Origin of the sequence: Bacillus sp. 103mf, from assembly GCF_900116295.1 — a bacterium.
In the GTDB taxonomy this organism is placed as follows: domain Bacteria; phylum Bacillota; class Bacilli; order Bacillales; family Bacillaceae_G; genus Bacillus_A; species Bacillus_A bruguierae.
In genome coordinates this window covers 226,592-341,934 of sequence record NZ_FPAF01000002.1, presented here as the reverse complement: position 1 = coordinate 341,934, position 115,343 = coordinate 226,592, and the positions used below count along the sequence as shown (strand labels likewise).

At 37.1% G+C, this 115,343-nt stretch carries 110 protein-coding genes, 1 pseudogene and 5 other annotated features (1 of these 116 cut by a window edge); of the genes and pseudogenes, 71 read left to right on the top strand and 40 right to left on the bottom strand.

Annotation, left to right across the window (positions count from 1 at the left end; genetic code table 11):
• Positions 1–1,093: the 5' end (the start) of an efflux RND transporter permease subunit gene (locus BM350_RS08295; RefSeq protein WP_090915812.1), read on the bottom strand. Its footprint begins 2,033 nt before the window's first position; only the first 1,093 of its 3,126 coding nucleotides appear in the window; the start codon lies at positions 1,091–1,093; the stop codon falls past the left edge of the window.
• Positions 1,094–1,259: 166 nt separating this feature from the next.
• Between BM350_RS08295 and BM350_RS08290 the strand changes: the two genes are divergently transcribed.
• The 5 genes from BM350_RS08290 (at position 1,260) to BM350_RS08270 (ending at position 6,537) form a co-directional block, all read left to right on the top strand.
• Entirely contained in the window at positions 1,260–2,132 is an 873-nt protein-coding gene (locus tag BM350_RS08290) for a TetR/AcrR family transcriptional regulator (RefSeq protein ID WP_090915814.1), read from the top strand.
• An 80-nt stretch (positions 2,133–2,212) separates the two neighbouring features.
• The gene (gene fabH / locus BM350_RS08285) at positions 2,213–3,145 is read left to right on the top strand and encodes a beta-ketoacyl-ACP synthase III (protein ID WP_090915816.1); all 933 of its coding nucleotides are present in this window, start codon (positions 2,213–2,215) and stop codon (positions 3,143–3,145) included.
• Between the two features lie 28 nt (positions 3,146–3,173).
• A complete protein-coding gene (fabF, locus tag BM350_RS08280) occupies positions 3,174–4,412 on the top strand; it encodes a beta-ketoacyl-ACP synthase II (RefSeq protein WP_090915818.1) in 1,239 nt (412 codons plus the stop codon).
• Between the two features lie 318 nt (positions 4,413–4,730).
• Complete coding sequence (locus BM350_RS08275) at positions 4,731–5,519, top strand: DUF2268 domain-containing putative Zn-dependent protease (RefSeq protein WP_090915820.1); 789 nt, start codon at positions 4,731–4,733, stop codon at positions 5,517–5,519.
• Positions 5,520–5,790: 271 nt separating this feature from the next.
• The gene (locus BM350_RS08270; protein WP_090915822.1) at positions 5,791–6,537 is read left to right on the top strand and encodes a YjbA family protein; all 747 of its coding nucleotides are present in this window, start codon (positions 5,791–5,793) and stop codon (positions 6,535–6,537) included.
• A 430-nt stretch (positions 6,538–6,967) separates the two neighbouring features.
• Here the strand turns inward: BM350_RS08270 and trpS are convergent, their stop codons facing one another.
• Both trpS and BM350_RS08260 read right to left on the bottom strand, forming a co-directional pair.
• A complete protein-coding gene (trpS, locus tag BM350_RS08265; RefSeq protein ID WP_090915824.1) occupies positions 6,968–7,957 on the bottom strand; it encodes a tryptophan--tRNA ligase in 990 nt (329 codons plus the stop codon).
• Positions 7,958–8,085: 128 nt separating this feature from the next.
• Positions 8,086–8,302, bottom strand: a binding site (T-box leader).
• 45 nt (positions 8,303–8,347) lie between these two features.
• The gene (locus BM350_RS08260; RefSeq protein ID WP_139207671.1) at positions 8,348–8,611 is read right to left on the bottom strand and encodes a DUF3899 domain-containing protein; all 264 of its coding nucleotides are present in this window, start codon (positions 8,609–8,611) and stop codon (positions 8,348–8,350) included.
• A gap of 602 nt (positions 8,612–9,213) precedes the next feature.
• Here BM350_RS08260 and opp3b point away from each other — a divergent pair.
• From opp3b to BM350_RS08235, 5 genes are all read left to right on the top strand, one after another.
• Entirely contained in the window at positions 9,214–10,143 is a 930-nt protein-coding gene (opp3b, locus tag BM350_RS08255) for an oligopeptide ABC transporter permease (protein WP_090915828.1), read from the top strand.
• Positions 10,140–11,156, top strand: a complete 1,017-nt coding sequence (opp3C, locus tag BM350_RS08250; RefSeq protein ID WP_090915830.1) for an oligopeptide ABC transporter permease — start codon at positions 10,140–10,142, stop codon at positions 11,154–11,156. Before opp3b ends, opp3C begins: the two co-directional genes overlap by 4 nt.
• A 20-nt stretch (positions 11,157–11,176) precedes the next feature.
• Positions 11,177–12,220, top strand: a complete 1,044-nt coding sequence (locus BM350_RS08245) for an ABC transporter ATP-binding protein (protein WP_090915832.1) — start codon at positions 11,177–11,179, stop codon at positions 12,218–12,220.
• Positions 12,213–13,148 carry an ABC transporter ATP-binding protein gene (locus BM350_RS08240; RefSeq protein ID WP_090915834.1) on the top strand — a complete coding sequence of 312 codons (936 nt, stop codon included), beginning with the start codon at positions 12,213–12,215 and terminating at the stop codon, positions 13,146–13,148. The genes BM350_RS08245 and BM350_RS08240 overlap by 8 nt, the downstream gene beginning before the upstream one ends.
• 338 nt (positions 13,149–13,486) lie before the next feature.
• Entirely contained in the window at positions 13,487–15,127 is a 1,641-nt protein-coding gene (locus BM350_RS08235) for a peptide ABC transporter substrate-binding protein (RefSeq protein WP_090915836.1), read from the top strand.
• Between the two features lie 43 nt (positions 15,128–15,170).
• Here BM350_RS08235 and BM350_RS08230 read toward each other — a convergent pair whose 3' ends face one another.
• Positions 15,171–15,374, bottom strand: coding sequence for a hypothetical protein (locus tag BM350_RS08230; RefSeq protein WP_090915838.1), 204 nt, complete (start codon positions 15,372–15,374; stop codon positions 15,171–15,173).
• 437 nt (positions 15,375–15,811) lie between these two features.
• On the opposite strand from BM350_RS08230, the gene spx reads away from it, so the two are divergent.
• Entirely contained in the window at positions 15,812–16,207 is a 396-nt protein-coding gene (spx, locus tag BM350_RS08225; RefSeq protein WP_090915839.1) for a transcriptional regulator Spx, read from the top strand.
• A gap of 256 nt (positions 16,208–16,463) precedes the next feature.
• Here spx and BM350_RS08220 read toward each other — a convergent pair whose 3' ends face one another.
• On the bottom strand, positions 16,464–17,132 hold the full coding sequence (locus tag BM350_RS08220; RefSeq protein ID WP_090915841.1) for a TerC family protein: 669 nt from the start codon (positions 17,130–17,132) through the stop codon (positions 16,464–16,466).
• A gap of 664 nt (positions 17,133–17,796) precedes the next feature.
• Between BM350_RS08220 and mecA the strand changes: the two genes are divergently transcribed.
• The 4 genes from mecA (at position 17,797) to pepF (ending at position 23,607) form a co-directional block, all read left to right on the top strand.
• The gene (gene mecA / locus BM350_RS08215; RefSeq protein ID WP_090915843.1) at positions 17,797–18,471 is read left to right on the top strand and encodes an adaptor protein MecA; all 675 of its coding nucleotides are present in this window, start codon (positions 17,797–17,799) and stop codon (positions 18,469–18,471) included.
• A gap of 75 nt (positions 18,472–18,546) precedes the next feature.
• Positions 18,547–20,091, top strand: a complete 1,545-nt coding sequence (gene cls, locus BM350_RS08210) for a cardiolipin synthase (protein ID WP_090915845.1) — start codon at positions 18,547–18,549, stop codon at positions 20,089–20,091.
• A gap of 205 nt (positions 20,092–20,296) precedes the next feature.
• Positions 20,297–21,538 (top strand): competence protein CoiA, encoded by a 1,242-nt coding sequence (locus BM350_RS08205; protein ID WP_090915847.1) that lies wholly within the window; start codon positions 20,297–20,299, stop codon positions 21,536–21,538.
• Positions 21,539–21,780: 242 nt separating this feature from the next.
• Positions 21,781–23,607 carry an oligoendopeptidase F gene (gene pepF, locus BM350_RS08200; protein ID WP_090915849.1) on the top strand — a complete coding sequence of 609 codons (1,827 nt, stop codon included), beginning with the start codon at positions 21,781–21,783 and terminating at the stop codon, positions 23,605–23,607.
• Between the two features lie 36 nt (positions 23,608–23,643).
• Here the strand turns inward: pepF and BM350_RS26850 are convergent, their stop codons facing one another.
• The 4 genes from BM350_RS26850 to BM350_RS08180 form a co-directional block, all read right to left on the bottom strand.
• Positions 23,644–23,817, bottom strand: coding sequence for a hypothetical protein (locus BM350_RS26850; RefSeq protein WP_090915851.1), 174 nt, complete (start codon positions 23,815–23,817; stop codon positions 23,644–23,646).
• 229 nt (positions 23,818–24,046) lie between these two features.
• Positions 24,047–24,940, bottom strand: coding sequence for a ClpXP adapter SpxH family protein (locus BM350_RS08190; RefSeq protein ID WP_090915853.1), 894 nt, complete (start codon positions 24,938–24,940; stop codon positions 24,047–24,049).
• Positions 24,940–25,335: a globin domain-containing protein gene (locus BM350_RS08185; RefSeq protein ID WP_090915855.1), complete on the bottom strand. Its 396-nt coding sequence runs from the start codon at positions 25,333–25,335 to the stop codon at positions 24,940–24,942. Before BM350_RS08185 ends, BM350_RS08190 begins: the two co-directional genes overlap by 1 nt.
• Positions 25,336–25,549: 214 nt before the next feature.
• Entirely contained in the window at positions 25,550–26,128 is a 579-nt protein-coding gene (locus tag BM350_RS08180) for a CYTH domain-containing protein (RefSeq protein ID WP_090915857.1), read from the bottom strand.
• Between the two features lie 143 nt (positions 26,129–26,271).
• On the opposite strand from BM350_RS08180, the gene BM350_RS08175 reads away from it, so the two are divergent.
• The 4 genes from BM350_RS08175 (at position 26,272) to BM350_RS08160 (ending at position 29,148) form a co-directional block, all read left to right on the top strand.
• On the top strand, positions 26,272–26,643 hold the full coding sequence (locus BM350_RS08175) for a UPF0738 family protein (RefSeq protein ID WP_090915859.1): 372 nt from the start codon (positions 26,272–26,274) through the stop codon (positions 26,641–26,643).
• 53 nt (positions 26,644–26,696) lie between these two features.
• Positions 26,697–27,332 carry a GTP diphosphokinase gene (locus BM350_RS08170; protein ID WP_090915861.1) on the top strand — a complete coding sequence of 212 codons (636 nt, stop codon included), beginning with the start codon at positions 26,697–26,699 and terminating at the stop codon, positions 27,330–27,332.
• Between the two features lie 21 nt (positions 27,333–27,353).
• Positions 27,354–28,151 carry an NAD kinase gene (locus tag BM350_RS08165; RefSeq protein WP_090915863.1) on the top strand — a complete coding sequence of 266 codons (798 nt, stop codon included), beginning with the start codon at positions 27,354–27,356 and terminating at the stop codon, positions 28,149–28,151.
• Between the two features lie 106 nt (positions 28,152–28,257).
• The gene (locus tag BM350_RS08160) at positions 28,258–29,148 is read left to right on the top strand and encodes an RluA family pseudouridine synthase (RefSeq protein ID WP_090915893.1); all 891 of its coding nucleotides are present in this window, start codon (positions 28,258–28,260) and stop codon (positions 29,146–29,148) included.
• Between the two features lie 15 nt (positions 29,149–29,163).
• On the opposite strand, the gene prpE is transcribed toward BM350_RS08160, so the two are convergent.
• Together prpE and BM350_RS08150 are read right to left on the bottom strand one after the other, a co-directional pair.
• Positions 29,164–29,904, bottom strand: coding sequence for a bis(5'-nucleosyl)-tetraphosphatase PrpE (gene prpE / locus BM350_RS08155; protein WP_090915865.1), 741 nt, complete (start codon positions 29,902–29,904; stop codon positions 29,164–29,166).
• Positions 29,905–29,981: 77 nt separating this feature from the next.
• Complete coding sequence (locus tag BM350_RS08150) at positions 29,982–31,142, bottom strand: FtsW/RodA/SpoVE family cell cycle protein (protein ID WP_090915867.1); 1,161 nt, start codon at positions 31,140–31,142, stop codon at positions 29,982–29,984.
• 541 nt (positions 31,143–31,683) lie between these two features.
• Here BM350_RS08150 and fabI point away from each other — a divergent pair.
• Positions 31,684–32,460, top strand: a complete 777-nt coding sequence (gene fabI, locus BM350_RS08140; RefSeq protein WP_090915871.1) for an enoyl-ACP reductase FabI — start codon at positions 31,684–31,686, stop codon at positions 32,458–32,460.
• A 58-nt stretch (positions 32,461–32,518) separates the two neighbouring features.
• Here fabI and BM350_RS08135 read toward each other — a convergent pair whose 3' ends face one another.
• Together BM350_RS08135 and BM350_RS08130 are read right to left on the bottom strand one after the other, a co-directional pair.
• Positions 32,519–33,490: a glycosyltransferase gene (locus BM350_RS08135; RefSeq protein ID WP_090915872.1), complete on the bottom strand. Its 972-nt coding sequence runs from the start codon at positions 33,488–33,490 to the stop codon at positions 32,519–32,521.
• Between the two features lie 83 nt (positions 33,491–33,573).
• Positions 33,574–33,807: a hypothetical protein gene (locus tag BM350_RS08130; protein ID WP_090915874.1), complete on the bottom strand. Its 234-nt coding sequence runs from the start codon at positions 33,805–33,807 to the stop codon at positions 33,574–33,576.
• Between the two features lie 361 nt (positions 33,808–34,168).
• Here BM350_RS08130 and BM350_RS08125 point away from each other — a divergent pair, with 361 nt between their 5' ends.
• Complete coding sequence (locus BM350_RS08125; protein ID WP_090915876.1) at positions 34,169–35,164, top strand: glycosyltransferase family 2 protein; 996 nt, start codon at positions 34,169–34,171, stop codon at positions 35,162–35,164.
• Between the two features lie 338 nt (positions 35,165–35,502).
• On the opposite strand, the gene BM350_RS08120 is transcribed toward BM350_RS08125, so the two are convergent.
• From BM350_RS08120 to BM350_RS08090, 6 genes are all read right to left on the bottom strand, one after another.
• The gene (locus tag BM350_RS08120) at positions 35,503–36,090 is read right to left on the bottom strand and encodes a class I SAM-dependent methyltransferase (protein ID WP_090915878.1); all 588 of its coding nucleotides are present in this window, start codon (positions 36,088–36,090) and stop codon (positions 35,503–35,505) included.
• Between the two features lie 324 nt (positions 36,091–36,414).
• Positions 36,415–36,918 carry a hypothetical protein gene (locus BM350_RS08115; RefSeq protein ID WP_090915880.1) on the bottom strand — a complete coding sequence of 168 codons (504 nt, stop codon included), beginning with the start codon at positions 36,916–36,918 and terminating at the stop codon, positions 36,415–36,417.
• Between the two features lie 35 nt (positions 36,919–36,953).
• Complete coding sequence (locus tag BM350_RS08110) at positions 36,954–37,277, bottom strand: alpha-helical endospore appendage domain-containing protein (protein WP_244547957.1); 324 nt, start codon at positions 37,275–37,277, stop codon at positions 36,954–36,956.
• Positions 37,278–37,502: 225 nt separating this feature from the next.
• Positions 37,503–38,324, bottom strand: a complete 822-nt coding sequence (locus BM350_RS08105) for a class I SAM-dependent methyltransferase (RefSeq protein ID WP_090920737.1) — start codon at positions 38,322–38,324, stop codon at positions 37,503–37,505.
• 328 nt (positions 38,325–38,652) lie between these two features.
• Positions 38,653–38,976: an alpha-helical endospore appendage domain-containing protein gene (locus tag BM350_RS08095; protein ID WP_244547956.1), complete on the bottom strand. Its 324-nt coding sequence runs from the start codon at positions 38,974–38,976 to the stop codon at positions 38,653–38,655.
• Positions 38,977–39,337: 361 nt separating this feature from the next.
• The gene (locus BM350_RS08090) at positions 39,338–39,661 is read right to left on the bottom strand and encodes an alpha-helical endospore appendage domain-containing protein (protein WP_090915041.1); all 324 of its coding nucleotides are present in this window, start codon (positions 39,659–39,661) and stop codon (positions 39,338–39,340) included.
• A gap of 185 nt (positions 39,662–39,846) precedes the next feature.
• Here BM350_RS08090 and BM350_RS26845 point away from each other — a divergent pair, with 185 nt between their 5' ends.
• Positions 39,847–40,005, top strand: coding sequence for a hypothetical protein (locus tag BM350_RS26845; protein WP_170857668.1), 159 nt, complete (start codon positions 39,847–39,849; stop codon positions 40,003–40,005).
• Positions 40,006–40,220: 215 nt separating this feature from the next.
• Here the strand turns inward: BM350_RS26845 and BM350_RS08085 are convergent, their stop codons facing one another.
• Positions 40,221–40,544, bottom strand: coding sequence for an alpha-helical endospore appendage domain-containing protein (locus BM350_RS08085; protein WP_090915043.1), 324 nt, complete (start codon positions 40,542–40,544; stop codon positions 40,221–40,223).
• 344 nt (positions 40,545–40,888) lie between these two features.
• Here BM350_RS08085 and BM350_RS08080 point away from each other — a divergent pair, with 344 nt between their 5' ends.
• The 3 genes and pseudogenes from BM350_RS08080 to BM350_RS08070 all read left to right on the top strand — a co-directional run.
• Positions 40,889–42,271, top strand: a complete 1,383-nt coding sequence (locus BM350_RS08080) for a sugar phosphate nucleotidyltransferase (protein ID WP_090915045.1) — start codon at positions 40,889–40,891, stop codon at positions 42,269–42,271.
• Between the two features lie 89 nt (positions 42,272–42,360).
• A complete protein-coding gene (locus tag BM350_RS08075) occupies positions 42,361–43,302 on the top strand; it encodes a GDP-L-fucose synthase family protein (protein ID WP_090915047.1) in 942 nt (313 codons plus the stop codon).
• A 413-nt stretch (positions 43,303–43,715) separates the two neighbouring features.
• A pseudogene (locus BM350_RS08070) lies at positions 43,716–43,844 on the top strand (DDE-type integrase/transposase/recombinase); the annotation flags it as partial.
• 654 nt (positions 43,845–44,498) lie between these two features.
• Here BM350_RS08070 and BM350_RS27995 read toward each other — a convergent pair.
• Positions 44,499–45,140: an alpha-helical endospore appendage domain-containing protein gene (locus BM350_RS27995; protein WP_348272196.1), complete on the bottom strand. Its 642-nt coding sequence runs from the start codon at positions 45,138–45,140 to the stop codon at positions 44,499–44,501.
• Between the two features lie 138 nt (positions 45,141–45,278).
• Positions 45,279–46,439, bottom strand: a complete 1,161-nt coding sequence (locus BM350_RS08060; protein ID WP_090915052.1) for a glycosyltransferase family 2 protein — start codon at positions 46,437–46,439, stop codon at positions 45,279–45,281.
• A 127-nt stretch (positions 46,440–46,566) separates the two neighbouring features.
• Here BM350_RS08060 and BM350_RS08055 point away from each other — a divergent pair, with 127 nt between their 5' ends.
• The 11 genes from BM350_RS08055 to BM350_RS08005 all read left to right on the top strand — a co-directional run bounded on the left by BM350_RS08055 (position 46,567) and on the right by BM350_RS08005 (position 57,585).
• Complete coding sequence (locus BM350_RS08055; protein WP_090915053.1) at positions 46,567–48,006, top strand: glycosyltransferase; 1,440 nt, start codon at positions 46,567–46,569, stop codon at positions 48,004–48,006.
• A gap of 135 nt (positions 48,007–48,141) precedes the next feature.
• On the top strand, positions 48,142–49,104 hold the full coding sequence (gmd, locus tag BM350_RS08050; protein ID WP_090915055.1) for a GDP-mannose 4,6-dehydratase: 963 nt from the start codon (positions 48,142–48,144) through the stop codon (positions 49,102–49,104).
• A 286-nt stretch (positions 49,105–49,390) separates the two neighbouring features.
• On the top strand, positions 49,391–50,035 hold the full coding sequence (locus BM350_RS08045; protein ID WP_090915057.1) for an FkbM family methyltransferase: 645 nt from the start codon (positions 49,391–49,393) through the stop codon (positions 50,033–50,035).
• Positions 50,036–50,140: 105 nt separating this feature from the next.
• Positions 50,141–51,073, top strand: a complete 933-nt coding sequence (locus tag BM350_RS08040; protein ID WP_090915059.1) for an O-fucosyltransferase family protein — start codon at positions 50,141–50,143, stop codon at positions 51,071–51,073.
• A 79-nt stretch (positions 51,074–51,152) separates the two neighbouring features.
• The gene (locus BM350_RS08035) at positions 51,153–52,085 is read left to right on the top strand and encodes an O-fucosyltransferase family protein (RefSeq protein WP_090915060.1); all 933 of its coding nucleotides are present in this window, start codon (positions 51,153–51,155) and stop codon (positions 52,083–52,085) included.
• A gap of 109 nt (positions 52,086–52,194) precedes the next feature.
• Entirely contained in the window at positions 52,195–53,133 is a 939-nt protein-coding gene (locus tag BM350_RS08030) for an O-fucosyltransferase family protein (protein WP_090915062.1), read from the top strand.
• Between the two features lie 42 nt (positions 53,134–53,175).
• Positions 53,176–53,973 carry a glycosyltransferase family 2 protein gene (locus BM350_RS08025; protein ID WP_090915064.1) on the top strand — a complete coding sequence of 266 codons (798 nt, stop codon included), beginning with the start codon at positions 53,176–53,178 and terminating at the stop codon, positions 53,971–53,973.
• Positions 53,974–54,183: 210 nt separating this feature from the next.
• Entirely contained in the window at positions 54,184–54,621 is a 438-nt protein-coding gene (locus BM350_RS08020) for a cupin domain-containing protein (protein ID WP_170857667.1), read from the top strand.
• The gene (locus BM350_RS08015) at positions 54,618–55,751 is read left to right on the top strand and encodes a DegT/DnrJ/EryC1/StrS family aminotransferase (protein ID WP_090915068.1); all 1,134 of its coding nucleotides are present in this window, start codon (positions 54,618–54,620) and stop codon (positions 55,749–55,751) included. Before BM350_RS08020 ends, BM350_RS08015 begins: the two co-directional genes overlap by 4 nt.
• Complete coding sequence (locus BM350_RS08010) at positions 55,748–56,503, top strand: class I SAM-dependent DNA methyltransferase (RefSeq protein ID WP_090915070.1); 756 nt, start codon at positions 55,748–55,750, stop codon at positions 56,501–56,503. The genes BM350_RS08015 and BM350_RS08010 overlap by 4 nt, the downstream gene beginning before the upstream one ends.
• Positions 56,500–57,585 carry a glycosyltransferase family 4 protein gene (locus tag BM350_RS08005; RefSeq protein ID WP_170857666.1) on the top strand — a complete coding sequence of 362 codons (1,086 nt, stop codon included), beginning with the start codon at positions 56,500–56,502 and terminating at the stop codon, positions 57,583–57,585. The genes BM350_RS08010 and BM350_RS08005 overlap by 4 nt, the downstream gene beginning before the upstream one ends.
• A gap of 247 nt (positions 57,586–57,832) precedes the next feature.
• On the opposite strand, the gene BM350_RS08000 is transcribed toward BM350_RS08005, so the two are convergent.
• A complete protein-coding gene (locus tag BM350_RS08000; protein ID WP_090915074.1) occupies positions 57,833–58,483 on the bottom strand; it encodes an FkbM family methyltransferase in 651 nt (216 codons plus the stop codon).
• A 315-nt stretch (positions 58,484–58,798) separates the two neighbouring features.
• A complete protein-coding gene (locus tag BM350_RS27840; RefSeq protein ID WP_175483377.1) occupies positions 58,799–59,923 on the bottom strand; it encodes an alpha-helical endospore appendage domain-containing protein in 1,125 nt (374 codons plus the stop codon).
• A 798-nt stretch (positions 59,924–60,721) separates the two neighbouring features.
• On the opposite strand from BM350_RS27840, the gene BM350_RS07990 reads away from it, so the two are divergent.
• The 7 genes from BM350_RS07990 to BM350_RS07960 all read left to right on the top strand — a co-directional run bounded on the left by BM350_RS07990 (position 60,722) and on the right by BM350_RS07960 (position 68,094).
• Positions 60,722–60,949: a hypothetical protein gene (locus tag BM350_RS07990; protein WP_090915076.1), complete on the top strand. Its 228-nt coding sequence runs from the start codon at positions 60,722–60,724 to the stop codon at positions 60,947–60,949.
• A gap of 465 nt (positions 60,950–61,414) precedes the next feature.
• Complete coding sequence (locus BM350_RS07985) at positions 61,415–62,221, top strand: UTP--glucose-1-phosphate uridylyltransferase (protein WP_090915078.1); 807 nt, start codon at positions 61,415–61,417, stop codon at positions 62,219–62,221.
• A gap of 33 nt (positions 62,222–62,254) precedes the next feature.
• Positions 62,255–63,535: a UDP-glucose dehydrogenase family protein gene (locus BM350_RS07980; protein WP_090915080.1), complete on the top strand. Its 1,281-nt coding sequence runs from the start codon at positions 62,255–62,257 to the stop codon at positions 63,533–63,535.
• Positions 63,536–64,116: 581 nt separating this feature from the next.
• Positions 64,117–65,118 carry a glycosyltransferase family 2 protein gene (locus BM350_RS07975; protein WP_090915082.1) on the top strand — a complete coding sequence of 334 codons (1,002 nt, stop codon included), beginning with the start codon at positions 64,117–64,119 and terminating at the stop codon, positions 65,116–65,118.
• 30 nt (positions 65,119–65,148) lie between these two features.
• Positions 65,149–66,135 (top strand): UDP-glucose 4-epimerase GalE, encoded by a 987-nt coding sequence (galE, locus tag BM350_RS07970; protein ID WP_090915084.1) that lies wholly within the window; start codon positions 65,149–65,151, stop codon positions 66,133–66,135.
• Positions 66,136–66,331: 196 nt separating this feature from the next.
• Complete coding sequence (locus BM350_RS07965; RefSeq protein ID WP_090915086.1) at positions 66,332–67,330, top strand: glycosyltransferase family 2 protein; 999 nt, start codon at positions 66,332–66,334, stop codon at positions 67,328–67,330.
• Positions 67,331–67,356: 26 nt separating this feature from the next.
• Positions 67,357–68,094 (top strand): GT-D fold domain-containing protein, encoded by a 738-nt coding sequence (locus BM350_RS07960; RefSeq protein WP_090915088.1) that lies wholly within the window; start codon positions 67,357–67,359, stop codon positions 68,092–68,094.
• A 95-nt stretch (positions 68,095–68,189) separates the two neighbouring features.
• Here BM350_RS07960 and BM350_RS07955 read toward each other — a convergent pair whose 3' ends face one another.
• A complete protein-coding gene (locus BM350_RS07955; protein ID WP_090915090.1) occupies positions 68,190–69,152 on the bottom strand; it encodes a GDP-mannose 4,6-dehydratase in 963 nt (320 codons plus the stop codon).
• A gap of 302 nt (positions 69,153–69,454) precedes the next feature.
• On the opposite strand from BM350_RS07955, the gene BM350_RS07950 reads away from it, so the two are divergent.
• Both BM350_RS07950 and BM350_RS07945 read left to right on the top strand, forming a co-directional pair.
• Positions 69,455–70,204 carry a glycosyltransferase gene (locus BM350_RS07950; RefSeq protein WP_348272198.1) on the top strand — a complete coding sequence of 250 codons (750 nt, stop codon included), beginning with the start codon at positions 69,455–69,457 and terminating at the stop codon, positions 70,202–70,204.
• Between the two features lie 52 nt (positions 70,205–70,256).
• Entirely contained in the window at positions 70,257–70,784 is a 528-nt protein-coding gene (locus BM350_RS07945; RefSeq protein ID WP_090915094.1) for a CotO family spore coat protein, read from the top strand.
• 52 nt (positions 70,785–70,836) lie between these two features.
• Here BM350_RS07945 and BM350_RS07940 read toward each other — a convergent pair whose 3' ends face one another.
• Complete coding sequence (locus tag BM350_RS07940) at positions 70,837–71,259, bottom strand: CotY/CotZ family spore coat protein (protein ID WP_090915096.1); 423 nt, start codon at positions 71,257–71,259, stop codon at positions 70,837–70,839.
• A 130-nt stretch (positions 71,260–71,389) separates the two neighbouring features.
• Here BM350_RS07940 and BM350_RS07935 point away from each other — a divergent pair, with 130 nt between their 5' ends.
• The gene (locus BM350_RS07935) at positions 71,390–71,749 is read left to right on the top strand and encodes a DUF1360 domain-containing protein (RefSeq protein WP_090915097.1); all 360 of its coding nucleotides are present in this window, start codon (positions 71,390–71,392) and stop codon (positions 71,747–71,749) included.
• Positions 71,750–71,822: 73 nt separating this feature from the next.
• Complete coding sequence (locus BM350_RS07930) at positions 71,823–72,002, top strand: cytochrome C oxidase subunit III (protein ID WP_090915099.1); 180 nt, start codon at positions 71,823–71,825, stop codon at positions 72,000–72,002.
• A gap of 449 nt (positions 72,003–72,451) precedes the next feature.
• Here the strand turns inward: BM350_RS07930 and BM350_RS07925 are convergent, their stop codons facing one another.
• The 4 genes from BM350_RS07925 to BM350_RS07910 all read right to left on the bottom strand — a co-directional run bounded on the left by BM350_RS07925 (position 72,452) and on the right by BM350_RS07910 (position 76,886).
• The gene (locus BM350_RS07925) at positions 72,452–74,494 is read right to left on the bottom strand and encodes an ATP-dependent helicase (protein WP_090915100.1); all 2,043 of its coding nucleotides are present in this window, start codon (positions 74,492–74,494) and stop codon (positions 72,452–72,454) included.
• A 624-nt stretch (positions 74,495–75,118) separates the two neighbouring features.
• Positions 75,119–75,541, bottom strand: a complete 423-nt coding sequence (locus BM350_RS07920) for a GNAT family N-acetyltransferase (RefSeq protein WP_090915102.1) — start codon at positions 75,539–75,541, stop codon at positions 75,119–75,121.
• A 1-nt stretch (position 75,542) separates the two neighbouring features.
• The gene (locus tag BM350_RS07915; protein ID WP_090915104.1) at positions 75,543–76,061 is read right to left on the bottom strand and encodes a YjcG family protein; all 519 of its coding nucleotides are present in this window, start codon (positions 76,059–76,061) and stop codon (positions 75,543–75,545) included.
• A gap of 93 nt (positions 76,062–76,154) precedes the next feature.
• Positions 76,155–76,886, bottom strand: coding sequence for an alpha/beta hydrolase (locus tag BM350_RS07910; protein ID WP_090915106.1), 732 nt, complete (start codon positions 76,884–76,886; stop codon positions 76,155–76,157).
• A gap of 454 nt (positions 76,887–77,340) precedes the next feature.
• Between BM350_RS07910 and BM350_RS07905 the strand changes: the two genes are divergently transcribed.
• Positions 77,341–78,252, top strand: coding sequence for a DMT family transporter (locus BM350_RS07905; RefSeq protein WP_090915108.1), 912 nt, complete (start codon positions 77,341–77,343; stop codon positions 78,250–78,252).
• A 184-nt stretch (positions 78,253–78,436) separates the two neighbouring features.
• Here the strand turns inward: BM350_RS07905 and BM350_RS07900 are convergent, their stop codons facing one another.
• Both BM350_RS07900 and putP read right to left on the bottom strand, forming a co-directional pair.
• Positions 78,437–78,814 carry an Ig-like domain-containing protein gene (locus BM350_RS07900; protein ID WP_090915110.1) on the bottom strand — a complete coding sequence of 126 codons (378 nt, stop codon included), beginning with the start codon at positions 78,812–78,814 and terminating at the stop codon, positions 78,437–78,439.
• Positions 78,815–79,318: 504 nt separating this feature from the next.
• Positions 79,319–80,782, bottom strand: a complete 1,464-nt coding sequence (gene putP, locus BM350_RS07895) for a sodium/proline symporter PutP (protein WP_090915112.1) — start codon at positions 80,780–80,782, stop codon at positions 79,319–79,321.
• Between the two features lie 305 nt (positions 80,783–81,087).
• Positions 81,088–81,326, top strand: a binding site (T-box leader).
• Between the two features lie 41 nt (positions 81,327–81,367).
• Positions 81,368–81,602 (top strand) — a binding site (T-box leader).
• A 51-nt stretch (positions 81,603–81,653) separates the two neighbouring features.
• Here putP and trpE point away from each other — a divergent pair.
• From trpE to trpA, 7 genes are read left to right on the top strand one after another with little or no spacing between them, the layout of a single operon-like run.
• On the top strand, positions 81,654–83,072 hold the full coding sequence (gene trpE, locus BM350_RS07885) for an anthranilate synthase component I (RefSeq protein ID WP_090915115.1): 1,419 nt from the start codon (positions 81,654–81,656) through the stop codon (positions 83,070–83,072).
• A complete protein-coding gene (locus BM350_RS07880; RefSeq protein ID WP_090915117.1) occupies positions 83,069–83,656 on the top strand; it encodes an anthranilate synthase component II in 588 nt (195 codons plus the stop codon). Before trpE ends, BM350_RS07880 begins: the two co-directional genes overlap by 4 nt.
• Positions 83,653–84,678: an anthranilate phosphoribosyltransferase gene (gene trpD, locus BM350_RS07875; RefSeq protein WP_090915119.1), complete on the top strand. Its 1,026-nt coding sequence runs from the start codon at positions 83,653–83,655 to the stop codon at positions 84,676–84,678. The genes BM350_RS07880 and trpD overlap by 4 nt, the downstream gene beginning before the upstream one ends.
• Entirely contained in the window at positions 84,679–85,440 is a 762-nt protein-coding gene (trpC, locus tag BM350_RS07870) for an indole-3-glycerol phosphate synthase TrpC (protein WP_090915123.1), read from the top strand.
• Positions 85,437–86,039: a phosphoribosylanthranilate isomerase gene (locus tag BM350_RS07865; protein ID WP_090915125.1), complete on the top strand. Its 603-nt coding sequence runs from the start codon at positions 85,437–85,439 to the stop codon at positions 86,037–86,039. The genes trpC and BM350_RS07865 overlap by 4 nt, the downstream gene beginning before the upstream one ends.
• Before the next feature lie 2 nt (positions 86,040–86,041).
• Positions 86,042–87,235, top strand: a complete 1,194-nt coding sequence (gene trpB, locus BM350_RS07860; protein ID WP_090915127.1) for a tryptophan synthase subunit beta — start codon at positions 86,042–86,044, stop codon at positions 87,233–87,235.
• A gap of 3 nt (positions 87,236–87,238) precedes the next feature.
• Positions 87,239–87,991 (top strand): tryptophan synthase subunit alpha, encoded by a 753-nt coding sequence (trpA, locus tag BM350_RS07855; protein WP_090915129.1) that lies wholly within the window; start codon positions 87,239–87,241, stop codon positions 87,989–87,991.
• A 190-nt stretch (positions 87,992–88,181) separates the two neighbouring features.
• Here the strand turns inward: trpA and BM350_RS07850 are convergent, their stop codons facing one another.
• On the bottom strand, positions 88,182–88,739 hold the full coding sequence (locus BM350_RS07850) for a DUF4240 domain-containing protein (RefSeq protein ID WP_090915131.1): 558 nt from the start codon (positions 88,737–88,739) through the stop codon (positions 88,182–88,184).
• Between the two features lie 150 nt (positions 88,740–88,889).
• On the opposite strand from BM350_RS07850, the gene BM350_RS27835 reads away from it, so the two are divergent.
• From BM350_RS27835 to BM350_RS07835, 4 genes are all read left to right on the top strand, one after another.
• Positions 88,890–89,021 carry a hypothetical protein gene (locus BM350_RS27835; protein WP_280141365.1) on the top strand — a complete coding sequence of 44 codons (132 nt, stop codon included), beginning with the start codon at positions 88,890–88,892 and terminating at the stop codon, positions 89,019–89,021.
• Positions 89,022–89,062: 41 nt separating this feature from the next.
• Positions 89,063–90,559, top strand: coding sequence for an L-lactate permease (locus BM350_RS07845; RefSeq protein WP_090915133.1), 1,497 nt, complete (start codon positions 89,063–89,065; stop codon positions 90,557–90,559).
• 80 nt (positions 90,560–90,639) lie between these two features.
• On the top strand, positions 90,640–91,110 hold the full coding sequence (locus tag BM350_RS07840; RefSeq protein WP_090915135.1) for a GNAT family N-acetyltransferase: 471 nt from the start codon (positions 90,640–90,642) through the stop codon (positions 91,108–91,110).
• 74 nt (positions 91,111–91,184) lie between these two features.
• The gene (locus BM350_RS07835) at positions 91,185–92,519 is read left to right on the top strand and encodes a CoA-disulfide reductase (protein WP_090915137.1); all 1,335 of its coding nucleotides are present in this window, start codon (positions 91,185–91,187) and stop codon (positions 92,517–92,519) included.
• 33 nt (positions 92,520–92,552) lie between these two features.
• Here BM350_RS07835 and BM350_RS07830 read toward each other — a convergent pair whose 3' ends face one another.
• Complete coding sequence (locus BM350_RS07830) at positions 92,553–93,212, bottom strand: suppressor of fused domain protein (protein WP_090915139.1); 660 nt, start codon at positions 93,210–93,212, stop codon at positions 92,553–92,555.
• 329 nt (positions 93,213–93,541) lie between these two features.
• Between BM350_RS07830 and BM350_RS07825 the strand changes: the two genes are divergently transcribed.
• From BM350_RS07825 to BM350_RS07810, 4 genes are all read left to right on the top strand, one after another.
• Complete coding sequence (locus BM350_RS07825; protein WP_090915141.1) at positions 93,542–94,654, top strand: hypothetical protein; 1,113 nt, start codon at positions 93,542–93,544, stop codon at positions 94,652–94,654.
• Positions 94,655–95,381: 727 nt separating this feature from the next.
• Entirely contained in the window at positions 95,382–96,092 is a 711-nt protein-coding gene (locus BM350_RS07820; RefSeq protein ID WP_090915143.1) for a response regulator transcription factor, read from the top strand.
• A 4-nt stretch (positions 96,093–96,096) separates the two neighbouring features.
• On the top strand, positions 96,097–97,167 hold the full coding sequence (locus BM350_RS07815; protein ID WP_090915144.1) for a sensor histidine kinase: 1,071 nt from the start codon (positions 96,097–96,099) through the stop codon (positions 97,165–97,167).
• An 83-nt stretch (positions 97,168–97,250) separates the two neighbouring features.
• Positions 97,251–98,348, top strand: a complete 1,098-nt coding sequence (locus BM350_RS07810; protein ID WP_090915146.1) for a hypothetical protein — start codon at positions 97,251–97,253, stop codon at positions 98,346–98,348.
• Between the two features lie 563 nt (positions 98,349–98,911).
• Here the strand turns inward: BM350_RS07810 and BM350_RS07805 are convergent.
• From BM350_RS07805 to BM350_RS07790, 5 genes are all read right to left on the bottom strand, one after another.
• On the bottom strand, positions 98,912–99,742 hold the full coding sequence (locus tag BM350_RS07805; protein ID WP_090915148.1) for a hypothetical protein: 831 nt from the start codon (positions 99,740–99,742) through the stop codon (positions 98,912–98,914).
• A gap of 144 nt (positions 99,743–99,886) precedes the next feature.
• Positions 99,887–101,137 carry a 2-oxoglutarate dehydrogenase complex dihydrolipoyllysine-residue succinyltransferase gene (odhB, locus tag BM350_RS07800; protein WP_090915150.1) on the bottom strand — a complete coding sequence of 417 codons (1,251 nt, stop codon included), beginning with the start codon at positions 101,135–101,137 and terminating at the stop codon, positions 99,887–99,889.
• A 109-nt stretch (positions 101,138–101,246) separates the two neighbouring features.
• Positions 101,247–104,102, bottom strand: a complete 2,856-nt coding sequence (locus BM350_RS07795) for a 2-oxoglutarate dehydrogenase E1 component (RefSeq protein WP_090915152.1) — start codon at positions 104,100–104,102, stop codon at positions 101,247–101,249.
• A gap of 914 nt (positions 104,103–105,016) precedes the next feature.
• On the bottom strand, positions 105,017–105,148 hold the full coding sequence (locus tag BM350_RS27830; protein ID WP_280141364.1) for a hypothetical protein: 132 nt from the start codon (positions 105,146–105,148) through the stop codon (positions 105,017–105,019).
• Between the two features lie 53 nt (positions 105,149–105,201).
• The gene (locus BM350_RS07790; protein ID WP_090915154.1) at positions 105,202–105,591 is read right to left on the bottom strand and encodes a hypothetical protein; all 390 of its coding nucleotides are present in this window, start codon (positions 105,589–105,591) and stop codon (positions 105,202–105,204) included.
• Between the two features lie 598 nt (positions 105,592–106,189).
• Here BM350_RS07790 and BM350_RS07785 point away from each other — a divergent pair.
• The 6 genes from BM350_RS07785 (at position 106,190) to BM350_RS07760 (ending at position 110,637) form a co-directional block, all read left to right on the top strand.
• Positions 106,190–106,492: a hypothetical protein gene (locus BM350_RS07785; protein ID WP_090915155.1), complete on the top strand. Its 303-nt coding sequence runs from the start codon at positions 106,190–106,192 to the stop codon at positions 106,490–106,492.
• A gap of 66 nt (positions 106,493–106,558) precedes the next feature.
• Positions 106,559–106,744, top strand: coding sequence for a hypothetical protein (locus BM350_RS07780; protein ID WP_139207649.1), 186 nt, complete (start codon positions 106,559–106,561; stop codon positions 106,742–106,744).
• Positions 106,722–107,396 carry a hypothetical protein gene (locus tag BM350_RS07775; protein WP_090915159.1) on the top strand — a complete coding sequence of 225 codons (675 nt, stop codon included), beginning with the start codon at positions 106,722–106,724 and terminating at the stop codon, positions 107,394–107,396. The genes BM350_RS07780 and BM350_RS07775 overlap by 23 nt, the downstream gene beginning before the upstream one ends.
• A 134-nt stretch (positions 107,397–107,530) precedes the next feature.
• Positions 107,531–108,346: a hypothetical protein gene (locus BM350_RS07770; protein ID WP_139207650.1), complete on the top strand. Its 816-nt coding sequence runs from the start codon at positions 107,531–107,533 to the stop codon at positions 108,344–108,346.
• Between the two features lie 63 nt (positions 108,347–108,409).
• Positions 108,410–108,613, top strand: a complete 204-nt coding sequence (locus BM350_RS07765; RefSeq protein ID WP_244547955.1) for a DUF4176 domain-containing protein — start codon at positions 108,410–108,412, stop codon at positions 108,611–108,613.
• Positions 108,614–108,930: 317 nt separating this feature from the next.
• Positions 108,931–110,637, top strand: a complete 1,707-nt coding sequence (locus BM350_RS07760) for an IS200/IS605 family accessory protein TnpB-related protein (protein ID WP_244547954.1) — start codon at positions 108,931–108,933, stop codon at positions 110,635–110,637.
• Between the two features lie 193 nt (positions 110,638–110,830).
• Here the strand turns inward: BM350_RS07760 and BM350_RS07755 are convergent, their stop codons facing one another.
• Positions 110,831–111,718, bottom strand: a complete 888-nt coding sequence (locus BM350_RS07755) for a DMT family transporter (protein WP_090915163.1) — start codon at positions 111,716–111,718, stop codon at positions 110,831–110,833.
• Between the two features lie 541 nt (positions 111,719–112,259).
• Positions 112,260–112,489 (top strand) — a binding site (T-box leader).
• A gap of 46 nt (positions 112,490–112,535) precedes the next feature.
• Positions 112,536–112,763, top strand: a binding site (T-box leader).
• A gap of 107 nt (positions 112,764–112,870) precedes the next feature.
• Between BM350_RS07755 and BM350_RS07750 the strand changes: the two genes are divergently transcribed.
• Both BM350_RS07750 and BM350_RS07745 read left to right on the top strand, forming a co-directional pair.
• Positions 112,871–114,199 carry an amino acid permease gene (locus BM350_RS07750; protein WP_090915164.1) on the top strand — a complete coding sequence of 443 codons (1,329 nt, stop codon included), beginning with the start codon at positions 112,871–112,873 and terminating at the stop codon, positions 114,197–114,199.
• A gap of 246 nt (positions 114,200–114,445) precedes the next feature.
• A complete protein-coding gene (locus BM350_RS07745; protein WP_090915166.1) occupies positions 114,446–115,099 on the top strand; it encodes a YdeI/OmpD-associated family protein in 654 nt (217 codons plus the stop codon).
• Positions 115,100–115,343: the final 244 nt, after the last annotated feature.

Here is a 115,343-nt window from a genome sequence, read left to right as displayed (position 1 = left end):
CAAAAATAGCTTTACTTAACATTGTGCTAACTGATTTTTCGATTGGCGCACCTTGGTCGAATGTTGAAGTGATTTCGATGTTAGCAAATTTCTTTTCAAAATCATTTGCTTTGTTCTTTACAGCATTTACAACGTCAACTGTATTCGCATCAGCAGCTTTTACAATTTGTAGGCTGATAGCTTCTTTTCCGTTTGTACGCGAGATGGATTCTGCTTTTCCAACTTGTTTGATATCGGCAATATCTTGCAATGATACAGTTGGAATAGCCAATGCTTGCCCCGCTGCAACTGGATTCATATTAGGCTGCTGCGCCTGAGCCAGCCCGTGTGAACTCTCCTGGTTTGTAGAAGGGATAAGCGGGATTTTCATTTCTTTTAAAGCATTTAACGTTGTAATATTGCCATCTACAACAACGGATTTTTCTTTATCTTTAAATGTATATAGTCCGAGCGGCATAGAAACGTTAGAACCTTTAATCATGTTCTTGACTGTCTCTTCGCTAAGGCCTAATTCTTTCATTTTCTCTTTATTAAAGACAAGTTGTACTTCTTCTACTTGTTGACCTGAAATTTGAACAGAGGCAACGCCGTCTAATCCTTGTAAGCCTGGAACAATATCTTTTTCTACTCGCTGTGTTAGCTGTGCAAGAGATTCATTTTTATTTGTGACACTTAATGAAATAACAGGAAAAGCATTGATGCTAAGACGAGAAATTTTCGGTTCTTTTACGCCTTCCGGTAAAGGTAAGTTAGCGAGCGCCTCTTTTACTTCTGTCTCTGCTTTTTCCATATTTTTATCAAAGTTATATTCTACTTGAACAGAAGATGCGTTTTGATAAGAAGAGGAACTGACAACAGTTACTCCGCTTAGGTTTTGCAGTCGTTGTTCGATTGGTTTCGAAATCTTTTCTGCTACTTCAGTTGGAGTAGCACCAGGATACACGGTTGTCACTGTTACAAGTGGTGTCGTGATGTCCGGAATTGTTTCCAATTTCATGCGGAGACCAGAATAGATTCCTGCAATCGTAATAATAATCGTTAATAGCCAGACGGCGAACTTATTGTTTAACGAAAAGTTAATCATTTTATTCATTTCTACGCTCCTTTTTATTGAAACTGACTCATCGGTCATAATAACCAAAGTATAAATGACTGACTGGTCAACAGTCAACGGAAAGGTAAAATATTGTGAACTACTTGCAATTTTTGACTGATGAGTCATAATGCGGATAAGAGTGTTTTTTTAGGAGAGGAAAAAGATGAAGGAAAAAGAACGGTTAATTATTGAAACAGCAATCAAATTATTTGCGATGAAGGGCGTGAATGCAACGTCTATTCAAGAAATAGCAACAGAATGCGGTATTTCTAAAGGTGCTTTTTATTTGTATTTTAAATCGAAAGATACATTAGTATTGGCAACGCTCGAGTATTACTACGATCAGATTCAAAATAAACTGATGGATATTGAAAAAGAAGTATTACTTCCACGTGAGAAATTTGAAAAACAATTACATTGTCAGTTTGACGAATTACAACAAAAAAAAGAATTCATTATTATGTGTATGAGAGAAAATGTAATTCCCTTTAATAAAGAAGTAGAAGTATTTATGACGAGAATGAAACTAGAATCACATGCTTTTTATCGAAACAGTTTACTTTCTATTTATGGGGAAGAGATTACCTCTCATCTTGTTGACTTAATTATCATGCTAGAAGGAATATCACGTGGATATTTAGAGTTAATTATCTTTAATATGGTAAATTTAGATATAGCGTATACGACAAAATTTATCTTAAAGAGAATAGATGATATCGTAGCGGGACTGCAACGTTCAAAGGACGAACCAGTCATTGTAGAACGAGAACTCAATCATTTTTTGTGCAATACGAATGTAATGAATGGACATAAGGAAGAATTATTTATAAATGAAATTATGAAGTTAAAGAGTGCGCTAGTAGACCAATTAGGAAGTGATGAATTAATGGTTACACTAGATGTACTGGAATCAGAAATGAAAACGGATCATCCGCGAGTTCCAGTTATTCAAGGGATGTTGTCCAACTTAAAATTGTATCCAGAATTGCGTGATTTTCGAGAAAGACTTGCAATGTACTATAAAATAACAAATTAATAACGTATAGACAAAAGGAAACTTATCATTTAAAATTAGTACCAAGTCATAAGAATTGATATAAATCGGAGGGTTGTAATGTGAATGTAGGCGTTTTAGGGATCGGGAGATATGTACCAGAAAAAGTTGTCACAAACCACGACTTAGAGAAAATAATGGATACATCTGATGAATGGATTCGAACAAGAACAGGGATTGAAGAAAGACGAATTGCTGATGATACAATAGATACTTCACATATGGCTGTGGAAGCTGCAAAAAAAGCACTTGAAGATGCAGGGGTTAGCGGAGAAGAAATTGATCTTATTTTAGTTGCAACAGTAACACCAGACCGTTCGTTTCCAGCGGTTGCTTGCGTAGTTCAAGAAGAAATCGGAGCAAAGCATGCAGCAGCGATGGATTTAAGCGCAGCTTGTGCTGGTTTTATGTACGGAATGATTACAGCGCAACAATTTATTCAAACTGGAACTTATAAAAATATATTAGTAGTTGGTAGCGATAAATTATCTAAAATTGTAGATTGGAATGACCGAAATACAGCGGTTTTATTTGGAGATGGAGCAGGCGCTGTTGTTATGGGGGCCGTTTCAGAAGGAAAAGGGATTCTTTCATTTGAATTAGGAGCGGATGGAAGTGGTGGTAAACACCTTTATCGTGATGAATATGTTATGATGAATGGCAGAGAAGTCTTTAAGTTTGCTGTTCGTCAGCTTGGTGATTCGTGTCTTCGTGTTTTAGAAAAAGAAGGTCTTACGAAAGAAGATGTGGACTTTTTAGTGCCTCATCAAGCAAATATTCGTATTATGGAATCAGCGAGAGAACGGCTAAATTTACCGCAAGAAAAAATGAGTACGACAATTTCCAAGTTTGGGAATACGTCAGCTTCTTCAATTCCGATTGCTATAGTAGAAGAATTGCAAAATGGACGTATTCAAGATGGCGATCTCATCATATTAGTTGGTTTTGGCGGCGGTTTAACATGGGGAGCAGTTGCTCTTCGTTGGGGTAAATAAGGACTGAGAGAAAAGGAGTGTATGTTGTATGGAAAAAAAGCGTGTTGTAATTACAGGATTAGGAGCAGTTACTCCAGTGGGAACGGATGTAGAAACTGCTTGGGAAAATATTAAAAATGGTGTATCTGGAATTGGACATCTTACACGCTTAGATGCAAATCAATTTCCTGCGAAAGTAGCCGCGGAAATTAATGACTTTGAAGTCGAGAAATATATTGATAAGAAAGAAGCGCGTCGTATGGACCGCTTTACACAATATGCAGTAGCTGCGGCAAAAATGGCTGTGGAAGATGCAAAGCTAGAAATTACAGAAGAAAATGGGCCGCGCATTGGTGTGTGGGTTGGATCCGGAATCGGTGGTATGGAAACGTATGAAGAGCAGTACAAAGTTTTTTATGAAAAAGGCGCACGCCGCGTTAGTCCATTCCTCGTACCAATGATGATTCCTGATATGGCTGCAGGCCAGGTGTCCATTGCATTAGGTGCAAAAGGGATTAATACATGTACAGTGACAGCTTGTGCATCCGGTGCAAATTCTATTGGTGATGCATATAAAGTTATTCAGCGCGGAGATGCAGATGCGATGATTGCAGGCGGAGCAGAAGCACCGTTAACAAATATGGCGGTTGCTGGATTTTGTTCAGCTAAAGCATTAACATTTAATGAAGATCCAGCAACTGCTTGTCGTCCGTTCGATAAAAATCGAAGTGGATTCGTAATGGGAGAAGGAGCAGGAATTCTTGTATTAGAAGAATTAGAGCATGCGTTAGCACGTGGTGCACATATTTATGCTGAAATCGTTGGATACGGAGCAACAGGTGATGCGTTCCATATTACGCTACCAGCTCCTGGCGGTGAAGGCGGCGTGCGTGCGATGCGTCAAGCGTTAGAAGAAGCGGGTCTTCAGCCAGAAGATATCGATTATATTAATGCGCACGGCACAAGTACAGAAGCGAATGAAAAATATGAAACAATGGCAATTAAAGAAGTATTTGGCGAGCATGCATATAAAGTAGCGGTAAGTTCAACAAAATCAATGACAGGACATTTATTAGGTGCAGCTGGTGCGGTAGAAGCAATTATATCTGTGAAAACAATTCAAGATGGCGTTGTTCCGCCAACAATTAACTATGAAACACCAGATCCAGAGTGTGATTTAGATTGTGTACCAAATAAAGCAAGACAACAAAAAGTACGTGCTGTATTAAGTAACTCATTAGGTTTCGGTGGACATAACGCAGCATTAGTATTTAAAGAATATAAGTAACTACTCAGTTACTTTATGAAAAAACGACAGAAAAGCATTTTTTTTAAATGGGCGAGATGGACTGGCGATGCATAGGAGCGGTCAGGGCCTTTTCCTGCCACGTGCAAGGTTTGAAAACAAAAGTAGACAATAGGTAATGAATTTATAAGTAATAGAGAGACACATCTTCACTAGAATCATACCCTTTTCTAAATTTCTAAAAGGTATAGCTGAGTAGTTACGAATATAAATAAAAAAAGTGCAGATGAAAATCTGCATTTTTTTTATGCTTTCTTTCGTTTCGTTGCATATGTATGGAACGAAAGGAGAGTGGGAGAGGTGGGAGTGATTCAAACGGCGGTGTGGATGCGTAAGTATTATCAGGAGCCAGAAAAAATTTGTGAGAAGTTTACAAAGTATATTCCGCTTCAGAAAGAAGCGTTGTATCGGTTTCTTGTTTCAAAAGGAATGTTTCGTCCGGTAGTAGGTGGTGAGGAAGAAATAGACGTATTGCAAAAAGAACGAGTATGGGAGCGATTGGCGATAGAATATAAAAAGCTGCAACAATGGTTAAAAGGACCTGATATACCGGTATTTATTTTGTTATCCGATCCGTATAATCGAACTGTTCAACGAGAATATAACGGAAAAGCGGGATTAGCAATGCGAAATGTCTTGTTTTTGTTTGTGAGTTCACAAAATTCGATTGCCGAGTTAAAGGCATTGCTTACTCATGAATATCATCATATATGTCGAATTCATGCAAATGAGAAGGGAGAAGAAGCGTATACCATTTTGGACACAATGATGATGGAGGGATTGGCAGAACATGCGGTGTATGAACGGCACGGGGGAAGTTACTATGCTCCGTGGGTGTCTTATTATAAGAAAGAAGAGGCAATTATGTTTTGGCGTCGGTTTATACAAGGTAAGCGGGGGATACAACGAGGGACACGCGAGCACGATATATTACTAAATGGACGAGGATTTTATCCGAAAATGCTTGGATATGCTGTGGGATTTCATATTGTAAAAGATTGTGTAGAGCATAAGAAATGGAACACAACTTCTTTAATAGAAATGGATGCTAAAGCTATTTTAGAGGGGGCATTGTCTTTTGACTCATAAAAGTTGCTAATCTGCTTATCCTGTATGAGTCTACACCTTAAAATTCCGCGAGAAGTGAAGCCTAGTTGGCCATCAGTGAAGGATGAAGAACAATTCCACTGATGGCTTGTTATTTGCTGCAAAAATCTAATGAAAGTTTTACTGTTCAGCATGAAAGATAGAGGATTATGAAGAAATTAATTAATAAGAATATATTTCCTCCATTGGAATAAATTTTACGAAAGATGACCATAATGAGATATACAAACAGTTGTGAAGTGAGGGGTAAGCAATGTTATATCTGCATGATGTATGGGTAAATTGGTTTGAAGGTGAAGAAAACGGGTATAACGTCTGTCATTTCTATGAATGGCGGAAGGATGATACGATCGAATTGTTAGATCAAGTACCATTAGTAAAAGTAGATTCCACATTATATCATTACATCGAGAACGAATTGCTAGAGCTTCCGCAAAAACTATTGGAAGACGTACATCATAAGGCGTATATTCGAAAAAACCATGAACGACTGCAGCAAGAGTATTGCTTTGTTGTATCAGATGGAAAAGGAATAATTGCGATTGATACAATTGGATACAATATTCCAATACGTAAAAGCCGACTGATTCCAAGACAAGAGCAAATGGTGTATGAAATGGTAGAAAACGTACAAGCAGAAACATATGATTTTGAAATGGAATCGCCGCAAAAGGAACATCATATTTTATCACCTTCCCCGCATATGATGAATGGGTTAACACGGAAAGAACGACAATTAAAACAACTGCTCTTTATGGCACTAGACCAGCTACATACAACGAAAAATCCAGCGGAGATTCGCTATTGGTATACAGAATGGGATCCAGCAGCATATCCAGCTGTACAACATCTACCGTTTGAAGAAGTGTGGAATCGCTTGTATGACGAAGCGAAGCACGGATGGTCAGGTAAACATGAACAGCTTTGTGAGCGACTTGTAAGAGGACAACCGTTCTTTGAAAAGTTGTGGGAAATGGAAAATGAGCAAAAGGTAAATTAAAAGGAATGATCCAAAAGGCGCGTAGGTGCCTTTTAGGATCATTCCTTTTTTGTGTGTCCGCTAAGATATCGACGGAAGTAATGCATTTATCGGCGATATTTGCGATATATCGCCGATTCGACACGAAATAAAGACCATTCGACAAAAATCGTCATACGAGTGAGCGAACCGCATCCGCTTTTCTCTTGTCTAGCTCTGCCTCCTAGCCCTTCCTGTCTAAGAACCTTCCGCACGAGAAAGTAAAAATCACTTTCTGTGCGAAAGAACCTTAGCCAACAGGGCTAAATAGTCGGCTCCGCTTTTCTTTGATGTCTAGCTCCAGCGGCTAGAATGGTCGGTGGCTTCGCGCCTTCCTGCGAGGTAAAAATCACCTCTACGTCAGGAGCTCCATCCCCCTTCCATTCTGAGCGAGCCGCTTGCGCTTTTCTTCTTATCTTCGTTTTCTGCTTAACCCCATTGCGTTTTCGATTTTACGAAGTTGCTTCATTGCGACGCGGTTTGCTTTTTCGGCCCCCTGATCAAGGATTTCGTCTAATTCAGGAGAGTTAATAAGTTCATTGTATTTGTCTTGAATTGGACGAATTGCTTCTACAACAACTTGCGCTAAGTCGCCTTTAAAGTCGCCGTATCCTTTGCCTTCGTACTCTGTTTCTAACTCTTCAACTGTTTTCCCTGAGAAAGAAGAGTAGATTGTTAACAAGTTTGAAACACCTGGTTTATTTTCTTTGTCAAATTTTACGATGCCGTCTGAATCGGTTACAGCACTTTTAATTTTCTTTTCAATTGTTTTTGGATCGTCAAGTAAACTAATCATCGATTTTGGATTTGGATCAGATTTACTCATTTTTTTCGTCGGCTCTGTTAATGACATAACGCGAGCCCCTACTTTTGGAATGCGAACTTCTGGAATTGTAAACACTTCGCGATAACGCTTGTTAAAACGCTCTGCTAAATCGCGTGTTAACTCCATATGTTGTTTTTGGTCCTCTCCAACTGGAACAATCTCTGTATTATATAGTAAAATATCTGCTGCCATTAACGGCGGGTATGTTAATAAAGCAGCTGGAACAGATTCTCTTCCGTTTGATTTATCTTTATATTGCGTCATACGTTCTAATTCACCGACATATGCAGTGCATTGCATAATCCATCCAAGCTGAGCGTGTGCTGGAACTTCTGATTGTACAAATAATGTAGATTTTTCTGGATCGATGCCACATGCTAAGTATAGTGCTGCTAGACTGCGAATGTTTTTACGAAGCTGTACTGGATCTTGCGGTACAGTAATTGCGTGTTGGTTTACAATACAGAAATAGCAATCGTGTTCATTTTGCAGTTCTGTAAACTGCTTCATTGCTCCTAAATAGTTACCAAGTGTAATTGTTCCGCTTGGTTGAATGCCTGAAAAAATAACTGACATATCATTTCCTCCTTGAAAAGTTGTATTGTTTTTAGTTTTTCATATTTTCGTCTAGAACCCTAACGTTTTGTGGTTTTGAACGAGCCGCTTGCGCTTTTCGAATACAAAAAAGCCCATTCATCCCTAAAAGTAGGGACGAATGGACCGCGGTACCACCCTAATTATTTTGCGAAAGCAAAATCTCTTTATCCATTGTAACGTTGGATGTGACGCCAAAGCCTACTCCTGAAACGTTTCGGTTTGGTGCTCAAAAGCCCATTCCATATTGTACAATTACTTGTTCTCACCAACCACAAGCTCTCTGAAATTGCCTCAATATGTACTCTTCTTTCTCATTGCATACGTATAAAATTGTTGTACTATTATAACACATGATAAATCGTTTGCAAATTATTTAATAGCGAAACCAATAATTGTTGATAATGCTCCTAATATGATACCAGTAATGACGATAGGGTATGTCCATGTAAAGGAATAAGTTCGATATAATATTTCTTTCGGATCGCACTCTTCTTCTCCTTCAATTAAAGATTCAATCTTTTTATTGGATCGACCTAATTTTTTAAAAGCATACATTGTTACATTGAAAAAACCGCGTTGAAATAGGAATACAAATCCTCCGATAATAATGAAGAGTAAAGCGATATAAAACATAATATTAACAAAATACAACAAAAAAGAATTGGAAAATATAGCAGCATATGCGCCAGAAATCGCAATTGAGACTCCTGTTAGTATACTAATACGTGAAAAAAGTGTATTCAAATGCTTCCCCTCCGCAAAATATTACTAGAATTATTATACTATAAAAGTTATAATATGTACTATAAAGAATTTTTAGAAAAATATATATAATTTTGCATTTTCCTTTAATTAGATAACTGCAATGTTAAGCCCTGTCTTTACAAAATATATATAAAATACACTGTAAATTAAAAATTTTAACAAAAAAATAAAAAATTATATTCACAATCGTCGTATTATATGTATAATGAAAATTGTAGAAACTTGGAGATTATTCTTTTAATTCTAATTTTTACAAATGAAGGTACATAATGCGCAATTAGAGAACCTGATTTGCTAGATTTAATCTCATATTTAAATAGGTTTATTACAAATGGTAGTAATAATGTAATTTATTCCATCGTTTTCAAGGGTATATGCCTATGATGGGCGTATGCTCTTATTTTTAAAGATAATAGTAAGAATATTTTAAACTATCTTATTGCTTTTGAAAAAATGGGGAGGTGCTATTTATGGGACGTTATACATTACAACGTTTCGTGTACATGATCATTACATTATTTTTAATCACAACTTTAACATTCTTTTTAATGAAGTTGTTGCCAGGTTCTCCGCTTAAAAATCAGGAGAAATTATCACCAGCACAAAAAGAAATCATTTTAGAAAAATATGGATTAAATGATCCGCTACCAGTGCAATATGTGCATTATATGAAAAATTTAGTTCAAGGGGACTTGGGGGTATCATTCCAGTATGATAACCGTCCAGTAACAGATATGATTGTTGGCCGCATTGGTCCATCTGCACAATTAGGTTTTCAAGCGATTGTTTTAGGAACTATTATTGGATTATTATTAGGTATTGTTGCAGCACTTCGTACGAACACGTGGGCTGATTACGGGGCAACGTTCATTTCGGTACTCGGAATGTCTGTACCTGCATTCGTTTTTGCGGCACTACTACAATATTATGTAGCAGTAAAAGCGGGCTGGTTACCGGTAGCGTTTTGGAAAGGGTTTGAATATACAATTCTTCCAACAATTGCATTGTCGGTATCTGTAATAGCTACAATAGCTCGTTTTGCACGTACCGAATTAATAGAAGTTATGCAAGCAGAGTACATTTTAACAGCAAAAGCAAAAGGGATTAGTCAAGGTGTAATTATTATAAAACACGCACTGCGAAATGCTCTTATTCCAATCATTACGATTTTAGGCCCAATGGTTGCTGCTTTAATGACAGGAACACTTGTTGTTGAGCAAGTATTTGCTGTACCAGGTTTAGGGGAACAGTTCGTTAAGTCTATTCCATTAAACGATTATACAGTTATTATGGGTACAACAATTTTCTATAGTGCACTTTTTATTCTTGTTATCTTTATTGTCGATGTACTATACGGTGTAGTTGATCCTCGTATTCGTTTAGCGGGAGGGAAAAAATGATGAAAGATGTACAAAAAATATCGCCAGATTTATTTCAACCAGCAAATCGCAGCAATACGGATAATGAAGTTATTGCCCGTCCGAGTGTAAAGTTTTGGGAAGATGTAAGAAGACGTCTGTTTCAACATAAAGGCGCAGTTTTTGGGATAATTATTCTTGCTTTAATTATTCTATTAGCGATTTTTGGTCCGATGATGAGCAAATATTCTTATAAAGATCAAGATTTAGATCGTTCAAAAATACCGCCGAAAATACCGGTTCTAGAGAAGATCCACTGGCTGCCTTTTGATGGTGTAGACCAATATGGTGTAGATCAGTATGAGAAACGTGATATTAAAGAATATTTCTGGTTTGGTACAGATGATCTTGGCCGTGACATTTGGACAAGAACGTGGGAAGGAACACGAGTATCTTTATATATCGCATTATTAGCAGCGGCAATTGATTTAGTTATTGGGGTTGCATATGGTGGTATCTCCGCATTCTACGGAGGTCGTGTTGATAACTTCATGCAGCGTTTCGTTGAAGTATTAAATGGTATTCCGTACTTAATTATCGTAATTTTAATGGTAATTGTAATGGATCCTGGTATTCTATCAATTACATTAGCGATGACTCTTACAGGATGGATTGGCATGTCACGTATTGTGCGTGGACAAGTGTTGAAAATGAAAAATCAAGAGTACGTATTAGCATCACGCACACTTGGAGCAACAAATACACAATTAATTGTAAAACATTTAGTGCCAAACTTAATGGGATCTATCATTGTTATGACAATGTTTACAATTCCACATGCGGTATTCGGAGAAGCTTTCTTAAGTTTCATTGGCCTTGGAATTCAGCCGCCATTAGCATCATTAGGTTCTTTAGTAAGTGATGGGTATAAGTCAATTCAAACATATCCACATATGATGTTTATTCCAGCGACTGTAATTAGTTTGTTGATTTTAGCATTTAACTTATTAGCAGATGGTTTACGTGATGCATTAGATCCAAAAATGCGTAAATAAAGAAGAAAGGAGAGGGAATGATGAAAACTTTGTTAGAAGTAAAAGATTTACAAGTTTCATTCGACACACATGCTGGTGAAGTACAAGCAGTGCGCGGAGTTACTTTTGATTTGAAAAAAGGAGAAACGCTAGCAATTGTGGGGGAATCTGGTTCTGGTAAGTCCGTTACATCTAAAGCGTTGATGGACTTAATTCCAAAGCCGCCAGGGCGCATTAAGAACGGAGAAATTATTTTTGACGGTCGTGATTTAACGAAGCTGTCTGAAAAAGAAATGCAACAAATTCGCGGAAAAGAGATTGCGATGATTTTCCAAGATCCAATGACTTCGTTAAATCCAACGATGACAATTGGTAATCAAATTATGGAAGGCCTTATTAAACATCAAGGAATGAATAAAGCTGATGCGCGTAAAGTTGCGTTAGAGCTTATCGACCTTGTAGGAATTCCAAATCCAGAAGCACGTCTTAAGCAATATCCGCACCAATTTTCAGGTGGGATGAGACAACGTGTTGTTATTGCGATGGCGCTTGCTTGTAATCCGAAATTATTAATTGCCGATGAGCCGACAACTGCGCTTGATGTAACAATTCAAGCACAAATTTTAGAGTTAATGAAAGACATTCAGCAAAAAACAGAAGCGGCTATCATTTTTATTACGCATGATTTAGGTGTTGTTGCCAATGTAGCGGACCGTGTAGCTGTTATGTATGCAGGGAAAGTTGTAGAGATTGGAACGGTTGATGAAATTTTCTATAACCCGAAACATCCGTATACATGGGGATTATTAGCTTCTATGCCAAGTTTAGAAGGCGGAGAAGAAGAGTTATATGCAATTCCAGGAACGCCGCCAGACTTATTAAAGCCGCCAAAAGGTGATGCATTTGCAGCGCGTAATCCACAGGCATTAAAAATTGACTTTGAAATGGAACCACCTTTCTTTAAAGTAAGTGATACGCATTATGCAGCAACGTGGCTGCTTCATGAACAAGCTCCAAAAGTGGAGCCACCTGAAATTGTCCAAAGACGTATTCGACAAATGAAAGCGGGTGAACAGCATGACTAATAATCGTGAAAAATTAATTGAAGTAAAAAATGTAAAACAATATTTTAACGTGAACGGCGGAGTTGTAAAAGCGATTGATGATGTTACGTTTGATATTTACCGCGGAGAAACATTTGGACTTGTAGGAGAGTCTGGTTCTGGTAAATCAACAACGGGAAGAACAATTATTCGTTTATATGACGCAACAGCAGGAGAAGTATTGTTTGACGGGGAAAATGTACACGGTAAGAAATCACGTGCTGAATTAAAGAAATTTAACCGTAAAATGCAAATGATTTTCCAAGATCCATACGCATCATTAAATCCGCGTATGAGCGTTGGAGATATTATTGCAGAAGGAATTGATATTCACGGTCTTGCTAAAAATAAAGAAGATCGGATGAAGCGTGTGTATGACTTACTTGAGACGGTTGGTTTGAACCGTGAGCATGCAAGTCGTTTCCCGCATGAATTCTCTGGTGGACAACGTCAGCGTATTGGAATTGCAAGGGCGTTAGCTGTAGAACCGGACTTTATTATTGCCGATGAGCCGATTTCGGCACTTGACGTGTCAATTCAGGCGCAAGTGGTTAACTTATTGAAACAGCTACAAAAAGAAAAAGGTTTAACATACTTATTTATTGCCCATGATTTATCGATGGTAAAGTATATTAGTGATCGCATCGGTGTTATGTATCACGGGAAAATCGTGGAACTTGCAACGAGTGAAGAGTTATACGAGCATCCAATTCATCCGTATACAAAATCACTACTATCAGCAATTCCGCTTCCAGATCCAGATTATGAGCGTAATCGTAAACGTATCGTATACGATCCGTCTCAGCATCAATATGGTAATGAAGTGCCGCAAATGCGCGAAATTCGCCCAGGACATTTTGTTCTTTGCTCAGAGGCGGAGTATAAGAAATATAAAGAAATCTATCAATAAGAGAAACCGAGCACATGGAAAATGTGCTCGGTTTTTTTCTTTTATAAGAACACTTAAAAACAAAGAGAGAAAGCATAGTATTTTGTACAGAATATATATCATAAAAATCCTACAATTATATTCAGATAATTTAAATAAGTTAAAAAATAACGAAAAATCAACAAATACATTGATATTAAAACAAGGAGAAGGTATAAAATGTTAACAGAAAATTTTCATAAAATAGAAAAATAAATATACAAATAATCAATTTGTATGTATAATATGAATTGTTAGAACTTAATCACTTTTTATTATTTTCAATGAAAGATCTAACATTTTGGAGGAGGGTATAATATATGAAGAAAAAGGTGCCGGTGCTACTTGCATCAACATTGACAGTAAGCATGATTCTAGGGGGATGCGGATATTCAAAAGATGATTCGCAGGCGAAAGCAAAAGGGGACACAAGTAATGCGAAGCAGGTAATCAATATGGTTGAAACAACTGAGCTTCCAACGATGGATACAACATTAACAACAGACGCAGCATCTTCAAGCGTAATGAACAATGCAATGGAAGGGTTATATCGTCTTGGAAAAGATCAAAAATTAGTTCCAGGTGCTGCCGAGTCGTATGAAAAATCAACAGATGGAAAGAAATATACATTTAAATTACGTAAAGATGCAAAATGGTCAAATGGGGACCCTGTAACAGCAAAAGATTTTGTGTATTCTTGGCAACGAGCAGTAAATCCAGATACAGCTGCAAAATCTGCTTACATTATGTTTGATGTGAAGAATGCAGAGAAGATCAATATGAAACAATTGCCAGCAGACCAATTAGGTGTCAAAGCAGTTGATGATTATACATTCGAAGTAGAATTAGACAATCCGGTTCCGTATTTTGTGAATTTAACAGTATATCCGTTGTTCTTCCCACTTAATGAAAAATTCGTAAAAGAACAAGGTCAAAAGCATGGACTAGAAGCAAATACAACATTATATAATGGTCCATTTGTATTAAGTGAATGGAAACATGAGCAAAGCTTCCAATTAAAGAAAAATCCATCTTATTGGGATAATAAAACAGTTAAATTAGAGGAAATCAACTATAATATCGTAAAAGAGACAGGAACAGCGGTAAATTTATATGAAACAAAAGCAGTTGACCGCGTTCTTTTATCAGCAGAATTTGTAGATAAATATAGAAAAGATAGCGGTTTTAAAACGACAAGTGATCCAACAGTATTCTTCTTACGTTTAAATCAAAAGAATCCTGCTTTAGCAAATAAAAATATTCGTAAAGCGATTTCTTTAGGGTTTGAACGCAACGGTATGATAAATACAATGTTGAATAACGGTTCAAAAGCAGCTGGTGGCTTAGTTCCAGAAGAATTTGTTAAGAATGCTGACGGGAAAGATTTCCGTAAAGAAAATGGAAATCTTGCAAAAGTGGATCTGAAAGAAGCGAAAAAGTATTGGGAAGCTGGTAAAAAAGAGCTTGGAAAAGACACAATTGAATTAACGTTATTAAACTCTGATACAGAATTAGCGAAGAAAATTAGTGAGTTTTTAAAAGGTGAATTAGAAAAGAATTTACCAGGCTTAAAACTAAATGTGAAAGTACAACCTTTTGCACAAGTGTTAAAGTTAGAGAGCAGTGGTGATTATGATATCTCATATAGCGGTTGGGGACCAGACTACCCAGATGCAATGACATTCCTTGATTTATTTGTAACAAATGGTGCACAAAATAAAATGGGTTATTCAAATGCTCAATATGATGAACTGATTACAAAGGCTAAGAAAGAAGGATCTGATGTAAAAGAACGTTGGAATAATCTTTCGAAAGCAGAAAAAATCCTATTTGATGAAGCGGCAATTGCACCAATCTATCAACGCGGAAGAGCATTTTTAGAGCGTGAAACAATAAAAGATCTTTACATCAATAAATATGGTCCAGAGCTAAGCTTTAAATGGACTTCTGTAGGAAAATAATACGCATGAAAAAAGAAGCAGGATTCGAATCCTGCTTCTTTTTTTAATACGTATGTTTTTTATAAATTCCCTTACCGCCAACTTGATTCCAGCCGGTTTGCACTTCGGCAGATTTATTTACGAATTTCATTTTGTCTTTGCGGCCAAACAATTTTTCGCCGATCCCATTTGTTACAACCCCAATAGTTGCGGTGATCCCAATGACTAATGCTGCAACGATTACAAAATCAAGAAAAAAAGCTCCCATATGTAATCCTCCTTTGCATAAGTATAGTTATATTGTATGTTGGAAAAGACAAAAAAAAAAGAATTGTTTGATAAAAAGAGTGTATTTGTGTAATTTGTATAGACGGCGGGAAAGTAGTTTGATAAAATAAATTAAGAACAGACGTTCCTTTGTTTTCTTGTATACATACTTTTCTTACAAAATGCACATCTTTTGCATAACTTTTATGTATATTATGAAGAAAAATTATTGTATATTTCTCTTCTGTTCTATTGTATAATGAATTATAGAAGTTACTTATTTAAAGTAATTATTTTTTTAGAGAAGTTCGCTTACAGGTTTAGAAGTTCTTTATTTTTAGATAAGTAATCATGAGTAATACAAAATTTGTTTGAGTATAATTATAAAAATGTGAAATAGTACAGAATTTGTACTCTTTTAAGGAGAGTGAGTAATGTATGGTAACACTATATAGTTCTCCAAGTTGTACGTCTTGTAGAAAAGCGAAATTATGGTTAGAGGAAAACCATATTCCTTATACAGAACGTAATATTTTCTCTGATCCATTATCGATTGAGGAAATTAAAGAGATTTTACGTATGACGGAAAGCGGAACAGATGAGATTATTTCAACTCGTTCTAAAATTTTTCAAGAATTGAATATTAATTTAGAATCTTTACCTCTTCAAGATTTATATAAGCTTATTCGCGATTACCCAGGTATTCTTCGTCGTCCTATTATCATTGATGAAAAACGCCTGCAAGTTGGTTATAACGAAGATGAAATTCGTCGTTTCTTACCACGAACAGTGAGAACGTTCCAATTGCGAGAAGCGCAGCGTCTTGTAAATTAATATAATATGCAAAAGGAACTGATTCCCTCTCCTGTTTTAGCAGGATGAGCGAATCAGTTCCTTTTCATTTTATACGGAGCATATACTGTACATTTCGTCAAACGACCGATATTTTGCATAAATCCATTTTGATTTTTCAACATATATGTAGCTGCTATGCATGGCCAGATGCTCTCGTCCCCCTAAAAAGAAATGGGGTTTTTACTTGTATTTATAGCAGACAGCAAAAGTCTGATAATAATCAATGATAAATAGTTCAAGTATTTCGCAGCTTTACTTGGTTTACAACAATTCCAACTAGTAGCACCGTAATCATAAAAAGAAAGGGAATGCTTGCCGTGAAAAGTGGTTTTGTCTCGAAAAATGATCTAAGATTTTTTTCATGTGTTACCATGCTGCCTGCTGTGTAAGCTAAGATTGTAGCGCCGATATAGACGAGAAGAGGAAATCTTTCCATGCATAATAAAATAAGCTTACTTCCCCAAATAATAATAGGAATAGAAATGAGTAATCCGAGAACAACTAATGTAATATTTCCATGAGAAGCTCCTGCGATTGCAAGTACATTATCAAATCCCATAACAAGATCTGCGAAAACGATTGTTCGCACAGCTTGGAATAATGTTGTCTTTGCCTTAATACTAGAAAGATCATGGCTGTTATCTGTAAGCAGATTGATTGCAATGAAAGTGAGTAAAATGCCACCTGCTAATTGCAAAAAGGGAATATTAAGTAAATAAACGGCCATTATTGTGAGTAGGATACGTAATATGATGGCTAAACCAGTGCCTAAAACAATAGCTTTATTCCGTTCTGCCTCTGGTAAGTTTCGACTAGCGAGTGCAATGACAATTGCGTTATCGCCGCCTAATACAACATCAATACCAACGATTATAAAGATGGATGTGAGAAAGTCTAAATCCATTCAGTTTGCCTCCGTTTACTCAGTCCTAATAGAGAGAAATATCGTCTATTAGGAGCGGATTTGTTTTCAGTCACGTCATAGGTAAGAGATATATGGACAGCCGATGTATTTGTAAGCTTGTTTCGTTTACATCATATGCAGGAAAAAAGAATATAGGACAATCATTTCCAGTGATAGCATGTCCAATATTTTTTCTGAAATAAGAAGAGGGGAATCCAATTTAACTTTTCGACGCTACTAGTTGCTGCTACGAAGAAACAACATGACCGCTGTGATGCTAGGCCAGATGCTCTCGCCCATAAAAAGAAAGTATTTTAGTTCGGTTTTTGATTTTCAACATATAAATCGCGGCTATGAAGAAAAAAGGTGCTTTGCACTCGCTATCTCCCTTTGTTTTAAATCCCGCCCGTGGCAGAAAAAGGACCTGACCGCTCCTATGCATGGTCAGATGCTCTCGCCTATCTAAAAAAAGAGGTTTTTTCAATTTGTACGTATATATTGAATGAGAAATTAGGTAAATGACTGTTTTTTTGGTAAATAAGGTGATTTTATTTCCATTCTGGTGCATCTTATCATAAAATGAGAGTACAAGATTCTAATTTTTTTGTAATATGATTGGGGAGTCCCTTCATAACCATTCCAAATAGGAAGGGAAAGGTGCATTATGGATATTGAAAGAGTTAATGATCATACGATGAAATTTTATATCTCGTACATTGATATAGAAGACCGTGGATTTAACCGTGAAGACATTTGGTATAATCGCGATAAAAGTGAACAATTATTTTGGGAAATGATGGATGAAGCGCGTGACCATGATGACTTTTTTATAGACGGGCCGCTTTGGATTCAAGTGCAGGCACTTGAAAAGGGAATTGAGGTACTTGTAACGAAAGCACAGCTTTCGAAAGACGGACAAAAATTAGAATTACCAATTGGTCTTGATAAGATTATCGATATTCCTTTAGATGAGCGAATTGAATCGTTATTTGAGCAGGAATTAGAAGAGGCAGAAGCAGGAGCAATTTTTAACGAAGATGGTACATTCGGTTTTTTAATTAAATTTGACGACTTTGAGCATGTTATTTCATTGAGTCATCGACTTATATTTGAAGAGATAAAAGATGAATTATATTCATTTGAAAACCGCTATTATGTATATGTCGAGTTTGATGAGGTAGTGCACGATGAAGAGGAAATTGACCGTATTTTAAGCGTAATGTTAGAATATGGCGAGGAATCCGCTTTAACAATTCATCGTGTTCGTGAATATGGAAAGCAAATTGTTGCTGAAGGGGCACTTGAAACAATTCGTCATCATTTTTCTCCTGGAATGTAGGCCGATTTCCTTATAATGAAATCGGCTTTTTAAATGCACATATACGAACGGTGATTGTAAGTAAGGGGGGCGGATATGAAAAATACGTTGAAGCTATTGTTCTTTTTAATTGGTTTATTTGTGGTATTTATTTCGTTGCGTCTATTTATTGATGTAGCATTTTATTCAGATGTAATTGGTATTAAAGATATTTCGTTTTTAGGAATTTTAAGCATTTTATTTACAATATCAGGGTTTCTAATTGGTTTTGTCATTTTTTTAGAAAATCGTCATCCCTCGAAAACACTAACTTGGTTAATTGTACTTGGCATTTTTCCGGTAATCGGTTTTTTTGCATATCTTCTGTTTGGACAAAATTTTCGAAGGAAACGAATGTTTCAAAAGAAAGCGCTTTTAGACGAACAAGCATTTTTACAGTATAAAGGGCATGAGTACGATCAAGATCGTATATTGAAAAAGCATGAACATCAAGAATTGTTATTTCGGTTAGCTGATCGTTTAGGGGCATTAAATATTTCCTTTCATACGGAAACGAAAGTATTAACAAATGGGAAAGAGACATTTCAAGCTATTTTAGATGGATTGAAAAAGGCAAAGCATCATATTCATATGGAATATTATATTGTGCGTGATGATAAAATTGGTACAAAAATTAAGGACATTCTTATTCAAAAAGCAAAAGAGGGTGTAAGCGTTCGATTTTTATATGATGCTGTAGGGAGTTTTAAACTTTCAAACACATATATTGAGGAATTGAACAATGCCGGTGTTGAAATGGTTCCGTTTTTTCCTGTACGTTTTCCTATTTTAAACGACAAGATTAACTATCGAAATCACCGGAAAATTATTGTTGTTGACGGAAATGAAGGGTTTGTTGGCGGTTTAAATATTGGGGACGAGTATTTAGGAGAAAATAAATATTTTGGTTTTTGGCGAGACACTCATTTGTATTTACGAGGCGAAGCTGTGCGAAGTTTACAACTTATCTTTTTACAAGATTGGTTTTATATGACGGGGGAAGCTGTATTAACTCCTGATTATTTACAGGCGGATGTTGTAAAAGGGGATGAACAGGGAGGTGTGCAGCTCGTTGCAGGCGGACCTGATAATAAGTGGGAAACGATTAAGCATTTATATTTTGCAATGATTGCCTCGGCACGAAAATCAATTTGGATTGCAACGCCATATTTTATTCCAGATGATGATATTTTATCAGCATTAAAAGTAGCGGCCTTAGCAGGTATTGATGTTCGCTTGTTAATGCCGAGTAAACCGGATAAGAGGACGGTATTTTATGCGTCTCGTTCTTATTTTCCAGAATTATTAGAGGCAGGCGTCAAGATATATGAATATGAAAAAGGATTTCTACACAGCAAGGTTGTGATTGTTGATTCTGATTTGGCGTCAATTGGAACGGCAAATATGGATATGAGAAGTTTTCATTTGAATTTTGAAGTGAACGCTTTTTTATATGATACAAACAGTATTCGCAAACTTGTGACCGATTTTGAAAAAGATTTGCAGGTGTCGAATGAAATTCATGTCGATCGTTTTAATAACCGTCGTCTTGTGATGCGGATTGTAGAATCGACATACCGTTTATTATCTCCGTTACTTTAAAGGCTCATGGAAATGAGTCTTTTTTGTATCCCGCATTAACGGGCAGTATCTTCAAGTGTCTCAAGACGAAAAAACTACCCGTAAGAGCCCGATTGGTTCAACTAACCTTCAGTAAAAAAACCTTACTGAAGGAAGTTTCACTTTATCTGGGCAGGAACTCGTTTGTTATTGTCGAATAGTCCATACGGAAGAAAGGAATGATTCTATGTTTGTTGCGAAGAGAGAAAATGGAGAAGAAATTCATCTTCTTCATGGATGGCAGGAAAAGCAGCTTATGATGTTACGGGAGAACGAGCGCTTTTTCTGTCCCATTTGTCATTACGAAGTACAGCTGAAGTTAGGAAAACAAAAGCAGTGGCACTTTGCACATAAGAAATCACATAGCTGTAAAGTTGAATTTGAAAATGAATCGGCGTACCATTTGCGGGGGAAAGAGCAGTTATACAGATGGTTTCAGTCACAAGTTTGTTCAATAAAGATAGAGCACTATTTACCAGCGATTCAGCAGCGGCCGGATTTGTTTGTAACAATTGATAATCGGCAAATTGCAATTGAATATCAATGCGCAACTTTATCAGAGAAGCAGTTGTTAAAACGAACAGAAGGGTATTGGAAAGAAGGGATTCAAATATTATGGATTTTAGGAGGGAATCAATTCAAACGTCACGGGGCATATTGGTTGTCGCTATCCTCTTTTCATTCCTGCTGTGTACAATATTATCCAAATCCATATCTCCTCTATTTTTGTCCTAATGTAAAAGCTTTTTTCAAATGTAATCTTCTTTTACCTTTTTCCTCGTCGATCGTTTTTTCACATGCAATTTATTTTCCTCTTCCTATCACTACATTCAAAACCCTTCTTACAACATCACCTATTTCCATTGAACGTTTAGAAAAAGAGTGGATGAATAAAAAACAGCGCTTCCGAGCAAATGGCATTCATATGTGGAAGCAGGGGGAGCGTTCTTTTTTAGAGCTTCTTTATGAGAATCGTATATCTCCTTCTTGTTTTCCTGCTGAAATAGGTGTTCCGTTACCATCGCTTTTGGCATTTCGTACGCATTCTTTCATATGGCAAGCTTATATTTTAATTGAGCTACTGGGAAAATTTGCGGTAGGAGAATATTTTTCATTGCATACTGTTTTTCAGTATGTGGAACGACATAGGGGGATTCGTAGAAGGTCCCTGCCATATTTTCCGCAAATATTTTGGCAGCAAGCAGTGAGAGAATATATGCGATTTTTATGTGTAATTGGGGAAATTGAGCAAGTTGATGTTTACAAATATCGAAAAATACGTTGTTTTTTTGTTCCTAAAACAGAAGAGGAAGTGCGGAAATTTGATCGCTTATTTTTAACAGAGGCTCTTATGCTTTTGGAAGCAAAGTACAACATGAGTGAAGTGAAAACGGATATAATAGAAAAGTACCCAGAAGGAATTACATAAGAAGAATCGAATTGTACTATATAAATACGAATTGAAAGAACAGCATAAAACCCTTTCCTTTTAGGTGAACGAGAGCATCTGGCCGTGCATAGCAGCGGTCAGGGCCTTTTTCTGCCACGGGCACGATTTAAAACAAAAGGAGAAGGCAAGTAGCGATCATATTGTTTCTGCATGGCGGCGACTTGTATGTTGAAAAATCAAAATGGATTTATATAGGGGATATGAATAAGGAGGGTTTACAAATGACTGAACCAAAAACTGTAAAAGCACTGCCAGCGCGTAGCGAGATTGAAGTAGAAAACACGTGGCGCTTAGAAGATATTTTCCAAACGGATGCAGAGTGGGAAACGGAATTTCAAGCGGTAAAAGAACTATTACCAAAGCTGACGGAATTTAAAGGAAAACTTGGAGAGTCAGCAAATACATTGCTAGAGGCACTGCAATATGAAGATGAGATATCAATGCGTCTTGGCAAACTGTATACATACGCACATATGCGCTATGACCAAGATACAACAAATTCATCTTATCAAGCGTTAAATGATCGTGCAAAAAGTTTATACTCTCAAGCGTCAAGTGGCATGGCGTACATTGTGCCAGAAATTTTAACAATTGAAGAAGAGACATTACAATCATTTTTACAAGAAAATAAAGAGTTAAAGGTATATGAGCATGCATTAGAAGAAATTACGCGTCAACGTCCTCACGTATTATCAGAGGCGGAAGAAGCGTTATTAGCTCAAGCTTCTGAGGTTATGGGTGCATCTAGTAACACGTTTGGTATACTAAATAACGCAGACTTGAAATTCCCATCTATTCAAGATGAAAATGGGGAAGAGGTAGAAGTGACGCATGGACGTTATATTCAATTTTTAGAAAGTGATGATCCTCGTGTGCGCCGTGATGCATTTCATGCTGTATATGAAACGTATGGGAAATATAAGAATACATTTGCAAGCACATTAAACGGTGCAATTAAGCGAAATAATTTTTATGCAAGTGTCCGTAAATATGATTCTGCTCGCCAAGCTGCGCTGAGCAATAATAATATTCCAGAGTCTGTGTATGATCAGCTTGTGGAAACAGTAAATGAAAATTTACATTTATTACATCGTTACATTGATATTCGGAAACGAGCACTTGGATTAGATGAATTGCACATGTACGATTTATACACACCGCTCGTACCAGAAGTGAAAATGAACGTCACATATAAAGAAGCGCAAGATATGCTCTTACAATCATTACATGTACTTGGGGAAGAGTATGTTGAAATTTTACAAGAAGCATATGAAAATCGCTGGGTAGATGTATATGAAAATAAAGGGAAACGAAGCGGCGCTTATTCATCTGGTGCATATGGAACAAATCCATATGTATTAATGAACTGGCATGATAATGTAAATAATTTATTTACGCTTGCGCACGAGTTCGGTCACTCTGTGCATAGTTACTATACAAGAAAAACGCAGCCTTACGTGTATGGTGATTATTCGATTTTCGTCGCGGAGGTAGCGTCTACATGTAATGAGGCACTTCTCAATGACTACTTATTAAAAACGACAGATGATAAGAAGAAGCGCCTATACTTATTGAATCATTATTTAGAAGGTTTCCGTGGCACAGTATTCCGTCAAACTATGTTTGCTGAGTTTGAACATGTGATTCATCAAAAAGTGCAAGAAGGTCATGCAGTAACACCAGATATGTTAACGGACATTTACTATGAGCTAAATAAAAAGTATTTCGGCGATAGCTTAGTTATCGATAAAGAAATTGGTTTAGAGTGGTCCCGTATTCCACATTTCTATTACAATTATTATGTATATCAATATGCAACGGGCTTCAGTGCAGCAACTGCTCTATCAAAACAAATTTTAGAAGAAGGTAAGCCAGCTGTAGAACGTTACATTAATGAGTTCTTACAAGCAGGAAGCTCTGACTATCCAATTGAAGTATTGAAAAAAGCTGGTGTTGATATGACGTCATCAGAGCCTGTAAAGGAAGCAATGCAAGTATTTGAAGAGAAATTAAATGAATTAGAAGCACTTCTATTTGAAGAGAAGTAAAAAGAAAACGAGAGTCGCATGACTCTCGTTTTTTTGTTAAAACCCTTTGAAACGCTTTTGGTTATTGAAATAAGATACAGCGAATATAATTGCTCCAAATAAAAGTGGAAGTGCTAAAATAAGCGGAAACACTTGTAATAATGAGAGAACGTATAAACAAAAAAACAAAAAAATAATACAAAGGAGTAATACAAGATAGGATTTTTTCAATGAAAACCCTCCTAAAAAGACTCTCTATATATTGTATTCTAAAATGAAAACGTTTAGAATGTGACAGAAATGTGAAATTCGACAAAAAAGGTTGTCAATTAACGTCGAATCTTGTAATATAATAAACGTGAACGAATTCACATACAAACATATACCCCTTTGTTTGAACGTGAAATTTCTCCCATCCCCTTTAATATTTTTATAAGCCGTAAAGAAAACGACCTAGTGTTTACACTAGGTCGTTTTCCTTTGTAATCCATTTCCAATAATGTTCTCGTTTTATATCAATCATGCGCACTTTTCTCTTCAGTAACAATTTTTTCATTTCTCGTTCTGTTTCATTTTCAGAGTAATTATAAATAAAAGCAATTTCTTTTGTTGATATAAACTGAACATGCTCTAGTAATAGTTCTAGAGAAGGAAGTGGTTGTGGCTCAATTTCTTCTTTTACAATTTCTTTTAATACTTGTACGTATACATCGTAACAATAAATACCGCCAATTTTAATTCCTTCTTCGTTTGAATTTGCATGAAAGAAAACGAGAGAAGGAATTTCTGTAATGTGCATTTCATTCGTAAATTTTAAATCGCATTGAAATGCTTTTGCTGCACTTACAGAATGTAAATCTTGTTTGAATTCTTCCACATCAATTCCACTTTGTTTCGCGCATATGAGCAGCGTATCTATGTTTGGTTTTGCTATATTTTCGAGTAAAATGCACTCTTGGAGTTTTCGTAAAAATTTCGAACCTGCTTTTCGACCTTGTAATTCTGCTGCTTTAATTGCAAGTGAAGTGATATATGGAGTTGATGCGCCGCTGTGCATATATACTTTTCCGTCGCAAGAAAACCCTTGTAAACTTGTTGTTTTCTCCCACACAAATCGAATATTAGCAGGTTTATTCCATTTGTGTGATGGGGAAATAGCCCCTTCTACTTTACCAGTAACGATGTGACGGAGTGAAAAGTATTTTCCATATTCGAGCCATAATTTAATTATTAATGGCTCAATTTCCCAACAATCTTTACATAGTGGATCAATAAATAAATATGCTTCTACAGACTTAGGCTCACATTTTGAAGAAGAGATTGGTACAGTATGTTTTGTTTCCTGTTTATCCATTAAGCTTCACCTGTTTCAGGAGTATTAACCATATGCTGTGCAGTTAATGTTAAACGTTCAAATATAAAGTCACGAATCGGTCCGTGTACATCCGTATCATCCATCGCTTGCTCCATACAGGAGAGCCAGGCTTTTGCTCGCTTTGGTGTAATTTCGAATGGCAGATGGCGAGCGCGTAGCATGGGATGACCATGCTCTTCTGTATAAAGGCTCGGTCCTCCTAAATATTGCGTTAAAAATTGTTTTTGCTTCCTAGCAGTTTCTGTTAAATCGTCTGGGAAGATGGGAGATAAGTCAGGGTGTTTACTGACATAGGAATAAAATGTATCGACTAATCTTGCAATGCCTTGTTCACCGCCAATTGCTTCAAATGGTGTCGTTGGTTGCTTGTTCATCCTTATAACTCCTTTTTCCATCAAATATATCTATCCCCGCTATTATTTGTAGAAAAACAAAGAGATAGGCGAGAGATAATTGTAAGTAAGAGCCCGATTGGTGAGAGCTTTCCTTCAGTAGGAAAAGGCACCCTCTGAAGGAAGTTTCACTTTATTGTAGCAACGGATTGTCATGAAGAGCAAATAAATAGCTCTCAATCAATCCTTTGCTAGTTTATTGTTCTTTATGCTCTTTGGCAAGAAAAAAGCGTTGCACTTTGTTTTTTGTATGTCTGACAGGAATATTATGTTCCTTTAAGAAAGAAGAAAATGCTGTTTGTCCAGCCTGCTCATCGCTTACTTCATATTCGATTTCATAATCATCATGCTCGTAATAAAAACTATGATCGAATACGAGTGTACCGCCTTCGAATGTTGTTTCTGCTCGTTCTGTTGTTAAGCTGCCCATATACTGTATTGAAGAAACAGGAATTTGTAGGCTTTCTAATTGCTTAGAAACAGTACCCTCGATTACTTTATTTGTTTCAATCATTATGTGAGCTTCTTCTTCTGTTAACGTTTGATGTGTCTCTAATAAGCCAACCTTTGCTGGCTGTTTGAGTGTTAGCGTATACGTATTATTTTTATAGCGAATACGAAGGGCAGAACCAGCGTTTTTTAATGAAAATGCTGGCGTTTCGAAATAATGATTGACTTGTTTTGCAAATGTTGTAATGGAAAATGCGTGACATAAAGAATGGAATTCTTCTTTTGTCACTATATTTTTAAATTCAATTTCAATTTCTTGTTTCATATGTACGCTCCTTTTATAAAATATCTGTTACTCATTATCGCTTTTTCTTAAATTTCAATCAATGTTTTATTTGTTTCAGTGTATGTTATGTTACAATGAAAGTGTTGATTATGACAGGAAGTATGATATGGAGGAGTTAAAGTATGCAAAATAAAATTCAAGTTAAGAGCGTAGAAAAAAGAGAGAATGCTCTTATTTTTTGTGCAGAAAATACAGAGCTATGTGTAGAAGAATTAAAGGCACGTAGTCATGTACTTGTGGATTCAGACAATTTATCATTTTTATATATTTTAGAGAATGAAACATCTTTTATTTACGTAAGCATCCCACATACGTGTTGGGAAGAATTAAAACATGCAATGCAGAATGACGAAAAAATGTTTGTGCGTATTCAAGACGTTGAAATTGAGTTAGAACAAATGAAGGAAGAATTAGATTATTTAATTGAAAATATTGAAGGAAATGCAAATTATGGTGAGAAACTCGTAAATGAAGTAGAAAGAGTGTTTCTGTAAAGAGAAGCTTTCAGTGAGATAAAAGAAACTGATTTGTTTTGGTGGTGGTTACATTGGATCGAAATTGGGAAGAATTTTTAGCTCCTTATCATCAAGCTGTAGGAGAATTGAAAGTAAAATTAAAAGGAATGCGTTCTCAGTTTGAAATGTTGGCCGAACATTCGCCGATTGAGTTTGTAACAGGTAGAGTCAAATCTGTTGCAAGTATTATTGATAAAGCAGAAAAACGAAACATTTCGCTCAGTCGTTTGCAAGAAGAGATGCAAGACATTGCGGGGCTTCGGATGATGTGCCAATTTGTTGATGATATTAAGCCAGTTGTAGAATTTTTACGAAAACGTAACGATTTTGAAATTGTCGAAGAACGCGATTACGTGACGAAAAAGAAAGACAGTGGATATCGCTCCTATCACGTTGTTATTAGTTACCCTGTGCAAACGATTCGCGGAGAGAAAAAAGTGTTAGTTGAAATTCAAATTCGAACGTTAGCAATGAATTTTTGGGCAACAATCGAGCATTCTTTAAATTATAAATATCGTGGGCGCTTTCCAGAAGATATTAAAGTGCGTTTGCAGCGCGCAGCTGAAGCAGCTTATTTATTAGACGAAGAGATGTCTTCGATTCGTCTTGAAATTAAAGAGGCACAAAAGATTTTTTCGCGCAAGAAAGAGACGAAGGAAACAGAATAATAAACTAAAGGGTGTTGGGCGATGAAATTTGCAATTATGTCAAAGGGAGATCAATCATCAAATGCGCTTATGGGTACGATGATCGAGTACTTATGTAATTTTGAATTTACAATGGATGAAAACGAGCCAGATATTGTAATTTCCGTTGGAGGAGACGGAACGCTGCTGCATGCGTTTCATCGCTACCAAAATCGGTTAGACAAAACAGCATTTGTCGGCGTGCATACTGGGCATTTAGGATTTTATGCAGATTGGTTACCGACAGAAGTTGAGAAGCTTGTCATTGCAATTGCGAAAACGCCTTTTCAAGTTGTTGAATATCCATTATTAGAGGTCATTATTCGTTATATGAATGGAAGTAAAGAATCACAATATTTAGCGCTGAATGAAGCAACGGTAAAAAGCAGTGAAGGAACGCTTGTTATGGATGTAGAAATTCGTGGTGAATATTTTGAAACATTTCGCGGCGATGGTCTCTGTATTTCAACACCTTCTGGTAGTACTGCGTATAATAAAGCACTTGGTGGTGCAATTATTCATCCATCGTTGGAAGCGATTCAAATTACAGAAATGGCGTCTATTAATAACCGCGTTTTCCGTACAGTCGGATCTCCGCTCGTACTACCGAAGCATCATACGTGTGTGTTAAAACCAGTTACAGGAATGAACTTGCAAATTACAATTGATCATTTAACAATGGTTCACCAAGATGTTAAATCAATTCAATATCGGGTCGCAAATCAAAGGGTTCGATTTGTTAGATTTCGCCCATTTCCATTTTGGAAGCGGGTGCGCGATTCATTTGTTGCGGATCAGTAAAGTGTAACTTCCTTTCATGAAAGGTTAGCCCGGCTAATCGGGCTCGTACGGGTTGGTTTTGCATCGTAAACACACCATTAGAGAGGGTTAGAAGAGAGTTATGCAATTGAGAAGGTTTACTTTAACGTGGTGTATAACAAAAACGGATGAAGGAATGCTTATTCGAGAATTTTTGAAAGCGAAAGGTATTTCAAAAGCAGCATTAACAGATATAAAGTTTCATGGCGGAGAAATTGAAGTGAATGAACATCATGTAAATGTACGGCATGTTTTGCAAGAAGGAGAAAAGTTAGTAGTATACTTCCCGCCTGAGCAGAGAAGCGAAGGGATGCGAAGTGAGAGTATTCCTCTCTCAGTTGTGTATGAAGATGATTCTGTTCTTGTTATTAATAAGCAGCCGTATATGTCAACAATTCCATCAAGAGAGCATCCAATCGGGAGTGTAGCAAATGCTCTTTTGCATTATTATGATCAGCAAAATTTGGCAAGTACAGTACATATCGTAACAAGGCTTGACCGAGATACATCTGGTTTGATGTTAATTGCAAAAAATCGTTTTATTCACCATTTGCTATCAAAGCAACATCAGCAAAAACAAGTAAAAAGAACATATGAAGCAATTGTTCATGGAATGATAGCAGAGGACAGCGGAATAATTGATGCTCCCATTGCAAGAACAGATGATAGTATTATTGAGCGTATGGTCCGTAAAGATGGGCAGCGAGCAGTTACTCATTTTCATGTGCAAAAAAGATTGAAAGATAAGACACATGTAGCGCTTCAATTAGAAACAGGGCGTACTCATCAAATTAGAGTTCATATGGCGCATCTTGGCCATGCGTTACTTGGTGATGATTTGTACGGCGGGAAAACGGATGAAATAAAGAGGCAAGCCCTGCATAGTACAAATTTAACGTTTTATCATCCGATATTAGAAAGGCAGCTTACATTTCATGCGGAGTTACCCGAAGATATGAAAAAGCTGATGGAATCATGATTCCATCAGCTTTTTTTAGTCAATAGAACGGAATTTCTCTGGCACAAACGGCATCGAAGAAGGAACGGACACCGTCTCCATTTCTGGATAACGAAGTCCTGTTAATTTTCCGCCAAATACGGATCCCGTATCAATATTTACAGTATGATTGACGAATCGAGGTTCTTGTACAGGTGTATGTCCATATACAATCCAAGCATCCCCAGTATAATGCTTCGCCCAGTCACGTCGGACAGGAGAACCATCAGGATGCTTTTCGCCTGTAATATCACCGTACAAGACGAAAGTTTGAACTTTCTTATCGCTTCTTCCAATGTAATCTTGGCGAATACCAGCGTGACAAACAACAAGTTTTTCGTTATCTAGTACGTGATAGAGAGGCGATTGTTCGTAAAGGTCGATAAACTTTTTCTGGATGATTTTTTGCTCGCGTGTGCTTAATGATTCGTATTCTGCAACGGTTGTTTCTAGACCGTGTGCCACCTGCACCTTGCGCCCAAGAAAGTAACGATATAATTTATTGCAGTGATTGCCAGGAGCATAATATGCTTCTTGTTTATGTATGACAAGTTCCCAAACAATTTCAATCATGCGAAGAGAATGAGGACCGCGGTCTGTAATATCGCCTACGAAAGCAAGTTGTCGTTTTTGTGGATGAACTGGTAATCCGCTATCCCATGTATAGCCAAGCTGCTTTGTTAATGCTTGAAATTCCTCTAAACAGCCATGAATATCTCCAATAACATCATACTTCATATGAAATCACCTACTCTTTTTTTTGATTAGTATACCGCTATGAAGAGAAGAAAAAACCATATCCACTAGGATATGGTTTAATCAAACATAAATTTCTTTGTTCGTGACTGTACGTTCAGAATGAAGCCAATTGCAATCATATAGGTAAGTAAGGAACTACCACCGTAGCTTAAAAGTGGTAATGTAATACCGGTAATAGGAAGTAGTCCAATTGTCATACCGATATTTTGGAATACTTGGAATGTAAACATCCCAATTGTTCCTGCGCATATATAACTGCCATATGGATCATTACTTTCTAATGCAATATGAATCATACGATAAATCAGCAGGAAGTAGAGTGAAATAACGACGCTTCCTCCTAAAAATCCAAATTTCTCAGCGATATTTGTAAATATAAAGTCTGTATGAGGTTCAGGGAAGTATACTTGTCCATTTTCCCAGCCTTTGCCGTACAATTCACCGGATCCAGTTGCTAAAAGAGATTGTGTTAATTGAAAACCTTGTGTTTCGTATTCATAAGGCGCTAACCAACCGTAGAAACGATCTAATTGATATTCCTTTAAAATATGCGCTTTAAAAAATGCAGTGTGCGCAAAGTAAATATACACAAGGATTGTAGCAACTGCAACGACAATGCCAGCTAAACTGAAAATAAAGCGCCAGCGAACCCCGGATACTAAAATCATAGCAGCAAGCATTGCTGAAATTACCATCGTATTTCCTAAATCAGGTTCTTTGGCAATTAACAGCAGTGGTGGTAAACTCGCCGCAAAAATTTTCCCAAGTAAGAGTAAATCTTCTCGCGGTGTTCGAATTACATATTTTTCATTATGGTCTACGATAATACGACCAACGACAAGAATTAAAAAGAGTTTCATAATTTCTGATGGCTGGAAATTACCGATACCTGGAATTGAGTACCAAGCAGTTGCCCCTTTAATTGTTACCGCGCCTGGAATATGAAACTCAAGTCCAAGAAGAAGAACCATTGCAAATCCATATAAATACCAGCAAATTTGTTTATAACGATCAAAGTCGATGATCATAACGGCAGCAATTGCGATCACACCAATTACATACCATTTAATTTGCTGGGCGACGAAGTTAACCTTTTGTAAATTTGGCGGTAAGGACGGCTGTGCACTTGCAATAGCAAAACAACTTACCATAGCGATTGATAGTACAATTAGTATTAAAATGTAATCTATTTGATATTGAGAATTTTTATCTTTCACCGTACTGTATTCCTTTCTATTACTCATTATTATTAAAAAAGACACTATTACCATCTTAGCGGATTTTTTGTTGTTTGCAAATATGTTGTTTAGATTTAGATAGAGGAATGTCAGATGTTGGGGAAGGAAACGTATGATATTGATGATTATGTGATTCTTATGTAAGAAACTACAAAATGTTTTGCTATATGAATCCATTTTCATTTTTCGACATCTAGATTACGGCTATGCAGAAGAGCCTGCACTTGCTTTGTCCCTTTGTTTTACCTTGCATGGGGCAGGAAAGGGCACTGACCGCTTCTATGCATGGCCAGATGCTCTCGCCCACCGAAAAAGAATGGTTTTATGTCGGCTTTTTAATTTGGATTTATATAGCTATAAATATATAAGGCAGGATTATAATGCTTCTGTATTGAAATAAAAAAGTATTATATAGTAGAAAATGATTTTTTATTTTGCCTTATGGATAATTTATGATATTATAAAAATAGTATCAGGTACTAATAACTACTGTTATTTATGAAAATAGGAGGATAAATACATGGATCTTCTCAATTTAAAAGGAAAAAATATTGTTGTAATGGGTGTTGCAAACCAACGAAGCATCGCTTGGGGTATTGCTCGTTCATTACATAGCGCAGGAGCAAACTTAATTTTCACATATGCTGGAGAGCGTTTAGAAAAGAATGTACGTGATTTAGCAGAATCATTAGAAGGACAAAAGTCACTTGTATTACCGTGCGATGTAACAAATGATGAAGATATCGCAAGCTGCTTCCAAATAATTAAGGAAGAGGTTGGAGTTATTCATGGACTGGCTCATTGTATTGCGTTTGCAGAACGCGATGATTTAAAAGGTGAGTTCGTTGATACATCTCGTAATGGCTTTTTGTTAGCACAAAATATTAGCTCATTCTCTTTAACAGCTGTATCAAGAGCAGCGAAAGAAGTGATGACAGAAGGCGGAAGCATTGTTACATTAACATACCTTGGCGGAGAACGCGTTGTATCGAACTACAACGTAATGGGCGTTGCAAAAGCATCATTAGAAGCGAGCGTAAAATATTTAGCGAACGACTTAGGAAAGCATGATATCCGTATCAATGCTGTATCAGCAGGACCAATTCGCACATTATCTGCAAAAGGTGTTGGCGATTTCAACAGCATCTTAAAACAAATTGAAGAACGTGCGCCGTTGCGTCGTAACGTAACACAAGAAGAAGTAGGAAACACAGCGTTATTCTTATTCAGTGATCTAGCAAGTGGTGTGACTGGTGAGAATATTCATGTAGATTCTGGATATCATATTTTAGGATAAAAAGCTTGAAAAAAAGCAATTGGCCGTATATAGCCAATTGCTTTTTTGTTGTATGTTTTTAAGGCTGCTCTAAGTAACTGACTAGGCTAATATGATGATAGAGGGAAGGCTCTGTTAAGACTCGGACTGTTTGTTGGATCATTTGATAGGCGTATCGCTTATGAATAATTCGATAGTATTCAGGATTGAATTTATTGGCGCTGTCCATTTCTAGACGAGACAATCTATCTAGAGCGATTTGTACTAGTTTTGCAGCTGCTTGTTTTTTTTCCTTCTTTCTAAATAAAGCAAATACATCTTCAACAGCCCAACGCTCATAACGGTCAATAAAATAGTTCAAAGTCATTCGTAATGAATCTATATGATGATATACGAGGGCTTCAGGCAAATAAATGATTTCATAATTGAGCTTTCTTGTATTATCAATCATGGCGTTTTCTCCTGTGCCAGAGAGATGCTTCAAATGAGTGGGGAATGTATCCGGAAAACTTCCGCCAATCTGGATGGCTAAATCACGCCGGATAGCAAAATTGCATCCGAACACATATTCATGGTGAAGCGACACCCTTTCGTCTCCATAATCGAGATAGGCGAATAAAGGATGAATCTCGGGCGATCCGTAATCGTAAACCCAGTTTTCAGGTTGTGATTGCCATAAGGGTTTAATTTTACCGCCGCAAATCCCGGTTTGCGGATGTTGCTCGAATTCTTGCATAATGTTCTCCAACCAATTGCTGCTGGCGATGATATCGTCATCCCCAAAAATCACGATGTCTCCTTTTGCTTCCAGAATACCTTTGTTTCTCACATAATGGAGCCCTTGTTTCATTTCTTTTAGATATTTCCAAGAAACGGTCGCAGATTCCATGATTTTTCGCACTGTTAGGGCTGTTTGATCCGTAGAATTGTTATCTATAATCAGAATTTCATATTTATCGGGTGAGAGGCTCTGATTTAGGAAAGAGAGCAGTGCTTTGGTCAGGTACTTTTCCCTGTTGTAAGTGGGAACAATCAAGGAGAGTTTAAGCATCGCTGTTTCCGCCTTTCTGTTTTTTCTTGCTGGCAACGCAACTTATAATCGTTCGAAGGGTATAAGTCACTCTTTCAATTTGTTCATAGGTTAACGCCATTCCGTAAATTGAGATAGATAGCATTAAATCGTCCCTGAATTGGTATAGGATTATGAATCAATATGCCATATTTGTTATAGAAGTCATAGGCATTACCGCGTATATGATCTCTGAGTGCCGCCGTGATTAGGATCTTTTGATTCAGTTGGGAAACGATTTGTTTAGCTAAAGTAACATCGGTGAACTCTGCATCTACTCTGAACCAGTCAACCTTCATCAGATTTCTTCCTTTTTTCATTTATTCGCTGAGCATAAAATTAATTTACCTGACATACTGTATTCATAAATGTTCGATAAAGAGGTTTAAGACATGTTCAAGAACGGCATAAATCATTTGTTGGGAAATAAATGGGATTTTATGTATATTATTATCTTATATGCAAGAGAAAGGAATATTGTCTGTTTTCTTATATATTTTTATAAAAATAGCAAAATTGCATGTTCTATTGATGGCTTATTTTCGATTATCGGCGATTAAATTGTGTTGAGCTCAAATAGAGGGACATAGCATGAAGTGCAATGCTTTTTTTATGATCATTGCTAATTCCTAGTTAAATCTATGGGTGGAGGGTGATGACTTGAAGTTCTCTGTAGTTATGTCTGTTTACAACGGTGAGGAATATTTGACAGAAAGTATAGACAGTATTCTGAATCAAACTTACCCAGATTTTGAATGTATCATTGTGAATGACGGATCTACTGATCAAACTAGACAAATATTAGATAGTGTTGACGATAATCGGATACGAGTTTATCATCTGGAGAAAAATTATGGATTGTCATATGGACTAAACTTTGGTATTTCGATGGCGAAGGGAGAATGGATTGTCCGGCAGGATGCTGACGATATCAGTTTACCCCAAAGAATAGAAAAGCAAGCTCGTTTTATTCAATCCAATCCTGGTTGTATCGGCGTCAGTTCATTTATCCGCTGCATTTCAGCAAAAGCGCCTATCCCTTCCCAGCTGCTTTGTGATATTGAAGGAACCAACAGAGTCCGAACAAGGGAGCAGATGATGGAACATCGTTTTTTGGCTCCGCCTTTCATTCATGGATCAGTAACTTTTTCCAAGAAAGTTTTCGACCAAATAGGCGGTTATAATGTCCGTTATGCCATCTGTCAGGATCATGACCTGTGGATTCGCATGTTGGAGGTTGGCGACATCCCTAAACTAGAAGAAGTGATGTATGAATATCGGGTGAATCCAGAATCTCTCTGCCATAGGGATGAGGCCGCTACTTGCAGAGAGGTTATGGAAATCTGTGCATTTCATATTCAGAGTTGGTTGAGCCGCCAATTGGACCGTCAAGCTAAAGTGCTGGTAGTAGGGTCGGAAAGCGCTTGCCGATATTTGGAACATCATATTTTACCTTTTACAGGATTACAGGTGCAGAGATATGTGACGCAAGAACTTATAAGAAAAATGCCAGAAGTCTTTAATCATTATAAAAAAGGAAATGTCGATGCCATTGTTATACTCGATTGTCCGGAGGCATCTTATGTACAGGAGTTTCTACAACAAAGCGGGATGCAAATGAGTAGGAATGTATTTAAGATTTGGACTGTTTTTTAATCATTCCATCGAAAGGGGAATCTTATTATGTCAAACGAAGTTAAAGCTCTGATTCCCCCTCATGTTATAATCTGGCAAGCAGCCTATATTAATTGTTGGTGTATTTGTATATTAGTAATAAACACAATTAAGAGTAAAGTGGAATATTTATATAACAACCTCTAACGATTTCATGATCTTAAGACTTTTATTTTTTCTATCCATCAAACTGTAAAGGTAAGAATTCCTACCAGCTAAATGTGGGGCTTCTATTTATGTAACAAACGGGCAGTAAGCCCCTCATTGGTTCAACTAGCCATCAACGGGGGATGAAGCACCCCACTGATGGAAGTTTCACTTTATAGTTTTCGGATTATGAGTAAGGAATCATATAAACCGAAATACTCATAATCTTCATTCGTGCAAACTTCATGTATGGCTTGAGCTACCCCTGGGTTATCATGATGACCATAGTCATGGAAAGCAATCAAGCCTCCTTTTACAACTCTCGGTGCATAATGAATAATATCATGTTTAACACTTGAATATTCGTGATTACCATCAATAAATAAAGCTACTATTGATTTAGGACAATCACCATAAGCTTCTGTACTATACTTTTTAATTGGAATAACATTATCTTCTAGGCCATGATTCTTTATATTATCCCAGAAAATATCAAAATAATTTCCATGATAAAATTCGTTATCCGGTATAAATGGGTCAATGGCATAAATCGGACGCTTTTTTGTGCTCATTAAAGAACTGCCAAAACCTAATGCAATGGTACTCTTTCCTTTATATGAACCGATTTCAACTATATCTCCGTATAGATGGTCAACCAGTGCAGGTAAATGTAATAGTGCGAATTGTTCGGAAAAATCCAACCATCCTTCGATACCATCTACAATTCTTAATAGTTCATTTATACTTTTATTATTTTCCATATTAAAAATACCCCCTTTCTTAATGTTAAAATGTGACATATTATGTATATGCTTGACTTTATTTTTCGATATAATAAAAAGGTCTATTTTCAATACGTGCGGTCAATTCTGCCGTTTCTGTCGATTATAGACAAACATAGATTTGACTCGTAACTCAGACGGAAGTTGCATAAAAGGGAGTTCTTTCGTTCTCATAGGGATGACACCTATCTTTTATTGAGAATTTGGTTTCATTACCTTAATTCTGCTATAAAAGAAGGTGTCATTCTTTTTGTATTATATATCAAGGATTGTTGTTTTATATGAGACTGCGAAAGCGGAATTTTAAGATTTTATTGTCAGCAATACTTTCGAAGGATCATTATTTTTTTTCCATTGGTAGTTAGGAACAAACACTTGTTTCCGCCTAGTTTCTAGATGTAGAATTTTTTCAACTGTTTCATCGATTATCTGATTGCGATTAGGGCATAATTGTTTAATATTTTTTTTTATATCATATAATAAAGTTTTTGTTTTCAAGGTGTCCTCATGAGAACTCTCTTTCGATATAAAAGGTATCGTTGCTATTTGTGTACGAGGGCAAGTATGTTCAATGATATAAAAAGATTTCCTAAGTAAAATTCCTTCTAAGTCAGCAATGGTTTGTAAGAGTGGGAATATACAAGTTTTTATAGTAACCAATAAATCATCATCTTCATCTGTATGATGATTTTTAATAATTGCCACCATATCATGTGCTGCATGTAAATACTTGTAAATAGAACGTTCCATATGAAAGATTGACCGTAAGGAAGATACATAGTTCTCTTCAGTAAATAGATAGAACAACACCTTCCCCTCCTTTACTCAAATAAGTATTTGTTTTATTTTGATGGACGACATTTACAGCATACTCTACGTCGGCTTTGGATTAAATCCGTTACATTTTCAAACTTTCTTAATAATAGCCATTCTTTCATTAAGACCGTTTCAACAAATCTGGTTGCTTCTCTGTTGAATTGAAGAATTTGACTGTTTGTAGGATGTGTAGGGAAATCTAAACATTTTCCAACAAAGGCTTGCATTTTTTCAGCTTCAGCGTTTAAAAGATGTGATAAAGCAATCTCCTCTAATGCTATTGATTCCAATAAATCTATGATAACTTGCTTCTGATTTGGCCGATTGGGTTCTGCCGGTATTGTTGGCATACTCAAGGTATAACACCTTCCTTTTCGTTAATGTACGTTGTTATTGTATGATTCGCCTATATTTTCTGTGACAAATGCCCTGATGAAAATGTACTCGGTATCATCAGATGCTGTTTCCGGCCTACACTGGTGGCCATAAATTCAATATAGAGCTGTATGATTTTACATCATAAAAAAGTCCAAAGTTAGGCTGCTACTAACCCTCCGATTAAACAAGAATTAGTTTTATTTTGTTTTGATCCAGAAAGATCCTCCATGCCGTTCGACGCCTTGCATCTTTGGATCGTCCCATAAGGGAGCCAAGACCTTACTTAACTCAGGATCTTGAGCAATAAACATGCCCGGAAATATAATTTCATACTTATTTCCATCCGCCAATAAGGTGGATGCAAGTAAATATTGTTCATTGTAATATCGTGTAATCCATTCTTGAGGGTAATCATGAGGAAGATATATATCATGGAACTCAATAAAAACGCCGGGTTTTAATCTTGGTAAAATTTCTAGAAAAATAACGGTCACATCCGAATTCATAAAAGAACGATGGCTATTATCTATAAAAAGAATATCCCCTGTTTCCAAATCATCAAAAATATGCAAATCAACGTTTTCAAGAGGCTGTCTCACAACATGATCACAAATGGAATCAATTTCGGCTCTTGGAGAAGGATCGATAGAGAGAATCTCAGTTTGAAGGTTATGATCCTTAATAGCTTGTTTTGCAAATTTTGTTGAATTTCCAGATCCTATCTCGTAATATCGCATTGGGTTATTCTCACATAAGAATCCGTAAATAGCTACTGAATCTAGGCCAGGCAACCATCCGTTTATCCAAAAAGGACAATTAGGGAATGCCTTATTTTCATGCCTATTGATGTGAATAAATTTTTCTTTATGCTTCAAGAATTTTTTTAGGTATTCCTCATATAACAACCGATTTCTATTAATAATTTCATATAATTTTGCATGCGGAGGTTTATTCCACCCAAAACGGGGGGTTGGTTTGATTGGATAATCGAGAAAAATGAAATGCTGATATTGACTCAAGATAATTCCTCCTTATTTATCACTTCAGTTGGACAGTAGATACAACTAGAGGAAATGATTTCTACATATGGCAGTTAAAAATGCCCATAGAACAAAGCGTTTTGGTGCAAAAATCAAAATGAATGTCCAAGATTGGTGATTTATAATGACATATGGTGCATTTATATACCAAAACGAACTCTATATTGTGATTAGAAAGATGAAAAATGTTTTTATTTATATCTTTGCACCAAAACGAACTATACTAACGCCATTTGGATTTTACTACCAGACATACTTTCGAAGGATTGTTATTTTTTTATTTCCTTTACTCCAAAGAAAATTTGTTTTATTTTGACGGACGACATTTACAGCATACTCTACGCCGGCTTTGGATTAAATCCGTTACATTTTCGAACTTTCTTAATAATAGCCATTCTTTCATTAAGACCGTTTCAACAAATCTGGTTGCTTCTCTGTTGAATTGAAGAATTTGCCGGTTTGTAGGACATGTTGGAAAATCTAAACATTTTCCAACAAAGGCTTGCATTTTTTCAGCTTCAGCGTTTAAAAGGTGTGATAAAGCAATTTCCTCTAAAGCTATTGATTCCAATAAATCTATAATAACTTGCTTCTGATTTGGACGATGGGGTTCTGCTGGTATTGTTGGCATACTCAAGGTATAACACCTTCCTTTTCGTTAATGTACGTTGTTATTGTATGATTCGCCTATATTTTCTGTGACAAATGCCCTGATGAAAATGTATTCGTATCATCAGATGCTGTTTTCGGCCTATACTGGTGACCATAAATTCAATACTGTACGTTTTATTTTTCATCATAAAAAAATCCTCCTGCTTACAAACAGGAGGCATCTTATGAAATTCTTCTCCGGTATATGTATCACCGGCATCAAGGTTAGTCAAACGAATGATATACATAGACTAAACGGCTTTGGTGCAAGGATATAAATGTAGTTGTTTTTTGTCTTTTTAGTGACCATAACTCTAGATATAGAAGTGATTAAAAGTTTCTTAAGGAAGCGGAGTGATTGCTATCAAATCAAGGACATTTTCAAATTTGAACTGCAGTAGTATTTCCTTCTTGATAACATCACGAAGTGTTCTTTGAACACTTGCGTCGATATCAAGAAGATTGGATAACGTGACCCGGCAAGGAGTAAATTTACTTTTTGACCGTAATGTTCCGAGAACAAATTGAATCTTTTCTGCCTCGGCATTGATGATGTGAGCCAGAGCTAATTCCTCAAGGGCAATAGAAGACAAAAGTAACGGTATAGTCTGTGCAGTAGTAACCGAAATAGTCGGGGTAATATTCGGAATGTTCGGGAAAGACAATGTAATTCACCTCTTTCTTTAGTATCAATTGTATGTTATTATCCTGGGCTTGTAAGTGACACCGCTATTTTGCGTATAGCATTTATGATCATCCAATTTATTCATGAAACATAAAATCCCATGGGTATCTATGAAACACTGAGTTAAGGATAGTATGTATCCAAAATTAGGGGATGAATTGTTATATGACGATAAGAAAAACGCTAAAATTTGAGATAAAGCTGCAAACTGTTCGGATACGAATAACGGGGAAAATGAAGGGAGAAATTGCAGCGGAGTTAGGAAATGTAGACAAAGATCAAATTAAAGTGTGTGCGTTGTCCATGACAGCAAATTGGTTTTGATACTGTGTTAACACTAGTTGAAGGAACATAAAAAAGCCTCCTGCTTACAAGCAGGAGGCCTCTGATGAAATCCTTCTTCGGTTTACGCGCCCACTAAGGTTAGTCAAACGGATGATATTCATAGACTAGAAGGCTTTGGTGCAAGGATATAAATGTAAGTGCTTTTTGTCTTTTTAGTTATCATAACTCTAGAAACAGAAGTGATTAAAAGTTTCTTAAGGAAGCGGAGTGATTGCTATCAAATCAAGGACATTTTCAAATTTGAACTGCAGTAGCATTTCTTTCTTGATAACGTCACGAAGTGTTCTTTGAACACTTGAGTCAATAGCAAGAAGGTTAGATAACGAAACGACCGGAGGAGAAAGTGCAGTTGTTGTCGGTAATGTTCCGAGAACAAATTGAAGCTTTTCTGCCTCAGCATTGATGATGTGAGCCAGGGCTAATTCCTCAAGGGCAATAGAAGACAAAAGTAACGGTACAGTCTGTGCAGTAGTAACCGAAATAGTCGGTGTAATATTCGGAATGTTCGGGAAAGACAATGTAATTCACCTCTTTCTTTAGTGTCAGTTGTATTTTATTGCCTTGGGCTTGTACATGATACAGCTTTTTCGTGCGGAATTTTATATCGTCCAATTCATAAAATCCCTTGGGGAATTGGAGAGGAAGGAGAAAAAATGGTAAGCAGCCAAGGATTTCCGTCAAAAGCGCTTGGCTGCTTGTACACCTGTTGGTTCACTTTAATAAAAGTCGATGGTATTCCTTTCAGAATCAACCATGCGATATTTAATGTGTTTTTATCTGTTGCACAATACGGCCTATGCTCATATGTTAACTGAAGGTAAGAAAAGAATTTCAACTAATGTATGACATCGGGGTGTATAATATGAAACTTATATTACTGTCAGGAGGTTCAGGGAAACGATTATGGCCGCTTTCCAATGATTCTAGATCAAAACAGTTTTTAAAGATGTTAACATGTCCAGAGAATGGGTTGGAATCTATGGTTCAGCGATTGTGGCGACAATTAGATTTGAATCAATTATTGAATATTGCTTACATTTCAACGAGTAAAGCACAAGTGGATATCATTCAAAATCAATTAGGGACTCAAGTACCATTAATCATTGAACCAGAGAGAAGAGATACCTTTCCGGCAATCATATTAGCAGCGACATATTTGTATTCAATCATTGGTGTTAATCTAGAAGAGGTAATTACTGTAATGCCTGTTGATCCTTTTGTGGAAAATCATTTCTTTGATAAAATTAAAGATTTAGAGAATGTCATTTTGCAATCGGGTATGGATATTGCTTTAATTGGTGTAAGTCCTACCTATCCTTCAACAAAATATGGTTATATTATTCCTGACAAAGATGAAGTGAACCAACGGCAACCACAAACGTATATGAAAGTAAAAGGTTTTAAGGAAAAGCCGATGGAAGAGCATGCAGAGCAGCTAATTCAGCAAAGTGCATTATGGAATTGCGGCGTTTTTGCATTCAAATTAGGGTATATCATTAACCAGCTAGAAAAAAGAGGTTTGCCTACTCAGTATGATGAGATCATTCAGCACTACGAAAAGCTGCCTAAAATAAGCTTTGATTATGAAATTGTGGAAAAGGCAGAGCGGATTGCGGTTATTCCGTATAATGGTTATTGGAAGGATTTAGGGACTTGGAATACGTTAACTGAGGATATGCAAACAAATATCGTTGGCAGAGGTTCAATGAGTGATAATTGTATCAATACGCATTTAATCAATGAGTTAGATATTCCCATAGTTGTATTAGGTACTTCGAATATGGTGGTGGCAGCAAGTCCCGACGGTATTTTAGTTTCAGATAAATCCACTAGCCACCATGTTAAAGAGGTGGTAAAAGATTTAGAACAACGCCCCATGTTCGAGGAACGCCGTTGGGGGTGGTATCGCGTCTTGGATTATAAGAAATTAGCTGAAGGAATGGAAGTACTGACAAAACGATTATGTGTATTTGCAGGAAAAAATCTTAGCTATCAATATCATCATGAGCGAAGTGAAGTGTGGATAGTTGTTGCAGGTGAAGGTGAATTTGTTCTAGATGATACATTGTCTTATGTAAAAAAGGGTGATGTGCTAAACATCCCAGTTGGTGCAAAACACGGGATTAAGGCAATTAAAGATCTTGAAATTGTCGAGGTTCAGATGGGGAGTAAACTTGAAGAAGAGGATATTGTTCGTTTATTTATGTCATGGGAAGAAATGAAGAAATCCATTGAAAACAAATGAATTCCTTTGAATTTAAGTTAGAGGGTAACTACTGTCAAAATTCTTTTTGCTCCCATACAATTAAGCAACTATGTATATGGAGGGATATTATGGAACAGTGGAAAGATAAGAAAGTAATGGTAACTGGAGGAGCGGGATTTCTTGGTTCTCATGTAGTGGAACGATTAGAAGAATGGGGTTGTAAACAAATTATTGTACCGCGCAGTAAACAATATGATTTACGTAATCCACAAACAGCTATGACATTGGTACAGGAAACAAGGCCCGATGTAATCATTCATTTAGCTGCTTCAGTCGGTGGAATTGAGGCTAACAGAAAAAATCCAGGTTCATTTTTCTATGATAATTTATCTATGGGGATTCATCTGATGGAAGCCGCAAGACTAGCCAACATAGAAAAATTCGTGGTTTGCGGAACAATCTGCTCCTATCCTAAGTTTGCTTCTGTTCCGTTTAAGGAAGACGAATTATGGGATGGATATCCTGAAGAAACGAATGCTCCTTATGGTTTAGCCAAGAAAATGCTACTTGTACAGAGTCAGGCATACAGACAGCAGTATGGTTTTAACTCTATTTTTCTTCTTCCTGTGAATTTGTATGGCCCCCGGGATAACTTTGACTTGGAGACTTCCCATGTAATTCCAGCTCTCATACGGAAATGTTTAGAGGCGAAAGAACAGGGAAAGGATCATATTACGGTATGGGGCAGCGGGAAGGCAACGAGAGAGTTTATATTTGTTGAAGATGCAGCAGAAGCAATTCTGCTGGCAGCAGCGAATTATAACGGGGCGGAGCCTGTAAACATTGGTACAGGAACAGAAATTTCAATTAAAGACTTAGTCGAGTTAATTGCAGCTCAAACAGGTTTTGAAGGTCAAATTCGCTGGGATTCCCAGAAGCCTGACGGTCAACCTCGAAGATGTCTCGATATACAGAGAGCGAAGGAATGTTTTGGATTTGAAGCAAAGGTTAGTCTAGAAGAAGGGTTGAAAAAAACCATAGATTGGTATGTGAATCAAGATATAAGGTAATAGCAGAATGGTGCCTATATATATGCTAATTAAAAATCCGACATAAAGCCCCCCTTTTTAAGCGGGCGAGAGCATCTGGCCGTGCATAGAAGCGGTCAGAGCTTTTCTCTGCCACATGCGAAGTAAAAACCAAAAGAGAAAACGAGAACAGGTTACTTTTTATTCAGCCTAGCAGGGAGCTAGATGTCGAAAAATAAAGTGAAACTTCTCCGTCAGTGGGGGGGGGCTTCATCCCCCACTGACGGAAAGCCCGCCCAATCGGGCTTTTACGGGCAGTAAGACCCCCACCTATCTTCTTTGCTTCTCTCTGAATCTTGAGGTGGGGGTCTTACTGCCCACAAATAGCGGGATAAAAATGAATTCATATATTCATCCGAATTTCTGGGATTATTAAGGAGGACGGATGAAATATATATTATAAAGTTAAAGGTCAACGGATGTACTTGTATTGTGCGACTAATTCGAAAAGCAATACGGTTGACCTGTCCTCCAGTAAAATAAGATATATAAAAACAGCCAAGCGCTTCTTGAAAAAAGCCTTGGCTGTTTCTTGTCTATTATAAAAGCTTTTTCACAATCATTTCTCGTTTCTAAAGGGAGCTATGATATGAATTTGGAAAAAGGGCAAGATTTTTAAATATATTTTTATACGTATTTACTAGATTATGTATATAAATGCAAATTGAAAAAACTTTCCTTTTAGAGGGACGAGAGCATCTGGCCGTATGTAGAAGCGGACAGGGCCTTTTCCTGCCACATGCAATGGTTAAAAACAAAGGGAGAAAGCAAGTAGCGGTCATGTTGTATTCTGCATAGCAGCGACTTATATGTCGAAAAATGAAAATGATTTATCTAATTCAAGGTATGCATCCCTTAAGATAGAGAAAGATAAAAACCCATGGTAATCTATGTATCTTTTAGTTATATTTTTATATAACGATAAAAAACTTATTTGTTTGAGATAAAGTTGCAAGCTGTTTCGAGGAGAATAACGGGGAAAACGAAGGGATACTAAGTGGTAGAGATATTCTGTCTGAGAACTACGTTAAGTTCTTGGTGTGTTGCGAAGTGGATTTTAACTATAATAAGCTGACGCCTGCGGAATACAGGCGTCAGCTTGCAGACTAAAACAGTTTTGCCCTCTGAAGGAGAAAAAACGGATATCCTTTCTGAGTTCATTGAAATATATTCTAGAATTACGGACAAACGAAAGTAATAGTCTGAGAGGTAGTAACTGTAACTCCTAATGAAGTAGCGGTAGCTGTTATTGTTACAGAGTTTGAACCTGATACACCAATAAATGTTCCTAAAACGCTAAAGTTACCAGCCAAATCTGTAATAGGTGTTGTAGTCGAGAAAGTTACATTAGCACCCGGTGTAGCACCAGTTACTGCAAGAGTTACTTGTGCACCTACTAACGGAAGGCCAAGGGCAGTAAGCAACGTACCTGAAATAGGAAGAGTTACACCACACGTTGCACCGGTAACAGGATTGATTGATATGCTTCCTGGTGTAGAAGTAGCACTGCTCGCTAGTAAATCTAGTATATTTTCAAACTTGAACTCTAATAGCATTTCCTTCTTGATGACATCACGAAGTGTTCTTTGAACACTCGAGTCAACAGCAAGAAGATTGGATATCGTAACTACCGGAGGAGAAAGCGTAGTACTTCCTGGCGGTAATGTTCCGAGAACAAATTGAAGCTTCTCTGCTTCGGCATTGATGATGTGAGCTAGAGCTAGTTCTTCAAAGGCAATGGAAGCGAAAAGTAATGGTATAGTTTGTGGAGTAGTAATTGAAATGGTAGGTGTAATATTGGGAATTATCGGGAAAGACATTGTATCACCTCTCTTTCTTCAGTACTAATAACATATTATTATTTAGTACCTTTGAAAGACACGGCTAGTACACTATTTTTTCTAAAATTGTTAATTTAATTATAGAGTATCGATAGACAGCCCTGTAGTGATTAGAGTTTAAACATCTGAATCTGCTGGTAATTCCAATTCCTTGAAAATATCTTGGTGCTTTATCTTCAGTTTACGTAGAGCCTCTACAGGGGAATCGAATGTTTGTGACAGACTTGAAGCCAGTGTGTAAGACTTTGCAGCAGCCTCGATTTGTCCGAGCTTTTCAAGGCAGCAGCCTATATAATACAAAGCTTGAAAGCTACCTAATCCCTTTAGCGTAAGATGATGTAAATTTTCTTCGCCCAATGTAAGGCAGTGTTCAAATGTCTCCAATGCTTCTTCATACGATTCTTTGATGTATAGGATCAAGCCCTTATAAAAGTGTAAATCTACATAATCTGGATAGAGAGAAACCGCTCTGTCGATGCCGGGCCATGCTCCATCAATGCTCCCTGAGGCGATCAATATCGAATACTTTAGTCTGTACAGCAGGGAAGGCGGTGTTTTTAGCTCCTGCAAGAAACCTCTAATGGAACGATTGACATGATCGAATGCTTTGTCATATTGCTCTACACGGTAATATTCACTTGCAATATGATAATCGATCCAAGGGCTGTGATCTTTTTGGGCGAGTTCATTTTTTAACATTGCAAGATTACGTTCAAATTTCTTTTTATTTTTATTCACATAATCCAAATATCCGTAATGATATACCTTAATTGGAACAGTTTTGATGGCCTGAGTTTTGTCCTTTTCCGTCAGAACTTCATCTGCGTTAAGCATTTCATGTATATTATTTATAAATTTAAACCCTTTATAATTCCGGAAAAGACGAGTATGAGCAATATCGAATGTTTTATTTGGATCTGGAAGATCACCATAATAATTAATTAAATGAATGGACAGGAGATAGTCATCGTAGTAGAGGACATTACGAAATTTATATGCATCAGAGGAGTCTACCTCTTCGTCTGCATCCAACCATAAAATCCAATCCCCCGTTGCACGCTCCAAACCATAGTTGCGGGCCGCTGAAAAGCTTCCATTCCAGGGGAAGTCGAAAACTTGAGCCCCGAATGATTTACAAATTTCAACGGTTCGGTCCGAAGAACCTGTATCTACAATAATCATCTCGTCTACAACATCCTTTATACTGTTTAAGCACTTGCCGATACAATCCTCTTCATCTTTTACAATCATACACAATGACAGTCGGCGCAAATTCATTATTCCTTTCCTCCCTTATAACATGAAATTAAATGGTCAGTTTCCATCATATGATTTCAACTGGGTAAAAGTGCTTTTTTGGAAACTTATTCAACCATGTTTAATATAATAAAAAGGTGATGAAGAAATGACAGAATCAAAATCGAGGAGGATAGCGTTGAAAATAGGAACATTCAAAATAAACTGGATTGGCCCTCAATTTGCCGATTATAGTCTTGCAATCGTAAACCGGAGTATTTGTAAATATCTTCAGCAAGATCATCAAATTGACCTTAGAATAAAGGTGCCTGAGTCAGAGAGGATGATTTTTCAATCTCTTACAGCAGTAGGAGGAAAGGAGAGATTCTTGCCTTTTCCTGAAGCAGATTTTACAATTGTTCACCAGTGGCCACCCGATTGGACGACGCCAAAAAGCAGGCATTGGATTTGTATGCAACCATGGGAATATGGTGCAATCCCCAGAGAGTGGTATATCCCTATGAAGTATTGGATAGATGAAATCTGGGTTTACAGCGTATACAACAAGGAAAGCTACATACGCTGCGGCATTCCCGAAAACAAAGTTCATGTGATTCCCCTTGGTGTAGATGAAAAAGTATTTCACAACGGTGTTGAAGCTCTAGCTTTGGAACCATCCTCTTTTCGCTTCCTATTCGTTGGGGGAACAATTGGCCGCAAGGGAATCGATATTCTGCTTCAGGCCTATCTTAATGAATTTACTGCAGAAGATGATGTTTGTTTGTTCATCAAAGATACTGGGACTCAATCTTTTTACAAAGGAATAACACTCGAGAAAATGATCCTTGAAGCAATGTCTAATCCAAGTAATCCACGTATTGTATACATGGATAAGGAATTTTCGGAAGCGGAGCTGGCGGGATTGTATAAAGCGTGTGATTGTTTAGTTCATCCATATAGGGGAGAAGGATTTGGGTTGCCCATTGCAGAAGCAATGGCCTGCGGCATCCCGGTAATTGTACCGGATAAAGGATCGTGTCGGGATTTTTGTAACAAAGAAACAGCATTCTTCGTTTCCTCAAAGGAAGTTGCTTTACCAGAGAAAAAAGTAAGTAATCTCGATACGGTAGATTATCCATGGTGGCTATCGATTGACAGGAGTGATTTGCAGAAGGTAATGCGATTTGCCTACGAGAATCGTACCTTGGTTAAGGAGAAAGGGCAGAAAGCCAGTAAGCAGATTTTATCCTCATTTACTTGGAAAAAGAGCGCACAGGCCGTTTCCGATAGAATGAAACAGTTAGCTCAGAAGGGATTGAATCCGAAATCAACCACGGAGGATATCATTAAAATAGAGCTAGAACATGGAAATGAACTGTATGCAGAAAATCTGATCGATGATGCATTAGAGATATATCTGAACATTTTATCCGTATACCCCTCATTAAGTATGACAAGGTACAATGTAGCAGTCATTTATATTAGACAAAAAAACTATAAATCTGCAATTGAGCATCTCGTCTATATTGCCAATAACATGGAGCGAGAAAATAAGGACTTTCAGGAGAAGATCCGGCTCATGATGAGAACTTGTTATTCGGAAATATAGTTCTTTTAATAGGGGATTAAAATTTTTATAACGAAGCAAAGTGGATCTTGTTCAGCAAAACTTTTTTAGTTTCTTAGAATCATAGATGTATAAAAACGTGTGATGTTTCGATTTAATAGGAGGAGGTTCATTCGTATGAAAACAGCTCTTATTACTGGTATTACAGGGCAGGATGGTGCTTATTTAGCAAAATTCCTTTTGGATAAAGGATATCGAGTGGCCGGTTTGTTTCCGCGGCGCAGTTCCAACACATCCTGGAGATTAGATTTCTTGAACATAACTGATGAGGTGGAATACGTGGAAGGAGATGTGACTGATCTCCCATCGCTCTTAAGAGCTTTAAAACTGACAAAACCTGACGAAGTGTATCACTTAGCAGCACAAAGTTTTGTCGCTTCATCCTGGAAGCAACCGATTTTGACGGCACAAGTCACAGGTATTGGTGCCCTGAACATATTGGAAGCTATTCGAGAAATCGATCCTGGAATTAAAATGTACCAAGCTTCTTCCAGTGAAATGTACGGAATGATCCAGCAGCCTGAACAGACAGAAGAAACTCGTTTTTATCCAAGAAGTCCTTATGGCGTATCTAAGGTTTTTGGTTACTGGATGACGAAAAATTACAGAGAAAGTTTCGACATGTTTACCTGCAATGGAATTCTGTTCAATCATGAATCACCGCTTAGAGGAATTGAGTTTGTCACGAGAAAAGTCACCGACGCTGTAGCTCGGATTGTTGCTGGAAAGCAAAAAGAACTTCATTTAGGAAATATTCATGCAAAGCGAGATTGGGGCTTTGCTGGGGATTATGTGGAAGCGATGTGGTTAATGCTCCAACATGAATCACCGGATGATTATGTAATTGCAACTGGAAGAACCACAACAGTTGAAGAAATGTGTAAAATCGCCTTCAATTATGTGGGATTAAATTATCAAGATTACGTTGTTATAGATCCAAAGCTTTACCGTCCTGCAGAAGTGGATTTACTTCTTGGGGATCCGACCAAGGCCAAGAGTAAATTAGGCTGGACAGCTAAGACCAGCTTAGAACAATTGATCCAAATGATGGTTGACGCTGACTTGGAACGGATTAAGTAAAGGACACTATATATAAGTTAAAAACCTCTTTCTTTTTAGGGGGAACGAGAGCATCTGGCTGCGTATAGAAACGGTCAGGGCCTTTTCCTACCACATGCAATGTTTAAAACAAAAGGAGAAAGCAAGTAGCTGGTCATGCTGTATTTTGCATAGCAGAGCTAGACAAAGATGTCGAAAAATTAAAATGGATATATATAGGGTGAAACAGAAGCACCTTATATTAGGTTACAAGAATAGAAGTAGGATTTAGAGGTAACGAAAGCATATTGAAGTGGGGGGCTGACGATTGCAATATTATAGCCAGATTGGCCAGGATAAATTTGTGAACGAAAAAATATTCCAGGGAATGGAAAACGGATTTTTTGTCGACATTGGGGCTCATAATGGAATACATCTCAGTAACAGCTATTTCTTTGAACAGCACAAAAATTGGAATGGGATTTGTGTTGAGCCAATACCAGAAGTATTTGAATTATTGAGTAAAAATAGGAAGTGCATTTGTATAGAAGGAGCAATATCTAATGAAAATGGATATCAAGACTTTTTGCAGATACAAGGACCAGTAGAAATGCTTAGTGGCCTGGTTGATAAATTTGATTTCAGGGATAAAAAAAGAATAGATATGGACTTACAAGAGCGTGGTGGGAGTTGTAAGGTTATCAAAGTTAAAACATATACCCTGCAATCTATTTTAGATGATCACAATGTCACTCATATTGATCTATTAAGTATTGACAGCGAAGGAGCGGAATTAGCAATTCTTCAGTCAATCGATTTTAAAAAGGTGAAGATTGAATGTATTGTAGCAGAAAATAATTATCAAGAGAAAAGTGTGCAAGAATTTCTAACAATGCAGGGTTACAGGTTAGTAGAAAAATTACCATTTGATGATATATTTCTTTATAACAAGAGTAAGTTTTCAGTCATATAGTCCAAGAAGCTTAACTTTTATTGATAGTACAGCTTGATAAAATTCTAGAAACTTAAGTAAACCGGATAAAAATATTCAAATATCTACGAATGGGGAGGTAGCTTTGTGACTGAAAGTAATCGTTTTTTACTAATCAAATCTTGGAAATGCGGTTTCTGGTCAGCTATGGAGCATGTTGCTGGTCAACTTTTAATTGCTGAACTCACCGACCGCATTCCTATTATTTTTTGGGGAGCCGATTCTTTGTATGCTTCTGAGGCTCCATTAGTTAAAGATGCATTTACAATGTACTTTTTGCCTGTATCAAATTATTCCGTTTATGATCTTGAAAAAGGAAACTACACCTACTATTCATCAAGATGGAATCGAAATAATTTACGCTTGCCAGGTGAATTAGATTTTTCAGGTGCACAAGATATACCTGGCCTTTTTAACAGGTCTGAAAATGTACTAGTAAGTAATGTTCACATGTCTATACTTTACTTTACCCAATGGATTAACGAAAGTCACCCAGTATATGGTTTAGAGTTTCATGATATACACCGCTATCTGTATAATAAATATTTTAAACTGCAACCGTATCTGTCCGATGAAATCGAAGATTTTTATCTTAAGAATATGAAAAATAAGCACCCTATTTTAGGAGTGCATATTCGTGGCAGTGACAAAATTGATGAAATTCCGAATTTATCTCAACTCAATGACTTATATCCGCAAGAAATTGATAACTATCTAAAAAATAACCCAACGGCATCCATTCTTTTGTTAACAGATTCCGAGAGTATTTTAGAAAAATATAAAGAGTTATATGGTGATAAAATAATCTGTACTGACAGTATGCGAACACCTTATGATACTATTCCTCTGCACCAGTTACCTTATTATCCGACAAGGCTGAAGGGTATTGATATTATTACAGATACTTATCTCGCTACGAAATGCGATCATTTTATTGGCGCCAGTTATTCTAATGTTTCCTTAGCGGTCTTTCGCCTTAAAGCTTGGCCGGAAGGGACAATCAAGCTTATTCAGCACTAGAATAAGTTCAGCATATTCAATAAGTCACTAAATTCGCTTTAAGTAAGAAAGGTAAGACATAGATATATAAAGGGAAGGAATGTTTGTGAACGAAAATAATCGTTTTTTACTAATCAAAGAGTGGGGATGCGGTTTCTGGTCAGATGTAGAGCATGTTGTCGGACAGCTTTTGATCGCAGAACTTACCGGTCGTATTCCTGTAACTTTTTGGGGAGAAGGTTCTTTGTATGCTTCTGAACATGCGCTGTTTGAAGACGCATTTACGATGTATTTTTTGCCTGTATCAAATTACTCCGTTGATGATCTTGCACATGAGTATTACACATATTATCCATCCAGATGGAATCGTGATAATTTACGATTGAGGGATATTCATGATGTAGTCAATGTAGCTGATTATTTTACTAAATTAGAAAATGTATTGGTAAGTACCCGTCACATTTATGTACACGATTTTACACAATGGATTAACAAAAGTCACCCAGCATGTCGTATGGGGTATCCAGATGCATACAGCTATCTGTATCAAAAATATTTGAAACTACAACCTTATTTATCTGCTGAAATCGAAGATTTTTACTTTAAGAATATGAAGCATAAACATCCTTTGTTAGGGCTGCATATTCGTGGCAGTGACAAAATTAACGAGTTTCCCCATTTATATCAGCTTAATAACTTATATCCTCTTGAAATTGATAATTATCTACAAAATAATCCGACGGCTGCTATATTTTTGCTTACAGATAGTGAAAATATTTTGGCAAGATATCGAGAGTTATATGGTAATAAATTAATTTATACCGACTCCATACGAACATCTGATGAAAATTTTTCAGTGCATGCAGGATTACCTTTTTGTAACAAACAACAGAAGGGTATAGATATTATTAAAGACACGTACCTTGCCACGAAATGCGATCATTTTATTGGTGCCGATTATTCTAATGTTTCTGTAGCGGTTAGTTGTCTAAAAGATTGGCCGGCAGGGACAATTAAGCTTATTCAGTATTGAAAAATTGACAGCATATAATCAGTATCGAATGAAATTACTAAAGAACTTTAAGACGAGAAAACTTAGTAATACAATACAATACAATATAATATAAAGGGAAGGAATATTTGTGAACGAAAGTAATCGCTTTTTGTTAATCAAAGCTTGGGAAAACGGTTTCTGGTCAGATATATCACATGTTGCCGGTCAACTTTTAATCGCTGAACTCACCGACCGCATTCCCGTTATTTTTTGGGGAGCCGATTCTTTGTATGCTTCTGAGGCTCCATTCGTTAAAGATGCATTTACAATGTATTTTTTGCCTGTATCAAATTATTCCGTTTACGATCTTGAAAAAGAAAATTATACCTGCTATCCATCAAAATGGAATTATAGTAATTTACGTTTTCCAGGTACAAAAGATTTAACAGATTTGGAGTATGTAGCTATAGCTAGTGTTTTTAGTAGACCTGAAAATGTGTTGGTAAGTAATGTGCACATTTATGTAGACTATCTTACACAATGGATTAAAGAAGGTCACCCGGCATATGGTTTGGGGGTTAAAGATGTATATGACTATCTTTATCGAAAATACTTTAAATTGCAACCTTATCTATCTGCTGAAATCGAAGACTTTTATCTTAAAAATACGGAAAATAAATATCCTATTTTAGGAGTGCATATTCGTGGTAGCGACAAAATTAATGAGCGTCCGGATTTATATCAGGTTAATGACTTATATCCGCAAGAAATTGATCATTATCTAATAAATAATCCGACAGCATCTATTTTTTTGCTAACAGATTCTGAGAGTATTTTGACAAGATATAAAGGATTGTATGGTAATAAATTAATTTATACTAACTGCCAGCGAACACCTTATGATCATGTTTCTGTGCATAATGGTGGTGTACCTTATTATAGTACAATACAGAAAGGTGTAGATATTATTAGAGATACGTATCTAGCCATGAAATGCGATTATTTTATCGGTAATCATACTTCTAATGTTTCAGTAGCAGTCAGTCGTCTAAAAGATTGGCCGGAAGGAACAATTAAGCTTCTATAAATAAGCCTATTAAGAATGAAATGAAAACAAGGAGGTATATACATGGATCAACCGCTTGTTAGTATTATTACGCCTTCCTATCAACAGGATAAGTTTATTCAAGAAACGATTGAAAGTGTGCTTTCTCAAGATTATCCTAATTTAGAGCATATCGTCATTGATGGAGGGTCAACAGACAGCACAGCAGAAATTTTACAGTCATACAATTACCTCGGAGAACGTTTTCGCTGGGTATCGGAAAAAGATCGGGGGCAATCTCATGCCATTAATAAGGGACTTGATATGGCAAAAGGAGAAATTATAGGTTGGCTGAATTCAGATGATACTTATATGCCTCATGCCGTAAAAAGAGCGGTGTCCGCTCTGCAGCAAAACCCGAAATGGGGAATGGTGTATGGACGAGCAAACTATACGGATGAACAGAATGAGGTGCTTGGTCCCTATCCTGTTGAGCCTTTTAATCGAAAGCGGCTATACGAAGGATGTATTATTTGTCAGCCTGCGGCATTTATACGTAAAGAAGTATTTGATACGGTAGGCGAAATAGATGAGCAATTTCATTTTTGCATGGATTACGAATTATGGATGAGAATTTCTAAACACTATCCGATCGGTTTTATTGATGATGTTCTGGCAACTTCTAGAATGCACAAGGATAGCAAGACCATGACAAAATATTTTGACGTCGGACTCCCGGAAATCATTAGAGCAAGTATTAAAAATTATGGCTCTGTTTCGGATCAATGGTTGAATCAATATTTTTATTATATAGTATCACAGAATCCGGAGGGGTTGTGGAAACAGCTGATGCATTTAGAAGAAGATAAGAACATATTGTAGTTAAGAAAGGATTTGAGGCGGAGTTTCTAAAGAAGATGACTTCGCTTTTTTGTTATCATTGGAACCGACATCGCCAACACAAGTAGTAAGAATATCAAGGCTTGCCTGATGTATGATCAGAAAGTAGATTTAAAAAACGAGTTATCTTAGGAATAATGGTCCCTTACTCTACATATCTTATCATATCTTATAGCATTAGAGGTGAGGTGCTTGATACGGGAAATCATATATGAAGAGCGTCTGCTTGCGATTATTGTCTCGAAGGATTTTTCCCAGCCGGGGATTCATTTTGTTACCCCTTACGACTTTTCTCAGCAACTGGCCTTTTTGAATCATCCCTCAGGAACAATAATTCGACCTCATGTGCATCATACAGTTCACCGAGAAGTTAAATATACACAAGAAGTGCTCTTTATAAAAAAGGGGAAGCTTCGAGTGGACTTTTACGATGAAAATATGATCTATCTAGAAAGTGTTCTGCTTACAGCAGGAGACACGATTCTGCTCGCAGCCGGAGGCCATGGCTTCAAGGTGCTGGAAGACGTGGAAATAATTGAAGTAAAGCAAGGTCCGTATGTCGAATCTAGAGACAAAACAAGGTTTTCGGGAGTTTCCTCTAGGCAGGTCATTCTGAGGGATGAGCCATGAACAAGCCTATCCCTGTTAATGAACCTTTATTAAATGGGAATGAAAAAAACTATTTGGTGGAAAGTATAAAGTCCGGATGGGTTTCTGGTGAAGGCCCATTTGTGAAGAAATTCGAACAAAAAGTGGCTGCTTATGTTGGGAGGAAATATGCAATCGCCGTTTGTAACGGCACTGCCGCACTTGAATTGGCTGTTGCTGCGCTGAATTTGGAGCAAGGAAGCGAAATTATCCTTCCTACCTTTACAATAATCTCGTGTGCCTCGGCAATTATACGCCGAGGATGTGTACCAGTATTGGTTGATAGCGATCCTGTTACATGGAATATGGATGTGGGACAAATCGAGAAAAAAATCACCCCGAAAACAAAGGCAATTATGGTCGTTCATATTTACGGACTTCCGGTCGATATGGAACCGGTGCTCCGGTTGGCTGAGAAATACCGCTTGAAGGTGATCGAAGATGCGTCTGAGGCGATCGGGCAAACCTATAAGGGGGAATTTTGCGGCAGCATGGGGGATATAAGCACGTTTAGCTTTTATGCGAACAAGCATATCACGACTGGAGAAGGCGGGATGGTTTTAACGGATTCTGAGGAGCTGGCAGAACATTGTTCCTTGACGCGTAATCTTTGTTTTAATCCGAAGAATCGATATGCTCACGAAGAATTGGGGTATAACTTCCGTATGACAAATCTTCAGGCAGCCGTCGGTCTGGCCCAGTTGGAGCGGATTGACGATATCATCCAGCGCAAGCGAACAACCGGAAAACACTATACGGCAGTGCTCTCGGATATTGGATGTTTTCAACTGCCACTGGAATTCAATAGTTATGCTACTAATATCTATTGGGTCTATGGAATTGTGCTGAAGGATGAGGTACCTTTTGCAGCAAATGAAATGATGAGGAAACTGGAACAGAAGCATATTGGCACGCGCTCCTTTTTTTGGCCAATGCATGAGCAACCGGTTTTCCGTCGAATGGGGCTGTTTTCAAAGGAATCTTATCCAGTTGCCGAAAGGCTGGCACGGAGGGGATTTTATATCCCAAGTGGTTTAGCCCTCACAGCTGAGCAAAGGATTCATGTTACGTCTGCTCTAAAAACAATTATAGAAGGGGGAGATATACAATGAATGTTTTTAGTAACTCGTATTCCAATTACTACAATTTATTATATCAGGACAAAGATTACATCGGGGAAGCAAGCTTTGTCGACCAATGTATTCAACGTTTGCATCCGGAAGCAGTAACCGTAATTGATCTCGGCTGTGGTACGGGAAAGCATGCGCATCTCCTTGCTCAGCGAAGGTATCAAGTACTAGGTGTAGATCGAAGTGAATCGATGCTAACTATCGCACAAAAGTCTGAAATTCCCGGACGTCTGCGTTTTCAGCTTGGAGATCTATGTACTTTAAGTTTGCCTGAAGTCTTTGATGCTGCGATTTCTTTATTTCATGTCATGTGTTATCTTCACAACAATGAAGATTTGCAGCTAGCCTTCCAAAACGTATCTAAACATCTCCATAAGGGAGGGCTATTTATTTTTGACTGTTGGTATGGCCCTGCTGTGCTTAACCAGCGTCCCTCTGTTCGTCTTAAGGAATTGGAGAACGATAATATAATTGTTACTCGAATCGCGCAACCGACCATATATGAAAATGAAAATGTAGTTGATGTTCGTTATCATATGTTCGTTAAAGATAAACATAACGGAACTGTGGAAGAAATTAAAGAATCTCACCGGATTCGCTATTTGTTTACGCCTGAAATCGATATGATGCTGAAAAGAGCCGGAATCCAACTGGAAGAGTGCTTCGAATTTATGACAAGGGCATCCCCCGGGTTTGAGACATGGAATGTATGTTATGTGGGGCGAAAATTATGAAAAGAATAAGGGTGCTTCTAAGCTGCACACCTGAATATGGAGGTACCTACCAATATAATCTTAACATACTTGATGCTGTTGCTTCCTTTCCGCAGGAGCATTTCGAGGTTGTTGTCCATTATATGCACCAATTCTGGGAAAAGGAGCTTAAGTCTTATTCATTCATAAAAGTATATACTTCCACAATAGATCGATTGCTGGAAGATTACCCATGTGATTTGTGGATTTTGCCGTCTCAAGAGAGTTTGGGTTATCAAAAAACAGTCCCTGTACTTTCAACTATTCATGATTTAATGCATCGATATGAAAAAAGGTTCCCGGAGGTATCCAAAAACGGCGAATATGAATCGCGGGAAGAGAGCTATCAAAATATTTGCAGGTATACAAAAGGCGTATTGGTAGACTCAGAGGTGGGTAAGAGGCATGTTCAGGAGTGTTATGGGGTATCTGAAGATCAAATTTTTATTTTACCTTACATCCCTCCAAAATATATCTACAAGTATGAGGCTACTCCTAGTTTTGATGACAAATACAAGCTTCCTCCTAAATTTATTTTCTATCCGGCGCATTTTTGGCAGCATAAAAATCATGTTGGACTACTTTCCGCTATAGACTTGTTAAAAGAGGAACTTCCGGATCTTAAGCTGGTATTAGTCGGTTCAAAACACAATGGTTATAAAAAGGTTCTGCAATACGTAAAAGAGCTAAATCTTGGAACCAATGTTCACTTGATTGGTCATGTATCTAATCAAGATATTCCTGAGTTTTACCGGCGTGCACGAGCTTTGGTGATGCCTACGTTTTTTGGGCCGACAAATATTCCACAATTGGAGGCATTTGTTATGGGGTGTCCGGTGGCAACATCATGTGTTTACGGAATTCCGGATCAGGTTGGTGATGCGGCTTTACTTTTTGATCCCGCATCCGTAACTGAAATTGCGCATTGCGTAAAGCGTCTATGGACAGAAGATGAGTTATGTCGAAGTTTGGTGGATAAAGGGAAAAAACGCGCCTCCCATTGGGGAGAGGTACAGTTTAACAACCGATTGCTAGAAATTGTAGAACGCCTGACTACTTCATAGGGGGAGCATGGATTATGGATTTTATATCGAGTTTCCTTCATGGTCAGAAGCCCCGGCCTCATGGATAGGACGATGCAGGATGCTTGTCCGCAAAGCTTTGAGGTAGGAGTAGTTCAAGTTTAGAATCATATAAAATGTAAACTAGAGTCAGTTCGCTATAATAGAAAGTGATAGTTTGAGATGTATTAACCATAACCCCTGCAACAGTATCTCCCAAAATAGTGGCAGGGGTAGCTGAATCTCTTAACTACAAGATTGAAAACTTACTCTGACTATGAAGAAATATATCATCATATTCTAATTTTTCTACTAATCTGTAACCTTGCATTGTTAGATATTCTTCCACATTTTTTGTTTGGTAATTATTTTCTACTGTGATACATTCAATCTTTACCTTTTTAAAATCGATTGATTGAAGAACACCCAATTCAGATCCTTCGGTATCAATACTGCAGAAATCAATATGGGTAACATTATGAGTATCTAAAATTGACTGCAACGGAAATGTTTTAACTTTAATAACTTCCGAACTTCCATTAGAACCTTGAATTTCTATGTCTATTCTATTTTTATGCCTGGAATCATATTCATTAACTAGGCCACTAAGCATTTCTGTGTTTGTCGGCCCCTGTACTCGTAAGAAGTCCTGATATCCATCTTCAAAGAATATCGCTCCCTCTATACAAATACACTCCCTATTTTTTCTCAATAATTGATACACTTCTGGTAATGGCTCTACACAAATACCTTTCCAGTTTTTATGCTTTTCAAAAAAGTAGCTATTACTGTAACTTATCCCATCATGTGCTCCAATATCAACAAAAAATCCATTTTCCATTCCACGAAATATTCTTTCATTTACATATTTATCCTGACCAATTTGACTATAATATTGCATAGTATCACCTTTTACTTTCCTTATTTTCACTATCTTTGCTTTTCTAGAAACCTAGTATAGGGAACTTCTGTTTTATTCCAGTGTTCTTTCTTTAATTTGTTCTACATCGGCTTTAAGCACAAAGTCTGGGGATACGTTGGTTTCTGATTAGCTATAGAGTATATTTCCGCCCAGCTTTTGAAAATGAAACTCACGAATCGTATTTGTATTATTTTTAGGGGAGCGGATTCTTTGTGCTTTTTTTAAAACTTATTTAATCCGATTCCCCTGACCTCATTAGTGATAATAGCCATATCCATAAACATGTTGAGGACTCTAAGTCCCGAAAAACTTAATGACGACTACGCCATTTCCTGTACCGGCACCGGCAGTGTTCACTTGGTTTGTTCCGTTATTTAATGAACCACCACCACCACCGGCGCTGAAGCTTCCAATGGCTTGGGCGCTGCCACCGCTACCACCGCTGTAGCCACCACCACCGCCGCCATTTGCACCACCAGCACCACCACCGCCGAAACCGCCATCAGCTCCGAAAGTTCCGGGACTTCCACCATCAGCTCCAGCGATAATATTCGTACCGCCACCACCGCCGACAGTTCCTCCCGCACCGGCACTTCCAGTTCCGCCATTTGAGAAGATGCCAGCACCGCCGCCGCCGCCACCGAAAGTCGTGTCAGTACCACCAGCACCACCGTTGCCGTTAGCACCACCATTTCCGCCAAGCGGATTACCAGTAGTACCGTTTGGTGAGGTTGAAGCGTCTTGGCCAACGTTGACAACATCGACAGCACCACCGCCGCCGCCTGCTGCGACCAGCAGGGTTGATGGAGAAAGATCACCAAATCCGGATCCTCTCCATACAAAGGAGCCGCCACCACCACCGCCAGCCAATACACCTAGATTACTGTCCATACCTCCAACTAGTATTGCTAGTGGTTCTCCAGATATGACAGTGAAGTCACCTTGTATAAAAGCCCCTTTACCTGATGGTGAAGAAAAAGCTCCAAGGGAACCTGCCGCTCCTATTGCCTGGATTGTTGCAGAAGTTGCACCTGGCGGGACAGTAGTTGTTTGAATTCCTCCTGTAAAGGGGAAAATTTGTTGCGTTAAAAGTACTGGTGCTGGTGAAGTGTTTGTAATCAGATCTAATACATTTTCAAATTTGAACTCTAATAGCATTTCCTTCTTGATGACGTCACGAAGGGTTCTTTGAACACTTGAGTCGATAGCAAGAAGATTGGATAAAGTAACCACTGGAGGGGAAGGTACCATGCCGGTTTCTAATGTTCCTAAAACAAATTGAAGTTCCTCTGCCTGGGCATTGATAACGTGGGCTAGAGCTAATTCTTCAAAGGCAATGGAAGCTAAAAGCAATGGTATCGTTTGAGGAGTACTAATAGAGATATTTGGTGTGATATTTGGGATTATTGGAAAAGACAATATCAGTCACCTCCTTTCTAGAAAGCTATTAAATAAATTGATTCTGCGTATGTCTAGGTTTCTTGCTTTGGTTAGTTGTATGCATATAAATCTATGGTAAAAGAAACGAAATAACAAAGGATTGCCTAGCTATTGTTATTTATAGTTTATTCAATGAGCGTTTAAATGAATGAGTAATTGTCCATGGGTAGAGGTGGATTTTTTTAGAGAGCCCTTTTGGTTCTGTTATATATATCCAAATTGAAAAACTAACATAAAACCTCCTTTTTAGGGGAGGACAAGAGCGTCTGGCCGCGCGTAGGAGCGGTCAGGGCCTTTTCCTGCCACATGCCAGGTTTTAAACAAAAGTAGCGGGCATGTTGTATTCTGCATAGCAGCAATCTATGTATTAAAAAATCAAAGTGGATTTATATAAGAACTCTATGAAATTCGGCTGTACTAATATTAGTAATCTAAAAGGGGATGATTTCGGATTGATAGTGTTTTTACTTGAATAGATTTTGTTTTTTTGTATCGGTTTCAGGTTTCTATACTAAAATCAATTGAAGTGAACAGGAAGAAGCATCGTTATAAAAATTAACTCGTATGCCTTTGATGAATCCCAACTATCTATTTGTTTATGGCTAAGAAGAATTGAAAGAGTATGAAGAGATGAGGTGCATTTATTTTAGAAGAGAGTGACTGTTGATTTTCTATTGGACAAGTATACACTTTCATAGTATCTAGTGTTTTTGCCGTTTTCTAGTATTTATATTCTGCATACTATATAAGAATAAAGAGTGAAAAGGGGGGATTCTTTTGGCATGTCTTAATAATCCAGTTTCAATTCCTATTTGTATTACTCTTAAATTTAATGTATTTAGTGGTTCAGGTAGTACAACTGTTGCCTGCAATAGTTGTACCGCTAGTACAATCTTTGACCCTGCAACTGGTGATTTAACTATCACTCAACCAGCAGTTGCTCATTTTACAATTGATGTTAACGACGACCTCTCAACTGCTGTTGTTTTCGTAGGATTGTCCTAACCTTAATTATAATTTTAGAGAGGCTTTGGAAATTTTTTAGCCCAAAGCTTCTTTTTTTATTTTTCTTATGTTAACCGTTTGCGCTTTTTGTACCATACTCATTTTTTTCAATAGATTAATAGTATCGCTAGGTTTGCTAGATTTCTTACACCAGCACCCAAAAATTTTAGTCAATGTAGGCAGGTGTTGTGACGATTAACCCTTAGAACTCATATTAATACAATGGAGTGAAGCGGGATAGTTCCATTCAGGAATTAGAGATCCTATATAAGTTTAAATGAATTTTTCCACATTTGTCTGACATGAAGTTGTTGCCTATCCTTTTGGGAAACAAAGCTGCATGTTCTAAAAATAATAAGGGGAACGTGCGGATTCCTGTTTGAGACGCGTGAAATCGATTGGCAATTACATTTTCATTTCATTCAACTTATATAGTTATTATGTGCGGAAGCGGGGTGATGTAAATTGGTGAAAAAGGCTGTAATACCGGCCGCAGGATACGGAACAAGAAATCTTCCCATCACGAAAGTTTTGCCTAAAGAAATGTTTCCCGTTGCAGGACGTCCGGCAATTGACTATATCGTACGCGAAGCGGTTGAAGCGGGAATTGAGGAAATTTTGATTATCATCTCACGTTCTAAAAATATGGTTATGGACTACTTTGATCGTTCATTGGAATTGGAAATGTTCCTAAATCAGGCTGAAAAGTCACACTTGATTCCGTTGTTGGAAACACCAAAAGTCCATATTCAATTCATCCGGCAATCTTATGCAAAAGGGCTGGGTGATGCTGTTTGTTTAGCAGAGCGGTTTGCAGGGAATGAACCATTCGCCGTTTTGCTTCCAGATCTACTTTTTATAAATGAGACAGCTAACGCACTCCAAAAAACGATAGCGGTTTATAATGAATACAAAGAGAGCGTAATCGGTGTGAAGGCCGTGAAAGAAGAGGATCTAAAGCTTTATGGCGTTATAAAAGGTACTGAACTTGCTGAAGGATTATACGATATTACTGATATTATTGAAAAACCTCAAACTTCTCCTCCTTCAAATTTAGCTGTAATGGGGCGCTACGTTTTTACTCCTGAAATTTTCCCTTTTTTAAATGAGACACTCCCTGGAATCGGAAATGAAATTCAACTTACTGATGCAATAAAAAAGATGCTTACAAAGTATGAAGCTAAAGCACAAGTACTGGAAATGGACTGTTTCGACTTAGGGAAAAACGAAGAGTACATGACACTTTTAAATTATATGTTTAAGAAAAAATAAGTCTGATTGTATGAATGCCGTAAGGAGGAACATATGGACATCTTAGTAGTTGGTACAGGTTATGTAGGTACTACAACAGCTTTGATTTTTGCTGAACAAGGTCATAGGGTAACAGGACTGGATGTGGATACAAATAAAATTGAAAATTTACAAGCCGGGAAACTGCATTTTTATGAAACAGGTCTTGAAGAATTATTAAATAAGCACCTGCAACAGAAAAATATTGTATTTACTACAAATGTAGAAAAAGGAATTCAAAATAACGAAATTATTTATATTTGCGTAGGGACACCGCAAAAGGAGGATGGGAGCGCCAATTTGATATACGTAGAACAGGTGGCAAAATCTATTGGAAAGCTGATGAACGGCTACAAAACAGTGGTAACAAAAAGTACAGTTCCGGTAGGGACAGCTGAAAAGGTAACAGAATGGATTAAAGAATCCCAAATAACCCCATACGAATATGATGTTGTATCAAATCCTGAATTTTTACGAGAAGGATCGGCGCTATATGATGCTTTACATCCTGATCGTATTGTTGTGGGGGCTCTGACAAAGAGAGCTTTTCAAAAAATGCGCGAAGTATTCGGAGCGGTGTCATTTCCTTATCTAGAAACAACTCCAAGAGCTTCCGAGTTAATTAAGTACGCAGCTAATTCGTTTTTAGCATTAAAAATTTCCTATATTAATGAACTGGCAAGATTGTGTGACCGACTGAATATAAATGTTAGGGATGTAGCAAAAGGAATGGGGTTAGACAAAAGGATTGGAACAAGTTTTTTAGAGGCCGGCATAGGGTATGGAGGGTCGTGTTTTCCGAAGGATGTAAATGCTCTATTGGATGCAGCGAATCAATATGGAGTCACACTATCTATTCTAAAAAGCGCTATAAACGTAAATAAAACGCAGCCTTTTTATGTTTTGGAGAAGATGCAACAGGTACTTGGCAGTTTGGAAGGGAAAACAATTGCCATTCTAGGGCTGTCTTTTAAAGCGAATACAGATGATATAAGGGAAGCTTCTTCTTTGATTGTTATTGACTATTTATTAAAAGAAGGAGTAAATATCAAAATTCATGATCCTGTGGTTACGTTACCTTCTTCGTGCTTCAAGCAATATGAGACAGTAGAAGAAACAGTCACAAATGCGGATGCTGTTTTAATTTGTACCGATTGGTCCCAATATAAGGATTTTGCCTGGGAAACAATAAAAGATAAGATTGCCAATCCGATTATTTTTGACGGAAGGAATTGTTTAAACGCTGAAAAAATCAAGCACTCAGGATTTATCTATAGAGGCGTTGCGTATCCTTAATGTATACAAGAGCGGCTATGGAAGGATAAGGAATTGTTAAACCAGTATAGGTTGTATGCTTCAAATTTAATGGAAACAGTCCGTTATTCTTATAAAAAAATAAAAATCTATTTATCTATTAAATGAACGTTTTTATTTGGGATTTATCCCATAAAAGCCCGGTTGGGCGGGCTTTCCATCAGTGGAGGATGAAGAAAATCCAAACTGATGGAAGTTTCACTTTATTGTTAATCTATATAAATCCATTTTAATTTTTCAACATCTTTGTCTAGTTCTGCCTCCTAAGCCCTCATGTCTAAGAACCTTCCACACGAGAAGGTAAAAAACACCTTCTGTGTGAAAGAACCTTAGCCAACGGGTCTAAACAATCGGCTCCGCTTTTCTTTATAAGTCGCTGCTACGCAGAATACAACATGACCATTACTTGCTTTTTCCTTTTGTTTTAAACCTTGCATGTGGAAGAAAAAGGCCCTGACCGCTTCTATGCATGGCCAGGTGCTCTCGCCCGCCTAAAAAGAAAGAGGGTTTTTATATCGTTTTTTAATTTGTATTTATATATTTTAAAGAAGGGGGAGAATGTCATGCTAGTTTCCGTAGTAACAGCTGTTTACAACGGAGAAGAGTACCTTCAGGAATGCATTGAGAGCATTTTGAATCAAACATATACAGAATTTGAATACATCATTGTGAATGATGGATCGACAGACAGGACAAAGGAAATGTTAGATGCTGTACAAGATACAAGAGTCAGAGTGATGCATTTAGAAAGAAATTATGGGGCTGCGTTCTGCCTCAATCAAGGAATCAATCAAGCAGAGGGGAAATGGATTGCTGTCCAAGACGCCGATGATATGAGTGCTCCAACGAGACTGGAGGAACAGATCGATTATTTAACAAGTCATCCCCAAGCTATTGGAGTAAGTTCTTTTGTTAAAGGAATAGCAGGAAAGAAACCTGTGTCAGAAAAACTTTTGTATGCCCATGAGTTCCATTTCAACAAGGTATTATCTAAAGAAGAGGTTTATACGTCAAGATTTTTGACATGTTATGTATGCCATGGTTCAGTCATGTTTTCAAAAGAAGTGTTCTGCCGCTTGGGTGGGTATAATCCCCTCTTTAAAATAGTGTACGACCGCGACCTATGGTTCCGTATGTTTGAAATTGCACCATTTGAAAAGATACCTAAGGTGTTGTATTACTATCGTATTCTCCCTGATTCTCTTAGTCATGGTAACCCTGCTGAAGTAAATAAAGAATTATTATTGGCTACAACAGCGGGTATACGAGATGTCATCTATCGTAATAAAGGATATCTTCATAATGAGAGTCCTAATGTCATCGTAGTGGCATCTCGAAATAAATGTGAATTTTTCAAGGAAAATATTGCTCCCCATGTCGATATGAATGTTCAAAGGTATATTAATCCTAGCAGAAAAATGAAGGAATGGGGATTTAAGGGGTTGTTGAATGAAGGGATCAACGATGGTGTGCTGGTAATGAATGATTATCAATCGAATCGCTTCATGAAAAAACTTATTCATAAAGGATTAAAAATGAATAAGCATATTTTTAGGATTGAATAGCAATATGTATTCAGAAAAGAAGGTGAGCATATGATACTAGTTTTAGGTGGAGCCGGCTATATAGGCAGTCATGCAGTAAAAGAATTATTAGATAGAGGATATCATGTATTGGTTATTGACAATCTTTCGACAGGGCATCGTCACTCGGTGGATATGAGAGCTGTATTTGTAGAAGGTAACATAGGGGACTGTATGCTTTTGGAACGGATTTTTACTCAATACAATATTGAAGTTGTTATGCATTTTGCCGCAAGCTGCCTAGTTGGCGAATCCATATCCAAGCCGCTTGAATATTATGAGAACAATGTTATAAATACCTTTCACTTATTAAAGGTAATGATAAAGAATAACATTAAGAAGATAATTTTTTCTTCTACTTGCGCTACATATGGATTGGCTGAAACCGAATTCTTGAATGAAGAATCCCCTCCATCTCCGATTAATCCATACGGACGTTCTAAATTAATTGTTGAACAAATGATAGATGATTGCTTTAAAGTATACGGATTAGAGTATATAATTCTTCGTTACTTTAACGTTGCGGGCGCTGATTTTTCTGGTCGAATCGGGGAACATCATGACCCTGAAACACATCTTATTCCAAATGTTTTTTTGCACTTGTTGGGAAAATCAAAACATATAGCTGTATTTGGGAATGACTTTCGTACTGTGGATGGAACTTGTATACGTGATTATATCCATGTACTTGATTTGGTAGAGGCACATATATTATCGCTGCAAGCATTGCTAAATTCCTCATCTGTAGGGAAAGTTTACAACATAGGTAATAATAAAGGGTATTCAGTTAAACAGATTATTGAAGAGTGTGAGAGATTAACAAATAAGAAAGCAAACATTGTATATGAGAAAAGAAGAGAAGGAGATCCTCCTTATTTAGTTGCATCCGCAAAAAAGATTGGTGAGGAACTCGGCTGGGTACCTAAGTATTCTTTGGAAGACATGCTTCGTTCTGCATGGCAATGGCATAGGAATAATCCGGATGGATATAACAATTGAGATTTAGGTATGATTTTATCATGACCTCCCCCTTTTTTGTTTACTGGAATTTCAGATAAGCCTATGTGAATGACAGATGTTGATACAAAACTGCTTTTAACGGACAAAAGCCCTGTCATTCATCTTGTTTAAAACATAGTCTGATAAGGATTAGGGAAAATTCTTTTAGTCTATTAAATGTAAGGGGAGCTGCTTAATGTTTGTATCTGTTGTAATGGCTGTTTATAATGGTGAGAATTTTATACAAGAAGCAATTAACAGCATCCTTTCACAATCATATGAGTATTACGAATTGATTATAATTAACGATGCTTCAACGGATGATACTTCAAAGATTTTAGATGAAATTACAGATCCTAGAGTCAAAATAATACATCTTTCGAGTAATCATGGAGCAGCTCAGGCACTTAACATAGGTATTGAGCATGCAAACGGGGAATGGATTGCAATTCATGATGCGGACGATATAAGTGTTCCTAACCGTCTAGAAACACAAATTGCTCATCTTTCAAAACGTCCCGAGCTAATTGCAATAGGTTCCTGGATTAAGTGTATCCCAGGTGATAATCAAGTATTGGAGAACGAGCTTCAATACTTTGAGATGGGAAGAAATTGCATTACGACGGATTCTGACATAGCTTCTATTTTATATCATGGCTGTCCATTAACTCATGGAAGTGTAATGTTTTCAAGAAACGCTTATGTGACAGCTGGAAAATATGATGCTAACTTAAAAATTGCTTATGATTATGATTTATGGACTAGGCTCATTACTTTAGGCCGAATAGAAAATGTTCCTGAAGTACTCTATTACTATCGAAGATATAATGAATCTTTATCTAATAAGAATATGCATGAAACAGTGAAGGAATTATTTTACTCATTTTCAAAATATGTTCGAAATACAATTTATAAGTATAGGGAGGATTATCCAAAATTTGTTGTGGCTGGAAGTAAAATAGGCTGTGAATTATTTGTAGAGCAGTCAAAATCATCACTTGAAATTCCATTAATGATTTATAAGAAGGAAAGAAGTTATCTCCCACAACTCAAGTCGTGGTTCAAAAGAGGGGAATTAGACGGGGTAATTTTATTAGATAGCGCAGTCCATAAGCATGGACTGATTAGGTCACTAAAAAGGTATGGAATGGAACTTAATCGAAACATTTTCGAATTTTATAGTGGTGGACTATAATAAAAAATGATTATTGAGGTGATTCCGTGTCATGCAATTGTCATAGTTATCAACATAAGTTTTTGAGTACTTATGAAGTACTTGATATTTTAGAGGAAGCGATAAATAAGAAAGAGGCATTTTCATTGACCCGATTTTCACATGCAGAAATTTCTTGTTTAAGTCGGAAGTGTAATCGGGAACTATTTCATTTAATGAATGATCTTCGATTATATAACGGTTTTAATGGGACTATTGAATCTACAGCTAGAAAGGTATTAAAATCTCTTCAAACAACAAATGTGACAGGACTAATTAGGCAGGACTGTGAAGATAGTGGGGAGTTTTGGTATGAGAATACTAAAAAATTGCTCCATCACCTACGCTTTGTTCCTAAAATAATATGCTCAGTCTGGGTAACGCATGAAATGATAAAGGAACAAAAGTTTTGGGAACTCCTTCAAGATAAAAAGATAGCTATTATTGGTAGACGTGCACAAGAAGCTATACCGTATTTTCAAGAAAAACATGTGAATGTAACTATTGCTTTACCATTAGAAGGAACAAATCATATAGGGGAATTGCATCAATATTTATCAAAGAGCAATGATTGGGACATTGCTTTACTATCTGCAGGTATACCAGCGACTATCTTAACACCAATGCTAGCCAATTCGACCGGGCGAATCGTTATCGATTTCGGCCACGCACTTGATATGGTCATTGATGGAGATAGCTTTGATTTTAATGAAATATTTAAACAATGGAAGAATCAGCAGAATTAGGGATGTTTCAAATCATTCTATTGCAACATATGGAATGTCAAATGGGTTTCAATAAGTAGAAAGCAGCTTTTCTTATAAAGATAAGCTGCTTTCTACTATAAATTAAGTTTCTTTTTATATGCATCAATTGTAAGCTGTAACCCTTTTTCTAAACTGATCCGAGGTTCCCATCCTAAAATTTTTTTAGCTTTTTCAATACTCGGTCTTCTTTGTTTTGGATCATCTTGTGGTAATGGATGAAAAGAAATTAAACTCGATGATTTTGTGAGGTCCTTCGCTAAATATGCTACATCTATAATTGTATATTCTATAGGATTTCCAATATTAATGATTTCTCCGTTTGCTTCATCTTTCTCCATCATTAACATAAGTCCTGCAATTGTATCTGTTACATAACAAAATGATCGTGTTTGTAAACCGTCTCCGTACACAGTAATGTCTTTTCCATTTAGCGCTTGTGTTACAAAGTTGGAGATAACTCTTCCATCATCATTTCGTAATCCGGCTGAATACGTATTAAAGATTCTCGCTACTTTAACAGAAACATTGTAAAGAGAATGGTATAAATAACACAGAACTTCTCCCATTCGTTTCGATTCATCATAACAAGCTCTTGGTCCCCATGTATTTACATTTCCTCTATATGTTTCATGTTGAGGATGAACTTCAGGGTCCCCATAAGCTTCACTTGTACTTGTATATACGATTTTTGCATTTGTTCGTTTTGCAAGTTCTAGCATATTTTTTGTACCAGATATATTTACATCTATCGTATCTAATGGAGCAGATTGATAAAATTTTGGAGAAGCAGGAGAAGCAAGGTGATAGATTTCATCTGCTGATAATAGTGATACTAGCTGTAAAATATCGGATGATGATACGTCAGCTTTTAGAAATTTGAAATTACTATTATGAATGATTTCTTGCAAGTTTTCCATATTTCCAGTAGATAAATTATCTAATCCTATTATGAAAATTCCATTTGTATTCAAAAGTGTCTTGGCTAAATAAGAGCCAAGAAAACCAGCCACTCCAGTAATCACAACTGTTTTTGTCAATTTGTTCACCTCGTGCTGTTGTGTATGAAAGTATGTTTTATCTTACTACTTGTAGGCAGTAAGACTGGATGCAGGAAGTAAAGAAGTTAAATGGGAAATAAACCGCCTATAAATCTTGATGGGTTTCATTCATCTCCACTAAAGGAAGCCTCAATGAATTAGCTCTAAAACAATTCATCAATATAGTATATGAACAATGAAATGGAACGTTCTGGGAGGTTTTTGGAATATACAATGCATGTGATTCGTATGATATTATAAACGCGGTTTGTTTAGGAATGTATGATCCTATAGGGGAATAAATAATAAAGGGGGGGGAATTTATCGTCTCAATTATTACGGTTACAAAGCGTAAACATTTTTGTGAGAATGTTTTTAACAATTATAAGCGGCAACGGTATAAGGACAAAGAATTAATTATTATATTGAATGATGATGCTATGGATATAGATAATTGGCGGAAAAAAGCGCAGGAGAGTGAAAATGTTCGTGTTTTTCAATTGGAAAATAGTATTACTCTTGGAGAGTGCTATAACTTCGCTATTCCGAAGGCTAAATACGAGTATATTGCAAAATTTGATGACGATGATTATTACTCCCCGTATTATTTAGAAGAAGCAATGAAGGGATTACAAGTAAGTGGTGCAGATATGATTGGAAAGAGTACGATCTTTATTTATTATCTTAGTAATCAAGTATTAACTCTTTTTAACGAAAAGAAAGAGTTTATTGAGTTATGCCGGAAAGAAGAATTATATGAAAAATATTTAGTAGGTGCTACTTTTGTATTTAAAAAGGAAATATTTCCAAATGTAATGTTTGAAAAAGTAAATGATGGAGAGGATACGCTTTTCTTGAAGGCTTGTTTAAATAGAGGTTTTAAGTTATTTAGCACTTCTAAATATAACTATGTGTATATTCGTTATCCTAACATCAACCATCATACTTCTACATTTCAAGAACATAAACTTTTTCCGAAATCAATAGTGCTGAAGAGAACCCATAACTTTCAAGAATATGTTGAGTATAGTCCAAAGGATATCTTTAAGTAACTATATGTAGGTGCTTGTAAAAAAGAACAGTAAGTCGAGCAGAGGAGGGAAAATGATGAGGAGGGAGAAACGTTTTTCTGTAGAACAACCGCCACTTCTTTATACTACCCAACCAAAATCTTCGCAACCAGTGGGAGGCATGCAAAAGATTTTTGTTATCAAACAGCATCAATTAGATTTAGCGAAGAAAAAGAAACCTAAAAATAAAAAGGAAAGTTTAGTAAATACCTCTAATTCAGAAGCGAAAAGTGAAGAAACAAAGGCACAAGTAGAAGAAATACTTTTTCAGGATGAAAAAGAAAGTATCTCAGTTGATAGTGAGGTAGAAGTAAAGAGTGAGGGAGCGAAAAAGAAACTTTTTTCACAAATGACCAACGTAGAAAAAATTAATTATATAGTAAATAGACCGCATTATATTCCTAATGCCCAGTGTATAGTTAGAACAAAGAATGATATATATGCTGGATATATCCTATCATTTGAAAAAAATGTTTTGAAAATGAGAAGTAGTACTTACTTTAGTGCTATTATTATAGAACTTGCGGATATTGTGACCATACAACTGAAAGGATTAGAGTAAATAGAAAAGCGGTAGAAAAATTCTACCGCTTATAGTTTTTAAGTTTACATTATTAAACGCCTGGGATAAAAGTATCTTCAATGCATGCAATTGCAAGGAAACGATTTAGGTCAACAATAATACATTGGTCTGTTTTTTCAAACCTACACATGCCTAAGCTTCCATCTTGTAATGTTAACACTCGTAATACAGCGCAGCAGTCATCTACGCTTTCTACGCGGAAAAATTCTGAAGAATCTCTAGTACAATTCGTTGTTAAGAATTCTGCTTCAAATAGGGTACCATCTTCGGTGTATAAAGAAAACACTCTTGTATTAGCTCTCATGCCGCTAGATGGCATACCTAGCATAGGGTTTAAGCAACTTGAAGTGCAGGTAAGGTCATCGCATGCTGACTGTAACTCATCAATAAACTTTACAACATCACATACGCAGCCAACATTTTTAGAGTTGCTGTGTTTGTCATTACAACCCATGTAGTCCACTCCTTATCATTTATTTTTACTTTTACATTAATAGAATATTGAAACGAGTGTGAATTGGTTACTATCCTAAGCTTGTCTTTTTGGAAATAGGCATAACTTCTTCTGAGGAGAGATGAGAAACTTGATTTTTGAGAGCTGGCTTATGTTTTTTATTTTCTCGTTTGCAGTCTTTCGGTTAACACGTCTGTTTGTCTATGATAAGATTACGTCTTTTATACGTGCGCCTTTCATTGAAGAATTACAGATTGCGGAGCCAGATGGTACGGTTTCAACGTATACGAAAATAAAAGGAACGGGTTTACGGAAATGGATTGGTGAATTGTTAAGTTGTTATTGGTGTACGGGGGTGTGGGCTAGCGCTTTTTTATTGTTATGTTATTATATGATACCAAAAGTAATCGAGCCAATTATTGTATTGTTAGCAATTGCTGGAGTTGCGGCAATTATTGAGACAGTTATTAGTCGATTGATAGAAGAGTGAGGAATGAAGGAACGAAACAGAATGGTTGTTCATATAATAAAGCGAGTGTTAAAAAATAGAGGAGATGCTTGCAATGGCCAATTATCAGCAACCTGATCCGTATAATAATCTTGAATATTGGTATCAACTGCAGCAACAAATGCAAAAGAAACAGCAAGAGCAGCAGCAAGAGCAACAGCAAATACAACAGCAACTGGAACAGCAAGGATATGTGAAGAAAAAAGGTTGTAACTGCGGCGGAAAGAAAAAATAAATATCCAAAGTAATAAAATATGTAAATAACGGGTCCGCTGTTGAACAAAAAATACCCTGTTTTATCCTTTAAATAAGGAAAAACAGGGTATTTTTTGTTTTGAAAGATTGCATTTCAGAAAGTGTCATGTAGTGGCGTTTCAGGCAGATATCATTTCATTTGTGATTTTGTTTTTTGTAAGTCATTTCTTGTTAAAAATAAAGTGAAACTGTAATCAGTGGGGTTTTCTTCATCCCCACTGATTATTAGCCCTCACCAATCGGGCGCATGCCAGCAGTTTATCTCCCACCTAACTTCTTAAGAAAAGCGGAAGTGGCTCGTTCAGAATGTGAGGGTGGTGGGGCTTCTGACGTAGAGGGATTTTTTACCTCGTAGGAAGAAGCGAAGCCACCGAACATTCTAGCCACTGGAGCTGGACAATGCTTTCGTCTAATTTTGAGGTGGGAGTATTACTGTCCGCTAATGCGTGATAAAAACCTAGAAACATCAAGTTTCTTCCCTCTAAAAAACTGCGGGGAAGAAATGTACAATTCTTCTTTTGCACGAGTAATAGCAACATATGCTAAGCGTCGTTCTTCCTCTAATGCTTCCGACGTGTCAGTAACGCGGTCTTTTGCATCTTTTAAGGATGAGGAATGCGGTAATATTCCGTCGCTTGCACCTAGTAAGAAAACACATGGGAATTCAAGTCCTTTGGCGTTATGAATAGACATAAGCGAGACAGCATCTTGCTGCGTTCGTGTTTTTAATGCTTCCATTTCTTTTTGATTTTGTATCGCTGTGTTGACAAATTCTAAATAGGATGGAATATCGGAAAAGCGACTTGCAGATTCTATGAGTTCTTCTAGCATTTCTTCTTGTATTTCTTTTTGCATTGTAAAAGAAGAGCGGTCATTGCTCTGCAAATATTCTAAATACTGTCCTTTTCCTTTAATGATTTCTTTTAATGCATTTTTTGGCTCAAGTTCTTTAATAAATTTTATGAAATCAATACGGTCATTAATTTTCTTTACTTGGAAGGATTTTAAATTTGGATTGAGTAAAAGAAAATGTAAGAGGGAAGGGAAGCGACCTTCACCGTATTTCCATTGTTCTCGTTCAATAAATGATATACATTCATCGCGCCCGATATACATTGTCGGTAAAATGCTTGCGAGTGATTCTATGCGAAATGGTTCAAAGGCTAACCGTAATTGATCTAATACAGGTTTAATGAGCGAGTGTTCATAAAACGATTGGCTTGCTCCGTATTTGATGAAAGGAATCTTATGAATAGTAAGCTGATCGAGTAAGGAACGGCTTACGGAATGCGTCCGGTATAATAAACAAAAATCTGTATAGCGCCGTTGGCCACTTGCTACTTTATCTTGAATGAGTTGCAGCACTTGATTTGCTTCATCTAATGTTGTTGCGGGCCTTGAATAATATGGCTGTATTCCTTCTTCGTGAACGGTGGACAATTCTTTGTTAAATCGTTCTTGATTCAGCTTAATGACTTCATTACCAAGCCCGACAATGTATGGATTGGAGCGATAGTTTGTATTTAAAGTAATAATGGTTGTATCATCAAATTCCTTTGGGAAAGAAAGGATAATTTGATGACTAGCTCCGCGCCAGCCGTATATGGCTTGATCATCATCCCCTGCGATAAATAAGTTGTTTTGCGGTGCTGCTAATAGTTTTACAATTTCATACTGGGCGTATGATGTATCTTGAAATTCATCGACTTCAATATATTGAAAGCGCCCTTGCAGCTGTGTTAATAATGCTGCATTATTTTCTAGTAAATAGAATGTTTCAAGTAAAATATCATCAAAATCTAAATAACTGTGACTTTGCTTTACGTCTTCATAGCGCTGATACACTTCTTGAAATTCACGTTCCACAGGTGTTTTAGCTTGTACATCTTTCGGTCTATTTAATTTATTCTTTTCAAGTGAAATCATTGCTAGCATACTTTCCGCATCATAGTCATCTTTTAAACGAAGTTCTTTTAAAATCTTCTTGATAATAATTTGTTTATGCTTTTCATTTGCTAAAATTTGTTGGTTGTATCCTTGGCTGCGAAGTAACTTTAAGAAAACAGAGTGGAATGTTCCAGCAACAAGATATTGACTCGCTGTGGGTGTCATACCAGGTAATGTTGCTACGCGGCTTCGAATTTCTTCCGCTGCTTTTTGCGTAAATGTAAGCAGCAATATATTGCGCGGATGAACACCTTTTACATTGACTAAATAGCCAACGCGCGTTGTTAAGACAGACGTTTTTCCGCTGCCAGCACCAGCTAATGTAAGAACGGGCCCTTCAGTCTGACGAACAGCTTCTAATTGCTTTTCATTTAAATATATTCCTTGTTTTTCAAGAGCGCGAAAATAAGTAACATCCGTATCGTTTTGATGAACTAAGTCAGTAGATGTTTTCGGAATATGATAAATTGCGCGAGGTATATTCGAATGTGTTAATGATTTTTGCGAAAAATTTTCCTTATTCATAATTTCACCTTCAATAAGTAGCATCAACTTATAACTTTATCGGAAGATAAGGGAAATGGCAATGTAAAAAAGTGAGATAGTAATGTGGATGAATATATATTGAAAAAAACCTTTTCTTTTTAGGGAGGGAGAGAGGAACTGGCCGTACGTAGAAGCGGTCAGTGCCTTTTTCTGCTCCGTGCGGTGTTAAAACAAAGAGAGGGAACGAGTGCAGGTCACTTTTTGTTTGATATAGCTGCGATTTATATGTTGAAAAGACGAAACAAAATCCCTTTTCTTGTTAGAGGAGCGAGAGGAGCTGGCGATGCATAGAAGCGGTCAGTGCCTTTTTCTGCTCCGTGCGGTGTTAAAACAAAGAGAGAAAACGGGTGCAGGTCACTTTTTGTTTGACATAGCTGCGATTTATATGTTGAAAAGACGAAACAAAATCCCTTTTCTTGTTAGAGGAGCTGGCGATACATAGAAGCGGTCAGTGCCTTTTCCTGCCCCGTGCGGTGTTAAAACAAAGAGAGGGAACGAGTGCAGGTCACTTTTTGTTTGGCATAGCTGCGATTTATATGTTGAAAAATCATTATGTGATAATTGTAGAAATCATAAAAAGAAGCGCCAAATAAGGCGCTTCTTTTATAGATTTTTTATCATCACAACATGCGGGATATCAGCTTCCATAAATACATCAGAAGTTGTTTCGTATCCAAGCTTATGGTAAAACGACTCAGCATGCGTTTGCGCATGAAGTTTCAGTTTCGGAAGAGATTCTTCTTTCGCAAGAACTTCTAATGCGTACATGATCATCTTGCCAGCCCCTTTTTGGCGGTAAGATGATAGGACACAAATGCGTTCCATTTTCCCGATACCATCGACAATACGAAAGCGCCCAGCGCCAACTGGAACATTTTGATCGTATAAAACAACATGCTTTGCAGTGTGTTCATATTCGTCGTATTCTTCTTTGGCTGCAACCTTTTGCTCATCTACAAATACTTGTTTACGAACGGAAAAGGCATCCTCTAGCTGCTTTTCGTTTTGTACAACTTGAATTTGCAAATTATTGTTGCTCCTTTCCTAAATGGAATGTTTCATATACTGTCCATGTATCATTTTCTAGTTGATATAGTAAATGGAACCGATCGATTGGCTGCTCATAATAGAAATCTTTCATCTTTAAGCGACCTAAAACATCCGCATGTTCTGCATCGGATAATTGTTGTCCAATTGTAAGGTGCGGCACAAAAGCATATTCGCGATTTTGTGTAAATATACCGTTATGCATTTCTTCGTTTAGGAACGTTAATTCTGGTGTTTTTTCTACTTTAAAATAAATAACATTATTTACAGGTGCAAAAGAGCTCACTTTTCCTACATGTAGTGTAAAAGGGTTTGTTTTATTTGCAATTGTATGAAGCTCGTGCACAATCGTTTCTAATTTTTCATCAGCCACTTCAAAAGGTGTTTTTAATGTAATGTGTGGTGGAACTAATGCATAATGTGGATCATAACGCTTACGCAGACCGTTTGCTTTATCTTGAATCATTTTTGATGGAAATATTACAATACCTAGTTTCATCTCTAAATTCCTCCCCTTGTCTGAACGTAAAATGTCTGTGTGAAAAAAGAACTCTTTTTTATTATATCAGATGATTCTGAATAATACTGTATATTATTTCAGCGCTAGCATATGAGAAAATGCATGCGGTAAGTTTTTTTGCCAATATTTCCATGTGTGATTGCCATCAAATTCTTCGTAATAAGTTGTAAATCCTCTTTCAGTAAGAAGAGAATGTAGCTCGCGGTTCGGCGCCACAAAATCTGAAATATTACCATCTGTCGTTTTTACGTCAGTTTCTTCTGTACCGATGATGTGATATAAATCTAACATGTGTGGTTGCGTAAATGCTTGAGCACGCTCTAGTACAGATTCATTTACAAACGGTGACTGCATGATTACTTTTCCAAATGTATGCGGATACATAAGTGCTGTCATAAATGAAACTGTACCGCCTAAAGAATCCCCGATTAAAACGCGGCCTTTCCCCATTTGATACGTTGGGTACTGCTCATCTAAATATGGAACGAGTTCATGAGCTAAAAAGCGAATGTACATGTCATTTTGCGATCCGTTTGGATGATATTTTTCTTTTCGGTTGTGTACATCCTTATATGGAATACCAACAATAATCGTTCGATCAATTTCCTCTGTTTCGCGAAGTGACTCTATAACGCGATGGGCTTTTCCGAGTTGAAAATAATCTCTTCCATCTTGTGCAATTACAATGGTGTGCTTATGAAGCGGCGTGAAATTTGCAGGTAAATAAACGAGAAGCGTCAGTTCTTCTTGCAATGATTTGCTGTAAAATGTTAGTTCTTCAATTTTTCCTATTGTTTGTGTCATCGTGTAATCTCCCCTAAGTAAAAAGTTACTACAACTTTATTTTAGCATAAGAATGAGAAGAATCTAAAAAATTAGTATTCAGTATTGGAAGAAAGGGCTATAATGAAATGAGAATTTTGCTTATATAAATACAAAGTGAAAAAATGACATAAAACCCCTTTTCTTTTAAGGTGGACGAGAGCACCTGGCCATGCATTGAAGCGGTCAGGGCTTTTTCCTGCCACGTGCAATGTTTAAAACAAAGGGAGGAAGCAAGTAGCGATCATGTTTTGATCTACATAGCCGCGACTTATATGTTGAAAAATCACAATGGATTTATCCCGCTATTCGTGGGCAGTAAGACCCCCACCTCAAGATTCAGAGAGCAAAGAAGATAGGTGAGGGCTTTCCGTCAGTGGGGGATGAAAAAAACCACTGACGGAAGTTTCACTTTATATAGATAAGGAGACAACATATGAAGCAGCAACAATCAATAGCACTGCCGCTAGCGATTTCGATTATTACGATTTCATTTGCGGCTATTTTTGTAAAAATGTCCACAGCACCATCTTCTATTTTAAGTATGTATCGTTTATGGATTATTGTAATTATTATGATTCCGATTGTATGGAAGAAAAGAGAGGAATTTACGAGAATTGAGAAGAAAGACTGGGGATTTTTAATTGGATCCGGTTTCTTTTTAGCACTACATTTTCTTCTATGGTTTGCATCGTTAAAATTTACAACAGTTGCAAGTTCTACGATAATTTTAGCATTACAACCACTCGTATCTCTCATTGGAGGATTTTTCTTATTTAAAGAAAGAACAACACTCATTTCACTTGCAACAATGGGAATTGCAATTATTGGTGTAGGGTGTATTGGATGGGGAGATTTAGGACTAAGCAAAGAAGCAGTCTTAGGAGATATACTATCATTTTTGAGTGTAATTGCAGTGGTTGGATATTTATTTATTGGGCAAACGACAGTGAAAAAAGTATCGCATTGGATTTATAGTTTTACTGTCTTTACATTTGCGGCGTTATTTTTAAGTGTATATAATATGATGCTACAAATTCCATTTACAGGGTATTCATCATGGGACTGGACTGTATTCTTCTTACTTGCAACTGTACCGACTGTATCTCAAATGATTAATAATTGGCTATTGAATTATGTAAATGCAACAACAATCTCTATGAGTATTTTAGGTGAGCCTGTTGGTGCGATGATCCTTGCTTTCTTTTTACTTGGTGAAAAATTAAATTCTACGCAAGTGGTAGGAAGCATTCTTGTATTATGCGGCGTATGTATCTTTTTATTACAACAACAAAGGCGTACATATAAAGAGCCGGTAGAAGGCATGGTATATACACAAGAGACATAATCATAAGAGCTCTATCTCATGAATAGATGAAAAAAATTATAAAGATATAATTAGTAGAATTGAACATAAGCGCAACTTCCATTATTGGAAGTTGCGCTTTATCCCGCTATTTGTGGGCAGTAAGACCCCCACCTCAAGATTCAGAGAGAAGCAAAGAAGACCCCCCACTGACGGAAGTTTCACTTTATTTTGGTTTTGTCATATACGGCTGAACGTGGACAATACATAGATCACGAAATTTACCTTCTGCGGTTGTGACAATAATAACAGCTCGGCCAGCTTGTTTTCCTATTACAGTTGCTTTCTGTTTTTCGGTATGAATCTCTACAATATGGGGGTTCATGCACGTCCAAATGATCTCCTGGTTACTTGCTTGAGAAGGAAGGACAGTTGCTGTAAGTTCCGCACGTTGCCCAGCTTTTAATTTTAACTTAGCTTTGTGCAGTTGTATACCAATGACCGGCACAATGGAAGGAATAATGGTAATATGAGGCAGATCTGTTTGTATTGCAGCACATGGAGAAGATGTAAGGTGTTTTTGTGAGTGAAATGGTGATTGCATAAAAAATGTCCTCCTTCAAAAAATATACACAAAAGTATTCATGTGTGGTCATTCATAGGAAATACAACCCTCTAAATCTCCACTTTAGTACACTTTTTCTTGCATTTACTCTTTTTAGGTGTTTCTCTTTTGTTTGGATATTAATTTGTAACATTGATTTAGTCCTTCTGTATCATGTTCTTAGTTATACTATATACAAAGAATGTTAGAAATAATTTAAGGTAATATAAAGAATTTGTTAATTTGCAGAAAATTCAGTACAATAATATGTAAATACAAATTGAAAAACTGACATAAAAAACCCCTTTCTTTTCAGGTGGGCGAGAGCATCTGGCCGTGCATAGAAGCGGTCCTACCACGTGCAAAGTGTAAAACAAAGGGAGAAAGCAAGTAGGGGCCACTGTTTGTTCCGTATAGCAGTGATTTGCATGTTGAAAAATTAAAATGGATTAATATAAAAAACAATCCCTGCTTCTATTGTACAAAAGCAGGGATTGTTTTTTATTAAGAAGCTATTTTTTCGAACTCTTCAAATTCTTTTTGAACATCTTCTGATGGTTTTGTTAATAGGCTTACAATAATAATAACGAGTAAGCTCGCAGCAAAACCAGGAATCATTTCATATAGCATATCTTTTAAAAACTTAAATTGTGTCCACACGATAACGGTTGTTGCACCAGCGATCATACCAGCAAGAGCGCCCCATTTCGTCATTCGCTTCCAGTACAAGCTTAATAAAACAACTGGTCCAAATGAGGAACCGAAACCTGCCCAAGCGTAACCAACAAGTGCTAGGATTGTGTCATTTTGTTTAAAGGCAAGTCCGCTTGCTACTAGAGCGATAATAAGAACGGCCATACGTCCCACAAAAACAAGTTCGCGGTCCGTTGCAGAGCGGCGGAAAAATGTTCGGTATAAATCTTCTGTTACCGCACTTGATGTAACAAGAAGCTGTGAAGAAATTGTACTCATAATTGCTGCTAAAATAGCAGCTAGTAAGAAACCAGTAATAAGTGGATGGAATAAAATTGTTCCAAGCTCAATGAAAACCGTTTCTGGATCTGCTAATTTTTTGCCCATGTCAGCATAATATGCAATCCCGATTAGTCCAGTAAACATAGCGCCGACGATAGAGAAAATCATCCAGCTCATGCCGATGCGGCGAGCACTTTTTAATTCTTTTACAGATGAAATCGCCATAAAGCGAACGATAATATGAGGTTGTCCAACATAACCAAGACCCCAAGCAAATAAGGAAATAATGCCGAGTACAGAAGTACCTTTAAAGATATTTAATAAGTTTGGATCAATAGATTGAATTGTATGAAATGCTGGTCCAAGGCCATTTACATTCATAATTGTTACAATTGGAACTAAAACGAGTGCAACGACCATAATAATCCCTTGCACGAAGTCTGTCCAACTTACAGCTAAGAACCCGCCAAATAACGTATAAGCTACAACAACAGCGGCAACGATGAAAAGTCCCATATGATAGTCCATTCCAAATGTATTACGAAATAGAACAGCACCTGAAACTAATCCCGAAGCTACATAAAATGTAAAGAAAATCATAATAACAAGTCCGGAAACAAGGCGTAGCATATGAGATTTATCATGGAAACGATGTTCTAAAAATTCTGGAATTGTAATTGAATTGTTTGCAAGTTCAGAGTAGGTACGTAAGCGAGGAGCGATGTATAGCCAGTTTGCATAAGCGCCGAGTGTTAAGCCGATCGCAATCCAACTGCTGCTTAGACCTGTTGCAAACATCGCACCGGGTAACCCCATTAACAGCCATCCGCTCATATCAGCAGCGCCTGCACTTAGTGCTGTTACTGCGGGACCTAATGTACGCCCGCCAAGCATATAATCTGTTAAGTTTGATGTTCGTTTGTAGGCAATATAGCCAATTACTAACATCCCGATCATATAGATCGAAATAGAAATTAAAATCTGTGTGTTCATGTTAGTCCCCTTTCCTAAGTAGTATCTTTTGATGCGTTACATAATTATAATCTAACATGGTTATGTGTAAAAATCTATCTTCTAAATATGAATTTTCAGAAATATGGGTGTATTTAGAAGATAGATTATTTTACTAATATAAAGATTTTTGGGTAGTGTATAACTATTTTTATAGAGTATTAATTATTTTTACATAAAAATGAGTTATTTTGTCAATATAATATTTAATATATAGATAAAAATATTTTTTTTAAAAGTATTGACTTCCAAAAAAAGAAAAGCATATAATGATTTCAAATTTAAAAATGCAAGCGTTGATGAAGAAGAGTACGTATTATGGACATGTCAGAGAGCTGATGGTTGGTGCGAATCAGTATGAAAGTAATATGGAATGGGCTTCGGAGCTTCCAAACCGAAACGAAAGAAGTAGGCTTTGGCGAAAGGATCTCATCGTTACAAGAGACACGTATTGTATTTTGATACGGAAAAGTGCGTTACTTTTGTAACGAATTAAGGTGGCACCACGGGAGTACCCGTCCTTTTTATAGGATGAGTACTCCCTTTTTGTATAGAAAAAATGAATATGATAAATCGATGAGTAAGAAGAGTACGTATATTGGAGACGTTCCAGAGAGCCGGGGATAGGTGAGAGCCCGGTGCGGTGCCATATGCGGAATGGGCTTACGAGAGGTATGCTGAACTGTAAGTAGGCAACCCGGGTTCCGCCGTTACAAGGATAGGGTATAATATTGTACTTGAAAAAGCGGGATGCTTTGCATCCAACAAGAGGTGGTACCGCGGTAATTTTATCGTCCTCTGCATATTTCCATATGCAGGGGACTTTTTTATTTTAGGAAAAGAGGTGACAGTGATGATAACGAAAGATCAATTTATAATACAAAAAAAGCAAGGGAAAACCTTTCTTATTATTCAAGAAGAAGAAGGGGATAGCGTGACACCGATTGCGTTATATCGCCGCATTACAGGTGAGAAAAAATTTCTACTCGAAAGTTCGCAGCTTCATCAAGATAAAGGTCGTTATTCCTATTTAGGATGTAATCCTTACGGCGAAATAAAAAGTATTGGTAAGACAGTAGAGATTATGATAAATGGTGCGCTAGAAAAGGTAAACGGAAACGTATTAAAGGAGCTAGAAAGTGTTCTTGCATTAGAGAAAGTTGAGAGTCCATTCCCATTTTGCGGAGGAGCGGTTGGCTATATTGGGTATGATGTTATTCGGCAATATGAAGATATTGGAGAGATGCTCTCTGACCCTTTAAATATTCCAGAAGTACATGTGCTGCTTTACCGCATGTTTGTCGTATACGATCATGTAAGGCAAAAGCTATCATTTGTATATGTATATCGCAGCGGCGATACGGACTCGTATGAAGAGGTTTATGAACAACTGCAAACGTATAAGCAAAAATTGCTGCATGAATCAGAGGAGCAGGTGAAAGCGCTGTGTGCTTCTGTATCATTTACATCTTCTGTAACAGAAGAAAGGTTTTACAAAATGGTTGAACAGGCAAAGGAATATATTCGGGCAGGGGATATCTTTCAAGTTGTATTATCACAGCGTTTGCAAAGTGATTTTACAGGAGATCCATTTGCGTTATATCGCCGTCTTCGCACCGCGAATCCATCTCCTTATATGTTTTATATTGATTTTCAAGATTACGTCGTACTTGGCTCTTCACCAGAAAGTTTGCTTTCTGTACGAGATGAAAAGGTGATGACAAATCCAATTGCCGGAACAAGGCCGCGCGGAAAAACAAAAGAAGAGGATGAAAAGATAGCGAAGGAACTGCTTGCAAACGAGAAGGAACGGGCAGAACATATGATGCTTATTGATTTAGGAAGAAATGATATTGGCCGGGTGAGTGAGATCGGTTCTGTACATTTAGATAAATATATGAAAATCGAGAAATATTCCCATGTTATGCATATTGTATCTGAAGTTTACGGAACATTGCGAAAAAAGGTGAATTGTTTTGATGCATTAGCATATTGCTTACCAGCAGGAACTGTATCGGGAGCTCCTAAAATTAGAGCAATGGAAATTATAAACGAATTAGAAACAGAAAAGCGAAATGTGTATGCCGGAGCTGTTGGGTATATTTCATTTTCAGGCAATATGGATATGGCACTTGCGATACGAACGATGGTTATAAAAGATAAGAAAGCATATGTACAGGCGGGCGCTGGCGTTGTGTATGATTCGAACCCTGCGGCTGAATATGAAGAAACGCTAAATAAAGCAAAAGCGCTCTTGGAGGTAATGAAATGATTGTCTTAATTGATAACTATGATTCATTCACATATAACTTGTATCAATTGTTAGGTCATCATACAGAACATATTGTTGTAGTGCGTAACGATGAAGTGACAATTGAGGAACTAGTGGACATGAAGCCAAAAGCAATTATTCTTTCACCAGGACCTGGAAGGCCGGAAGATGCAGGGGTTTGTATTCATGTGATTCAACATTTTTATAAAACAGTTCCGATTCTCGGTATTTGTCTAGGACATCAAGCGATTGTTACTGCTTTTGGCGGAGAAGTTGTGCAGGCAGAAAAGATCAAACATGGGAAAACGTCGCTTGTAAAACATAATGGCACATCGATATTCTCATATGTAAAACAGCCGCTGACAGCGATGCGCTATCATTCACTCGTAGCAAGGCAGCGCAATCTTCCTAGTTGTTTTGATGTATTAGCGACAGCGATGGATGATGGAGAAATCATGGCAGTTCGTCATCATTACTATCCGCTTTTTGGATTACAGTTTCACCCGGAATCCATTGCAACTGAAGAAGGTGATAAATTAATACGGGCATTTTTATCTAATGTGAAAGAGGGGGAGAGAGTATGAACAGTTATCTTCGAAAATTAGTAGAAGGGCAAGATTTAACGGAACATGAAATGTATGAAGCGGGTATTAGCTTATTAAACGAAGATATTTTAGAAAGTGAGATTGCAGCCTTTTTAGCGTTGTTAAAGGCAAAGGGGGAAACAGCGGATGAAATATATGGCCTTGTTCGCGCCCTTCGTGAAAAAGCATTGCCATTTTCTAATCATATTGCAAATGCGATGGACAATTGCGGAACAGGAGGAGACGGGGCGCAAACGTTTAATGTGAGTACAACATCAGCTTTCGTACTTGCCGGTGCAGGCGTAAAGATTGCGAAACATGGAAACCGCGCCGTTTCTAGTAAAACGGGAAGTGCAGATTTATTAGAAGAACTCGGGGTGAACATAGCGTGTTCGCCAAAGCAAATTGATTATTTGTTAGAGAACGTTGGGATTGCCTTTCTATTTGCACCGGCGATGCATCCAGCACTGCGCCGCATTATGAAAGTAAGAAAGGAATTAAATGTTCCAACAATCTTTAATGTAATCGGACCACTTACAAATCCAATTGACTTAGAAACACAGTTCGTCGGTATTTACAAACGTGAGATGTTATTTCCTGTAGCGGAAGTCTTGCAAAAGCTTGGCAGAAAAAGAGCAATTGTTGTAAATGGCAGTGGATTTTTAGATGAAGCATCTTTACAAGGAGAAAATCACGTAGCAATTTTAAAAGATAACAACATTATGGAAGTAAGTGTTTCTCCAGAAGAGTATGGATTTTCACGTGTGAAAAACGAAGCGATTAGAGGCGGAGATGCAAAGGAAAATGCCAATATTACATTAAATGTGCTGCGCGGAGAAGAGAGCGTATACCGTGATACAGTGTTATTCAATGCAGGACTTGCTCTTTTTGCAAACGGAAAAGCAGTGACAATTGAAGAGGGCATTCGCTTAGCGGCTCATAGTATTGATTCGGGAAGAGCGCTGGAGAAACTAAATCTACTAATTGCTGAAAGTCATCAAAAGCTAGAGAGGGTGAACTAAATGGAAACGATTTTAACGAAAATTATTGAGCAAAAAAAGAAAGAAGTAGCGGTGTTATATGAAACGTATATCCCAGCAAAGAAAAAACGTACATCATATTCTCTCGTAGAAGCGCTGCAAAAGTTTACTGTAATTGCAGAAATAAAACGTGCTTCACCGTCTAAAGGGGATATGAACTTACATGTTGATGTCGCTAAACAAGCAGAGCTCTATGAAACAAATGGTGCAGGGGCAATCTCTGTTTTAACAGATAGTCAATTTTTTAAGGGCTCTTTTCACGATTTAGAAACAGCAAGAGCTCATGTGAATGTACCACTTTTATGTAAAGATTTTATTATTGATAGAATTCAAATTGACCAGGCATATGATGCGGGAGCAAATCTCATTTTACTTATTGTTGCTGCATTAACAAAAGAAAAATTATTTGCGCTATATACGTACGTAAAAGAGCTCGGCTTAGAAGCGATTGTAGAGATTCATAATGAAGAGGAGTTAGAAACAGCATTAGAGCTCAATCCTGATGTCATTGGAGTAAATAATCGAAATTTGAAAACATTTGAAGTGGATTTAAGAATAACAGAACAGCTTGGGAAACGGCTAAATGAACAAAATGTACTTTGGATTAGTGAAAGCGGTATTCATACGAAAGAGGATATTATACGTGTCAAAAAAGCTGGTGCAAAAGGAATTCTTGTCGGAGAAGCGTTCATGACAGCACCGTCTGTCGGAGACTTTTTTCAATCGCTGCAGGTGACGATATGAAAGTAAAGATTTGCGGTATTACTGATATAAGAACAGCAAAAATCGTTTGTGAATACGGAGCAGATGCCATTGGGTTTGTATTTGCGAAAAGTAAGCGGAAAATTACGCCAGATCAGGCAAAACAAATGATTGAAGAACTCCCGGAGAATGTAATGAAAGTTGGCGTTTTCGTAAATGAATCAATTGAATTGATTCAGAATATTGTAACATATTGTGGTTTAACGCATGTACAACTGCATGGGGATGAACAAAATTACCATATTAAAAGATTGAATATTCCGTGTATAAAGGCGATCGGTGTAAGTTCGCGCGAAGATATAGAACGTGCAGAGGAATATGAAACTGATTTTATATTATTTGATAGTCCGAAAGAGCAGTTTCATGGCGGAAATGGAAAAACATTTTCATGGGAGTTATTGCGGTCAAATCCAATTGGAAAAAAATGCATATTAGCTGGCGGATTACAGCTTGAAAATATTGCAGAAGCGATTGAAATGGTTCAGCCGTATATGGTTGATGTGAGCAGCGGCGTAGAAACAAATGGCAAAAAAGATATCGAGAAAATAAAAAAATTTATCACAAAAGCGAAGGAGTGTTAAATATGCAATATGTATATCCAGATGAAAAAGGTCATTACGGTATGTACGGAGGACGTTATGTTCCAGAAACGTTAATGCAGTCTGTTTTAGAATTAGAAGAAGCATATAAAGAGGCAATGCAAGATGAAGCATTTGAGAAGCAATTAGACCATTATTTACAAACGTATGTCGGCAGAGAAACACCGCTTTATTTTGCAGAAAATCTTACGAAGTATTGCGGCGGGGCAAAAATTTATTTAAAGCGAGAAGATTTAAATCATACAGGTGCTCATAAAATTAACAACACAATTGGGCAGGCACTTCTTGCAGTGCGAATGGGCAAGAAAAAGGTGGTCGCAGAAACCGGGGCTGGACAGCACGGAGTCGCAACAGCAACTGTATGTGCCTTGCTTGGCTTAGAATGCGTCATTTTCATGGGAGAAGAGGACGTGAAACGCCAAAAATTAAATGTCTTTCGAATGGAACTGTTAGGCGCAAAAGTGGAAAGCGTTGCAGCAGGGAGCGGGACGTTAAAAGATGCAGTAAATGAGGCGCTTCGTTACTGGGTTGCACATGTACATGATACGCACTATGTGATGGGATCTGTTCTTGGACCACATCCATTTCCGCAAATGGTACGTGATTTCCAAAGTGTTATCGGTAAGGAAACAAAGAAACAATATGCAGCGTTAGAGGGGAAATTACCGGAAGCGGTTGTAGCTTGCATTGGAGGCGGCAGTAATGCGATGGGAATGTTTTATCCATTTGTACAAGATGAAGAGGTTGCGCTTTACGGCGTAGAAGCAGCAGGCAAGGGAATTCATACAGAGAAGCATGCCGCAACATTAACGAAAGGAAGCGTCGGCGTTTTGCACGGATCGATGATGTATATTTTGCAAAATGAAGAAGGACAAATTCAAGAAGCGCACTCCATTTCAGCAGGGCTTGATTACCCGGGAGTTGGTCCGGAACATAGTTTATTAAAAGATATTGGTCGTGTATCGTATCATTCTATAACAGATGAAGAAGCGCTTCATGCTTTTCAGCTATTAACGAAACAAGAAGGGATTATACCGGCACTAGAAAGCTCGCATGCTGTGGCATATGCACTTAAACTAGCTCCAATTATGAAAAAAGACGAGGGACTTGTTATTTGTTTATCAGGACGCGGCGATAAAGATGTTGAAAGCATAAAACGTTATATGGAAGAGGTGTAAGCGATGGGAGTAGAAAGAATTAATAAAGCATTTCAAAATGGGAAAAAAGCATTCATCCCGTACGTAATGGGTGGAGATGGCGATTTACAAGAACAAATTCGCTTTTTAGACGAAGCCGGGGCAAGCATTATTGAAATTGGAATCCCGTTTTCCGATCCAGTTGCAGACGGACCAACGATTCAAAGGGCAGGAAAACGAGCATTAGAAAATGGAACAACATTAGAAGGAATTTTTCAAGCGTTAGCGGAAGTGAGAGCAACAGTGCAAATTCCTTTTGTGCTCATGACCTATTTAAATCCTATTTTAGCATTCGGGAAAGAACGTTTTACCCTGCACTGCATCGAAGCAGGCGTCGATGGGATTATCGTTCCGGATCTTCCGTATGAAGAACAAGATATCATTGCACCGCTGCTATGCGATGCAAACATTGCCCTTATTCCGCTTGTAACAGTAACGAGCCGGGTAGAACGAATTGAAATGATTACGAGTGAATCACAAGGATTCGTCTATGCTGTCACAGTAGCGGGCGTAACGGGAGTGCGCCGCGATTTCACACAAGAATTACACACATACTTAGAAAAGGTGAAAGCACATGTTCAGCTTCCGGTTGTTGCGGGATTTGGTATATCGAAGGCGGGGCAAATAGAGGAAATGACTCGAGTATGCGACGGAGTAGTTGTCGGAAGTAAAGTCATTGAGCTGTTAGAGAGCGAAAAGCGAGATGAGATTCGTGAGCTGATTGCTGTGGTGAAATAAAAGAGTTAACGGCAAAACTCAAGTGCACATAGTGTTGAATATCGTCGAAGAGTCTTTAAATTGTGTCGAATCGCCGATATATATTAAAAAACGTTCGATATATTCTAAAAAGCAATCGATATATTGTAGACATATAAACAAGGAGCTGATTCAAAAGACATTTACATCTCTTTTGAGTCAGCACCATATATTAACCTAATGGATTTTCACCAAAACGTTCCCACAGTTTTGGGAAGCGCTCAGCTAATTCGTCCTCATCTTCTTCCCAGTCAAATTTTATTCCTTGTTCAAATGACTCATAACCTTTTTCATCAAGTAACGATGAGAATTTCTCCCATATTTCATTATCCCACTCTGTATCTCCTGTTTCTTTTAGGCTGAAAGCTTCAAATCCAGTACTTAACATTTCCTCAAATTCTGGAATGAGTTCGTCCTCTTCATAGTAAGCAGGAATTAAGTTTGCTAGATTTTCAGGGTTTTGCACAGCGGATTCAAATGTTTCTTGTCCACATGCGATGAGCCAACCTCTAAAGTAATCAAATGAATCATCGGAGCATCCACCTAAAATAATATAAGCAGCTGCCCATAAAGAGGATGTGTAAGATTGCTGTAAAGCAGTTTGAAGATGGATTTCATAATCTGCAACTTCATCTGCGGATTTTGCAGCTAATTGCTCAACTAACCATTCACTTGTTTCGTCTTTTGTATTCATTTCTGAAATCAGTTGCCAAAATTGTTCTTGGTTCATTGCCATCGCTCCTCTAAAAAAGGTGTTGTTTGTAGTGTAGCATGTTTTTAATAGTTCATCAGATAAAGAATAGGATAAAAAACTGACATGAAATGAATTGAATATTCTGTCTTATGTTATATAATATTTTTTAACATATAAGTTGCTGCTATGAAGAAAAATCATGCCCTGCACTTGCTTTCTCTTTTTGTTTTAACCCTTGCCCGTGGCAAAAAAAGCCCTGACCGCTGCTATGCATGGCCAGATGCTATCGCCCCTTTAAAAAGAAAAGAGGTTTTATAACGTTTTTTCAATTTGTACCTTAAAAGAAATGAGATGATGGTATGACAGTATTATTAGCCCTTATTCCAATCATGATGATTTTTATTTGTTTATTTGTCTTCAAGCAAACATCGCTGAAAGCATCGATAATTTCTTATGTTGTGTGCAGCGGAATTGTCTTGCTATCACCGGTGTTTCGCTTGCGAATAGGGGAGATTGCCCATGCAACAATAAAAGGCGCTTTAATTTGTTTTATCGTTGGATACGTATTGTTTTTTGGTATTTTTTTATTTCACCTTATGAATAAAATGGGGTATATCGATCAAGTTGCTCGTTTTATGGAACATGTTACACATGACCGTTTACTGCAAATGCTTCTCATGTGTTTTGGGATTTGTCCTCTTATTGAATCAGTAAGTGGATTTGGAATTGGATTTATGGTGGCTGCTCCTATTTTTCTTTCGCTCGGTTACAAGCCGTTTCAAGCTGTTTTACTTTCGTTTATTGGTTTGTTAGCAAGCTCATGGGGAGCAATGGCAACAGGAACGATTATTGGCTCAGGACTTATTGATATGCCTTTAGTACAACTTGGCTCTGGTACAGCGCTGTTAAGTGTGCCAATCTTTGCGTATTTTATCATTCTTTCATTATATATAGTCGGTGGATGGGCTGCAGCAATGCAAAAATGGAAAGAAGCAACTGGTTTTTTTCTATTATTTTCTCTCTCCATCTATTTGTCTAGTACATATGTAAGTGTTGAATTAGCAGGGATTTTAAGTGCGATTGTAACGATAACATTTGGATTTATTATCATTAAAATGACAGCAAAACAGCAGAAAGAAGTGTATTCGGAACATGCAGCTGCCAAGCAGCAAGAAGTTTCTATTGTAAAAATAATTAGCCCGTATTTATTTTTAACAGTCTGTATTTTGCTTTCTCGTCTGATTCCGTCGTTTCATAGTGCACTACAATCATATGCAGTTATTAACTTGCCATCTTATTCTTACAAACTTGAGTTATTATATTCACCAGGATTTTGGCTTGGGGTTACATGTGTATTTACCATTATTTCCTTCCGGATTCCTTCTATTATAATAAAGCAGTCATTATTGCAAACGGTGAAACAATGGATTCCTTTTGCGATTACAACGACCATGTTTATTGCGATTTCAGAACTAATGGGTGCAGCAGGGATGCATGCCTTATTAGCGGAAGCTGCTGGTCATATTTTTGGAATGATGTTTGTTTTCGTTGTTCCATTTATCGGTGGTATGGGCGGTTTTTTAACGGGAAGTAACGCAGGATCAAATGCGATGTTTATGAAATTACAAATGCAAACAGCACAGAACGTGGGGCTTCCGTGGCAGTTTGTAACAACGGTGCAAAATACAAGTTCGTCTGTTGCAACCATTGCTTGTCCATCGCGAATTACGCTTGGTGCTTATTTATGTAACATTCCATTTCGAGAAAATGAGTTGTTAAAGAAGACGACACTTATGATTTTTGGCGCCGTTTTGATTGTGGTAGGAGAAGTTTTGGTGTGGCATCTTATTAGGTAAAGAAACGCTTCTCTTATAGGAGAAGTGTTTGTGTTTGTAGAAATAAGTAATTTTATAAAAAGAGAAAGAGTGAGCATAGAATGACTATAAATTTAAGAGATATAACAAACGAGAATTGGATAGAGTGTATATTCTTAACTACAAATAAAGAGGGCAAGCACTTTGTGTGCGAAGAGTTTGTAGCCTCAAATGCATTATCATTAGCACAGTCAAAAGTTCAAAAAGGTTGGATTACAAAGGCAATATACAATGATGAAACGATGGTTGGCTTTACGATGTATGGCTATTGTGAACAACATCATTTTTTTGAAATATGTAGACTCATGATAGATCATAAATACCAAGGAAAAGGGTATGGGAAAACGGCACTTTTATACGTAATAGATGAGATGAGAAAAGATGCGAATTGTCATGAAATTTTTCTATCTTTTGAACCGAATAATATCGTTGCAAAACAGCTATATAAAAGCATTGGTTTTGAAGATACAGACAGAATGGTTGAGGGGGAATGTTTATATAAGCTACCATTTAAGAAGGATGAAGTAAGATGAAAAGCTCCATAATGACTGATAACTGCAGAAGATGGGAATTGTAAACGATAGATAATGATAGAAGGAGTGATATAGTGAAATACGTTATTATAGGCGGAGATGCAGCTGGAATGAGTGCAGCAATGCAAATTGTCCGTAATGACCAAGAAGCAAGTGTAATCACTTTAGAAAAAGGCGAAATCTATTCATATGCGCAGTGCGGTCTTCCTTATGCGATTAGCGGAATCATTGCTTCTACTGAAAAGCTAATTGCTAGGAGTGTTGATACGTTTCGGAATAAATATCATATTGATGCCAAAGTGAATCATGAAGTGACACGTGTAGATCCAGCGGGCAAAAAAGTATATGGCATACATACGCAAACATCAGAACCATTCGAATATGAATACGATCGTTTATTAATTGCAACGGGAGTGCGTCCAGTTATGCCAAACTGGAAAGGCAGTGATTTGCAAGGAGTGCATCTATTAAAAACGATTCCGGATGCAGAGCGAATTATGGAGACGCTTCATAATCAGAAAGTTGAACATGTTACCATTATTGGCGGCGGGGCAATCGGTCTAGAAATGGCAGAAACATTTGCAAGGCTTGGGAAAAAAGTGCGCATGATTGAGCGGAATCATCATGTAGGTACCGTTTTTGATGAGGATATGGCAGCATATATTCATGAAGAAGCAAAAAAACATAACATTGAAATTCTTACAAATGAAAATGTGAAATCGTTTCAAGGAAAAGAGCAAGTTGAGTTTGTGGAAACAGATAAAGGAACGTATGAAACAGATCTTGTTTTAATATCAGTTGGAGTCAAGCCGAACACTGATTTTCTAGAAGAAACAAAGATCATTAAAAATCAAAAAGGTGCTATCCAAGTTAACGCGTATATGCAAACGAATATAGAGGACATTTATGCGGCAGGAGACTGCGCTACGCAGTACCATATTATAAAAGAAAAACATGATCATATTCCGCTTGGAACAACGGCAAACAAACAAGGAAGAATTGCCGGACTAAACATGGTGAATAAACGCAGAGCGTTTAAAGGGATTGTCGGAACAGCAATTATGAAATTCATGGACATAACACTAGGCCGAACAGGTTTGAATGAAAAAGAAGCAGAGCAATTACAATTACCATATGAAGTTGTAAAAATAGATTCAACAAACATAGCAGGATATTATCCAAGTAAGAAACCACTGCACGTAAAATTATTGTATCGAAAGGACACAAAACAACTGTTAGGCGGACAAGTAATTGGCGAGCAGGGCGTAGATAAACGAATAGATGTACTTGCGATGGCATTGTTTCATAAAATGACGATTCATGATTTAGAAGACGTTGACTTAAGTTACTCTCCGCCATACAACAGCGTATGGGATCCGTTGCAGCAAGCAGCGAGAAGGGGGGAATAAGCATCTCTTTTTCAAGAGATGCTTTATTTCTGACTATAAATAAGATTTTATCCGTTTCATATCTGTAATTAAATACGGATTATCTTTCTTCATATTTTTAACAAGAACCTCTGCTTGTGTGTAGTCCTCTTTCAGCACTTCTAATTCTTGTTGTGTAATTCCGACTAATTGTATAAAATTCACTCTACCATGAACAGTGTCAATTCCTTCTGCCTCAGTATCACTTACAACTAGTAAAGCAGTAATAGCAGATTCTACGCCAATATGAAGAGACGTTCCATTCCCTGCCACAAATTGCATTGGCTCAAAAAACCTTTTCTGTGTGTAGGTATAGCGAGCAAGATTAGATAGCATATCTATTGCCCACATACAATCCTCATTTGAATCCTCTTTCAGTTTTATAGTCATTTCATAACCAAAGCGGCTCCATTCACCACCAAATGCTTCTTCATCTGTGTAAAGCTCCGTCATTCCATAAGTCAGTAAATGCTTGTAACCATTTGGAGATTGATAAATACTATAGCCGTCTAAATATTGGTCTCCCCCAAAAATGGAACGTTCATGAAATGTTGTCCCATAATGTGCAGGTTTCTGATTAGGATAAAGTTTATCAAAGATCTCATCAATTGCTTCCCATCCTGGTGCCCAATCTTCCTGCTCTGATGCACGTTTTTCATATTCTTCTAAAATCAATTCGTATTACCTCCTTAATCTTGGTAAGTGCGTGTTATTACAATGATAAAATAATAGAATGCTAACTTCTACTACTCTTCTTTCGCCTTAGGTTATATTTCCTTCTTACCTTATAGGAAAAACTATGCAAATAACCATTTTATGAAATATGTATTATTCAACTAAACTGCATTGTTAGTTAAAGATATCATATGTGGATTGTAACATATTTTCCCATGAATCTTAGCTGTCCGCTTAAAAAGTGTAGATATTAATAGTAAACCCTAGAAGTGGCAGAGTATTAGACTTGTTAGGAGGTCATTTGCTACATTTAGGAAGAGGTGAAATGAATGCATAGAATGTTGATAGATAGAGCTAGCGGGAAAACTTGGAGTATTCAAAGAAACGATAGCATACTTGCCACTTCGACTGGGGGCAGAAAACCCCGGGAGAAGCAGTTTGACAATGCTGAGCAGGCAGCCAAGCAGATGGAGAAGGAAATTTGGCAGAGATTGAAGAAAGGAATGATCTATCATAATTTGGAGGTATCGGCAGGAGAACCGGTGTTGCAGTTATATTTGGGAAAGGGATACACAGGGTTTCTTCCTTTTGTCCCTATACCAGGAACTAATTCATCGTATGTTGGATATGTTATTGGTCAGTTTCAGCGAGAAGAGATTTATTTAATAGACGAGTACGGAGGGAAACAAGTCGTTTTTGAGCTTGGAGAAAATCATCTTGTATACGATATGTACTATTGTCCTCATGCGGGCGAGTTGGTATTGAATGATTGTCATTTGATAAGAGGATATGAGGTGGAGAGCCGGAAGCTTAAGCTTTATTCGGAACCACTGTATACTGAATTGGCGGTAGGGAATACGCTGTCGTTATCCGGTGATAGAGTACTCTGGTATCATGATTCCAAACTTATTGTGTACGATCTTATAAAGGAAAAGGTGGTCTGCCAGATAGCAGTAAATTGCGAGGTGTATGGAGGGCACAGTACACAGCTATGTGCTGCGCTGTCGCATAGCGGAGATACGTTCGCTTATTGTACGAATAGTAGGGAAGTAAAAGTATATGATATTGCCTCTGGTCAAGAAGTAGTACTGCCCAAATCTATCCATGCTATGACAACAAGGATAATCTTCTCCCCGGATGATCATCTTTTGTTTACTCAGGAGCAATACGGGCATTGGGATTTGCTTGTATATGATTGGCAGGCTAAGGAGAAATGCGAGGATTGGCAGATAGGTGAGACTAGGAGTTGTGCGATTCATGCGGGAAAAGGACTGGTAGCTGCTTATGATAGAGGAAAGGTACGACTGTATGAACTTGTAACAAAACGGCTTGTAGCAACAATCGTGATTGAGCATGTGGTGAAGTCTTGCAATATAGCATTCACTGAGGACTATTTGGCTGTTTATACAGATTATGGTTGTTTTAGCCTTTATGCATTGTAGGGAAAAGACTTCATCTTGCCGAAGTTTTTGCGAGGTGAAGCTACGTGCCAAATTTAGCATCTAGCATAGGATTTGTATGAAAACTAGAATAAATTTCTTACGTTAGAATGCCATTTAATCCGTATGCAACTTATTCAACGATAGGGTGCAATTGTAGACCAACGCTAATATTAGTCTAAAAAGTAGACACAACAAACTGCTTTTCTACATTGAGTCAAACTTTATTTTAAATTCGCATTTTTCGTATAACGTATAATTTTTTGATATAGTAGCATTGCTATTAACCTAACAAGAATAAACTAACTCAAAACGATAAAAATTGAGCAATTTGCACAAAATTTTTGTTGTGGATAATGATGAATTCTTGACTTGATGAGCATGGGGAGCTAGGGAATATTTCTATAAAATGAATGAAGAGAATAAAATATAAAGTCTTCATGGTAGTTCAAAAAGGAAATCTGGACAACTTAATTGACTTACGGCGGGAACTAAGAGACGAACTTTTGGGTAAAGAAGAGTGTTATCAGTGGACTTACCATAAAGGTGCGGTGAAATTTACTGACACTATAGTATGAAATTAGGAATGTTATATTTTAATAGATTCCAAATTTATTTTATGTGAATTCACTCTTTGGGAAGGTGATTATCATTATTAAGCTATCGAAAATCGTGCAAAATCTCGAAGATCCAATTTTTATTATGTCTTATTACAAAGGTGGTTGGAATCATGCGGAATGAAGCGATATTAGTGGTTGATGACGAGGAAGGCATTCTGACTATGCTTGAGAATCTTCTTCGAAAAGAAGGGTATATCCATGTTACTAAAGCCAGTTCCACTGCTGAGGCGCTCATGGCTGTTCGAACAACACGCTTTGATATAATTGTTCTTGATGTCATGCTTCCTGATATGGACGGATTTTCTTTGTGTATGGAGTTACGCAAGACCATAAGAACCCCTATTCTATTTCTTAGCGCTCGTTCCAGTGATTTGGATAAGTTACAGGGTCTGTATTTAGGCGGGGACGATTATGTAACTAAACCGTTCAATCCGATGGAAGTTATCGCACGAATTCAGGCGCATTTGAGGCGGAGCACTCTCTATGCGTCTGATGTTGTAAGCGCTGAGGATTTGTATCAGTATCATACTTTTTCGGTTAACCGTACTACCGGACAACTTATTGTTAACAATGTGGATACTCCTTGTCCGGCCAAAGAACTTGAACTACTTCTCTATTTTTGTAAACATCCAAATCAGGTATTTACCGCCCAGCAATTATATGAGCAAGTGTGGGGGACGATGGTCCAAGGGGATGAGAAAACAGTCGTTATCCACATCTCTAGACTCAGAAAGAAGCTTGAAGCTGATCCGTCCAACCCTAAGTTGATTGTTACGCTAAGAGGAATTGGGTATAAATTTGTTCCACCTACGGGAGGTTAGAGCAATGAACTTTATGCTTCGTATAGCATTGCAACTGCTAATGGCTTTCTTTTTTCTGTTTGTTTGTATTCATATAATTGTCATTGGGACAGCTTGGCTTTTTTGGCCACAAACAATCACGGATGGAAACGGTTCAGATATCTTTACGCTTTATGTATTGGTGGTGTGTGCCCTACTTTTTCTTCTGACCTTGCTTCTGATTGGGTGGTATCTTGGAAAGCCGATTTATTTCATTATTGTTTGGATTAGACGTTTGGCAAACGGTCAATATGATTTTCCTATGCGCTGGGATGAGATCCACTCTCTCAAAAGCGGAACGTTGAAATTTCCATATGCAGTCTATAAGGAAGTATTCGAGCATTTACGGATGCTTGGGAGCACACTCCAAAAAAACGAAAAAGAGTTGCGGGAGTCGGAACAAGCGAAACAAGAATGGATCCGAGGGATATCGCATGATTTAAAAACACCATTAACCTACATATCCTGTTATTCCACCATGCTGATAAATACGGAGTATCAATGGAGTGAAACGGAACAGAGGGAATTCTTGTCTATCATTCAACAGAAAGCGGCTCACCTGAAAGAAATGGTGCAGGATCTTAATGAAACGATTCAGGGCCAGATTCCTCTAAAGGTCGAGGAAGTGGATATCGTTGAACTCGTACGCAGAGCAATGGCGGATGTCAGTAGTGCACCTTGGGCGACCGGTCATCTGTTCATGATGGATTCGGAGCCAGAACAAATTTTTGTAACTTGCGATCCAAAGCTGTTGACACGCGCTATCCGTAATTTACTTGTCAATGCCGTCGTTCATAATCCAGAAGGCACCGAGATTGCGATTTATATTTCGCAGCTGTATGACCAGATGGCGGAAATCCAGATTAAAGATAACGGGATTGGATTTAGTGAGTCGTTTGTTAAAAGTGATGTAGTAATAATGCCCTCCGAACGCTCGGGTTTGGGATTGTCCATTGCGAGGCAACTAATTGAGGCTCATGGTGGAAAATTAATCGTCGTCAGTAAGCCGAACGAAGGGACTTCTCTGTCGATTAGATTGTTATTGGCGCAAATTTAGGGTGAAATTCATCGTCTGTTTACCTCCTGTTTACGAACGTACCATATACTAAAAGAAATATCATATAAGGAGTGGTGATCTTCATGGATCCTGTAAATTTGAATACTGCTTCTCATTCCAAGGTGACCGGAGCGAAACCTGCATTGTTTCGCTGGTGGAAGCGGTGGCCAGAATGGGTTCGATATGCAGCAATCATTTGGACGCTTATTTATGGTACGTTGGGGGTGTATTGGTCGCTTGGAGGCTTAGGTTTTCCATTAGGTTTGATGAACGATCCGAATGCGTTAAATTCAGTTTTTAGACATGTTACAGTTAATGATGCAGGGCCAGTCATTGCTATTCTTTGTTTTTTTGGTGTGGTAGTGCTTTTTATGTTCAAGTTCAAAGTGCGTGGTTTTATCCGAACGATTCTCATTTTTTATGCTTGGAGCGTCGCGATGATTCTTTGCTTTATAATCACGGATACCCGTCCAATTATGTTAGTAGCCTATGCTCCTATTTGCTTGATTGGGGCTCTTTTCGGGCTATCGTTACATTATTTCGATCACATCACATGGCCGGTGGTAAACCAATTTATTTGTCTTGTAGGAGGAGTGCTATGGGCAGCGACGACCTTGTCATTTCAACGCCAATCCAGAGATGCTTGCAGATATTGTGGGCATAAAAACGGCACCAGACGTTGGATGGCTTCAAATTCTATGGCGCGCTGGGGAAGGTTAGTAACCTATGTTGCGATCTTTGCCCCTGCTTATTACGATATTACCCGTATTGCATGGCTGTTTGGAATACCTCTAGGGATTACAAAGGAATTATTTCAAAGTCTTCAAGAGTCAGGGGCTGTATGGGCCGGGGCGGGTCTAGCTTTGGTATCGATTAGTGGAGCCTTTCTTACTCGCGGACTTATAAAGCCGTGGGGAGAAATCTTTCCTCGTTGGATTCCGTTTTTGGCTGGGAAGCGCGTACATCCTGCTCTAGCCATCGTTCCTGCTGGATTTGTCTCCATAATGTTAATCGCCGCTGGTATTCAGATCGTCCTTAATTTCTCTTTTAGCAGTGATTTTCAGAACTGGGGAGCATCAACGCCTCTCTTGTTATTTCCAATTTGGGGAATCGCGTTGGGAGTGGCTACAATTTTCTATTATTACAAAAGGAAGGGGCGCTGTAATTACTGCGGTCTATAGGAGAGGACTTCATTAACGATGAATGCTAACATATTAAGCATTGTACCTGTAACTTTGTAAATCCGCAAAATCCTCATACTACTCCAATAACTAACTTTACTGTTGTTTATTTTGAGAAAAGATTAGCTAAAGTATAAAAATACTCACTCAATTGTTTTTTTTTGTAAAAAAGAGCCTTGTTCTATACGAAGAAAATGAATAGTAACGCAAATATACTACTAGCATTCTTGTAAGAAAAAATGGTTAAATCCTATTTTCTTCTCAACAACATGACATTTTTATTTCTCAACATGATAATCATCATTTATATGATAATATAAAAATTGTAGTTCCCTTAATCACCGTTCCTGTAACATCAATATGTAGAGGAGCAAACCCTCATTTAGAGGGTTTGTTTTATAAAGCACATAAAAATTTCACGTACTATATTTGTTGTGAAATTTTTATTTTGACAAATATACTTATGGGTGCCACCGTCTGCTCAAGTCATAAAAACGCTATCCTGGGGCAATAAAAAAACAATTAGAGTACATCCAGATAGATGCAGAGAAGTGTGTGAATCTCTAGATGTATTTACGTTTTATCTGATAAAGAATATAGCTGATGGCAAGCGTGATGCAAGAAAATAAAATAGCAATGCTAGAAAAAGCCAGTAAGTAAGCATTATACTTCGCTATATTTGCGATCATTGCATGACTATCAAAATGAAGAATGCCTCCTATAACGTTGAAGAGAAATAGGAATAAGAAGATCGTAATCAGTCCATCTAATGCACCTTGTATGTCAGGCTTACTTAAGGCAATATGCGTAGAGATGCAAATTGCTAGAATCAGAAAGAGCCAAAAATAAGGATTTAATAGATTGCTAATCGTAAAAATGCTTTTCAATAATAGGATTGAAGATAAAACAGTGTGTTTGATCATATCATTCATAGCGCCGCCGGGCTGAATATTTGTTTCAACACCATTCATAAATACTGAGTATGAGTGGGGGATAAGACAATACATTAAGCTAACTAATGCGGCAATTCCTGAAAAAATAGGGGCAACACCGATGAAAAAATTACCTATTTTTTGATATATACTTTTAGGGTTGTATTCGTGTTGCACATATCCTAAATACCCGTTACTTGTATTCGTTGGAAACCACTGAATACCCACAATTTTATGCCCGAATAAGACGCACATAAATGCATGCCCAAATTCGTGAATGGGTGTTCCAATCCATGAGGTTAAGAGGAAGCCATTTCTTCCGAAAGCTCTTGTCCAATATGTTCGCGAATGATTTTCTAAATATCCTAATACAAATCCAACTAAGATAATATATCCTACTAATGAAGCTAACTGTATAAAGGTTGTAATAAGCATAGTAAAAAAGAAGTTTCCTAATTCCATTTTGTCACCTTATCTATATGTGATTTTATAAATAGTAGATTACATGAATTCCTTAGCATCAGTCTACCATTATTTTTGTTATGGAAATAGAAATGAAGAAAACCCTCTTGCATTTGCAAGAGGGCTCTTCAATTTATAAAAGGATCAACCTTCTAATAATAATGATTTTGGATCTTCAAGCATTTCTTTAACCGCAACAAGGAAGCTAACAGCCTCTTTTCCATCTACAATGCGGTGATCGTAAGAAAGGGCAATGTACATCATTGGACGGTTTTCCATACGCTCTGCATCGATTGCAACAGGGCGTACTTGGATTTTATGCATACCAAGGATACCTACTTGTGGTCCATTCAGGATTGGCGTTGACATTAATGAACCGAATACGCCTCCGTTTGTAATTGTGAATGTTCCGCCTTGTAGTTCTTTTAATGTAAGTTTGTTGTCACGAGCTTTTTTACCAAGCTCACTGATTTCTCTTTCGATTTCAGCAAAATTCATTTTATTTGCATCGCGTACAACAGGAACAACTAAGCCTTCTGGAGCTGAAACAGCAATGCCGATATCGTAGAATTTCTTAAGGATAAGCTCATCACCTTGAATTTCAGCATTTAATAATGGGAATTGTTTTAATGCTGCTACAACTGCTTTTGTGAAGAATGACATGAAGCCAAGACGAACATCATGTTTCTTTTCAAACGCATCTTTACGTTCTTTACGTAACTCCATGATAGCTGTCATATCAACTTCGTTAAATGTTGTTAACATTGCAGCCGTTTGCTGAACTTCTACAAGACGATTTGCAATTGTTTGACGGCGGCGGGACATTTTTACGCGCTCAACTGGTTTTTCAAACTCAGTTTTTGCAGCTGGTTTTGGACTTTGTTTTTCTTGTTTTGGCTCTGCTTTTGGCGCAGCGGCATGTGCTTGTACGTCATGCGGTCTAACGCGGCCAAGTGGATCAGTGCTGCGTACTTCGTTTAAGTCGATTCCTAATTCACGTGCCATTTTTCTAGCAGCAGGTGATGCGATAGGACGATCTGTATTTGGAAGACCTTGCATCGGTGCTTTGTTTGGCGCCGCACTTGGAGCCTCAGCTTTTGGTGCTTCAGTAACTTCTTGTTTTGGCTCTTCTGGAGCAGGTGTACTTACTGCTGCCGCTGCATTTGCATCTAAAACTGCGATAACATCGCCAATTTCAACTGTATCTCCAGGTTCTCCTAGTAATTGTGATACAATACCTGAATCTTCTGCAATGATTTCTACATTGACTTTATCTGTTTCAAGCTCAACAATGCTTGCGCCTTTCTCAACTTTGTCGCCTACGTTGATCAGCCATTGTGAAATAGTTCCTTCTGTAATAGATTCTGCAAGCTCAGGTACTTTAATTTCGATCATTTTAAATGTCCTCCCCTATTTTGCCTAACAATTGATTTAATATGGTTATATAAATAATCTTCTCTAACCGTGAATGGGGGAGACCCCCATTCACAGGAAGTTAACAGTATTACTTATTGTGAACAAATTCTTGTTCTTGTTGTAGCTTGAAATTGATATTAAGAGTTTGATTAATAATCAATTCTTGTTCTTTTCTATGAACATGAGGATCGCCGCCTGATGGACTTGAACGGTCCGGACGTCCAATGTAGTTCGCTTTTACTTTGTCAGAAGCGAGTTCGAATAGAATTGGTGCAACATAATGCCATGCGCCCATATTTCTTGGTTCTTCCTGTACCCATACAATTTCTTCCAAGTTTTCAAAACGCTCAGCGATCGCTTGGACTTTCTCAGTAGGGAATGGATATAACTGTTCAACGCGAACGATATGCACTTCATCTAGCGTATGTTCTTTCTTGTTCGATTCAACATCTACTGCTAAATCGATTGCCATCTTACCTGTAGTTAACACAAGACGCTTCACTTTACTTGTTTCTGTTCCAAGGTTCGATTGCTCTACAACTGTTTGGAAGCTACCTTCACTTAACTCAGAAGCAGGTGAAGATGTAAGTGGATGACGTAACAAGCTCTTTGGCGTCATAATTACTAATGGTCTTACATAATCAGTTCCAAGACTTGCTGCTTGGCGGCGCAGGATATGGAAATATTGCGCTGCACTTGTTAAGTTGGCAACTGTCCAGTTATTCTCTGCAGCAAGCTGTAAGAAACGTTCTGGACGAGCGCTGGAATGCTCAGGACCTTGCCCTTCATAACCGTGAGGAAGGAGTAAAACAAGTCCGGATTTTTGACCCCATTTTGCTCTTCCTGCTGAAACGAATTGATCAAATAATGCTTGCGCTGTATTAGAGAAGTCTCCGTATTGTGCTTCCCACATTGTCAATGTTTCAGGAGAAAATACGTTATAGCCATACTCAAACCCTACAACAGCAGCTTCAGAAAGCGGACTATTATGAACCGCGAAAGAAGCGCGCGCTTGTGGCAAGCGATGCATTGGCGAATACGTTTCGTTTGTTTCTGTATCATGTAATACAACATGGCGCTGTGCGAATGTACCGCGCTCTGAATCCTGTCCTGTCAGACGAATTGGCGTACCGTCTTGTAAAATCGAAGCAAACGCTAACGCTTCGGCATTTGCCCATTCTAGTTTACCGCCATCTTTAAATGCGCTCTCACGACGTTCAAGGATTTTCTTTAATTTTGGATATACGTTAAAACCTTCTGGCCACTGCAGAAGACTCGTATTTAATTCTTCAAGTGTTTCTAATGGAACACCTGTCATCATTTTTGGAATTCCATTTGCAACTACTTCTGGAACTTCAACATTAGCAGTTACTTCTTTTTTATCTGAAGAAACTTGATTATATTCAGCTTTCAAATGCTCTTGTATAAATTGCGTAATTGTTTCTACTTCTTCAGCATTTAAAATGCCTTTCGCCTGTAACTCTTCAGCATATAAAGCTCTTACAGTAGGATGCTTGCTAACCTTTTTGTATACTTTCGGTTGTGTAACTGCTGGATCATCCATTTCGTTATGACCGAAGCGGCGATATCCGATTAAGTCAATTAGGAAATCCTTTTTGAACAGCGTGCGGTATTGGAAAGCAAGAGTAGCTGCAATCAGACAAGCTTCAGGATCATCAGCATTTACGTGTACAATCGGAATATCAAAGCCTTTCGCAAGGTCACTTGAATATCTTGTAGAACGAGAATCATAACTATCAGTTGTGAATCCGACCGCGTTATTAGCGATAACATGAATCGTTCCGCCTGTTTGATAACCTTTCAGTCTGCTTAAGTTCAGCGTCTCAGGTACAATACCTTGACCAGGGAACGCTGCATCACCGTGTACTAAAATTGCGAAAGATTTAGAAACATCTTGCTTTGGATAACCTGCTTGTTCGCGATTTTCCTGAGCAGCACGTGCAAATCCTTCTACAACTGGATCTACAAATTCAAGGTGACTTGGGTTATTTGCTAAAGTAACTCGTGTAAGAGCGTCTTCAGATCCAACCAATTGCTCTTTACCTAAGTGATACTTCACATCGCCAGTCCAGCCGATATTGTTCTTATCAGTGCCCTGCATCGGTGCTGAATGTTTAAATTCAGTAAACATGTGACTATATGGTTTTTCTAATGTATGAGCAAGTACGCTAAGACGTCCGCGGTGAGCCATCCCGATCATAATATCTTTTACGCCGCCCTTAGCGCCTTCAGAAATCATTTCATCAAGCATAGGAACTAGCATATCAACGCCTTCGATAGAAAAGCGTTTTTGACCAACAAATGTCTTATGCAAAAATTGTTCGAAACCTTCGACCGCTGTCAATCGTTTTAAAACAGCAATTCGTTTCTCGTTTGATAGTGGATGATACAAGGAAGATGATTCCACCATTTGTTGTAACCATGCACGTTCTTCACTATCTTGAACATGAGCGAACTCATAAGCTAAAGATTTTGAATAAACATCTTTTAATCTATTAACAGCATCAAACGCTGTTTGAACATCCGCAGGTGCATCTGCCCAAACCATTTTTGCTGAAATCGCTTTCAAATCATGTTCACTTAGTCCCTCTAAAGAAAACTGCCCATCCACTTTTTCTTCCAGCGGATTAATATGTGCAGAAAGGTGACCATATGAACGGATATTTTCTAAAACCTTTGCAGCTTTTAGAACTTTTTCTATATCTGTATTGTTTTGAGAAGAAAAATGAGAGCCGCTAGTAGTCTCCTCTGTAAAATCTGCATAAAAAGGAGGAGCACCCCATCTTGCAAAAAGCTCTTCTAACTCTGGATCAACAGAACCTTCCCCGGCTACATAACGATCGTACTGTTCAATGACATAGCCAAGGTTAGGACCATGGAACTTAGCCCAAGGGCTGTTTGTATTTGTATTCTTCCTCGTCATTTGACAAAACCTCCTACTCGTTAGAACCAGTAACGAGTGCAATTCATTTTATACTCTTATGTTATTACGATAATTTACATAATACAAAACGTTATTACTTATCTGTTTTGTAAAAAAACATTCACAATTACTTATCACCCAGCGGATTTCTTCGTATTATCAAGGAATTTTTACAGTAAAATACTAAATATAGTATGGTAAATTAAACCTAGGGATAAAATAGTAATAGAAAAAATAGGTTAAAAATAGTTGAAAATTTGCGAATATTCAAGTGGTAACGTTCCAAATTATGTATATTAAAATAATAAGCGCTTTCAAAAATATTATACAACAATATAACAAAGTATAATAGAGAAAATGGCGAATTTGTGAATTTTTCGTTAAATTTTTGTTAACTAAAAGATGAAAAGTAATAGAAGAGGAAAATATGATTGATAGATGTAAGTAGAATGATAGAAATGATATAAAGATATAAAAAATTATCTTCTACTATATTTTATATATTCTTGCTAACAAGTTATTGCTACTATTTTAATTCAGTATCCGCGTTATTTAGTTAGAAGGTGGAATACGAACCAAAAGTTACACATTATGGACCGATACTATACAAATCCGAATTGCAAAAACGACATAAAACCATCCTTTTTAGGTGGGAGAGAGCATCTGGACATGCATAGAAGCGGCCATCAAACAAAGGGAGAAAGCGAGTAGAGAGTTCTTTTTTCCGCATAGCAGCAATCTATATGTCGAAAAATCAAAATGGATACATATAGAAAATAATCTCATAAATAACATGTAGAAATGAAGAAATAAGGTTCGGCTTTTGTCAGTTCATATGAATGAATCCGTATATTTTAAAAGATTTACTTTTAAAAACAAAATAAAAAGGCGTTCATACCCTGGTGTTACTGGGTTTATCCACCTTCATCTTTTTTAATATCTTTTGTTGAATGGGGCATAACTTTATAGAGATTCTTGTTTATTATCCCCAATAGCGTTAAAGCGAACTTCTCAGCATCAAATTCCCATCTTGTTTCAACGATCATAGTTTGCCCCTTAATATTTAAGTACATTTCCATTCTCTTTCATATAGTGTCTCTCAATGTAATTTAGTGTTAAGAGTAAGATTCCATATTCCTTTTTGACCTAACACCGTGAAATATTCTCCGTAGGCTTGAAGTGGTATGATCGGTCTTTTAAAAATGAATCTCCCACTAAAGAACTTATTTGGAATGAGATACAGGGGGTGCGAAAAGCCTGGTAATGTAAAACTAATGTCTCCTGTTTGATAATTAAGCTGACTGTCTCTGATAGCGGTACCCCCTATATCCCCTCCCGGATTGGTGCCGTATATCCAAAAAAGTGCACGAATTGGGATTAAATCGTCTATAATAAGAGTCCCTTCATAATCCCCTTGTGGAACATCTGCATACGGGTAATCTCGGGAAGGTGCGTTTAGTTGAAATAATTGATTTGGTTGATAATTCATAAATATCCTCCAGATTTAAAATTTAGAGCATATTATGCGTTATACTTATGCCGTGTTACTAAAATAAATTTCAATGAGTTTGTAAAAGCAACGTGGGTTATCAATTAGATTTTAGTACCTTCTCTTTCAAATGAACGAATTCTTGTGTATAGCTTAAATCAGCAACTATTTTCCATAATAAAAGTGAGTTAAAGTTAGTTGTATTGATGATGCAAGGAAAATACGAAAAAGTGTAATGAATATTTACTATAATATAATTTTTTTAACTTCTTAAACAGAAGTATATTCAGCTTAAGAGGCTATTTTAAATGTAATAATAAATGTTTCTTATTAATTGCAATCAATAAAGATATGTAATCTCTATTTAATAGCAATCCCCTATTTGGTGTTATTTCTGCAACTGACGAGGTAGTTTAGTAGAGTGAGTCTTAATGATAGAATTCGTTGAAAGAAGCAGTGGTTATAAAACAATTACAAAGTATGGAGATATACCATGAAAGTCAATCAAAGAAAGAAAAGATTAGAATATTTACTAGAACAACATAAGATGAGAATTGGTTTTTTATAATCTTTTGTTGTTTAAATAAGGATGAGTTAGTTGAAGAAAAAAGTAAGACAAATTATAGAAGAACGCAAAACAGTTCATCTTGAAAATAGCTTTTTAATTGAAAAACATTGGGAAGAACTTGCAAAACTATTAAGTAAAGATATTGAATGTACGATTAAGTTCCTCGATAGTGCTTCAGAAGAAGAAATAGAATGGATTAGCGAAGTATTTGAAGATATAAATTGTGGTACGAAAAATAAAGAGTATGTGGCCTGTTTGAAACGTTTAGTAAAAAAATTCCCCAATTCAACAATAAAACCTTCTGTTGAAATAGCGGAAAAAATGATGCTTTAAATAAAAGCACATTATATAGTTGTTAAGAAGCCTATTTAATAAAACCTGTTTCTGTCTGAAAATTTGATGAAAGAAGGAGCAACTACTGTTGTAGCAGCTGGACTTGCTGTTTTTACAGAAGGTGTGAAATGGGATGTTGATTTAGATGTTGAAGATGGTAGTATTAAGGATATGGTGAAAACGGGTTCGAAAAAATCTTGGTCAACAGTAGCGGGGTGGTTTAATGAACATGAAAAAAAGTATAGATTTTAATAAGAAAGCCTTTGCACATTATATGGCTGTTTATCCTGTAAATGAAATAAGATTCCACGTAATTGTCCTTGTTCTTGTGGGGGCAGACATGTTTGTTCTTTTGCCTGCTCTTGCGAATTCTTTTCGATTACTATATGTATATGTAGTAGCTCCTCCGATTATCTTTTTGAATCTGTGGGCCATATGGATTGCTATCAATCCTCGGAAACGACAATTACAATACACTCTATTTCGAGGGGTATATGGCATCATATGTTCAGTAGGATTATTGGTTATAACTCAAAAATTTGCATATGAAGTGTTACAATTACAAACGCCAATCTATTTTATTTTTTCAGTTGGTTTGTATGTTTTTGCTTTGTATCATTTTTATAAAAATCATATTAAAAAACTTCAGGAACCAAGAAAGAAATCAAATGTATGGAAAAAAGAGACTGGTAGTGTAAAAGTAGCAGCTTTTGTAGTAGGATTTGGGCAGTTAATTGCTAATATAATTCTTAGCATTGCAACACAACAGATGGGGGCAATTGTATTTATGTGTGCATGCACAGTGTTTTCATTTGCTTTGTTTTATATGATTATGGATCTCCATAGGTATTATTATTTACGGAAGCATATAGAAAGTGGTGGGAAGACACATAGAGCCTTTTGAAGAGGATTTGTTGAAAGCGCATTCTTCTTATAGTCGATTAAAGGCTAGAAAAAATAGAAGGGAGAGTTAATCTCATGAATGTGGAATTACATTTAGATAGCAGGGAAGTCTTTTTTCTATTTCGAATGATAGGGATGGAAGAAGTTAAAGGATTTGAAAATCCATACAAAGGCTATACCTTAGAGCAAATAGATCAAGAGTGGGAGGAAGTAAGAACAACTCTTCTAGAAGATGGAGTATTGGAAGAAATAGACGGTAAACTCATCATTGAACCAAGTGCATTGTATTTTTTAGAGATTTGTAAATGCAATGATGCGGTTGTTAAACTTAAAATACAAAGTAAGGAACAGGATGTAGATTCATATTATTATATTTCATTAGAGAAACCCGAATTTATGACCCTTGAAGAAGAAAGAAATTTTGCTTCAAAAACTACATATATTTTTAGGCTAACAGAAGGATTGAATGAATATATTAATACGATTGGAAGCTGGTTAGAAGATGAAGAAGAGCAGTTTATAAATATGAATGCGCGCATTCAAGTAGCAACATATGACCAATTGACTGAGTTGTCTTCCAGTTCTCCGGTTGGAAGTCTAGAACAATTTTTAATAGAAAAAGAGGAAGTAACAAAGGAATTTGTAGAAGTATTTACATCATCATTGAAAAATTCCGAATGTTTAGGCGAATGTACTATTTTTTTAAATGAAGATGGGAAGCACAATGAAAAAAATATAAGATTTTTAGTAGGTCCAGGTTGTAACTGGTTCATGATCCAAAAACAAAATGAGTTAGAAGTGTGTAATGTAAAGGATACGGTATTTTTAGAAAGAGTGTTTTTTGAAACAACAGGAATTACTATGACAGTTGCTTCAAAGTATACCATGAAAGGTAGAGTGAAAAGAGGGATAAATAATGCTTGGTCGAAAACGATAGGATGGTTCAAGTGAGATTCTGCACTATTAAAATAATACTTAAAAATATATAAGGCGTATGAGGAAGAGCAGGAAATTATGCAATTTTCTACAGAAAGATTGTTACAAAGAGGTTCTATTGTTCTGTTAAAAGAAGAGACAGAAAAGATTGTAATTTACGGAAGAAAACAAATGCTTATGATTGAAGAAGCTGTTATGTATGACTATATTGGTTGTTTTTATCTAGAAGGACACATGAATCCTGATTATGCATTTGTATTTAATTGTAGATATATTCGATAAAAAAATTTACGGGTTTTGTAAATGAGTTAGAAGAGGCATTTGTAGGAATGCTTAATTGAATATGATCTAGAAACAGGGAAAGGAACCTATGCAGGTTCCTTTTTCGATATGTTAATGATATTCATCTGCATTTTGGAATTGAGTAGTGGTTTATTATATCTGGCGAGAAGACCCCTACCTCAAGCGCGCAACGGTAGGTGGGGGGTGAATCGATTTTTTTTTGTTTTTTTTTTGTTTTTTTTTTCAGTATATAAATGGAAACATACGTTCTTGTTTTGTATACTTTGTGTATACAAAACAAGAAAGGAGTGTGTCCAATGAAAAAAGCATATTTTTCAATTCGTATCTATAAGAATGCACTAAATCCAAAATATGTTGAAGCGATTGGACATGCTCTTTTCGTATTTAATCGTGCGAAGCATTTCGCTTTTCAAACGCAAGTGTTAGAAAAACGTTCTGGTACCTCCAGACGTTCTGATAGTATGCAAATGACTGTAAAATCACGATTTAGTTTGAATGACTATTATGCCAATAGTGCTGTGCAGGAAGCCAATGCACTGTTTTCTTCTCAGACAGAATTGAAAAAATTGTATATTGAAAATAAAAATGAACAGATGAAAGCTGTAAAAAAGAAGATGAAGAAAACCAAGTCAGATTTGACAGTGCTGAATAAAATGAAAACATCGTTTATCAACGGGAAGCCAACGTTCAATAAAACGTCCAGAGAACAACAAAGGGGACAATATTATGTTGTGCAATTTAAAGAGAGAACGGATATTTACTATCATGCCTATCAATTTGAGCATGAATATTTAGATGTGCGTATTCAAACACTTCGTTCTCGTTTAGGTAGCCTTGCATTTCGGTTGGATAGACTACAAAAACTACTTCATAGTTTAAAAAACAAAGTTTCTTCTGTTGTATTTGGGAGTAAAAAATTATTCAAAGCACAACATACTGTAGATACTTATGTTCAAAATCATACACTTTGGGTGCAGGATTTTGAAAAGGCTCGTTACAATCAAATGTTGATTTCAGGTCGAAAAGACGCAAAATCAGGAAACTTTGTATTTACATACAATACGGAATCACAATCTTTACACTTTACAACACCAAACGGCGTTGCAGTTGAAATTCCTAATCTTACATTTCCGTATGGACAAGAACAAGTGAATGCAGCTGTTCAAAACCAATGGGATTGCAAAGATAAAAAGAATGCAGGAAAACCAATCAGTTGGGCAATTGAAGACTACGGTGATTACTACATTTTTAAATGTTTAATCGATATTGAAGAGAACCAAAATAAAAATTTCAGCAAATCCGATGGTGTCATTGGAGTAGACTGTAATTTTGACCACTTTGCTTGGTCAAACATCAATAAACAAGGACAACTCATAAAAACGGGTGTATTATCCTTTGATATGTTAGGGAAAACATCAGAACAAATTACGAAAATGATTGAAGCAGAAGTTATTGCATTCGTTGATATTGCTGTAAAAGCAAACAAACCGATTGTTGTAGAAAAATTAAACACAACAAAAGCAAAGGTTAAGAACCCTTATGGTAACAAAAAAGCAAACATGATGATGAGCATGTTTGCTTACAAAAAGATGATTTCAGCTATTAAAAGCCGTGCTGAGAAGATGGGGATTGCAGTATTTGAGGTAAATCCAGCGTACACTTCTCAAATTGGTAAAATCAAATATATGAAACGTCTTGGTATCAGCATTCACCAAACAGCTTCTTATGTCATCGCTAGAAGAGCGATGGGATTGAAAGAAAAACTTCCACCAATTTTGTATTCACTATTACCAGAGAAGATGGTAGGTCTGCATCATTGGGCGCAATGGAAGTGGCTGTCTGGGATCCTGTCTGATTTGCGTGTTCACACATTCTATCAGATGGAGCTTTCGAACCATAACAAGATTCGTTCTGTGAACGAACTTTTTCCTTCAGGGGTTCTTACCGACTTGGAAGTAAAAGGTTTGTCTAAGTTTGAAAGCAGAAAAACCATACCTTGTTGAATGGGTATGGTCTGCTAAGAATTTTGTCTTAGTTGTCCCTTTTTGGAATCCCCTTCCTCAAAAATCTGTTAGGATTTTAGGTGGGGGTAGTTCAATGTAGTTTCTGACTGGTCTCGTGTAAACCGTGAATGTATTCATTTAAAGGTCTTTATATCGGTTTTACAATTTGTATTTATATATTGTGGTGGGATATCTATTCTATATTTCTCCTATAATTTAGTTTTAATAAACTCTTAAAGTCTAGTTCGGCAATTAATACACTTAATAATATAAGTGTTGCACCTATGTATCCTTTAAATGTGAGAGTTTCACCTGTAAAAAAGAAAGCGAAACCTGCAGAAAACACAGGCTCTAATGAAAAAATAAGACCTGCATGTGTAGGACTCGTATGTTGTTGCGCAATGACTTGGACAATGAAAGCTATTGCTGTACAAAATATGCTTAATACTAAAATTGAAAACCATGATTCAAACGTGTTAGGAAGTTTTGGGGTTTCCATAAACATTGAGAAAATGATACTAAATAGGCCAACAAAACCGAGTTGTAACACGCCAAGAGCAATTGAATTAACATGCTTGGTCATTGTCCCAGTAACGATGATATGAACGGCATAAAATAAAGCACATAAGATACATAATATATCACCATAACCTATTTTTAATTCACTATTTAATGTTAATAGTCCTATTCCTACTATGGTTAAAACGATTGCCAATACAACCTTTTTTTCAGGTCGTTGTTTTAAAAATATAGATGATAATACCGGAATGAATATGACTGTGAGACTCATTAAGAAACCAGCATTAGAAACAGTTGTATACTTTGTACCAAAAGTTGCAAAAACATAAACAATAAACAAAATAGAAGCTAATATAAACGCATATTTTATAGTTTTAAAATCAATTTTGATTAAATGTTTGTAAAATATGATGCCTGATAAAAGAAAAGCAATAATAAAACGTAATGAGATTAAATTATATTCTTGTATGTAAGTGAGTCCAACCTTTGTAAGTAAGATGGATGCACCCCAAAAAAATGTAACCAGTAGTAGCATTAAATCAGCTTTTAATTGTAGTTTCATCTCTATTTCCTCGTTAGCGTTTAAAATAGTTTATAATTCGTTACAATTACTAGACATCTATATATAAGTTAAAAACCCCTTTCTTTTTTGGGGGGACGAGAGAATCTAGCCGCGCATAGAAACGGTCAGGGCCTTTTCCATCCACAAAAAGGAGAAAGCGAGTAGCGGTCATGCTGTATTCTGCATAGCAACGACTTATATGTCGAAAAATTACAATGGATATATATAATTATCAAAATTGAGAATTCCCCCAAGGTTGAATGAAAAATCAGCTATAAACCTCCAATCCTCGTTATTTATAATTTGTAATTCTATACACTCTTTTTATTTATTTTAATATTAATTCTGAATATTTAAAACAAAAATATCCCATGTGAATTTGTATATATAACTTCTGATAATAAAGAGAGTAGTGTGTCTTTTGGTAAAATATACCTCTAAATAAATATTACTTAAAATCATTGACAGAATATTAATGCAACCTCTATAATACAAAACATACTTACAAAAGAACGTAGCTACGTCATATAAATTGAAATATAATTGAGCAATGAAGGGAATATAAGTAGTGCTTATCTCACTGTTTTAGAGAGCTGATGGAAGGTGCAAATCAGTACAAAGATAAGGATGAAATTCGATCCTGGAGCATTTTTTTCGAAGTAAAGGGTGACCTTTATGAGGAAAAGACGGTCAAATATGAGATCGTTAACAAAGTTGAGAGGCAGACTCAGTCTGCAACTAGGGTGGTACCGCGATATATTCGTCCCTACTGATACAATCAGTAGGGGCTTTTTTATTATATAGAAAACATAATATAGGAAATGCAATGAAAGGAATACAGTAATACTTATTTCCCTGTTTCAGAGAGCTGGTGGAAGGTGTGAATCAGTACATAAATAAGTGTGAATTTCAATCCCGGAGCATCTTTTTCGAAATAAGGGGCGACTTTTATAGAGGGAAAGACGGTCAATAGATCGTTAACAAAATGAAGAGGCAGACGTAAGTTTGCAATTAGGGTGGTACCGCGGTGTAAATCGTCCCTGTCATTTAGGACAGGGATGATTTTTTTTATGAAAAGAAAAACTACAATTGATTCTATGAAATCTTTTGTAAAATAAAAAATCTTTATATAAATAATGAGGAGGGAAATTTATGGAATTACAAAAAAGGTTATTGCCGCGGCATGTCCGTTTGATGGCACTTGGAGGAGCAATCGGCACAGGTATATTTAAAGGGACTTCTGAAACAGTATCAATAGCGGGGCCAGCAGTTATTTTTTCTTATCTGTTTGCAGGGTTATTGTTGCTTGTGGTAATGAGTGCACTTGCGGAGATGGCCATCGCTTATCCAGGGATGAATATGAAAGGATTTATCCGTAAAGCACTTGGACCAAAAGTCTCATTCGTGATTGGATGGATGTACTGTTTCATGTTGTTAGTTGTATGTGTCATTGAAGTAATCGCTGCAGGAAGCTTTCTGCAATATTGGTTTCCATCTATGTCTTTATGGTCTTTAAGCTTTATTAGTGCAATTTTCATTGTGGCTATTAATTTTATGAATGTAAAGCATTACGGCGAGTTTGAATTTTGGTTTGCTGGAATTAAAATTACGATGATTGTTCTATTTCTTATTTTAGGCGGAGCTATTTTATTTGGAGTAATTCCAAGCAATGAAACACACTATATGCAAAACTACGTACAGCACCAGGGATTCTTCCCACACGGCTGGTCAGGAGTATTTTCCGCATTGTTAATTGTAATTTTTTCTTACGGTGGTTCCGAACTGATCGGATTGACTTTAACAGAAATGAAGGATACAGAGAAAGTATTACCTAAAGTGATTAAAGGAGTATTTTGGAGAATCGTATTATTCTACACACTTCCAATCCTTATCATTTGCGGATTAATTCCATGGAATGAAATTGGCAACCAAGCAAGCCCGTTTGTACAAGTATTATCGGCAGTTGGATTTAAAGGGTCCGCTCATATTATGAACTTCGTCCTTATTACTGCTGTATTGTCCGCGGCTAACTCCGGTATCTATGGTTGTACACGTATGCTTCATTCCTTAGCTGCAGAAGGGGAAGCACCGAAACAGTTTTCATATGTTGCGAAGAACGGTGTTCCAGTATATAGCGTAATCTTGAGCTCTATCGTTCTTATCGGCGGGACATTTGTCGCATACTTTTCACCTGACCGTGTTTTTGGGTATTTAATGGCAATTCCAGGATTTACAGTATCAGTGGTGTGGATCAGCATATGTTTATCGCAGCTAAAACTTCGCAAAACATATACAAAGCTACCGCATTTTAAAGTATGGGGATTTCCATATGCAACTTTGTTTACTGCGATTACATTAAGTATTTGCTGCGTGGCGTTTACATTCAGTGATCAAAACCGAGCGAGTATTTTTATTTGTTTAGGCATTCTAATTATCTTAATTCTATGCTCTGTTTTTGTAGGGAAAAAGAAAAAAGTATAGTAATACTACATTTTTAATATAAATGAAAGGCAGACTGTTATATGGTCTGCCTTTTTATTGTAAGAAAGTATAACTTTACGAACAGCTATAAACTAGTGCCCATTTTAACAGACATTTTTCTCTCAATAAGGTACACTTTATTAGAATCAATGCTTAAATTATGGTTACTTAATGATCAAATGCAATGATTGAATAGAAAATAAATGGAACTTAAATTGTACTAAACTAAAAATGAAGGAGCTTGTTATGACAATTATCGATAAATTAAAACTAACTAAATTCAAAAATATGGCCGTAATCAATCAACCAAGCGACTACAATGTCTTTACTGAACAACAAACGACCCTTTCAAAAGATCATGATGCGATTTTTATTTTTGTAGAAACACTTGATGAGATGGTTACGCACACACAATTTATCCTTAACAATGAACAGCTGTTACTTGAAAAAGGTTATATATTTTTTGCATACCCGAAAAAAGGGAATAAGCACTATGAAACCTTTATTCACAGAGATGAAATGTTTCCAGCAATGAACGTTGGAGAAGATGGATATATAGGAAGTAGCGATATCAAGTTCGCCCGTATGGTAAGTATGGATGACATTTTCACTGTAGTCGGTCTAAAACATGAAAAAAAGAAAGCAAAGAAAACAGCAGCAGCCAGCCAGTGCGTTGCAGATTATGAGAACAATGTTAAGGACGTTGAAGCATTATTAGCCGACCATCCAAACGAACTTAAGTTTTACCAAAGCTTAACCCCTGGATATCAAAAAGACTGGGCACGTCACATATTCTCAGCAAAACAACAACAAACACGCGATAAACGCCATCAACAAATGGTTGATATCCTTTCACAAGGATACAAAACAATCGATTTGTTCCGTCGGAAAAAGAAATAAAATGCAGCTTTTATTAGTGGGGATTTTCTTTATTCCCCACTGATGGTTAGTATATCACCATAACCTATTAGTAACAGTAGTTAGTCTGCCTAATTTTAAAGAGGAATAAGCTCCTTTATTTTTTTTAAGCATAGCATGTAAAAGACTATGAAATATTTATAAAAGTGGGTGAAAGCATGCGATTAGATTCTCAACGTATTATAGGTTTCCCAGGCATGGGTATGGGTGGTTTCCCAGGCATGGG

Excerpts from the sequence above, each read along its gene's own strand:
- BM350_RS08290 (WP_090915814.1), top strand. The coding sequence starts at position 1,260 with ATGAAGGAAAAAGAACGGTTAATTATTGAAACAGCAATCAAATTATTT.
- fabF (WP_090915818.1), top strand. The coding sequence starts at position 3,174 with ATGGAAAAAAAGCGTGTTGTAATTACAGGATTAGGAGCAGTTACTCCA.
- BM350_RS08270 (WP_090915822.1), top strand. The coding sequence starts at position 5,791 with ATGTTATATCTGCATGATGTATGGGTAAATTGGTTTGAAGGTGAAGAA.
- trpS (WP_090915824.1), bottom strand. The coding sequence starts at position 7,957 with ATGTCAGTTATTTTTTCAGGCATTCAACCAAGCGGAACAATTACACTT.
- BM350_RS08260 (WP_139207671.1), bottom strand. The coding sequence starts at position 8,611 with ATGTTTTATATCGCTTTACTCTTCATTATTATCGGAGGATTTGTATTC.
- opp3b (WP_090915828.1), top strand. The coding sequence starts at position 9,214 with ATGGGACGTTATACATTACAACGTTTCGTGTACATGATCATTACATTA.
- opp3C (WP_090915830.1), top strand. The coding sequence starts at position 10,140 with ATGATGAAAGATGTACAAAAAATATCGCCAGATTTATTTCAACCAGCA.
- BM350_RS08245 (WP_090915832.1), top strand. The coding sequence starts at position 11,177 with ATGAAAACTTTGTTAGAAGTAAAAGATTTACAAGTTTCATTCGACACA.
- BM350_RS08240 (WP_090915834.1), top strand. The coding sequence starts at position 12,213 with ATGACTAATAATCGTGAAAAATTAATTGAAGTAAAAAATGTAAAACAA.
- BM350_RS08235 (WP_090915836.1), top strand. The coding sequence starts at position 13,487 with ATGAAGAAAAAGGTGCCGGTGCTACTTGCATCAACATTGACAGTAAGC.
- BM350_RS08230 (WP_090915838.1), bottom strand. The coding sequence starts at position 15,374 with ATGGGAGCTTTTTTTCTTGATTTTGTAATCGTTGCAGCATTAGTCATT.
- spx (WP_090915839.1), top strand. The coding sequence starts at position 15,812 with ATGGTAACACTATATAGTTCTCCAAGTTGTACGTCTTGTAGAAAAGCG.
- BM350_RS08220 (WP_090915841.1), bottom strand. The coding sequence starts at position 17,132 with ATGGATTTAGACTTTCTCACATCCATCTTTATAATCGTTGGTATTGAT.
- mecA (WP_090915843.1), top strand. The coding sequence starts at position 17,797 with ATGGATATTGAAAGAGTTAATGATCATACGATGAAATTTTATATCTCG.
- cls (WP_090915845.1), top strand. The coding sequence starts at position 18,547 with ATGAAAAATACGTTGAAGCTATTGTTCTTTTTAATTGGTTTATTTGTG.
- BM350_RS08205 (WP_090915847.1), top strand. The coding sequence starts at position 20,297 with ATGTTTGTTGCGAAGAGAGAAAATGGAGAAGAAATTCATCTTCTTCAT.
- pepF (WP_090915849.1), top strand. The coding sequence starts at position 21,781 with ATGACTGAACCAAAAACTGTAAAAGCACTGCCAGCGCGTAGCGAGATT.
- BM350_RS08190 (WP_090915853.1), bottom strand. The coding sequence starts at position 24,940 with ATGGATAAACAGGAAACAAAACATACTGTACCAATCTCTTCTTCAAAA.
- BM350_RS08185 (WP_090915855.1), bottom strand. The coding sequence starts at position 25,335 with ATGAACAAGCAACCAACGACACCATTTGAAGCAATTGGCGGTGAACAA.
- BM350_RS08180 (WP_090915857.1), bottom strand. The coding sequence starts at position 26,128 with ATGAAACAAGAAATTGAAATTGAATTTAAAAATATAGTGACAAAAGAA.
- BM350_RS08175 (WP_090915859.1), top strand. The coding sequence starts at position 26,272 with ATGCAAAATAAAATTCAAGTTAAGAGCGTAGAAAAAAGAGAGAATGCT.
- BM350_RS08165 (WP_090915863.1), top strand. The coding sequence starts at position 27,354 with ATGAAATTTGCAATTATGTCAAAGGGAGATCAATCATCAAATGCGCTT.
- prpE (WP_090915865.1), bottom strand. The coding sequence starts at position 29,904 with ATGAAGTATGATGTTATTGGAGATATTCATGGCTGTTTAGAGGAATTT.
- fabI (WP_090915871.1), top strand. The coding sequence starts at position 31,684 with ATGGATCTTCTCAATTTAAAAGGAAAAAATATTGTTGTAATGGGTGTT.
- BM350_RS08135 (WP_090915872.1), bottom strand. The coding sequence starts at position 33,490 with ATGCTTAAACTCTCCTTGATTGTTCCCACTTACAACAGGGAAAAGTAC.
- BM350_RS08130 (WP_090915874.1), bottom strand. The coding sequence starts at position 33,807 with ATGAAGGTTGACTGGTTCAGAGTAGATGCAGAGTTCACCGATGTTACT.
- BM350_RS08120 (WP_090915878.1), bottom strand. The coding sequence starts at position 36,090 with ATGGAAAATAATAAAAGTATAAATGAACTATTAAGAATTGTAGATGGT.
- BM350_RS08110 (WP_244547957.1), bottom strand. The coding sequence starts at position 37,277 with ATGCCAACAATACCGGCAGAACCCAATCGGCCAAATCAGAAGCAAGTT.
- BM350_RS08095 (WP_244547956.1), bottom strand. The coding sequence starts at position 38,976 with ATGCCAACAATACCAGCAGAACCCCATCGTCCAAATCAGAAGCAAGTT.
- BM350_RS26845 (WP_170857668.1), top strand. The coding sequence starts at position 39,847 with ATGACGATAAGAAAAACGCTAAAATTTGAGATAAAGCTGCAAACTGTT.
- BM350_RS08080 (WP_090915045.1), top strand. The coding sequence starts at position 40,889 with ATGAAACTTATATTACTGTCAGGAGGTTCAGGGAAACGATTATGGCCG.
- BM350_RS08075 (WP_090915047.1), top strand. The coding sequence starts at position 42,361 with ATGGAACAGTGGAAAGATAAGAAAGTAATGGTAACTGGAGGAGCGGGA.
- BM350_RS27995 (WP_348272196.1), bottom strand. The coding sequence starts at position 45,140 with ATGTCTTTCCCGATAATTCCCAATATTACACCTACCATTTCAATTACT.
- BM350_RS08060 (WP_090915052.1), bottom strand. The coding sequence starts at position 46,439 with ATGAATTTGCGCCGACTGTCATTGTGTATGATTGTAAAAGATGAAGAG.
- BM350_RS08055 (WP_090915053.1), top strand. The coding sequence starts at position 46,567 with ATGACAGAATCAAAATCGAGGAGGATAGCGTTGAAAATAGGAACATTC.
- gmd (WP_090915055.1), top strand. The coding sequence starts at position 48,142 with ATGAAAACAGCTCTTATTACTGGTATTACAGGGCAGGATGGTGCTTAT.
- BM350_RS08035 (WP_090915060.1), top strand. The coding sequence starts at position 51,153 with ATGTTTGTGAACGAAAATAATCGTTTTTTACTAATCAAAGAGTGGGGA.
- BM350_RS08025 (WP_090915064.1), top strand. The coding sequence starts at position 53,176 with ATGGATCAACCGCTTGTTAGTATTATTACGCCTTCCTATCAACAGGAT.
- BM350_RS08015 (WP_090915068.1), top strand. The coding sequence starts at position 54,618 with ATGAACAAGCCTATCCCTGTTAATGAACCTTTATTAAATGGGAATGAA.
- BM350_RS08010 (WP_090915070.1), top strand. The coding sequence starts at position 55,748 with ATGAATGTTTTTAGTAACTCGTATTCCAATTACTACAATTTATTATAT.
- BM350_RS08005 (WP_170857666.1), top strand. The coding sequence starts at position 56,500 with ATGAAAAGAATAAGGGTGCTTCTAAGCTGCACACCTGAATATGGAGGT.
- BM350_RS08000 (WP_090915074.1), bottom strand. The coding sequence starts at position 58,483 with ATGCAATATTATAGTCAAATTGGTCAGGATAAATATGTAAATGAAAGA.
- BM350_RS07980 (WP_090915080.1), top strand. The coding sequence starts at position 62,255 with ATGGACATCTTAGTAGTTGGTACAGGTTATGTAGGTACTACAACAGCT.
- BM350_RS07975 (WP_090915082.1), top strand. The coding sequence starts at position 64,117 with ATGCTAGTTTCCGTAGTAACAGCTGTTTACAACGGAGAAGAGTACCTT.
- galE (WP_090915084.1), top strand. The coding sequence starts at position 65,149 with ATGATACTAGTTTTAGGTGGAGCCGGCTATATAGGCAGTCATGCAGTA.
- BM350_RS07965 (WP_090915086.1), top strand. The coding sequence starts at position 66,332 with ATGTTTGTATCTGTTGTAATGGCTGTTTATAATGGTGAGAATTTTATA.
- BM350_RS07945 (WP_090915094.1), top strand. The coding sequence starts at position 70,257 with ATGATGAGGAGGGAGAAACGTTTTTCTGTAGAACAACCGCCACTTCTT.
- BM350_RS07940 (WP_090915096.1), bottom strand. The coding sequence starts at position 71,259 with ATGGGTTGTAATGACAAACACAGCAACTCTAAAAATGTTGGCTGCGTA.
- BM350_RS07930 (WP_090915099.1), top strand. The coding sequence starts at position 71,823 with ATGGCCAATTATCAGCAACCTGATCCGTATAATAATCTTGAATATTGG.
- BM350_RS07925 (WP_090915100.1), bottom strand. The coding sequence starts at position 74,494 with ATGAATAAGGAAAATTTTTCGCAAAAATCATTAACACATTCGAATATA.
- BM350_RS07915 (WP_090915104.1), bottom strand. The coding sequence starts at position 76,061 with ATGAAACTAGGTATTGTAATATTTCCATCAAAAATGATTCAAGATAAA.
- BM350_RS07910 (WP_090915106.1), bottom strand. The coding sequence starts at position 76,886 with ATGACACAAACAATAGGAAAAATTGAAGAACTAACATTTTACAGCAAA.
- BM350_RS07905 (WP_090915108.1), top strand. The coding sequence starts at position 77,341 with ATGAAGCAGCAACAATCAATAGCACTGCCGCTAGCGATTTCGATTATT.
- BM350_RS07900 (WP_090915110.1), bottom strand. The coding sequence starts at position 78,814 with ATGCAATCACCATTTCACTCACAAAAACACCTTACATCTTCTCCATGT.
- putP (WP_090915112.1), bottom strand. The coding sequence starts at position 80,782 with ATGAACACACAGATTTTAATTTCTATTTCGATCTATATGATCGGGATG.
- trpE (WP_090915115.1), top strand. The coding sequence starts at position 81,654 with ATGATAACGAAAGATCAATTTATAATACAAAAAAAGCAAGGGAAAACC.
- BM350_RS07880 (WP_090915117.1), top strand. The coding sequence starts at position 83,069 with ATGATTGTCTTAATTGATAACTATGATTCATTCACATATAACTTGTAT.
- trpD (WP_090915119.1), top strand. The coding sequence starts at position 83,653 with ATGAACAGTTATCTTCGAAAATTAGTAGAAGGGCAAGATTTAACGGAA.
- trpC (WP_090915123.1), top strand. The coding sequence starts at position 84,679 with ATGGAAACGATTTTAACGAAAATTATTGAGCAAAAAAAGAAAGAAGTA.
- BM350_RS07865 (WP_090915125.1), top strand. The coding sequence starts at position 85,437 with ATGAAAGTAAAGATTTGCGGTATTACTGATATAAGAACAGCAAAAATC.
- trpB (WP_090915127.1), top strand. The coding sequence starts at position 86,042 with ATGCAATATGTATATCCAGATGAAAAAGGTCATTACGGTATGTACGGA.
- trpA (WP_090915129.1), top strand. The coding sequence starts at position 87,239 with ATGGGAGTAGAAAGAATTAATAAAGCATTTCAAAATGGGAAAAAAGCA.
- BM350_RS07850 (WP_090915131.1), bottom strand. The coding sequence starts at position 88,739 with ATGAACCAAGAACAATTTTGGCAACTGATTTCAGAAATGAATACAAAA.
- BM350_RS27835 (WP_280141365.1), top strand. The coding sequence starts at position 88,890 with ATGAAGAAAAATCATGCCCTGCACTTGCTTTCTCTTTTTGTTTTAACC.
- BM350_RS07845 (WP_090915133.1), top strand. The coding sequence starts at position 89,063 with ATGACAGTATTATTAGCCCTTATTCCAATCATGATGATTTTTATTTGT.
- BM350_RS07840 (WP_090915135.1), top strand. The coding sequence starts at position 90,640 with ATGACTATAAATTTAAGAGATATAACAAACGAGAATTGGATAGAGTGT.
- BM350_RS07825 (WP_090915141.1), top strand. The coding sequence starts at position 93,542 with ATGCATAGAATGTTGATAGATAGAGCTAGCGGGAAAACTTGGAGTATT.
- BM350_RS07820 (WP_090915143.1), top strand. The coding sequence starts at position 95,382 with ATGCGGAATGAAGCGATATTAGTGGTTGATGACGAGGAAGGCATTCTG.
- BM350_RS07815 (WP_090915144.1), top strand. The coding sequence starts at position 96,097 with ATGAACTTTATGCTTCGTATAGCATTGCAACTGCTAATGGCTTTCTTT.
- BM350_RS07810 (WP_090915146.1), top strand. The coding sequence starts at position 97,251 with ATGGATCCTGTAAATTTGAATACTGCTTCTCATTCCAAGGTGACCGGA.
- BM350_RS07805 (WP_090915148.1), bottom strand. The coding sequence starts at position 99,742 with ATGGAATTAGGAAACTTCTTTTTTACTATGCTTATTACAACCTTTATA.
- odhB (WP_090915150.1), bottom strand. The coding sequence starts at position 101,137 with ATGATCGAAATTAAAGTACCTGAGCTTGCAGAATCTATTACAGAAGGA.
- BM350_RS07795 (WP_090915152.1), bottom strand. The coding sequence starts at position 104,102 with ATGACGAGGAAGAATACAAATACAAACAGCCCTTGGGCTAAGTTCCAT.
- BM350_RS27830 (WP_280141364.1), bottom strand. The coding sequence starts at position 105,148 with ATGATCGTTGAAACAAGATGGGAATTTGATGCTGAGAAGTTCGCTTTA.
- BM350_RS07790 (WP_090915154.1), bottom strand. The coding sequence starts at position 105,591 with ATGAATTATCAACCAAATCAATTATTTCAACTAAACGCACCTTCCCGA.
- BM350_RS07780 (WP_139207649.1), top strand. The coding sequence starts at position 106,559 with ATGAAAGAAGGAGCAACTACTGTTGTAGCAGCTGGACTTGCTGTTTTT.
- BM350_RS07775 (WP_090915159.1), top strand. The coding sequence starts at position 106,722 with ATGAAAAAAAGTATAGATTTTAATAAGAAAGCCTTTGCACATTATATG.
- BM350_RS07770 (WP_139207650.1), top strand. The coding sequence starts at position 107,531 with ATGGAAGAAGTTAAAGGATTTGAAAATCCATACAAAGGCTATACCTTA.
- BM350_RS07765 (WP_244547955.1), top strand. The coding sequence starts at position 108,410 with ATGCAATTTTCTACAGAAAGATTGTTACAAAGAGGTTCTATTGTTCTG.
- BM350_RS07760 (WP_244547954.1), top strand. The coding sequence starts at position 108,931 with ATGAAAAAAGCATATTTTTCAATTCGTATCTATAAGAATGCACTAAAT.
- BM350_RS07755 (WP_090915163.1), bottom strand. The coding sequence starts at position 111,718 with ATGAAACTACAATTAAAAGCTGATTTAATGCTACTACTGGTTACATTT.
- BM350_RS07750 (WP_090915164.1), top strand. The coding sequence starts at position 112,871 with ATGGAATTACAAAAAAGGTTATTGCCGCGGCATGTCCGTTTGATGGCA.
- BM350_RS07745 (WP_090915166.1), top strand. The coding sequence starts at position 114,446 with ATGACAATTATCGATAAATTAAAACTAACTAAATTCAAAAATATGGCC.